This is a genomic window from Granulicatella elegans, assembly GCF_020735385.1.
In the GTDB taxonomy this organism is placed as follows: domain Bacteria; phylum Bacillota; class Bacilli; order Lactobacillales; family Aerococcaceae; genus Granulicatella; species Granulicatella elegans_B.
On record NZ_CP085953.1, the window covers coordinates 692,057 to 807,399 of the forward strand.

At 34.0% G+C, this 115,343-nt stretch carries 111 protein-coding genes, 11 pseudogenes, 1 riboswitch and 1 other annotated feature (2 of these 124 running past the window's edge); of the genes and pseudogenes, 88 read left to right on the forward strand and 34 right to left on the reverse strand.

Translation table 11 applies throughout. The annotated features are described in order from the left end of the window. From LK443_RS03415 to LK443_RS03475, 13 genes are all read left to right on the forward strand, one after another. Positions 1-57: the 3' end of a VOC family protein gene (locus LK443_RS03415; RefSeq protein WP_227932123.1), read on the forward strand. The gene continues 615 nt to the left of window position 1, outside the view; 57 of the gene's 672 nt are visible here — the last part of the coding sequence; the start codon falls outside the window, past its left edge; it ends in the stop codon at positions 55-57. A 46-nt stretch (positions 58-103) separates the two neighbouring features. Beyond that, positions 104-247, forward strand: coding sequence for a hypothetical protein (locus tag LK443_RS03420; RefSeq protein ID WP_227932124.1), 144 nt, complete (start codon positions 104-106; stop codon positions 245-247). Between the two features lie 63 nt (positions 248-310). Beyond that, positions 311-607, forward strand: coding sequence for a DUF6985 domain-containing protein (locus LK443_RS09515; RefSeq protein ID WP_416217883.1), 297 nt, complete (start codon positions 311-313; stop codon positions 605-607). Positions 608-632: 25 nt separating this feature from the next. After that, positions 633-1,226: a DNA/RNA non-specific endonuclease gene (locus LK443_RS03430; protein ID WP_227932126.1), complete on the forward strand. Its 594-nt coding sequence runs from the start codon at positions 633-635 to the stop codon at positions 1,224-1,226. A gap of 9 nt (positions 1,227-1,235) precedes the next feature. Then, on the forward strand, positions 1,236-1,688 hold the full coding sequence (locus tag LK443_RS03435) for a hypothetical protein (protein WP_164376060.1): 453 nt from the start codon (positions 1,236-1,238) through the stop codon (positions 1,686-1,688). A 63-nt stretch (positions 1,689-1,751) separates the two neighbouring features. Beyond that, positions 1,752-2,150 carry a polymorphic toxin type 15 domain-containing protein gene (locus LK443_RS03440; protein WP_265416433.1) on the forward strand — a complete coding sequence of 133 codons (399 nt, stop codon included), beginning with the start codon at positions 1,752-1,754 and terminating at the stop codon, positions 2,148-2,150. Between the two features lie 13 nt (positions 2,151-2,163). Further along, a complete protein-coding gene (locus LK443_RS03445; RefSeq protein ID WP_227932127.1) occupies positions 2,164-2,703 on the forward strand; it encodes a T6SS immunity protein Tdi1 domain-containing protein in 540 nt (179 codons plus the stop codon). 64 nt (positions 2,704-2,767) lie between these two features. Beyond that, entirely contained in the window at positions 2,768-3,142 is a 375-nt protein-coding gene (locus LK443_RS03450; RefSeq protein ID WP_227932128.1) for a hypothetical protein, read from the forward strand. A gap of 8 nt (positions 3,143-3,150) precedes the next feature. Then, on the forward strand, positions 3,151-3,411 hold the full coding sequence (locus LK443_RS03455; protein ID WP_227932129.1) for a hypothetical protein: 261 nt from the start codon (positions 3,151-3,153) through the stop codon (positions 3,409-3,411). Positions 3,412-3,413: 2 nt separating this feature from the next. After that, positions 3,414-3,773, forward strand: a complete 360-nt coding sequence (locus LK443_RS03460; RefSeq protein WP_227932130.1) for a hypothetical protein — start codon at positions 3,414-3,416, stop codon at positions 3,771-3,773. A 506-nt stretch (positions 3,774-4,279) separates the two neighbouring features. After that, positions 4,280-4,504 carry a hypothetical protein gene (locus LK443_RS03465; RefSeq protein WP_227932131.1) on the forward strand — a complete coding sequence of 75 codons (225 nt, stop codon included), beginning with the start codon at positions 4,280-4,282 and terminating at the stop codon, positions 4,502-4,504. Continuing rightward, a complete protein-coding gene (locus LK443_RS03470; protein WP_227932132.1) occupies positions 4,501-4,902 on the forward strand; it encodes a hypothetical protein in 402 nt (133 codons plus the stop codon). Before LK443_RS03465 ends, LK443_RS03470 begins: the two co-directional genes overlap by 4 nt. 49 nt (positions 4,903-4,951) lie before the next feature. After that, positions 4,952-5,293, forward strand: a complete 342-nt coding sequence (locus tag LK443_RS03475; RefSeq protein ID WP_227932133.1) for a hypothetical protein — start codon at positions 4,952-4,954, stop codon at positions 5,291-5,293. A 289-nt stretch (positions 5,294-5,582) separates the two neighbouring features. Here the strand turns inward: LK443_RS03475 and LK443_RS03480 are convergent. Beyond that, positions 5,583-7,535 (reverse strand): annotated as a pseudogene (locus LK443_RS03480) (PBECR4 domain-containing protein); the annotation flags it as partial. Between the two features lie 88 nt (positions 7,536-7,623). After that, positions 7,624-7,847 (forward strand) — a binding site (T-box leader). 90 nt (positions 7,848-7,937) lie between these two features. On the opposite strand from LK443_RS03480, the gene serS reads away from it, so the two are divergent. The 3 genes and pseudogenes from serS to LK443_RS03495 all read left to right on the forward strand — a co-directional run bounded on the left by serS (position 7,938) and on the right by LK443_RS03495 (position 9,466). Continuing rightward, positions 7,938-9,218 (forward strand): serine--tRNA ligase, encoded by a 1,281-nt coding sequence (serS, locus tag LK443_RS03485; RefSeq protein WP_227932135.1) that lies wholly within the window; start codon positions 7,938-7,940, stop codon positions 9,216-9,218. 7 nt (positions 9,219-9,225) lie between these two features. Then, a pseudogene (locus LK443_RS03490) lies at positions 9,226-9,312 on the forward strand (phosphomethylpyrimidine kinase); the annotation flags it as partial. Then, entirely contained in the window at positions 9,290-9,466 is a 177-nt protein-coding gene (locus LK443_RS03495) for a hypothetical protein (RefSeq protein WP_227932136.1), read from the forward strand. The pseudogene LK443_RS03490 and the gene LK443_RS03495, both read left to right, overlap by 23 nt. A 140-nt stretch (positions 9,467-9,606) precedes the next feature. Here LK443_RS03495 and LK443_RS03500 read toward each other — a convergent pair whose 3' ends face one another. From LK443_RS03500 to LK443_RS03540, 8 genes are all read right to left on the reverse strand, one after another. After that, complete coding sequence (locus tag LK443_RS03500; protein ID WP_227932137.1) at positions 9,607-11,403, reverse strand: hypothetical protein; 1,797 nt, start codon at positions 11,401-11,403, stop codon at positions 9,607-9,609. Positions 11,404-11,433: 30 nt separating this feature from the next. Further along, a complete protein-coding gene (locus LK443_RS03505; RefSeq protein WP_227932138.1) occupies positions 11,434-12,225 on the reverse strand; it encodes a metal ABC transporter permease in 792 nt (263 codons plus the stop codon). 1 nt (position 12,226) lies between these two features. Next, positions 12,227-12,901: a metal ABC transporter ATP-binding protein gene (locus LK443_RS03510; protein WP_227932139.1), complete on the reverse strand. Its 675-nt coding sequence runs from the start codon at positions 12,899-12,901 to the stop codon at positions 12,227-12,229. Then, positions 12,894-13,838 carry a metal ABC transporter substrate-binding protein gene (locus LK443_RS03515; protein ID WP_227932140.1) on the reverse strand — a complete coding sequence of 315 codons (945 nt, stop codon included), beginning with the start codon at positions 13,836-13,838 and terminating at the stop codon, positions 12,894-12,896. The genes LK443_RS03510 and LK443_RS03515 overlap by 8 nt, the downstream gene beginning before the upstream one ends. Before the next feature lie 321 nt (positions 13,839-14,159). Then, a complete protein-coding gene (locus LK443_RS03520; RefSeq protein WP_227932141.1) occupies positions 14,160-15,206 on the reverse strand; it encodes a sensor histidine kinase in 1,047 nt (348 codons plus the stop codon). Next, on the reverse strand, positions 15,203-15,901 hold the full coding sequence (locus tag LK443_RS03525) for a response regulator transcription factor (protein WP_227932142.1): 699 nt from the start codon (positions 15,899-15,901) through the stop codon (positions 15,203-15,205). The genes LK443_RS03520 and LK443_RS03525 overlap by 4 nt, the downstream gene beginning before the upstream one ends. Positions 15,902-15,971: 70 nt before the next feature. Then, complete coding sequence (locus LK443_RS03535) at positions 15,972-17,369, reverse strand: SSURE domain-containing protein (protein WP_322563573.1); 1,398 nt, start codon at positions 17,367-17,369, stop codon at positions 15,972-15,974. 243 nt (positions 17,370-17,612) lie between these two features. Further along, positions 17,613-19,400 carry a glycerophosphoryl diester phosphodiesterase membrane domain-containing protein gene (locus LK443_RS03540; protein ID WP_227932143.1) on the reverse strand — a complete coding sequence of 596 codons (1,788 nt, stop codon included), beginning with the start codon at positions 19,398-19,400 and terminating at the stop codon, positions 17,613-17,615. Positions 19,401-19,547: 147 nt separating this feature from the next. On the opposite strand from LK443_RS03540, the gene LK443_RS03545 reads away from it, so the two are divergent. The 7 genes from LK443_RS03545 (at position 19,548) to LK443_RS03575 (ending at position 25,468) form a co-directional block, all read left to right on the forward strand. Next, positions 19,548-20,684, forward strand: coding sequence for an acyl-CoA dehydrogenase family protein (locus LK443_RS03545; RefSeq protein WP_227932144.1), 1,137 nt, complete (start codon positions 19,548-19,550; stop codon positions 20,682-20,684). A 113-nt stretch (positions 20,685-20,797) separates the two neighbouring features. Beyond that, positions 20,798-20,844: riboswitch (PreQ1 riboswitch) on the forward strand. A gap of 5 nt (positions 20,845-20,849) precedes the next feature. Continuing rightward, a complete protein-coding gene (locus LK443_RS03550) occupies positions 20,850-21,359 on the forward strand; it encodes a QueT transporter family protein (RefSeq protein WP_227932145.1) in 510 nt (169 codons plus the stop codon). A 168-nt stretch (positions 21,360-21,527) separates the two neighbouring features. Next, on the forward strand, positions 21,528-22,166 hold the full coding sequence (locus LK443_RS03555; protein WP_227932146.1) for an MBL fold metallo-hydrolase: 639 nt from the start codon (positions 21,528-21,530) through the stop codon (positions 22,164-22,166). Between the two features lie 21 nt (positions 22,167-22,187). Next, complete coding sequence (locus LK443_RS03560; protein ID WP_227932147.1) at positions 22,188-22,970, forward strand: TatD family hydrolase; 783 nt, start codon at positions 22,188-22,190, stop codon at positions 22,968-22,970. Then, complete coding sequence (rnmV, locus tag LK443_RS03565) at positions 22,967-23,518, forward strand: ribonuclease M5 (RefSeq protein ID WP_227932148.1); 552 nt, start codon at positions 22,967-22,969, stop codon at positions 23,516-23,518. Before LK443_RS03560 ends, rnmV begins: the two co-directional genes overlap by 4 nt. Before the next feature lie 4 nt (positions 23,519-23,522). Beyond that, positions 23,523-24,407, forward strand: coding sequence for a 16S rRNA (adenine(1518)-N(6)/adenine(1519)-N(6))-dimethyltransferase RsmA (gene rsmA / locus LK443_RS03570; protein ID WP_227932149.1), 885 nt, complete (start codon positions 23,523-23,525; stop codon positions 24,405-24,407). 137 nt (positions 24,408-24,544) lie between these two features. Continuing rightward, positions 24,545-25,468: a YeiH family protein gene (locus tag LK443_RS03575; RefSeq protein ID WP_265416434.1), complete on the forward strand. Its 924-nt coding sequence runs from the start codon at positions 24,545-24,547 to the stop codon at positions 25,466-25,468. A 380-nt stretch (positions 25,469-25,848) separates the two neighbouring features. Here LK443_RS03575 and fni read toward each other — a convergent pair whose 3' ends face one another. Genes fni through mvk form a run of 4 tightly spaced genes read right to left on the reverse strand, consistent with a single transcriptional unit; the run spans position 25,849 to position 30,103 of the window. Then, entirely contained in the window at positions 25,849-26,925 is a 1,077-nt protein-coding gene (fni, locus tag LK443_RS03580; protein ID WP_227932150.1) for a type 2 isopentenyl-diphosphate Delta-isomerase, read from the reverse strand. Continuing rightward, positions 26,922-28,034, reverse strand: a complete 1,113-nt coding sequence (locus tag LK443_RS03585) for a phosphomevalonate kinase (RefSeq protein WP_227932151.1) — start codon at positions 28,032-28,034, stop codon at positions 26,922-26,924. Before LK443_RS03585 ends, fni begins: the two co-directional genes overlap by 4 nt. Before the next feature lie 2 nt (positions 28,035-28,036). Further along, positions 28,037-29,062, reverse strand: coding sequence for a diphosphomevalonate decarboxylase (mvaD, locus tag LK443_RS03590; RefSeq protein WP_227932152.1), 1,026 nt, complete (start codon positions 29,060-29,062; stop codon positions 28,037-28,039). Positions 29,063-29,074: 12 nt separating this feature from the next. Next, positions 29,075-30,103, reverse strand: coding sequence for a mevalonate kinase (gene mvk / locus LK443_RS03595; protein WP_227932153.1), 1,029 nt, complete (start codon positions 30,101-30,103; stop codon positions 29,075-29,077). Positions 30,104-30,271: 168 nt separating this feature from the next. On the opposite strand from mvk, the gene coaA reads away from it, so the two are divergent. Together coaA and guaA are read left to right on the forward strand one after the other, a co-directional pair. Further along, positions 30,272-31,195, forward strand: a complete 924-nt coding sequence (gene coaA, locus LK443_RS03600; RefSeq protein WP_227932154.1) for a type I pantothenate kinase — start codon at positions 30,272-30,274, stop codon at positions 31,193-31,195. A gap of 177 nt (positions 31,196-31,372) precedes the next feature. Further along, positions 31,373-32,926, forward strand: a complete 1,554-nt coding sequence (guaA, locus tag LK443_RS03605; protein ID WP_227932155.1) for a glutamine-hydrolyzing GMP synthase — start codon at positions 31,373-31,375, stop codon at positions 32,924-32,926. Positions 32,927-33,095: 169 nt separating this feature from the next. On the opposite strand, the gene LK443_RS03610 is transcribed toward guaA, so the two are convergent. Continuing rightward, positions 33,096-33,383, reverse strand: a complete 288-nt coding sequence (locus tag LK443_RS03610; protein WP_227932156.1) for a hypothetical protein — start codon at positions 33,381-33,383, stop codon at positions 33,096-33,098. 9 nt (positions 33,384-33,392) lie between these two features. Next, complete coding sequence (locus tag LK443_RS03615) at positions 33,393-33,824, reverse strand: helix-turn-helix domain-containing protein (protein WP_227932158.1); 432 nt, start codon at positions 33,822-33,824, stop codon at positions 33,393-33,395. 261 nt (positions 33,825-34,085) lie between these two features. Between LK443_RS03615 and LK443_RS03620 the strand changes: the two genes are divergently transcribed. The 7 genes from LK443_RS03620 to LK443_RS03650 all read left to right on the forward strand — a co-directional run bounded on the left by LK443_RS03620 (position 34,086) and on the right by LK443_RS03650 (position 40,969). After that, complete coding sequence (locus LK443_RS03620; RefSeq protein ID WP_004835545.1) at positions 34,086-34,280, forward strand: hypothetical protein; 195 nt, start codon at positions 34,086-34,088, stop codon at positions 34,278-34,280. A 1-nt stretch (position 34,281) separates the two neighbouring features. Further along, complete coding sequence (locus LK443_RS03625; protein ID WP_227932159.1) at positions 34,282-35,406, forward strand: site-specific integrase; 1,125 nt, start codon at positions 34,282-34,284, stop codon at positions 35,404-35,406. Beyond that, complete coding sequence (locus LK443_RS03630; protein WP_227932161.1) at positions 35,399-35,761, forward strand: plasmid mobilization protein; 363 nt, start codon at positions 35,399-35,401, stop codon at positions 35,759-35,761. Before LK443_RS03625 ends, LK443_RS03630 begins: the two co-directional genes overlap by 8 nt. Before the next feature lie 147 nt (positions 35,762-35,908). Then, positions 35,909-37,360 (forward strand): virulence-associated E family protein, encoded by a 1,452-nt coding sequence (locus tag LK443_RS03635; RefSeq protein ID WP_227932163.1) that lies wholly within the window; start codon positions 35,909-35,911, stop codon positions 37,358-37,360. 165 nt (positions 37,361-37,525) lie between these two features. Continuing rightward, positions 37,526-38,889, forward strand: a protein-coding gene (locus tag LK443_RS03640; RefSeq protein WP_227931110.1) for an IS3 family transposase whose coding sequence is annotated in 2 segments (ribosomal slippage) — positions 37,526-37,967 and positions 37,967-38,889 — 1,365 coding nt in all. Because the reading frame shifts where the segments join, the coding sequence is not laid out codon by codon here. 390 nt (positions 38,890-39,279) lie between these two features. After that, entirely contained in the window at positions 39,280-39,636 is a 357-nt protein-coding gene (locus LK443_RS03645) for a plasmid mobilization protein (RefSeq protein ID WP_227932165.1), read from the forward strand. A gap of 1 nt (position 39,637) precedes the next feature. After that, on the forward strand, positions 39,638-40,969 hold the full coding sequence (locus LK443_RS03650) for a relaxase/mobilization nuclease domain-containing protein (protein WP_227932166.1): 1,332 nt from the start codon (positions 39,638-39,640) through the stop codon (positions 40,967-40,969). Positions 40,970-41,043: 74 nt separating this feature from the next. Here the strand turns inward: LK443_RS03650 and LK443_RS03655 are convergent, their stop codons facing one another. The 5 genes from LK443_RS03655 to LK443_RS03675 form a co-directional block, all read right to left on the reverse strand. After that, positions 41,044-41,310, reverse strand: a complete 267-nt coding sequence (locus LK443_RS03655; RefSeq protein ID WP_044727503.1) for a hypothetical protein — start codon at positions 41,308-41,310, stop codon at positions 41,044-41,046. Positions 41,311-41,323: 13 nt separating this feature from the next. Further along, positions 41,324-41,974 carry an ATP-binding cassette domain-containing protein gene (locus LK443_RS03660; RefSeq protein WP_227932168.1) on the reverse strand — a complete coding sequence of 217 codons (651 nt, stop codon included), beginning with the start codon at positions 41,972-41,974 and terminating at the stop codon, positions 41,324-41,326. 339 nt (positions 41,975-42,313) lie between these two features. Continuing rightward, entirely contained in the window at positions 42,314-43,039 is a 726-nt protein-coding gene (locus LK443_RS03665) for an ABC transporter permease (protein WP_016502682.1), read from the reverse strand. Next, a complete protein-coding gene (locus tag LK443_RS03670; protein WP_016502683.1) occupies positions 43,023-43,907 on the reverse strand; it encodes an ABC transporter ATP-binding protein in 885 nt (294 codons plus the stop codon). The genes LK443_RS03665 and LK443_RS03670 overlap by 17 nt, the downstream gene beginning before the upstream one ends. A gap of 54 nt (positions 43,908-43,961) precedes the next feature. Beyond that, positions 43,962-44,366 (reverse strand): hypothetical protein, encoded by a 405-nt coding sequence (locus LK443_RS03675; protein WP_016502684.1) that lies wholly within the window; start codon positions 44,364-44,366, stop codon positions 43,962-43,964. Between the two features lie 372 nt (positions 44,367-44,738). Between LK443_RS03675 and LK443_RS03680 the strand changes: the two genes are divergently transcribed. From LK443_RS03680 to LK443_RS09445, 17 genes and pseudogenes are all read left to right on the forward strand, one after another. Beyond that, a complete protein-coding gene (locus LK443_RS03680) occupies positions 44,739-45,053 on the forward strand; it encodes a YdcP family protein (RefSeq protein ID WP_000420680.1) in 315 nt (104 codons plus the stop codon). Between the two features lie 15 nt (positions 45,054-45,068). After that, positions 45,069-45,455 (forward strand): YdcP family protein, encoded by a 387-nt coding sequence (locus LK443_RS03685; RefSeq protein WP_000985016.1) that lies wholly within the window; start codon positions 45,069-45,071, stop codon positions 45,453-45,455. Between the two features lie 39 nt (positions 45,456-45,494). After that, positions 45,495-46,889, forward strand: a complete 1,395-nt coding sequence (locus tag LK443_RS03690) for an FtsK/SpoIIIE domain-containing protein (protein WP_227932170.1) — start codon at positions 45,495-45,497, stop codon at positions 46,887-46,889. Positions 46,890-46,894: 5 nt separating this feature from the next. Next, positions 46,895-47,332 carry a hypothetical protein gene (locus LK443_RS03695; protein WP_015646595.1) on the forward strand — a complete coding sequence of 146 codons (438 nt, stop codon included), beginning with the start codon at positions 46,895-46,897 and terminating at the stop codon, positions 47,330-47,332. 28 nt (positions 47,333-47,360) lie between these two features. Continuing rightward, a complete protein-coding gene (locus LK443_RS03700) occupies positions 47,361-47,474 on the forward strand; it encodes a conjugal transfer protein (RefSeq protein WP_078102635.1) in 114 nt (37 codons plus the stop codon). A 34-nt stretch (positions 47,475-47,508) separates the two neighbouring features. Continuing rightward, the gene (mobT, locus tag LK443_RS03705) at positions 47,509-48,714 is read left to right on the forward strand and encodes a MobT family relaxase (protein ID WP_015646596.1); all 1,206 of its coding nucleotides are present in this window, start codon (positions 47,509-47,511) and stop codon (positions 48,712-48,714) included. Positions 48,715-49,497: 783 nt separating this feature from the next. Next, entirely contained in the window at positions 49,498-51,408 is a 1,911-nt protein-coding gene (ltrA, locus tag LK443_RS03710; protein WP_003436850.1) for a group II intron reverse transcriptase/maturase, read from the forward strand. A 103-nt stretch (positions 51,409-51,511) separates the two neighbouring features. Further along, positions 51,512-51,736: a hypothetical protein gene (locus LK443_RS03715; protein WP_032509114.1), complete on the forward strand. Its 225-nt coding sequence runs from the start codon at positions 51,512-51,514 to the stop codon at positions 51,734-51,736. A gap of 116 nt (positions 51,737-51,852) precedes the next feature. After that, on the forward strand, positions 51,853-52,350 hold the full coding sequence (locus tag LK443_RS03720) for an antirestriction protein ArdA (protein WP_000342539.1): 498 nt from the start codon (positions 51,853-51,855) through the stop codon (positions 52,348-52,350). 88 nt (positions 52,351-52,438) lie between these two features. Then, positions 52,439-52,831 carry a conjugal transfer protein gene (locus LK443_RS03725; RefSeq protein WP_000723888.1) on the forward strand — a complete coding sequence of 131 codons (393 nt, stop codon included), beginning with the start codon at positions 52,439-52,441 and terminating at the stop codon, positions 52,829-52,831. Next, positions 52,815-55,262 carry an ATP-binding protein gene (locus tag LK443_RS03730; RefSeq protein WP_227932172.1) on the forward strand — a complete coding sequence of 816 codons (2,448 nt, stop codon included), beginning with the start codon at positions 52,815-52,817 and terminating at the stop codon, positions 55,260-55,262. Before LK443_RS03725 ends, LK443_RS03730 begins: the two co-directional genes overlap by 17 nt. 2 nt (positions 55,263-55,264) lie before the next feature. Next, positions 55,265-57,442 (forward strand): CD3337/EF1877 family mobilome membrane protein, encoded by a 2,178-nt coding sequence (locus LK443_RS03735; protein WP_000804748.1) that lies wholly within the window; start codon positions 55,265-55,267, stop codon positions 57,440-57,442. Continuing rightward, positions 57,439-58,440, forward strand: coding sequence for a lysozyme family protein (locus tag LK443_RS03740; protein ID WP_000769868.1), 1,002 nt, complete (start codon positions 57,439-57,441; stop codon positions 58,438-58,440). The genes LK443_RS03735 and LK443_RS03740 overlap by 4 nt, the downstream gene beginning before the upstream one ends. Then, the gene (locus LK443_RS03745; protein WP_001224320.1) at positions 58,437-59,372 is read left to right on the forward strand and encodes a conjugal transfer protein; all 936 of its coding nucleotides are present in this window, start codon (positions 58,437-58,439) and stop codon (positions 59,370-59,372) included. The genes LK443_RS03740 and LK443_RS03745 overlap by 4 nt, the downstream gene beginning before the upstream one ends. A gap of 313 nt (positions 59,373-59,685) precedes the next feature. Further along, positions 59,686-59,733, forward strand: a pseudogene (locus tag LK443_RS09520) (hypothetical protein); the annotation flags it as partial. Positions 59,734-59,748: 15 nt separating this feature from the next. Next, a complete protein-coding gene (gene tet(M), locus LK443_RS03760) occupies positions 59,749-61,668 on the forward strand; it encodes a tetracycline resistance ribosomal protection protein Tet(M) (RefSeq protein ID WP_039931034.1) in 1,920 nt (639 codons plus the stop codon). A gap of 118 nt (positions 61,669-61,786) precedes the next feature. Continuing rightward, a pseudogene (locus tag LK443_RS09445) lies at positions 61,787-61,945 on the forward strand (cysteine-rich KTR domain-containing protein); the annotation flags it as partial. 206 nt (positions 61,946-62,151) lie between these two features. Here the strand turns inward: LK443_RS09445 and LK443_RS03770 are convergent. Together LK443_RS03770 and LK443_RS03775 are read right to left on the reverse strand one after the other, a co-directional pair. After that, positions 62,152-63,642 (reverse strand): annotated as a pseudogene (locus LK443_RS03770) (IS1182 family transposase); the annotation flags it as partial. Positions 63,643-63,822: 180 nt separating this feature from the next. After that, the gene (locus LK443_RS03775; protein WP_001227347.1) at positions 63,823-64,176 is read right to left on the reverse strand and encodes a helix-turn-helix transcriptional regulator; all 354 of its coding nucleotides are present in this window, start codon (positions 64,174-64,176) and stop codon (positions 63,823-63,825) included. A 503-nt stretch (positions 64,177-64,679) separates the two neighbouring features. Between LK443_RS03775 and LK443_RS03780 the strand changes: the two genes are divergently transcribed. Then, entirely contained in the window at positions 64,680-65,102 is a 423-nt protein-coding gene (locus tag LK443_RS03780) for a sigma-70 family RNA polymerase sigma factor (protein ID WP_000804599.1), read from the forward strand. Beyond that, positions 65,099-65,329 (forward strand): helix-turn-helix domain-containing protein, encoded by a 231-nt coding sequence (locus LK443_RS03785; protein WP_000857133.1) that lies wholly within the window; start codon positions 65,099-65,101, stop codon positions 65,327-65,329. The genes LK443_RS03780 and LK443_RS03785 overlap by 4 nt, the downstream gene beginning before the upstream one ends. Positions 65,330-65,553: 224 nt before the next feature. Here the strand turns inward: LK443_RS03785 and LK443_RS03790 are convergent. Then, a pseudogene (locus LK443_RS03790) lies at positions 65,554-65,802 on the reverse strand (hypothetical protein). Between LK443_RS03790 and LK443_RS03795 the strand changes: the two are divergent. Beyond that, positions 65,786-65,989 (forward strand): excisionase, encoded by a 204-nt coding sequence (locus LK443_RS03795; RefSeq protein WP_000814512.1) that lies wholly within the window; start codon positions 65,786-65,788, stop codon positions 65,987-65,989. The pseudogene LK443_RS03790 and the gene LK443_RS03795 sit on opposite strands and share 17 nt — an antisense overlap. Positions 65,990-66,070: 81 nt before the next feature. After that, positions 66,071-67,288: a tyrosine-type recombinase/integrase gene (locus tag LK443_RS03800; RefSeq protein ID WP_002835202.1), complete on the forward strand. Its 1,218-nt coding sequence runs from the start codon at positions 66,071-66,073 to the stop codon at positions 67,286-67,288. A 326-nt stretch (positions 67,289-67,614) separates the two neighbouring features. Here LK443_RS03800 and LK443_RS03805 read toward each other — a convergent pair whose 3' ends face one another. From LK443_RS03805 to LK443_RS09525, 7 genes and pseudogenes are all read right to left on the reverse strand, one after another. Next, positions 67,615-68,220 (reverse strand): response regulator transcription factor, encoded by a 606-nt coding sequence (locus LK443_RS03805; RefSeq protein ID WP_227932176.1) that lies wholly within the window; start codon positions 68,218-68,220, stop codon positions 67,615-67,617. Then, a complete protein-coding gene (locus tag LK443_RS03810; RefSeq protein ID WP_227932178.1) occupies positions 68,192-69,739 on the reverse strand; it encodes a hypothetical protein in 1,548 nt (515 codons plus the stop codon). Before LK443_RS03810 ends, LK443_RS03805 begins: the two co-directional genes overlap by 29 nt. A gap of 1,056 nt (positions 69,740-70,795) precedes the next feature. Continuing rightward, entirely contained in the window at positions 70,796-71,899 is a 1,104-nt protein-coding gene (locus LK443_RS03815; RefSeq protein WP_227932179.1) for a helix-turn-helix domain-containing protein, read from the reverse strand. A gap of 13 nt (positions 71,900-71,912) precedes the next feature. Next, positions 71,913-72,680 (reverse strand): ABC transporter permease, encoded by a 768-nt coding sequence (locus tag LK443_RS03820; RefSeq protein WP_227932181.1) that lies wholly within the window; start codon positions 72,678-72,680, stop codon positions 71,913-71,915. Beyond that, positions 72,677-73,591 (reverse strand): ABC transporter ATP-binding protein, encoded by a 915-nt coding sequence (locus tag LK443_RS03825; RefSeq protein WP_227932183.1) that lies wholly within the window; start codon positions 73,589-73,591, stop codon positions 72,677-72,679. Before LK443_RS03825 ends, LK443_RS03820 begins: the two co-directional genes overlap by 4 nt. Continuing rightward, complete coding sequence (locus tag LK443_RS03830; RefSeq protein ID WP_227932185.1) at positions 73,591-73,794, reverse strand: PLDc N-terminal domain-containing protein; 204 nt, start codon at positions 73,792-73,794, stop codon at positions 73,591-73,593. The genes LK443_RS03825 and LK443_RS03830 overlap by 1 nt, the downstream gene beginning before the upstream one ends. Positions 73,795-74,137: 343 nt before the next feature. Further along, positions 74,138-74,300, reverse strand: a pseudogene (locus LK443_RS09525) (DNA-binding protein); the annotation flags it as partial. A gap of 2 nt (positions 74,301-74,302) precedes the next feature. Here LK443_RS09525 and LK443_RS03835 point away from each other — a divergent pair. From LK443_RS03835 to LK443_RS03855, 6 genes and pseudogenes are all read left to right on the forward strand, one after another. Further along, positions 74,303-74,782: pseudogene (locus LK443_RS03835) on the forward strand (ATP-binding cassette domain-containing protein); the annotation flags it as partial. Next, positions 74,772-74,861 (forward strand): annotated as a pseudogene (locus tag LK443_RS03840) (energy-coupling factor transporter transmembrane protein EcfT); the annotation flags it as partial. The pseudogenes LK443_RS03835 and LK443_RS03840, both read left to right, overlap by 11 nt. 8 nt (positions 74,862-74,869) lie before the next feature. Then, a pseudogene (locus LK443_RS09530) lies at positions 74,870-74,959 on the forward strand (sigma-70 family RNA polymerase sigma factor); the annotation flags it as partial. Positions 74,960-74,976: 17 nt separating this feature from the next. Beyond that, positions 74,977-77,964 (forward strand): DEAD/DEAH box helicase, encoded by a 2,988-nt coding sequence (locus tag LK443_RS03845; RefSeq protein WP_227932187.1) that lies wholly within the window; start codon positions 74,977-74,979, stop codon positions 77,962-77,964. 11 nt (positions 77,965-77,975) lie between these two features. Next, a complete protein-coding gene (locus tag LK443_RS03850) occupies positions 77,976-78,185 on the forward strand; it encodes a helix-turn-helix domain-containing protein (protein WP_227932188.1) in 210 nt (69 codons plus the stop codon). A gap of 393 nt (positions 78,186-78,578) precedes the next feature. Beyond that, on the forward strand, positions 78,579-79,418 hold the full coding sequence (locus LK443_RS03855) for a KilA-N domain-containing protein (protein WP_227932190.1): 840 nt from the start codon (positions 78,579-78,581) through the stop codon (positions 79,416-79,418). Positions 79,419-79,739: 321 nt separating this feature from the next. On the opposite strand, the gene LK443_RS03860 is transcribed toward LK443_RS03855, so the two are convergent. Further along, positions 79,740-80,003 (reverse strand): DUF2513 domain-containing protein, encoded by a 264-nt coding sequence (locus LK443_RS03860; RefSeq protein ID WP_227932192.1) that lies wholly within the window; start codon positions 80,001-80,003, stop codon positions 79,740-79,742. Positions 80,004-80,110: 107 nt separating this feature from the next. On the opposite strand from LK443_RS03860, the gene LK443_RS03865 reads away from it, so the two are divergent. Genes LK443_RS03865 through LK443_RS03875 form a run of 3 tightly spaced genes read left to right on the forward strand, consistent with a single transcriptional unit; the run spans position 80,111 to position 82,346 of the window. Beyond that, positions 80,111-80,320: a helix-turn-helix domain-containing protein gene (locus tag LK443_RS03865; RefSeq protein WP_009644028.1), complete on the forward strand. Its 210-nt coding sequence runs from the start codon at positions 80,111-80,113 to the stop codon at positions 80,318-80,320. A 3-nt stretch (positions 80,321-80,323) separates the two neighbouring features. Beyond that, a complete protein-coding gene (locus LK443_RS03870; protein WP_227932194.1) occupies positions 80,324-81,856 on the forward strand; it encodes a type I restriction-modification system subunit M in 1,533 nt (510 codons plus the stop codon). Then, positions 81,846-82,346, forward strand: a complete 501-nt coding sequence (locus tag LK443_RS03875) for a restriction endonuclease subunit S (RefSeq protein WP_227932195.1) — start codon at positions 81,846-81,848, stop codon at positions 82,344-82,346. The genes LK443_RS03870 and LK443_RS03875 overlap by 11 nt, the downstream gene beginning before the upstream one ends. Here the strand turns inward: LK443_RS03875 and LK443_RS03880 are convergent. Beyond that, entirely contained in the window at positions 82,343-82,942 is a 600-nt protein-coding gene (locus LK443_RS03880; protein WP_227932197.1) for a restriction endonuclease subunit S, read from the reverse strand. The two genes, LK443_RS03875 and LK443_RS03880, sit on opposite strands and share 4 nt — an antisense overlap. A gap of 95 nt (positions 82,943-83,037) precedes the next feature. Here LK443_RS03880 and xerA point away from each other — a divergent pair, with 95 nt between their 5' ends. The 19 genes and pseudogenes from xerA to LK443_RS03970 all read left to right on the forward strand — a co-directional run bounded on the left by xerA (position 83,038) and on the right by LK443_RS03970 (position 106,957). Then, positions 83,038-84,021 (forward strand): site-specific tyrosine recombinase/integron integrase, encoded by a 984-nt coding sequence (xerA, locus tag LK443_RS03885; RefSeq protein WP_227932199.1) that lies wholly within the window; start codon positions 83,038-83,040, stop codon positions 84,019-84,021. Positions 84,022-84,034: 13 nt separating this feature from the next. Further along, complete coding sequence (locus LK443_RS03890; protein WP_227932201.1) at positions 84,035-85,231, forward strand: restriction endonuclease subunit S; 1,197 nt, start codon at positions 84,035-84,037, stop codon at positions 85,229-85,231. A 41-nt stretch (positions 85,232-85,272) separates the two neighbouring features. Continuing rightward, positions 85,273-86,565 carry an FRG domain-containing protein gene (locus tag LK443_RS03895; RefSeq protein ID WP_227932203.1) on the forward strand — a complete coding sequence of 431 codons (1,293 nt, stop codon included), beginning with the start codon at positions 85,273-85,275 and terminating at the stop codon, positions 86,563-86,565. Continuing rightward, positions 86,565-89,711 carry a type I restriction endonuclease subunit R gene (locus LK443_RS03900; RefSeq protein ID WP_227932205.1) on the forward strand — a complete coding sequence of 1,049 codons (3,147 nt, stop codon included), beginning with the start codon at positions 86,565-86,567 and terminating at the stop codon, positions 89,709-89,711. Before LK443_RS03895 ends, LK443_RS03900 begins: the two co-directional genes overlap by 1 nt. A gap of 44 nt (positions 89,712-89,755) precedes the next feature. Further along, complete coding sequence (locus tag LK443_RS03905) at positions 89,756-90,433, forward strand: GIY-YIG nuclease family protein (protein ID WP_227932207.1); 678 nt, start codon at positions 89,756-89,758, stop codon at positions 90,431-90,433. A 46-nt stretch (positions 90,434-90,479) separates the two neighbouring features. After that, positions 90,480-91,340: a DNA damage-inducible protein D gene (dinD, locus tag LK443_RS03910; RefSeq protein WP_227932209.1), complete on the forward strand. Its 861-nt coding sequence runs from the start codon at positions 90,480-90,482 to the stop codon at positions 91,338-91,340. 233 nt (positions 91,341-91,573) lie between these two features. Further along, on the forward strand, positions 91,574-91,693 hold the full coding sequence (locus LK443_RS09535) for a hypothetical protein (protein ID WP_416217810.1): 120 nt from the start codon (positions 91,574-91,576) through the stop codon (positions 91,691-91,693). 22 nt (positions 91,694-91,715) lie between these two features. Further along, positions 91,716-91,904: a hypothetical protein gene (locus LK443_RS03915; RefSeq protein WP_322563574.1), complete on the forward strand. Its 189-nt coding sequence runs from the start codon at positions 91,716-91,718 to the stop codon at positions 91,902-91,904. Positions 91,905-91,920: 16 nt separating this feature from the next. Continuing rightward, the gene (locus tag LK443_RS03920; protein ID WP_227932211.1) at positions 91,921-92,283 is read left to right on the forward strand and encodes a hypothetical protein; all 363 of its coding nucleotides are present in this window, start codon (positions 91,921-91,923) and stop codon (positions 92,281-92,283) included. A 319-nt stretch (positions 92,284-92,602) separates the two neighbouring features. Continuing rightward, on the forward strand, positions 92,603-95,800 hold the full coding sequence (locus tag LK443_RS03925; protein ID WP_227932213.1) for a Cna B-type domain-containing protein: 3,198 nt from the start codon (positions 92,603-92,605) through the stop codon (positions 95,798-95,800). 160 nt (positions 95,801-95,960) lie between these two features. Further along, positions 95,961-96,107 (forward strand): annotated as a pseudogene (locus LK443_RS03930) (ATP-binding protein); the annotation flags it as partial. 371 nt (positions 96,108-96,478) lie between these two features. Further along, on the forward strand, positions 96,479-98,848 hold the full coding sequence (locus LK443_RS03935) for a phosphoketolase (protein ID WP_227932215.1): 2,370 nt from the start codon (positions 96,479-96,481) through the stop codon (positions 98,846-98,848). Positions 98,849-99,076: 228 nt separating this feature from the next. Then, the gene (locus LK443_RS03940; RefSeq protein WP_227932217.1) at positions 99,077-99,925 is read left to right on the forward strand and encodes an N-acetylmuramoyl-L-alanine amidase family protein; all 849 of its coding nucleotides are present in this window, start codon (positions 99,077-99,079) and stop codon (positions 99,923-99,925) included. A 326-nt stretch (positions 99,926-100,251) separates the two neighbouring features. Further along, entirely contained in the window at positions 100,252-101,517 is a 1,266-nt protein-coding gene (tyrS, locus tag LK443_RS03945; protein WP_227932219.1) for a tyrosine--tRNA ligase, read from the forward strand. Positions 101,518-101,772: 255 nt separating this feature from the next. Further along, positions 101,773-103,020 carry a coiled-coil domain-containing protein gene (locus LK443_RS03950; protein WP_227932220.1) on the forward strand — a complete coding sequence of 416 codons (1,248 nt, stop codon included), beginning with the start codon at positions 101,773-101,775 and terminating at the stop codon, positions 103,018-103,020. A 229-nt stretch (positions 103,021-103,249) separates the two neighbouring features. Then, positions 103,250-104,479 (forward strand): tRNA epoxyqueuosine(34) reductase QueG, encoded by a 1,230-nt coding sequence (gene queG, locus LK443_RS03955; RefSeq protein ID WP_227932222.1) that lies wholly within the window; start codon positions 103,250-103,252, stop codon positions 104,477-104,479. Next, a complete protein-coding gene (trmL, locus tag LK443_RS03960) occupies positions 104,457-104,960 on the forward strand; it encodes a tRNA (uridine(34)/cytosine(34)/5-carboxymethylaminomethyluridine(34)-2'-O)-methyltransferase TrmL (protein WP_416217895.1) in 504 nt (167 codons plus the stop codon). Before queG ends, trmL begins: the two co-directional genes overlap by 23 nt. Positions 104,961-104,972: 12 nt before the next feature. Next, complete coding sequence (locus LK443_RS03965; RefSeq protein ID WP_227932226.1) at positions 104,973-105,158, forward strand: hypothetical protein; 186 nt, start codon at positions 104,973-104,975, stop codon at positions 105,156-105,158. A gap of 131 nt (positions 105,159-105,289) precedes the next feature. Beyond that, the gene (locus LK443_RS03970) at positions 105,290-106,957 is read left to right on the forward strand and encodes an alpha-glucosidase (protein WP_416217897.1); all 1,668 of its coding nucleotides are present in this window, start codon (positions 105,290-105,292) and stop codon (positions 106,955-106,957) included. Between the two features lie 339 nt (positions 106,958-107,296). On the opposite strand, the gene LK443_RS03975 is transcribed toward LK443_RS03970, so the two are convergent. Beyond that, positions 107,297-108,660, reverse strand: a protein-coding gene (locus tag LK443_RS03975; RefSeq protein WP_227931110.1) for an IS3 family transposase whose coding sequence is annotated in 2 segments (ribosomal slippage) — positions 107,297-108,219 and positions 108,219-108,660 — 1,365 coding nt in all. Because the reading frame shifts where the segments join, the coding sequence is not laid out codon by codon here. Between the two features lie 128 nt (positions 108,661-108,788). Here LK443_RS03975 and LK443_RS03980 point away from each other — a divergent pair. The 6 genes from LK443_RS03980 to rpiA all read left to right on the forward strand — a co-directional run bounded on the left by LK443_RS03980 (position 108,789) and on the right by rpiA (position 113,696). Next, positions 108,789-109,268 carry a hypothetical protein gene (locus LK443_RS03980; protein WP_227932230.1) on the forward strand — a complete coding sequence of 160 codons (480 nt, stop codon included), beginning with the start codon at positions 108,789-108,791 and terminating at the stop codon, positions 109,266-109,268. A 12-nt stretch (positions 109,269-109,280) separates the two neighbouring features. Further along, positions 109,281-110,492, forward strand: a complete 1,212-nt coding sequence (locus LK443_RS03985; RefSeq protein WP_227932231.1) for an efflux RND transporter periplasmic adaptor subunit — start codon at positions 109,281-109,283, stop codon at positions 110,490-110,492. After that, positions 110,485-111,177: an ABC transporter ATP-binding protein gene (locus LK443_RS03990; protein ID WP_227932233.1), complete on the forward strand. Its 693-nt coding sequence runs from the start codon at positions 110,485-110,487 to the stop codon at positions 111,175-111,177. Before LK443_RS03985 ends, LK443_RS03990 begins: the two co-directional genes overlap by 8 nt. Continuing rightward, the gene (locus tag LK443_RS03995; protein ID WP_227932234.1) at positions 111,167-112,390 is read left to right on the forward strand and encodes an ABC transporter permease; all 1,224 of its coding nucleotides are present in this window, start codon (positions 111,167-111,169) and stop codon (positions 112,388-112,390) included. Before LK443_RS03990 ends, LK443_RS03995 begins: the two co-directional genes overlap by 11 nt. A 102-nt stretch (positions 112,391-112,492) precedes the next feature. Beyond that, positions 112,493-112,990, forward strand: a complete 498-nt coding sequence (locus tag LK443_RS04000; protein ID WP_227932236.1) for a hypothetical protein — start codon at positions 112,493-112,495, stop codon at positions 112,988-112,990. A 25-nt stretch (positions 112,991-113,015) separates the two neighbouring features. Beyond that, positions 113,016-113,696, forward strand: coding sequence for a ribose-5-phosphate isomerase RpiA (gene rpiA / locus LK443_RS04005; protein WP_006703229.1), 681 nt, complete (start codon positions 113,016-113,018; stop codon positions 113,694-113,696). A 37-nt stretch (positions 113,697-113,733) separates the two neighbouring features. On the opposite strand, the gene LK443_RS04010 is transcribed toward rpiA, so the two are convergent. Next, positions 113,734-114,891 (reverse strand): aminotransferase class I/II-fold pyridoxal phosphate-dependent enzyme, encoded by a 1,158-nt coding sequence (locus tag LK443_RS04010; RefSeq protein ID WP_227932239.1) that lies wholly within the window; start codon positions 114,889-114,891, stop codon positions 113,734-113,736. A gap of 230 nt (positions 114,892-115,121) precedes the next feature. Between LK443_RS04010 and mnmE the strand changes: the two genes are divergently transcribed. Further along, positions 115,122-115,343, forward strand: the beginning of a protein-coding gene (mnmE, locus tag LK443_RS04015; protein ID WP_227932240.1) for a tRNA uridine-5-carboxymethylaminomethyl(34) synthesis GTPase MnmE. It continues 1,167 nt past the right edge of the window; only the first 222 of its 1,389 coding nucleotides appear in the window; the start codon lies at positions 115,122-115,124; the stop codon falls past the right edge of the window.

A 115,343-nucleotide genomic window follows, 5' to 3' on the forward strand; every position in this document is an offset into this window, starting at 1 on the left:
CGAGATACGATTGAAAGAGCAAAGACATTTGCTAAAGATGTTGAAATAGGAGAATAGGGTTAAAAAACTATTAGGTTTATAGAAAGAAAGGTTGTAAAAAACAATGGAAGTAAATCATAAGACTTTTGGTAAAATAAAATTTAATTACGGTTGGACAAAAGATATTTCTCTAGATATTTTCAATAAGCACCATGTTTTGGAAATCAATATTGATGCGGATGAAGATGCTGAATTTGAAATTAATTAGGAAAAAGCTTATATATTTTTCAATAATCACTTAGATGAAATAGTAAAAGAGGCAGATTCTGCAATTATATCATATTACAATCGTGAAATATCAGATCTTGTTTCAAGCTACACGAATAATAACGAAAAAAAATATTTTTTAGATATAATTGGAGACAAAGATAAAATTTATTCTTTGTTGCAACCCAAACAAATCATGTTTCCTTTAACTTTTGATGAAAATATTGAAGAGTTTGGTTTTTTATGTGAGTGTGATTGGGATAAAGAAAATGGCATAGGAATAAAATTTGTTAATGGTGTATTGTCTGAAATTGGTTATCAGGATATACTCCTAACAGTTAGACAATCTTCGACCATCTAATTCGGCAGATGCTCTAAGCGATGGTTTGCGCCATGCAGATAATGTTTTAAGTGAAGCCGCACAGAACTTCCGTCTGAATATTGGGCTGGAGCCTCAACTAGCAGATGGTGTTCTATCAAGTGGTGGAGGAAAGTTATCTCATCTAGCAGATAATCTCAGTGCTTTCGCGAAGAATCTAGATGGTAGTGTGGATGAAGTTGGGAAACTAAAACCGAATGTCAAATATCAAACAGGCGAATTTGAATATCTCTATCAAACAGATGGTCTAGGACGCTTGACAGATTGGAATGCATCAGAACTTCAATTGACAGAACGAAATGGCCGACTTCCTCACGATTCTAGCACTCCAGGTAAGTTACCGGGTGACCATGCAGGTCACTTGGCAGGAGATTGGTTTGGTGGTTCTCCGGAGATTGATAATTTGGTTTCACAGTTGAGCGATGTGAACTTGAGTGATTATAAAAAATTGGAAAATCAATGGGCCAAAGCTTTGGAAGAAGGTAAGGATGTTTCAGTCAATGTCAAAGTGAATTATATTGGCGATAGTCTGAAGCCGGATAGTTTTGATGTGAGGTACACAATTGAGGGTTTTCCATTTAGCAGAAGAATAAAAAATTAGAGGTGAAAAATGATTTTTGAAGATAAGTTATCAGAAATTCAAACAGATATGATTAGTTTAGCTCTTGAACTAGCAGAAGATAAAATTGATACTGCATATATATACGGTTCTTACGAGAATAATTCCTTATCTTTTAACAGTTTTTTTGCTCAAGATAACAAAGTATATACGATAAATAAACTAGACCAGCTTGGTATAGAAAATTTAACAAAAGATAGAATGTTTCAATATTTAGAAATTGGAATAAGTGACTTAGAGCGATTTATAACATTATTTCAAGAGGATAAAAAACAAGCCCCAACTCAACTGAAATTGGTATATGATAATGTGAATAAAAAAGCTAATGCTAAATATTCTTATGAAATTTTTTATTCAAATTCTGACTCACTAACTCCTGAAGATATTTTCATGGAATGGTACAATGAAGTGAAGGAAGAAGTTGAAGGGCATCATGATATTTGAAGATGAATTTTCAGCTATAATGAACCGGAGTTTGCACGTCAGCTCACTGATCAGGAAAAAGGCATGAACGAGCTTACCGTTAAAGAGTATCTTGATAATCGCGAACGATATATTGCCGAAGGTCGAGCGATTGAAGGAAATGCGGCACAGAAAGCGGCTAGGGAAACAGCTTTAGAAGAAAAAATAGAAGAGTTGGTTAATAAAGGTATAGATATTGATGTTGCTGAGGAACAAGCCCAAAAATGGATGGATACTCAAGCAGCTCTTCATAATCCAGACCAGATAGCTGGAGGTTATGCCGATCAGATTGGCGGAATGGGGGATAAGAGAATTAATTCTTCCATCGGTTCTCAATGGAAATATCGGATTGATGCCGTAGATGAGCAGATACAAGCCTTGGTTGAGAAGATGACACCAGAGCAATTACAAACTACCTATCTAAATGTTCGCTTAACTTATTAAACAAGGAGTCTATATGTTAAAAGATTTTACAAGAGTGGCAGCCATGCCTCAAGAAGTGATTGAAAAGTACAAGAATCAAATTCCGTCAGAGCTGGTTCAAATCTGGGAAGAAGATGGTTTGGGAACCTTTTTAGACGGTTATCTGAAAGTGATTAATCCGGATGAATATCTTGAACTGGTTCAGGAGACCTATTTCAGAGGGGATATTTCCATTCCCATTTTTGCGACAGCTTTTGGGGATATTATTACTTGGGAGAAGAACGAATTTTTGGGGATTATTAAATATAAAGATGGTACATTTGATATTTTTTTAGAAAATTTATCGCTTTTTATCAAATTTTTACCTGATGAAAGTTTTACAGATGATTATTTTAACCTACCGCTTTATCATAAGGCGATAGAGAAATATGGCTCGCTTGATTATACACAGTGTTTTGGTTTTGTGCCACTTTTGGTTTTAGGTGGCTTTAAAGACGTGAATCATCTGGATAAGGTAAAAATGTACGAACATATTTTACTGATTACTCAATTGGCTGGTCCTATCGGAGATTAAAGAGGTCATAGTTTTGATAATCTAATCAAAAGCAACTTAGTATCACTATCGAGAACCTGGCTTAATGCAACTAGTAGATAGTAGTAGCTGGAAGTTATCTCATTTAGCAGATAATCTCAGCGCTTTCGCGAAGAATCTAGATGGTAGTGTGGATGATGTTGTGGAAGCCAACCGGTTCTCCTTAGAGTGGCATAATTTGCAGAAAAGTTTTCCGGATTCAGGATTATCAGAACGACAATCAGAAAAGATAGTCAATATTAAACCAAGTGAAACAATTAAACGACCAGATCCGGAGCAATATTTGAGTTCTAATTATATTAAAGAACATAATGCCTTATTTGACGAAGGGGTGCCAGCTTTTGCTAAAAATGATTATTGGATTCAAAAAGAAGGTTATTTTGGTCGACCGGATGGGCATTTGTCTTTCCAAAAGATGTAGCTGAAGCTATGGTCAAGGGAGCTGATGGTGATCCCCATGTACTTGAAAAACTTTTTGGACTTGATAAAGGTAGTCTTGGAAATAATCCAATTATGATCGAACCTAAGGAAGTTGAAAATCTGAGGATTCCAAGTGGCAATGAGGGCGGAGCAAGCGGGAATGTTCAATGGCGTCCGGGTGGTAAGACCTATCCGGGCGGTGTTCCAGAATCTGTGATTGACAGAGTTCCTAAAGATAAATTGAACATTAAAGAATTGTGGAGTGAATAATAATGAAAGAAATACCAACAAAAAAAGGTGATATGTTAGAAATTTATGAAGCCAATGGTAAGTATATTTTAAAGTATCCAACTTTCAATATCACCATGCCAGAGGTTGTTAAAGAAATCTCTAAAGAAGCAGTGGATAGCTATTTAGCAGGAAAACATGATGGTGAAGAATTAATTAATTATGCTAATTTCGGATTTTGGAAATCAAAAATTAGTCAAGAAGATGCTAATATACAATTTTTAAGAGATAATCCAGAATTTCTTCTTATTGATACAGATAGAAAGAGACACTATTTCTCCGAAAAAGAATTTGAAGAATTGTTGAAAAAAGCTCATGAAGTTTCTGATGCAGACGATAAGTAATCATTCCCTACATTAAAGAATATAAGAGGCAGAGTTCTTGCTTTGTCTCTTACGTATTATAAGAAAATTCTTAGGCAGTAGGCTCAGACCATCATCCGTTGCACGCTATGAGGCTGGTCTTTTTGATGAGAATGCCCGTCTAGTCTATGGAAGCCAGAAGAGAGCGGTGGGAAGTCATCTCATTTAGCAGACAATCTCAGTGCTTTCGCGAGGAATCTCGATGATAGTGTAGATGATCTTTCAGAAAACATAGTTAAGTTTTTTGAAAAGCCTCTTTCTACTATGGACAGATTTAATGAGATAGATATTGTTAGTTATAAGGAAACTATGAAAAAAATTATACAGAAATTGATGTTGCTAAATTAACTGATTTAACAACACACAATACAGAATCAAATACCGCCTTACTTGGTTATTTTCAACCTAATAGTGTAACTTCTTATGAGCAAGTGGCTCATGCTAATGGCTGGACTTATTTTGATGCTTGAAATGATGGATGGAATGCAATGTGGAAAGTGGATCCAGACTTAGCTTATAAAGTAAATGATGAATTCTTGCTAAAACAGATTCAGGAAGGAAAGAATTTTATATTGAGTTCCAATCCAGAAGCTGCAGATTTTGTATTTCATACGACTGGTAAAGGGGAATCATTTATGAATGAAATGAATATTCTAAGAGAAAATGAATATAAGTTTGAGAATTTTGGAAATATGTGGAGGGCTTATAAATGAGCGAAGTATACTTGCCTACAAGAGATAGTTTAGGTTATCAGAATGTCAAACAAGCTTTAGAGAAAATTTTTTCGATTAATCTTGATACAATTACGATTAATGAAGGAGAAGATGAAAATTTTAATTTTCCGTTCATGTATAACGGTTATCATATGACAATAGGTATTTCGTCAACCGGTAAAAATACGCAATTGGAAGCAGGAGAGGGTGGCTTGTTTAACATTTGGTTCACTCAAACTGATGAACAGAGATTTTCAATCACCTTTTTATCCAAGATTATTGATGATAAGAGTATAAAAAGAGTGTATGGCCGTGATGAAGAATCAGTCGAACAAACTTTGAATATATTGAAAGACTTTCTAAATTCAGATAAAGCGGAAGTTCTATTGAAGAATTGAATCCATGTCTAAATTTTGTCATGGGAGTGGTGGATCTAAAAAAATCGTCATGAATCCTGATGAACTACAGGCAATCATGCGTTACATCACCACAGTTAAGGTTTCATTTCAAAATAATTTGGCTCCAAAATTGAAGAGCCTATCTGAAACAAAATATTATGAAGGTGGAGAAGCCTCGAAAGCAATGGATCACTATTCTAAAATGCTCAACAAAGTGAATGAAGTTGGAGATTTATATCAGCGAGCCAATAGTGAAATTTTAAGTATGATGGGACAGTGGCTCCAACAAGATGCTCAGTTGAGAGATGATTTTCTAAATGGTCTTTCTTCTAATCCTACTCTAGTAAAAAATTTAGAAACTCTGGGAATGATTCCGCGAGGTGACCAATGACCAAAGACGTAGAACTTCATTCATCGACCTGGAAGACGATGCAATAAGCCCTGACAGGCTTCACTGAAAATTCCACAATCTCAAGCAGTGGCTATGGGAATTACACCAATGTTCAAGCAGGAGCCTATAGTACTGGAACAGCTTCAACCGGATTTGACAAGCGAGTAGAAGAGCTGGTTAAAATTTCTGAGAAGGTTCGGCGCTTGATAGCAGAAAAGGATACGGACGGTGCTGTGTCCTATAGCTATTATGATGACACAAGTATCGGACAAACTCTGCAATCCAAGCCCTCAAAGACATTCCCTAACTTGAATCGAGTAACAGTGACTTCTTTCTCTCCCATTTCATTCTCAGATGGAGAAAAACTCAACTCATTTTGATTAGCGGAAATCTTAGTTTTCACTTGGTAAGGAACTCAAATCTTCAGAGCTTTAGAACCCTTTTTAACTGTTCTTTCAAAATCCGTTTTCCATTTATTAAAACTTGCAACACGGGAAACATTAGGATTTTGCATCTTCAGCAAATGAATATTGTTGAGTGAGTAGTTGTGAAACTTACTCATCGTATCCAAGAACGATTTAAACTGTTCTGAATCTAAATAGTTCTTCATTCCCTCTTTCAAGTGTTCAGCTAAAGCTTTTGTATCTTTATTTGCGACTAACTGGGAAATAGTTTGTTCTGAACTTTTAGTAGCAATTGCATTGGTTATAATAGCTCCAGTTTCAGCTTCAACATCTGTCCTTCTTTCTCTATCTTCCTGTTTTTTATGAAGGTTAGAGGCACTGTTGTATGGATCTGTTCCCTGCAACATCTCATCAGAATTGGAAATACCATCACTATCCAAATCACGATCTCTCTCAACTTTTCGGTTATACTGATAAATTTTTTCGTATGGATTATCTAGTGTATTTTGTGAATTCTTGACTTGTGTTTTTTCAAATTTATCTAGAACGTTGACAATGGTTTGTTCAACTTTTTCCGATAATTCTTTAATTTCATTTTGCCATTTTTCTACAAGAGCTACTTGTTCTTGAGGCGAATCTCTAACTCCCAACTTCTCAAACCAAGCAGATAAATTGTCTACCTCAACACTATCCATTCCATCAAAAGAGATAAAGCCAAGACGACTATCATGACTACTATCCGAAAAACCAATCGGACTATTTTCTAACACTCCATAAGGTACTTGGGATAAAAGTTGATCGGCATAAGGAGTATCTTTCAAAGCGTAACTGAACTGAGAAATATCTAGTTCACTCGCTAATCTCTCCAGATGATACTGATTAAATAATGCCCCATCTAGCTTTATCAGCTCTGGATGCTCTCTCATTTCTCGTGTACCAAGTCTTTCTTTATGAGCGATTGGATTAATCTCCTCACCAATATTGTAACGGATGCTATCCTGAATCAGTTCACCTTCAGGACTGTATAAGTCAAATTGAACCTTTGTAAAAGGGGTATAGGAAGCACCTTCTACCTGGTTCATTCGATCACTTACACTTGCATGATGCTTTTCGTAATAGATATTATTCTGCTTATATAGCTCTGTTGCAAAAGACTGATAATCAACCAACTCTGTTTCGCTAAAAGGTAAAATTGGCCCACCATCATGCTTTTCTGCCCATTGAAGGCGGACATTGTAGTTATTTTTGTCAATCTCATTTGGTTGAATTGCCTCAAACAAGCCGTTTTCCATAATGGATTGCAATTCTTTGCCCCCATCTTTAATATAGTCCTCATTGATTGATAGCTGTTCAATGTGGCCATTACGTTCATGGAAGATACCAAGAATAACTTTTCCATCGGTTTTCTCCACATCAACTTTTAAATCTTTCTTAATTTTGATAAGAGATGCAGGGACACGTTCTTCTCCTATATCTTTGAAAAGAAGTAGGAAGTCTTCATCTTTACTCTTAATAGCTTCTGAAAAATTAAGCCGTTGTGCTATTCTTACCTCATCTAAGTTATCCAATACAAACGATTTAGAATCAAGAATATCCTCCAACATGGGAATGACTTGTAATTTTTCTTTTAGACTATTACTAACCATTATTTGGTTATAGTTTCCTCTTCCTTCTTCAAAATCAACTACAAAATCTGAAGCTTTTTTCCCTTCCACAATAGGTCTGATTCCTGTTAAGTGTAAAAAGTTTTCTTGTTTAAAACTAACATCTAACAAATTTACTTTTCCATTATTTGAGTAGAAATAATAGACTTTACTATTTGCTAACTCTTCTAAATACTATTGAGAAAAAACACGTTTAGTCTTGAATCGTTAATTCTTTGTGGCTTACCTGTTGCACAAGTCTAGAGAATATTGTAAAATATAGACATATAAAAACTGTATGAATAGTAACTTGAAGTCTTTTGTAGAGAGCTAGCGTTTGGTGAAAGCTAGTAAAGTATGACAAGCGAATCCACATACTATGATGCATGGCGAAAGCATTGATTAAGCCATCCGGAGCAAACCGTTATCGCAAATGAGTGCAATGGAAACATTGAATACGGGTGGTACCGCGAAGATAAAAGTGAAACACACAACTTCGTCCCAGTGACAATTTGTCGGGGATGAGTTGTGTGTATTTTTTTACAATGGTTTAAACAAATTTTCAACAGGCAAACAAAAGAAATTGGAGGAATCAATATGTTAGATATGAAACGAGTGAGAGATCACTTTGAAGAAGTTGTGGTTGGATTACAAAACCGCGGAGTAGAACGTAAAGTAGTAGAAGAATTGCGTGATTTAGACGAAAAACGTCGTGAATTAATTTTAAAAACGGAGCAATTAAAACAATACCGTAATACAGTAACGGAAGAAATTTCTCAATTAAAACGTAATAAAGAAGATGCTAGCGCAAAAATTGCTGAAATGAAACAAGTTGGGGAAGATGTAAAAGAAACAGATGCGTTATTAGCAGAAGTAGAAGAAAAATTAGAATACATCGCTTCACGCTTACCAAATATTGCTGCAGCAGATGTACCAGTAGGGGAAGATGAAAACGAAAACGTAGAAATCCGTCGTGAAGGAACTCCTCGTGTCTTTGATTTTGAACCAAAACCACACTGGGAAGTAGCAGAAGCATTAGATATTTTAGACTTTGAAAGAGGAGCGAAAGTATCAGGAAGTCGTTTCTTATACTACAAAGGATTAGGTGCTCGTTTAGAACGTGCGATTTACAACTACATGATTGATTTACATGTGGAAAAACATGGTTATACAGAAATGATTACACCATATTTAGTAAACGAACAATCAATGTATGGTACAGGACAATTCCCTAAATTTAAAGAAGATGTGTTCCAATTAACAGACGAACGTCATTTAACATTAATTCCAACAGCAGAAGTTCCATTAACAAACTATTATGCAAATGAAATTTTAGAAGAAGCACAATTACCAATTTACTTCACAGCATTAAGTCCTTCATTCCGTTCAGAAGCAGGTAGTGCCGGAAGAGATACTCGTGGATTAATTCGTCTACACCAATTCAACAAAGTAGAAATGGTGAAATTCGCAACTCCTGAAACATCATTTGATGAATTAGAAAAAATGACAGATAATGCAGAAGATGTATTACGTGGATTAGGCTTACCATTCCGTACAATTGTATTATGTACAGGAGATATGGGATTCTCAGCTTCTAAAACATATGATGTTGAAGTATGGATTCCAGCACAGGATACTTACCGTGAAATTAGTTCATGCTCAAACTGTGTAGACTTCCAAGCACGTCGTGCGAAAATTCGTTACCGTCAAACTGAAACTGGAAAAATTGAATTATTACACACATTAAATGGATCTGGTTTAGCAGTTGGTCGTACAGTAGCAGCCATCTTAGAAAACTACCAAGAAGCAGACGGAAGTGTAACAATTCCTGAAGCGTTAGTTCCATATATGGGTGGAGTTACAAAAATTACTAAATAATGATTAGATGAAGAATGAAGTATCTAAAGACGAAAATTGGCGTGTTCAAGAAGTGTTAGCGAAAGTCTTTGATGAATACTGCAAGAAAACAGGTTAAGAAAATTGAGGAATCGTTTCAACAACATATTTTTCAAGGGCATAGAATAGAAATCTGGGATTATGAACCGATACATTTTAACTATTTAAAAGAGGATTACTTAAGAGATGAAAGTAAGGGAGGATCTACTTTAATTGATCCTATACAATAGTCTATGAGAGAAATCCTCCTTTGTTTTTTGTTTTGGTCGACTTAATCATAACCTGGATTTCTCTTTTTTGCATGTAAAAAATCCTGTCGGTGATTTCTCACCAACAGGATTTGTCGAACAACCAAATTTTAGAACTTTATTTATTTTTCTTCTTTTTTATTGTCTTCTTTCTTTTCTACATTTTTTTCATTTTCTTTGTTTTCTGTACTTTCCACACTTTCGCTTAGATCTTCTTGGGATTTAGCGTTTTTCTTTTCTTTATTTTTGATATCTTTTTCTTCTTTTTTTGAATTTTCTACTTTTTCTTTATTTTCTTTCTTTTCTACATTTTCTTCATTTTCTTCATTTTCTGTACTTTCCACACTTTCGTTTAGATCTTTTTTGGATTTAGCTGTTGTTATTTGTGGTAATGTTTTTTTGTATACTACTTTTCCATTTTCTTCTTTAAAATCTTTTAAAAAGAATTTGTGTGAATCTGATTGTGCATCGTATATATAAGCTTCATTTCCAAGAACATAAATATCATCATTTTTTAAGTGATAATGATTTTTTAAAAAGTTAATTATTTTTTCTGGATCTACGGTTATTTTTTCTTCATTTTCTTTTTGTAATTGTTTTATTTTTTCGGGATTTTGTATGATATATTTAAGTGCTGCAACAACTTCTCTTGCTGTATAATTTCCATAATCTCCCGCTTTTGCATTTTTAATAATTTGTTTTATTGTTATAGCGTGATAGTGATTTCCGTTGTGAAGCCAGTAAAATATATTTTCTTTTATTCCGTCAGAACCATAGACAGGTATGTTTGTATCTGTTAAACTACCATAGTTTGTCATATTTTTAAGATTATCATCTAATACATCCAGTATTCCATCTTTTAATTCAGCACTTACACTCCAGTAACTAAAAATTTCATGGTTTTCTACTTTTGTATTATTATGTTTACGAGGTCTTTCGTCTATATATTCTGCATTAGGGTAGTGTGATCTTGGATTTTCATGGACAACTGCAACTTCAGTATTTCCTCTATAAAGATGCCAGTGATCACCGTGGTCAACTATTCTTGTAATTCCTGCTGGCCACTGAGAATTAGTAATATTGTTATTATTATTATTGTTATTATCTCCATGGCTTCCTTGATATTGCCCAAATGAAGCATTAGGATAAAGATTTCTAGGGTTAGTATATGTTATTCCTTCATTACCTTCTGAATCATATATGTGGAAATGGTCTTCATGTTGCAATATTTTAACTATATCATAACGATTGGCTGCCTTTTTACCCAAAACTCCTACAATGTGCAATCTTTCTATTGCTTCTTTTATAGTTCCATTTTGTGGGACCAATGGTGTAGATGCATTTGAAGAATCGTGTTCTTCAGAAGATGAATCATAAGAGTTAGTATTACTATTACTTAAGTAATTGTAACTTGCTCCGCCATAATTGCTACTGCCTAAATCTCCATGGTGACCTGTATACTGCGTAACTGGAACATCAGGGAACATACTAGAAGGGTCATCATAAGTAATATATTCTTGGCCATCTCTAGTGTATACGTGCCAGTGATCACCGTGTTTTTTTATAGCAACAACATCTGTACCATTAAGGTCTTTGCTATCAACTACACTAGAAGAACTTATACTTGATCCGTCAGAGATAGTATTAGGGTCTGTATAAGTTATATGTTCTTTCCCATCTTTTGTAAATACGTGCCAGTGATCACCGTGTTTTATAATTTTAGCTATATCTTCTTTTTTAATATTAGGATTATCAATTAACACTTCTGTAGTGTTATCTTGGACATAAGAAGATTTTTTTTCTTCAAAATCATGTTTATTTTCAGTATTTTTTATTGAATTAGAAGTAGAACACGCCGTTAGCAATAATGTTGTAGCTAGTAAGTAATTTGCTATTGTTAATTTTTTATTTTTTTTCATAATTCTCCTTTTCACTATTAAAGTTATAATTTATTTTCTTTTTATTATTAAGGTCATAAGTAAAGTTATTACAGATATTAAAACAATAACAGAACCTGGTTTTAAATCATAATAGTAAGATATAAAAAGTCCTGCATAGATAAAACATATAGAAAATATAATTGAAATGATTAGTGTATTTTTATATGTTTTACAAAATTGCATTGCTAGAATACATGGGATAATAAGTAGTGATGACACTATAAGTGAACCAATTGTCTTTGCTGAAATTGATATAGAAATTGCACTTAAAAAAGTTATAATAAAATTAATTGTTTTATTATTAATTCCTAAGATATTTGCATTTTCAGCGTCAAATATTAAAAGATAAAGTTTTGTATATATTAATTTATAAGATATTAAAACTATAAGTGATATAAATATTACAAGATAAAATTCACTATCACTAATGGTTATAATAGAACCAAAAAGATAAGATGCAATTGTATTTCCACTACTAAAGCTAGAGAAAATACCAGCAATACCTACAGAAGCTGCTAATATTATAACAGTAGAAATTTCTTGATATGCTTTTAGTTTATTTCTAATAAATTCTATACTAAGTGAGGCGACAATACACGCTACTATTGACCCTAATATGGGGTGTATCCCCGTAAAAAGTCCAATACTTACACCAGCAAGAGAAGAGTGAGCAAGAGTATCGCCCATAGATGATAATCTTTTTAGAAGTATAGGCATTCCCATACAGGGTAATATTACCGACAAAAGACCTCCAACTATAAAAGCTCTTGTCATAAATTGATAGTTAAAAATATCTAGCATCTTATCCTCCTAAGTTTTTTAAATGTTCTTTTAAACACTTATCACAAGAGTTATTTTTTATTTTAATGGCATAATCAACATAATGGTGAAGTTCATGAAGGTCATGAGTTACCATGATAATTGTTTTATCTTTTTTTGTTAAATTTTTTAAAAGAGTAAATAATTCTTTTGAAAAATTTTTATCAATATTAGATGTAGGTTCATCAAGTATTATTATTTTAGAATTTTTTATTAAAGCAACTAATATAGCAACTCTTTGTAACTCTCCTCCTGATAAAGAGGAAAGAGATTTATTTTTATGTTTTAAAAGATTTACTATAGATAAATATTCATCTACATTAACATTTATTTTTAAAAATTTAAGATGATTATTTATAACTTCTTCTACAGTTGTAGGAAAACCTTTATATGAAAGAACAGAGTTTTGAGAAATATAAGAAATATCTTTATAGTGATTATTTTTCTTGATATCATCTCCTAAAATAAAAATACTACCTTTATCAGGTTGAAGTTTTCTTAATATTAATTTTAAAAGAGTACTTTTCCCTGCTCCATTCTCTCCAATTATGGCAACAAATTCATTTTTTAATATATTAAAATTTATATTTTTTAATATGTAATCAGAATTTTTATCATATTTAAAATCTAAATTTTTTATTTCAAGTACATTATTCATTAAATGATTTCACCAAGGCATCTAAGTTAAGTTCCATAAGTTTAACATAACCTAAATTAGCTTCTTCTTCCGTTAAATTTTCCATTGTATAAAGTGTTGATGTTTTAGTATTTGTACTTTTTGCTAAAGTTTCAGCAACTTTTGGTGTAGCCTTACCTTCAAAAAATATCGTAGTTATATTGTGTTTTTTAACAAAATCTGCAATTTTAGAAAGTTGCTGTGCTGATGGTTCATCTTCTGGAGAAATTCCAGTAACAGCCACTTGTTTTAGTCCATAATCTTTTGCAAGATAGTTAAATGCAGCATGAGAAGTAACAAAATATTTTTCATCTTTGTTCACTTTTTTTAATTCTGTTTCAAACTTATTATCTAATTGTTTAAATTGTTTTGTAGCTTCTTCTAAATTTTTTTTATAAAAAGGTTCATTTTCAGGGTCTATACTAGAAACTTTTTGATAAATTGTATCAAGTTCTGTCATGGCATTTTTAACACTTAACCATGTATGAGGGTTTATATTAATATGTTCTCCTTCTTTTTTAAGTCCGTCATCTCCTCCTTTTCCTTCAAGAAGAGTTAAACCTTTAGAAAGGTCTAAATATTTATCATCATTATTTGTACTTTTTTTAAGAGCATCTATAAAGTTTTCCATATTAGCTCCATTGTAAATAATAAGGTCTGCGTTAGAAATTTCTTTCATATTTTGGGCTTTAAGCTCAAAATTATGAGGCTCTTCATTGCCTTTTATAATAGTTTTCACTTCCATTTTATCTTTAATGATTAATTTAGTTAAATCATAAACAGGGAAGAAAGTGGTATAAATTACTTTTTTATCGTTGTTATTTTGCTGTTTATTCTTGCTGTCATTTTTGCTACAACCTGATAAAATAACAGAAATTGTAAGCATAAGCACCAAGAAATATTTAATACTTTTTTTCATTATTTTTCTCCTTTATATTTTTGATTTGAAAAAAATCATCATAAATTTTTTCAAATCGTAATGATTACTATTTTAAAACAAAAGATAAAAAATTTCAACTATAAAGAAATAAGAATTATTTACGCTGTGACCTTTTTTAGAGGAAATAGCGATATCATCATACAAATCTGTTTCAGAAATCAAAAAAATTATCTCGGGAAGTCAATTAAAAGAAAAAACTCGTCAAAAATTTGACGCGAGAGGCTGGGCAAAAAGTCTCATTTGTCGAACAATCAAAATAAAAGGAATGAACGAACCTTATGGCACGTTCATTCCTTTTTCTTATTTAGAATTTTTATTTTCAAAAGGGATAGAAAGAATGAAGGTACTTCCTACATCTTTTTGACTTTGAACCGTAATTTTTCCATCCAGTTGATGAGCTAATTCTTGAGCAATGGCTAGACCAAGTCCATGGCCTCCAGTTTTCATATTTCTTGAACTTTCAACTCTATAGAGTCTTTTGAATATATGTTCAAATTCTTTAGCATCAATTCCTTTTCCTTTATCCGATAGACTAATTGTGAGAGTGTTATCTTCTAACGTACCTTTTACATTGATTGGTGTGCCAGGCTCAGAGTATTTAAAAGCATTATTCAATAAATTGATTAGAATACGTAATAATTTATCATAATGACTTATAAATTTAGCAGATTCTGGTAGAACTTGTATATTAATTTCTCTGTTTTCTTGCTCGATTAAAAGGTGGAACTCATTCATAGCATGAACTAATAACTGATCTAAGAAAATCACTTCGTTTTTTTGATGATACTCAGTTTCTTGTGTATTAAGAGTTAAGTCATCTAATTCTTCTACTAATTTATTTAATCGTTCAGTTTGACGATTAATAGTGGTTAAGTAACGGAATTGTTCTTCGTGAGTAATGACGCCATCCAAAATACCTTCAACAGTTGCTTGTATAGAAGTAATTGGAGTCTTTATGTCATGAGAAAGTTGAGCAATCATTAACCGTTTTTCTTTTTCGCTTTCTGCAAGTGAGGAGAATGATTGTTGCAAGTTAGCAGACATATCATTAAAAGCTTCCCCTAATTCTTGAAATTCAATGGGACCTTTACTAGCTACAGGTTCTCCGAAGTCTTTATTGGCAATTTTTTTCGCCTTTAATTTAAGAGCTTGAAGTGAAGAAAAGATGGGGGAAAGAAGGAATAAGCTAATCATAGCTCCAATAAAACTAGCGATGAGTGTGATTCCAACTAAAAAATATACTTCACTTTTGTCAATTAGCATTCGTTGAATAGCCCAAAAAACTGCAAGAATCGTTAAAAGAGTAGATATCAAGTAACCGATGATAATATAACTTTTTAATTTCATAATGTACCTCGTGGTTTTTCAATTTTATAGCCTAATCCCCAAACGGTTTTAATGGTTGGAGTATGCATACTAGCATGTTTTGTTAATTCTTGTCTCAAAGCATGGATATGGACATTAAGGGTATTCGTATCATCGATAAACTCTTCTTGCCAAACTTTTTCATATAATTCTGTCTTTGAAAAAACACGTTCAGGATGTTTGCATAAAATCCAAAGAAGTTCAAATGCTTTAATTGTTAAATTCAGTAGGTGGTTTCCAATATAAGCTTCATAGGTCTCGTGGTTCATGGTGAGATTTCCAAGCTGCACTTGAGGAGATTTTCCACTTTTATAAATTCTCTTGAAGATATTATTGACTCGAAGAACGAGTTCTCTTGGACTAAAGGGTTTAATGATAAAATCATCTGCTCCCATATTAAGACCGAAGATTTTATCCTGTTCACTGGTTTTAGCGGTGGTAAAGAGGAAAGGCTGATCTGGTGATAAGTATTGTACTTCACTAATGAAATCATACCCATCCATTCTAGGCATCATAATATCTGTAATGATTAAATCGATGGATTTGTTTTTAAATATTTCTAATCCTTCGAGACTATCGTGAGCCACTAAAACATTGTATCCAGATTGAGATAAATAACGTTTTTGGATATCTGTAATTTCAAATTCATCATCTACCAGTAATATTGTTTTTTCCATTAGAAACTCCTTTTTTAAAAATAGTGTTATACTTTCGCTCGGTATAACACCATTTCTGTTTGAATCAAACTTAGTTTCTTTCTTTTTTAGCTTTTAATCCTAAACTTCCGATGATAAAAGCAAATGCTGTTGCAAATACACCTAATGTTGCAGTGTTTGTAGCTGTTTCTCCAGTTTCTGGAAGAGTAGACATGTTATCTTTCTTCATCATATCTTGAGATGTTGTTTTTTGATGTGCCATCATTGAAGAATTCATTTCTTCTTTAGGTATACTCATATTGTTCGTTGCTTGAGTTGTATTTGTAGAAGTTGATACTTTATTGAAATGAATTTTCACGTTACGAGTTGCAATAAGATTTGTTAAGTCAGGTTTACCATCTTTATTACCGTATACTTTTACAGTTGCATTATAAGTATGATCGCCATTTTCGCGAAGTTGATTGATTAAGGCTTGACCTTGTTTTTCAACAGTATTGCCATTTAAATTTACTTCATAGAAGTATTGACCTTTAGTGTTCACATTTTCACCTAAAGGAGATAAAGCAGGATTTTTAGCTGTACCATTGTCAGACCAAGGAGCTTTATCAGAATCTTTTAATAAAAGACGAGTTAACATACCATCACCAGCGAATAATTCATATGGAATTACTTGGTTCACACCAGCAGTGAAAGGACCAACTCCTTCAGCTTTTTCAAGATAAGCAGCAGGGACATCGATGTTTTCTTTTACGTTATCTTGAACAGCTTTTTGAACAGTTTCTTTAGAAACTAAATCATTAATGTTGATATCTACATTTTTAGTAGCGACTAGATTCGTCAAGTCGACTTTACCATCTTTATTGCCGTAAACTTTAACTGCAGCTTTATAAGTTTGAGTACCATTGGCGCGAAGTTGATCGATTAAAGCTTGACCTTGCTTACCAACAGTATTGCCATTTAAGTCTACTTCATAGAAGTATTTCCCTTTTGTTAATCCTTCAAGAGGGGGTAAAGCAGGATTTTTAGCTGTGCCATTGTCAGACCAAGGAGCTTTATCAGAAGCCTTTAGTAAAAGACGAGTTAACATACCATCACCAGCGAATAATTCATATGGAATTACGTGGTTCACACCGGCAGTGAAAGGACTAACTCCTTCAGCTTTTTCAAGATAAGCAGCAGGAACATCAATGCTGTCTTTTGTGTTTTCTTTCACTCCATCTTTTACTTGTTCAGGAGTAGTTGAATCATTTTGATTTGTTAAGGCTGTATCAACAGCATTTTTAATAAGTTTATTAACATCATCCGGTTTTGATTCTTTCTCGTTATCAACCTTATCTGGTTTCGTTTGAGTAACTGGTGTAACATTGATTTCTGTTGCTAGTACGGAAGTTGCTGGAGAGGTAATCATAAAGAATCCACTAGCAATGGCGACGGATGCTACACCGACACTTAAACGACGGATTGACCATCTAGTAAATTTGCCCTGTATATTTTTTTCACAGTAAAACCTCCTAAGTTTTATTTATTTTGTACATTGATACTATACGAGGTGAAAATAAAGTGAAATTAATCAAAATCTAAAATAATTCTTAAATATACGTTATGAATTACTTATAATACGAAATAATTAGTGAAAATAATGTTTGAATGGATATATTTCCAGATAGGAGAGGAGTTTTTCTAATAATAAAAAGGCAACAATCATCCTTGTAAATGATTGTTACCTTTAAAATTATTTTTTCACACTAATATTAATTGCATTTAACACACGCTCAACAGGGGTGCTTTCTTCGAGTAAGTGCTTTTGTTCTTCTTTAGCAATATCAGGGTGATCAGTAATGATGCCTGAAACGGAACTATGAAGATATTTATGAATTTCTTCAGGTTCATTAATCGTCCAAACATAAACTTCATGACCTTGTTGTCTTGCGGCAATGGCTGTTAAGTCATGGTAAGAAAAATCTTCCACCACATAAAAGTCTACAGCAGGATTTCCAAATCCACCAAATTGGAGTGGAATGACATATCCGGTATCCATTTCAGGAGCTTTTCGCTCAATTTCTTCAATCACGTTTAAGTTGATAGACATTACTTTGTAAGTTTTTTCAACCCCTAATTCTCTCATTTTTGCAATAAAGAGGTCGGTGTAGTCATCTCCTTCAAAACCATGAGGTTTTAATTCAATAAGTAATTTGATATTCAGTTCCTTTGCTTTGGCAACAAATTCTTCAAAAGAAGGAATGTGACTTTCGTAATCATTTTGGTAAATTGGAAGTCCAACAATTTCATCATAAGTCATATCTTTAACTTTTTTATTGAGACGTGCTAATCGTTTCAAATTATAATCATGCATGACGATAAAGCGATTATCTTTTGTGAGTATAATATCCATTTCCACATAATCGGCGCCTTCTTTTGCTGCAGCTTCTAGAGCTTCAAGAGAATTTTCTACTCCGTATTCGGTAAATCCTCGGTGAGCGACGATAGCAGCTGAGGAAGAGTTTTCCCAGTAATATTTTGTAATCGCTTCGCTAGAATAGTAAATCGTTAAACCGATAAAAGCTGACACTGTAATAATGGTACTTTTAAAGGGGATTTCAGGAATATGATGCTTAATTGTTACATCTACTGCGTCTTCATCATCTGCTAGTTTTACTAAAATAATGACTAGAGAAATTTTAGTATAAATCGCCATAAAGAAAATGACTAGTTTTGATAAGACGAATAGGCTCGTTACGATAAAGACATTATCCATTATAGAAGATAAGTTTCCTAAAGTAACCGTGAGAATAAATGTCACTAAAAATCCGATAATGGATAGGACGGCCTCAACTAGTAAGAAGATTCCAATATGTCTCCAAATCTTCTTCTTTGTGAGAGACCAACTTGTTTTTAGATTTTCTAAGAAACAATGATTCGTCAAAATTTGTAGTGGAATAGCGTAAATGAATCGAAGATGAAAATAAGCCAGCACGATATATACAATGCTAAATCCGATTGCTCCGGTAGTTGTTTTTTGAATTTCTTCTGTAATAAAGTTTGGAATATATAATTGTTCGGTTAAAAACGAAGTCATTCCAAATTTTCCTAATGGTAATAGGGTCAATAAATACAATAAGAAATAGATAAATTGTGGGCTGAAAAATTCTCTTACTTCACCGAAAGCATTTTTCAAGCTCGTTCGCCACGAAAAATGTGTCTTAGAAATGGTTCCATAAACCATAAACGTAAGAATTGAAAATTCAATAAAGACAAATAAAATGACGGCGAATAAATACGCAATAAATGCTAAAATAATAATGGGAGAAGAGAAGAATAATTTCATATTACTAAAATTAAAATTACTTTCTCCCGATAAAAAAATAATGCCTTTAAATAAAGTTGATAAAATTCGAAAACCAACAAAGGATATGAAAAATTGTAAAAAGGCAGCATTTCGAACATAGGTAATTTTATTGGAAAATAAATTGTTTAATACAAATCGAACAGATTTCCAAACAGGTAAAGTTTGATTTTCCATAAAGCCTCCTTATAGAAAGATTGAGAATATTGTAGCACAGAATGAAGAAAAGTTGAATATTATAGAAAATGCAAGTTTGATTCGTTGTATCCGTATAGGGATTTCCGTATACTTAAAGCGTAATCATGAATTTATAGGAGGGGTTTTATGTTTTTATCGGAGGAATTACTAGCACAAATTCATCAAAGAGCAGCGCAATATGACTTAGAAAATGCGTGGCCAAAGGAAGATTATGAGGCATTAAAAGAAGCGGGGTATTATAAAGCTTTTGTGCCAAAAGAATATGGGGGATATGGTTTATCTCTTCAAGAAATTGCACAAGAACAAACAAGACTGGCGATGGCAGCACCAGGAACAGCTCTTGGTATTAATATGCACCAAATTATTGTCGGATTAGCCAAACATATGGTTCGATTCGGGAATAAGAAGGGCGAGCAAATTTTACGAGATGCGGCTGATGGGAAGTTGCTGGCGTTTGGTATTTCTGAACCAAGTAATGACCGAGTTTTATTTGGCTCCATTTCAAAAGCGGAGCCACAAGAAGATGGAGACTATCGTTTTTATGGGAAGAAAGTTTTCCTATCGATGGGGAAATATTGCGATAAATTAGTTTCATTTGGTTCAGATACTTCTGGAGAATCTCCATTATCGGTCTTTGCTTATTTAACACCTGATGCAGAAACGTTCGAAGTCAAAGATGATTGGAATACATTAGGAATGAAAGCAACTCAATCAAACACAGTTGAATTAAAAGGTATTTATGCTGCAGAAGAGCAAATTTTAACAAAAGTAGCTCCTGGTCCAAGTTTTGATCCAGTGGTTTTTGGTATTTTTGCTTATTTTGAAATTTTATTAGCTGCTACTTATCATGGGATTGGAAAACGTGCGTTAGAAATCGGAATTGAAACGGTAAAAAATCGTCATTCTGTATCGAATGATGCGCCGTATTCTCAAGATAAAAATATTCGTTGGAGAATTGCCGAAGCAGCTATTATTTTAGATGGCATTCAACCACAAATTAATGAATTAAGTCAAAGATTGGAATCAAGCAAAGAATATAGCTTTATTTGGTTACCACGTTTATCTTCGATTAAAAATCGTTCTGTTGAAGTGTCTAAAAAAGCGGTGGAAGAAATTGTACGTGCGAGTGGAGGAAGTTCTTATTATAATACAACAGAACTTTCACGCTTATATCGTGATGTATTAGCTGGTTTATTCCAACCATCTGATCAAGAATCTCTTCATGATGCATGGGCAAATATTTTATTAGGACCTATTGCGTAGTTAGTTGGTTGGGGTGTGAGTTTTGTTTGAATTTCTTCTTTTTCAAGGGGACGCCTAGCGATATTCCTAGTATTTTCAAGAGGTTTATAGTATAATCATTCGTGGCGTTTTGAACGCTCGAGGTTCGCAACCATCCCTCGATTCAAAAAACTAGGAGGAAAAGAAATGAAACAAAATAATGTAAAAGTGTTGATTATCAATGCGATTGTAGCAGCACTATATGTGGTGATTACAACAGTATTTGCTTTTATGTCCTTTGGGAATATCCAATTCCGTATTTCAGAAATGTTAAACCATTTATTTGTCTTTGATAAAAAATATGGGTACGGAATTATTGCGGGTGTTATTTTAGCCAATACGATTTTTATGTCTAGCTCTGGTTTAGGAGTGTATGATTTAGTATTTGGTTTAGGACATTCTATTTTATCTTTATTGATTGGTACATTAGTGTTCCGATTTGCAAAAGATTTAAAAGGGAAAATGTTATTGTTATCCATCGTATTTAGTGTGATGATTTTCTTAGTAGCTATTGAGTTGAAAATTGTATTAGAATTACCATTTTGGTTAAGCTACTTTGAAACTTTTGTTGGTGAAATTGTAGTCATGTTAGTGGGAATTCCAGTCATGTTAGCAGCCGACAAAGCAATTGATTTTACAAAACAAATGAATGCATAATTGATGTTTTAAAAGGTATATTCGAGAATTCGGGTATGCCTTTTATTGTTGTGGGAAATGTTGTTGGTTAGGTTTATTAAAAAAGTCAAAACTTAACCAGATAACTTGTCAAATAGCATAAAAGCATCTAAACTATAGTAGACTATGAATCAGAAAAGAGGAATTTCAATGGAATTATTGAGTTTAACAGTAGGACGTCTACAAGAGAACGTGTATTTTTTAATTGATGAAAATAAAGAAACATTAATTTTTGACCCAGGTGCACAAGCAGAGGATATTAAAGAATTAATTGAAGAAGAAGGATTGAAGCCAATTGCGATTGTGTTAACACATGCGCATGGAGATCATATTGGAGCAGTAGATGAATTAAGAAAAGCCTATAATATTCCAATGTATATGAATGAAATTGAAAAAGAATTTTTAACGAATACAGATTTCAATCGTTCATTATATTCAAACGAAAATATTACGGTAAAACCTGCTGACGGATACTATCCAGCAGAATTAGGAAAATGGAAAATTGGAAGTTTCGAGCCTGAATTAGCGTTAATTCCAGGACATTCTCCAGGTAGTACAGTCTTTATCTTCAAAGACAATGGATTTGTTATCGGAGGAGATGTTTTATTCAAAGGAAGCGTTGGACGCAGTGACTTCTCATATGGCAGTCATATGACATTAATGGCAGGGATTGAACAATATTTATTACCATTACCAGGAAATACGGTTGTTTTCCCAGGACATGGAGAACCAACAACATTACAAGATGAAATTGCAAGTAATCCGTTTTTAAATGGCGCAACGAGATAGGACTCAGTAGGAGAATTCATAATGATTTTTGATACACATACACATTTAAATGTAGAGCAATTCGAAGGAGAAGAAGCAGACGTTATTAAGCGTGCAAAGGAATTAGCTGTTACGCGATTTGCGGTTGTCGGATTTGATACACCAACGATTGAAAAAGCTCTTCGATTAAGTGAAACTTTTGAAGAAGTAGTGGCGATTGTAGGATGGCATCCGGTCGAAGCACATGCCTATACACTAGAAATTGAGAAAACATTAATCACACAATTAACCCATCCAAAAGTAGTGGCAATGGGGGAAATGGGATTAGACTATTACTGGGATGATTCTACACCAGAAGAACAAGAACGAGTATTCCGTCGTCAAATTGCCATTGCTAAAGAAATGAAATTGCCGATTGTTATTCATAATCGTGATGCGACAGAAGATTGCTATCGTATTTTAAAAGAAGAAGATATTCGAGATATTGGTGGAATTATGCATAGTTATAATGGCGATGTGGAATATATGAAACGTTTCTTAGATTTAGGAATGCATATTTCTTTTAGTGGAGTTGTAACGTTTAAAAATGCTCCTCAAGTTCGTGAGTGTGCGAAAATCGTTCCACTCGATCGTTTTTTAGTTGAAACAGATGCCCCTTATTTGGCTCCTGTTCCGTATCGTGGAAAGAGAAACGAAACGGGGTATACCCGCTATGTTGTTGAAACAATTGCTAAGGAACGGGAAATGGCTTGGGAAGAAATTGCTAGAGCATCGACAGAAAATGCAATGAAGCTATTTCGGTTTGAAGAAAGAGGATTAAAATGAATCCAATTATAGTAGTTGAAGGGCGAGATGACACTCGTCGATTAAAGGAAGTTTTTCCAGAAATTGAAACGATTGAAACGAATGGTTCAGCTATTGATGATGAAACACTCGCATTAATTAAAAAGGCAAGTGAAATTCGAGAAGTCATTGTGTTTACAGATCCAGATTATCCCGGACAAAGAATTCGTTCGATGATTCAAGAAGCGATTCCGACGGTTAGTCATGCTTTTATTGAAAGAGAAGAAGCCGTTCGAAAAACGAATCATAAAAGTCTTGGAGTGGAACATGCTAGCGATGAAAGTATTCAAAAAGCATTGGAGCATGTGTATAAGCCAGTAGCAGACCTTCAAGAAGCGATTGCTCAATCGGTAATTTTAGAACTAGGATTGATTGGCTATCCGCATTCGTCTTATTTAAGAAAAGAAGTGTCTAAAGAATTACGAATTGGACATACAAATGGAAAACAATTAACGAAACGATTGAAATTATTTGGCATTTCAGAGCAAGAATTACGAAATGCGGTGCAAAATGTACAGGAAAGGAGTTAAAAAGATGTTTGAAAAAGATATTGCCACACCGACTCGAACACGAGAAATTATGGAACGCCATGGCATTAAAGTAAAGAAGAGTTTAGGGCAAAACTTTTTAATTGAACCTAATATTTTAACAAAAATGTTAGATGTGGCAGATGTTAATAAAGAAACCAATGTCATTGAAATTGGACCCGGAATTGGTGCGTTAACGCAACGCTTAGCAAGAGCTGCTAAAAAAGTATTAGCATTTGAAATTGATGGACGTTTAATTCCTGTTTTAGAGGATACTTTATCAGATTATGACAATGTCACTGTGATTCATGAAGATATTTTAAAAGTTGATTTAGAAACAGTGATTCAAGAACACTTCAATGTGGAGGAGAGATTGCTAGTCGTTGCAAACTTGCCGTATTATATTACGACACCGATTATTATGAATCTCTTAGAATCTGGTTTACCAATTGATGGATTTGCGATGATGATGCAAAAAGAAGTGGCAGAAAGAATGACTGCTCAACCAAATTCAAAAGCTTATGGCTCATTAACAGTGGCAATTCAATATTGGTGCCATGCCAAAATTGGATTTATTGTTCCTAAAACAGTTTTTAATCCAGCGCCAAATGTAGATTCAGCCATTTTAGTATTGGAACGTAGAGAAGAACCTCTAGTAACGGTCAAAGATGAAGCTTTCTTCTTTGATTTAGTAAAAAATAGTTTTGTCCAACGTAGAAAAACATTATGGAATAATTTGGTTAAAGCTTATGTGCCAGGTAAACTAACAAAAGAACAAATCCAAGAAGCTTTGGACTCTGTTTCGATTGAACCAAATCGTCGAGCAGAAACATTAACGATTGAAGAATTTGCAGCCTTATCGAATCAATTACAACAATTTGTAGAAGAGTAACAATTGTTCACAGGAAAAGACAGGGAACGTGATATATTTATTTGTAATCATTTTTGAAAGGATGGAGAAAAATGGAATAATGGGTTCAACGAAGTAAAGGAATTTTATTAACTTTTGGATTAGCAGTATTAGCTGTTATGTTAGGAGACGTAATGCCGGTTATTGGAAGTGCGGTATTTGCGATTATTTTTGGGATGTTAGTCAGTAATTTCTATACATTACCAAGTGATTTTAAACCAGGAATTAATTATTCTGCTAAAAAATTATTACATTATTCGATTATTGCATTAGGGTTTACAATGTCATTTGCCCAAGTTCAACAAACAGGATTAGAGTCTTTACAAGTAACGCTTTTTACGATTGTGGCAGCTTTCTTAACAGCAGCTCTTGTGGGAAAATGGTTAGGCTTATCTAATCATTTACGAACATTAGTAGGATTTGGGACAGCCATTTGTGGAGGTTCTGCAATTGCAGCAGCTTCTCCTATTATTGAAGCAGATGATGAAGAAATTGCTTTGTCGATGTCAACAATTTTCTTATTTAATATTATTGCTGTGTTCTTATTCCCATTTTTAGGACATGTGTTACAAATGACAGATGCACAATTTGGATTGTTCGCAGGAACAGCGATTAATGATACTTCCAGCGTAGTCGCTGCTGGTTATAGTTATAGTAGTGGGGCAGGCGATATTGCCACGATTGTAAAATTAACACGTGCGTTAATGATTTTACCAGCTTGCTTAATTTTGTCACTTATTGAAGCAAGACGTCAAAAGCAATCTGGGGAATCTGTGAATTGGAAGAAAATTTTCCCGATGTTTATTTTATGGTTTTTAGTGGCATCTGTTGTGACAAGTGTGGGAATTTTCCCTAAAGCATTTATCCCATATGCAAAATTAGCTTCTAACTGGTTAATGGCAATGGCATTAGCTGGTATTGGTTGCCAAGTATCGTTTAAGAGTTTCCGTAAAGCAGGAGCTAAACCGATTGCTACAGGTTTGGCAACTTGGTTTGTAGTAGGAGTAACTAGTTTATTTTTTCAATATTTTGTAATGAAGTAGTCCCTGAATGAAGGAGAGTTTATGAAGCGCCTATTGAGTGTAGGATTTTGGATAGGTTTGATTTATCTTTTGATTTTTTTGAAGGTAAATGCGGTTCAATCGTTTGTAAATACTTCGATGGTTGGAGTTTATTTACATGTGGTGATGATTTGCTTGTTGATTATCGGATTTTTCGCCTATCTATTAAGAATCATACATTTCTTATTTGTGTCGTAGAATAGAAAAAACAAAGATTTGTTTTGAATGGCAACGGACGCCAGCAGCTTCGCAAAAGCGAATCTCATGGCTAAAATTTGAGCCTAGGGTCTCAAATTTTCCGGCAACTAAAACCGCTGTTGCGGTTTTGGTTGCTTCTGCTATTAAAACAAATCTTTGTTTTTCTATTTCTTTTTACTTCTATTTGCGAAGGTTGTCCAGTCTATGTGGCGGGCGTTGCACCAGTGAGCGGTGGTTTTTGGGAGAATGATGTCTGTTTGGCGTAATGCTTCTGTTTTTGAAACGCCTAATAGGGTGTAAATATTTCTTAATTGATTCTTCCAGTCATTGACCGTTTGAATGGCTGTTGGTAGGGAATCTTGTGGGCGAATTAAATGTAAAAATTCTCCAGACATTCCTACAGCACTTGCTCCTAGAGCAAGACATTTTATGATATCTAATGGTGAATGAATGCCCCCAGAAGCAATGAGTTCACAAGATAAATCATAACCTTCTACTAAGGACTGAACTGTTGTTTGTCCCCAGTCTTCTAATTCATCAAATAAATCATCTTCTCTTCGAGCACTTTCAATGGCTGCAAAATTTGTGCCTCCACGTCCACTAATATCAATCGTTTGAACTCCGATATTGATCAGTTCTTGCATTGCTTCTCTACTAAATCCAAATCCCACTTCTTTAACAATAACAGGAACATCTACATTAGAGACGATTTCCTCAATGTTTTTTAACCAATGATGGAAAGAGCGATCTCCTTCAGGCATCACTAATTCTTGTAAAGTATTCACATGGATTTGAATGCCATTAGCTTCAATGAGGTCAATCGCTTTTTTAGCAGATTCAACGGTATAGTGTGCACCTAAATTCGCCAATACAATTCCGTTAGGATTTTCTTTTCGGATAATGGTAAAGCTTTCTGCAGTAGAAGGGTCTTTCATGGTAATACTCATCGATCCAGTGGCCATCGCAATTCCTGTTTCATGTGCCAATTGTGCTAGCCGTTGATTAATCAGAGTTGTTCGAGGACTTCCACCAGTAATCGCATTAATGAAAAATGGAGTTTCTAAAGTGAATCCTGCCATTTTTGTTTGAAGAGAAATTTCATCTACAGCCATTTCAGATAGAGGATGGTGGACAAAACGAGTTTGTCGTAATTCTAAATGCGACTGTGATTGATATTGTTGAGTCGCATGACCTACATGTTCATCTTTTCTTTTCATTTGTTGTGTATAGGCTTGTATCATGAGAGTTCCTTTCTAATAGCACCTTTTGAAGGGGCTATTTCTAAGTTTAGTGGAAGAATACCAGATTTTTCCCATTGGGTTGTGATGGTGTCTTCTTGTTGTGGTTTTGTAATAAAGCAAATCCCACAATCGCCTCCGCCAGCTCCAGAAGTTTTGGCACTTGCGTTTTCTTGAAGTGCAATTTGGCAAAGTTTTGTTAAGGATGGGGTTTCGAGTACAATATTCATCTCCTTAGCAAAGTTTAATAAGAGAGCTCGATTATCCGTAATTCCTTGTAGAAATGCTTCTGTATCTTGGTTTGTTAAAGCAGTTGTTAGTTGGTTTAGAATCATTGTGTTTTGTTTCAAAAATTGTTGATAATACGCATCTTTTTCTGCTTGTGTTCTTGTATGAGTGACGGATGATACGAACGAAGAAGTATCTGCTTTTTCCTTTGTCCATCCTACAAGTATTTTTAGCGATGTTGGTAAAGATACTGGCTGAATCACTAAGCCTGTCCATCCTTTGTCGACGACTTCTGAAATAGAATGCTGTTGTAATTGTTCTTGGATCCATGTTGCATCGATTCGTTGATATAAAATGACACCTCCAAATGCACTAGAAGCAATATCTCCTAAGGAACCATTACTACCAAGAAGAGTATTGGTAATGGCTGCTAATTTATAGATGAGTAGAGGTTCAACAGGAATATGATGCCATTGTAAAATAGCGTCAATGGTCGCAACAACAACAGCTCCACTAGAGCCAAGACCGAATTTGATAGTAGAGTGAACATCATCTAATTGGCTTGTTACTTTTAAATGATAGAGATTTTCATTCCAATAGTTTCGTTGTTTCGCATAAGTTTCAGCAACTTCAATTGCAGTAGTCATTAATGTATATGGATGATTTTCTTCGATCATTTGTAAAAGTCCTTGTTCTCTTTTCCAATGAAGCGTCAAATTCGGTTGTTGAGTGGAATAAATCGTTCCAACTTCTGCAAGAGAAGGAGTTAAGTCAACGGTTAAATAGCGATTGACAGCTGCAATCAGTGCCGGTTGTCTTGGAGTAACGACTGCATATTCGCCAGCGATAAATAATTTTCCAGGAGCTGTAGCTTGTATATTCATAGTTAAATTCCTTTATGATTAAAATGTTGAATGCTTTCTTGCCATTCATCTTCTGTTAGAGTTCTCATTGCTTCTCCTGGAAGAGAGGAAATAAGTTTTTCAGAAGCAAAATATTGTTCGAAATGGTCACGGACTTTGTCTAAATCACTCGCCTTGCAAAGAACTTTTACATTCGGACCAGCATCCATTGTGTAATAAGCAGGAATTCCTAATACTTCACGTAAGTAAACGACTTGTTGCTGAGCAATCAGACTATCTGGTTCAAAATAACAAAACGGAGGTTGACTGGCTAGCATTGTCGCATGCATTTTCATTCCGTTAAATTCAGCAATTTCTCCCATTCGAGTAAAGTTTTTCTCTTGAATGGCTGTTTTAATCTTTTCTAAATCAGTTTTTGCACTTTCTACCCATGCAGGATAGAACGGAGAAGTGGCAACTGTTTGCTCCATTCCAACACGGCTGGAGATTTTTTTAGCAGCACCATTGACAACGACGATGAGCATCCCAATATCCCAAGAAGCATCGTCTATAGGAATCGCCATACTATCTTTGGAATTTGTTCCTTGATTCCATTCAACAAAGCCACCAAATAAACTTCTCGTAGAACTTCCACTTCCACGACGAGCATATGTCGATAATTCACTTCTTGATAAATTCCATCCCATTGCTTGATGCATCGCTCCTGCTAAAGCTGCAAAAGCTGAAGCAGAACTTGCTAAACCAGCTGCAGTAGGAACAAAGTTATAACTTTCAATACGAGCAAATCGTGTTTCCTTAGCAGGAATACGGAATAAATCTAAAAATTTTGAAATTTTATGTGTTTCTGCTTCTTGTTGCAAAACATGATTTAGATAAAATTCATCTTTTTCTAAAGTTTCATCTAAAGTGATTTTTGTATCGGTATAAAAAGCCTCTAATGTGAGGGATAAGCTACTATTCATTGGAAGGAATAATGTTTTATCCTTTTTCCCCCAATATTTAATAAGTGCAATATTTGTATGTGCACGTGCAATTCCTGTTGTTTTCATATAAGCTCCTTTTTATTCATTGGAAAATGAATGTGTCCATGTTTGTATCGCTCCTGCTTGTTGTAAAGCTGCAGCAATTTTTTGTGCGTCTGCAAGATTTGCTGCAAGAGCAATCATACACCCACCAAGTCCGCCACCTGTCATTTTGGCGCCAATCGCTCCATTTTCAAGAGCCGTTTGAACAAGATGGTCTAATGTTTCGTTTGATACTTCTAATTGTTGGAGAAGTGCATGGTTTTGAGTCAGAAGACTTCCTAATGTCTGCACGTCTCCTTTTGATAGACAATCTTTAGCAGTGTGTACTAATGATCCAATTTTTTCAATGATATTTTGAGTAGAAATGGGTTTTTGTTGGATTTTTTTTTGTACGGTTTGAACAGCTTTTAGAGTTTGTCCTGTAATGCCTGTATCTGCCACGACTAAACTTCCTTTTAGTTGAATCGACAGCGGTTGTAAAGCTTCTCCTTTTATAAAAAATACGGCTTCTTTTCCACTAGTTGTTGCTGTATCAATACCGCTTGGATTTCCATGAGCGATTTTTTCAGAAGCTTGTACAATTTCAAATAATAATGGATCGCTTAAAGGAACATTGTAATAATCAAATAATCCTCTCACTACTGCTACTGAAACAGCAGCACTAGATCCCATGCCGCGTTCTGCAGGAATCGAAGAAGTAATTGTAATCTCAATAGAAGGTGCTTGTACGAAGGAAGCCTTGCCTTTTTCTACTTTTCCATTATTCCAATACGAATGAGTAGTAGGTGTAATTCTTAATTCAGGACGAAGTTGTTCAATTTGATTCAATGCTTCATGGATGGTAAACTTTAAACTTTTTAATATTTCCGGCATTTCATAAGCTAATCCACTATAAAAGTCGCAATGAATGCTTAGCGGATGAGAGCTTGGTTGAATTTTTGCTTGAACTGATACACCGGAAAAAGGAATGGCAATCGCAGGTTGATGATGGACGACTGCATGTTCCCCCATTAAAATGACTTTTCCAGTAGATTGTCCCATACCGGAAGCTGTTGTATATTCCATGATAAAACTCCTTCATAATTTCTCTTATTTATCATACTAAAAACCACTAAAGGTGTAAACGAACAAGCGAGGATTTAACGGAAATTTAAAGACCCAATCGTTAGTCATCCTAAAAAAACTATGGTAAAATACGCTAGAAAAGGAATTCAACAAAAGGAGAGAATCGTTGTGACAGACACATCGACGTATTATCATATTAGCCGAGATGAATGGAAACAATACCAAAACGCTCATCACTTGGCATTAACATTACATGAATTAGAACATTTAACATCATTGAATGATAGAATTTCGTTAATTGATGTACAAGAAGTATATGCACCTTTATTAGATTACTTTGATATCTATTATCAAAAACATGGGCAAATTCATGAACAAGAACAATGTTTTTTAAAACAACCGAAGAAGAAAGTTCCGTTTATTATTGGAGTTTCAGGAAGTGTGGCAGTTGGGAAAAGTACAACGGCTCGTTTAATGCAAACAATGCTCCAACAAAAATATCCAGAATTAACCATTGAGCTGATGACAACGGATGGATTTTTATGGCCTACAAAGGATTTGGTGGAAAAAGGGATTTTACACCGAAAAGGATTCCCTGAAAGTTATGATATGGAATCATTAGTGAATTTCTTACTGGATATTAAAACAGGAGAAGAAGCTGTTGAAGCACCTGTTTATTCTCATGAAATTTACGACATTATTCCAAATGAAAAACAAGTTATCTATCCACCTGATATTTTAATTGTGGAAGGAATTAATGTATTACAATTACCACCAAATCGAGAAATTTACGTAAGTGATTTCTTTGACTGGTCGATTTATGTTGATGCAGAAGAACATCTGATTGAAAAATGGTATTTAGAACGTTTTGAATTATTAATGGAACGAGCAAAAACTCAACCTGATAATTTTTATTACCAATTTGCGATTGGAGATCGAGAAGAAGCGATTGCTATGGCAAAAGATGTGTGGAAAAAAACCAATTTGAAAAATCTAAAAGAATACATCTTACCAACAAAAAGGCGTGCAGACTTCATTTTGCATAAAACATACGGACATCATATTGATTATGTCCAAGTGAAGAAATACTAAATAATGGAAGAAGAACTCACAGTATGAATGTCGCTGTGGGTTCTTTTTTGGAATTGAAAGGAGTATACAAGAAAAATGAGAAAATTTAATAAAAATCCGAACGAATTTTATAAATATTTAAGGTGATTTTCGTGATTTTCTGATACAATATAGGTAATAAGACTAAGGAGGCTTTTTATGTCAACAAGAACCACTTCGTTAGAAAAAATTATTGTATTAGATTTTGGAAGTCAGTATAACCAACTGATTACACGTCGTATTCGTGAATTTGGAGTATTCAGTGAGTTACTTCATAATGATATTACAGCGGAAGAAATCAAAAAACATGGAAATGTAAAAGGGATTATTTTCTCTGGAGGACCTCATAGTGTTTATGAATCAGGTGCTTTTACAGTAGATCCTGCTATTTTTGAATTAGGAATTCCGGTATTAGGAATCTGTTATGGAATGCAGCTGACAACTCATTTATTTGGAGGAACTGTTGAATCTTCAACGACAAGAGAATATGGCCCTGCTAAAGTAGAAGTATTTAATACAGATTCAGGAATTTTCCAAGGATTATCTACTTCAGAAGAAGTCTTAATGAGCCATGGTGACAGAATTACAGCTATTCCTGAAGGTTTCACTGTAACAGCTTCGAATGACCATACACCATTTGCAGCATTTGAAAACCCAGAACGGAATATTTATGGCGTACAATTCCATCCAGAAGTACGTCACAGTATTCATGGAAATGATATGTTGAAAAACTTCGTGTTCAATATTTGTGGTGCTACAGGTGATTGGACGATGGCAAACTTCATCGAGATGGAAATTGAAAAAATCCGCGAAAAAGTTGGTAATAAAAAAGTATTATTGGGGTTATCAGGCGGGGTTGACTCAAGCGTTGTAGGTGTTCTATTACAAAAAGCTATCGGCGACCAATTAACGTGTATTTTTGTAGACCATGGTTTACTTAGAAAAGACGAAGGCGACCAAGTAATGGAAAGCTTATCTGGAAAATTCGGCTTAAATATTATCCGAGTGAATGCCCAAGATCGTTTTTTATCAAAATTAAAAGGTGTTAGTGATCCAGAACAAAAACGTAAAATTATTGGAAATGAATTTGTTTATGTATTCGATGATGAAGCCGCAAAATTAACGGATGTGGATTTCTTAGCACAAGGAACTTTATATACAGATATTATCGAATCAGGAACAAAAACAGCTCAAACAATTAAGTCTCACCACAATGTGGGAGGACTACCAGAGGATATGCAGTTTGAATTAATTGAACCACTGAATACATTATTCAAAGACGAAGTTCGTGCCTTAGGAACAGCGTTAGGCATGCCAGATTCAATCGTATGGCGCCAACCATTCCCAGGACCAGGATTAGGTATTCGTGTACTAGGAGAAGTAACTGAAGAAAAACTAGAAATCGTACGAGAAAGTGATGCAATCTTAAGAGAAGAAATTGCCAAAAACGGACTTGAAAGAGATGTATGGCAATACTTCACCGTTTTACCAGGAATTCGCAGTGTCGGAGTAATGGGAGACGGAAGAACCTATGATTACACAATCGGCATTCGTGCAGTGACAAGTATCGATGGTATGACAAGTGACTTCGCCCGCATCCCATGGGAAGTCTTACAAACCATCAGTGCAAGAATTGTTAACGAAGTCGGACATGTGAATCGAGTGGTGTATGACATTACAAGTAAACCACCTGCTACGATTGAATGGGAATAGTAGCAAAAAAACAAAAAACCTTGTAAAATCAACAGTTACAGAAGATGAAAAACTGTAACTGGGATTAAAATGGGAACATTTGTTAAAAAGAATAAATTGAATAATAGTTCCAAGTGGTTTACATTTGGACAAAAAATAAGACCGTAGTTTCAAGCTATGGTCTTTATTTTTATCCAATATGAACATTCCTTTTAAATTCTATATGTTTTTCGTTACAGAAATCTTCAAATTTATTGGAGTCGAAATTTTTATCAAACTCATCAATTAAGTATTTTTCAATATTATCTTTTTTAGATATGCCGAGAGCATCAAGCAATAATTTAAAATTATTTTTGTCTAAATAATACATAACTTCATAGTCAGCTCCATCAAAAATTTCTACATCATAATCCTCGTACCCAATCTCGGCTGATTCATCAGAATTGAGTGTAAATAATAATCCACTAGTGTTTAACATAATTACCTCTTATTTTAAAAATCTTGATTTTTTAGGGTAAGATAACTTCCAATCTTCAAATTCCTCGTCTGTTATCTCATCGTTGTAATGCTTTTTTCTCATCTCATTCCATTCTATAAGAAAATTATTGAAGTCTACATCATTTGATAAAAGTCCAGTGATCTCTCCATCGCCTGCCAACGGTCTAAACTTCATGTCTTTTTCATAATCAAATATTATATGCATTATTTCAAAAATAGAATTAGGTTCATGATTAATTAATGCTGATATGTCACAATCAAGTGCTTCAGATATTTTTTGTAATTGTTCTTTACTTGGAGATCTATTTCCAAGCTCGTAATTTCTTATAGCAGCATCTGTCAAACCAGACTTAATGGCAAGTTCTTTTTGAGTTAAGTTTCGTATAAGTCTTAACTTTTTTAATTTTTCTCCAGAAATCAAACTAACTCCTCCTTATTTCACAATAACTATAAATATTTTATCACAAAACGAATAAAAGCTCAACAAAACTGTTCTGTTGTAAATATTTGCAAGTATCTGAATATTATAGAAAAAAATAAATAGAAAAAACTTGACAGAACAAATATGAACTGTTATTATATATACATACCGTTCGATATTGAACGGAAATTGTAAGACATATAAATTAATGCTCGCCCTTTTTAGGATGTAGAACCTTACAAACTATAAAAGGAGGACATTATGAAAGGTATTTTTATGAATGCAAAAGATGTACAAGAATTTCTTGATGTAAGTAGGACAACAGCATATCAGATAATAAACGATATGAATCAAGATCTACTTAAATTAGGTTATCGTGTGCAAAGAGGAAAGGTAAATAGAGAATACTTTATGGAAAAGTATTGCTATAAACCAACAAATACAAAGGAGGTTTAAAGTGCCAGCATACAGAGATGAAAGTGGAAATAAAACTTGGTATTGCAGGTTTTATTATACCAACTGGAAAGGAGAAAAATTAACTAAGAAAAAACGCGGATTTTTAACAAAAAAAGAAGCATTAAAATGGGAAAAAGAATTTTTAAATCAACATTCTGAATCAATTGAGATGAGCTTTAGGGAGTTTTTTGAACTTTACAAGAGGGATAGAAAACCAAGAATAAGAGAAAATACTTGGAGGACAAAAGAATCAATTGTAAATCAAAAAATACTTCCCTATATTGGTGATTTAATGCTTAATGAGATTAATAATGTAACCATCATTCAATGGCAAAATGAGCTTATGAAGATTAAGGATAAGAATGGAAAAAACTACTCTCCTACTTATTTGAGAACTATTCATGCCCAGTTATCCAGTATCTTAAATCATGCTTGTAGGTACTACAATTTAAAAACTAATGTTGCTCGTGATGTTGGTTCTATGGGTGAAAAAGAAGCTGACGAAATGCTATTTTGGACTCAAGATGAATATGAAAGATTTATAGAAGCTATTAAAGATAAACCTGAGTCATTCTATGCTTTTGAACTTTTGTATTGGTGTGGTCTTAGAATGGGAGAATTATTAGCTTTAACACAAGAGAAATTTGATTTTGAAAGGCATACATTAAAAATTGATGAATCTTTACAAAGGATTGATGGGAAAAATGTAATAACAGCCCCTAAGACTAAAAAAAGCATTAGGACAATAGTTATGCCTGAATTTTTAACGGATGAGATTAAAGAGTATATAGACAGCTTTTATAAGTTAAAACCAAAAGACTTAATATTTAATTTTTCTAAGAGCTACCTCCACCATGAAATGGATAGGGGATCTAAGAAATCCCAAGTGAAGAGAATTAGAATACATGATTTAAGGCATTCTCATGTTTCACTCTTAATTGAACTAGGATTTTCTGCAACTGCAATAGCTGATAGGGTTGGACACGAATCGATTGATATCACCTATAGATACGCTCATCTCTTCCCTAGTAAGCAAAAAGAAATGGCTCTGTCTTTAACGCAAGTAAGAAATAATAAGGCAAATGATTGGAAAGATTTATTAGAAGAGGATGATAAAGATGTTTAGAAGACATTCATTAGATGAAATTTCTAAAAAAACGAGAAATAAAGACAAAAATAGAAAAAGAAATCGAATTTTAAACTTTAGAGTATCTGAAGAAGAATATGATCTAATAAACAAAAAGATAGAAATAAGTGGACTTAAAAAACAAGATTATTTTCTACAAATGTTATTAAATCATGAAGTTAAGTTAGTAAGTGATTACAGACTTTCTGATAATATAGCCAAGGAAATATTTCAACTAGCAAAAGCTATTAAAAAGTTTGGAAAACTAGATGACGATGAAGCTGATATTTTAATCTATATTTTAGAAATATATGAAAAAATCAAAAAAGAAAAAAGCCCCTACTACAAAGAGTAAAGGCATACACTCCTGTGAGAAGTGTTCTCTAGACAAGTTCATTTTACCACAGGAGTCTTATTTATACCAGACAGGAGGATAAAATGGAGAATAAATATAAAGCAATAAAGAGATTAGATGGTTGTAAAAAGAAGAGGAGTAAGGCTTATGACAGATATTAAATTAAAATTCCCAGAAATAGATCAGACTTACGCCTTTTTAGACTTACAAACTACGGATAAGGGGACGGTTAGACAAATTACTGGAAATATTGTAACAGCTATTTTAAATCCCAAATATTGTCAAAACCAAAAAATCATTGATGGACAAATATTCTTTGATAAATTTACCAATGAAATAAAATTCCAGGGGAAAATTATCGGAGAAAGAAATATAAAGGAAAATCAAATACGACTTTGGGATGATTCTTTAAATAATAGACTAGGCTTAGAGATAGAAAAACATTTTGGAATTAATTATAACGCCAATAAAATGTGGGAAGCTATTCGTTTTGTAGCTCATCAATACGAAGTGAGTCCGCCAAAGCAATATCTTCAAAATTTAAAATGGAATGGAGATAAAAATGCCATTAGAAAACTTTTACCAAGGTATTTGGGAGCGGATGATACAGATCTTAATAATTGGATAATGGAACATATGATATTGGGTATGATAAAAAGAATTTTCAATCCAGGTTCTAAGTTTGATGAGATGATTGTTTTAGTTGGTGGGCAAGGTATAGGCAAATCTACTTTTGCAAGATACTTGTCCATAACAGATGATTGGTTTTGTACAATAGAAAACATTCAAGGCAAGGATGCTGTCATGAACCTTATGGGAAAAACTGTTGTTGAGATCGAAGAATTTGTTGCTTTAAGAAATGCAAAATCGGCTAATGAAGCTAAATCTTTTTTATCAAAATTAAGTGATAGGATAAGAATACCCTACGAAAAATATGCAACAGATGTGCCTAGAACTTGTATCTTTATAGGTACATTAAACGAAAGAACTTTTCTTAATGATCATACTGGAGAACGAAGATATTTACCTGTTGAATGTAACCCGAATAAAAGAATAAGGACTATATATCCTGATAAAAATAATAAAGAAAAACTTTCAGACAAAGAATATATATCTAGTATAAGAGAAGATTTTAATCAGGCTCTAGCCTTGGGATATGAAATCTTTAAAAACAAGACTCATGCATGGACTATACCAAAAAATCTATTAGAAGACTTGTATAAGGAGCAAGAAAAGTTTAAATATCTAAACCCAGATGTGGAAGACATTAGGTATTTCTTAGAAGAATATAAGCCAAAGAGTGCAGATCCTAATATAACTTGTTTCAAAGAACTAACCATGCAAGGCTACCAAATAAAATCAAAATCTTTTTCAGAGATTATGGATAATTATTTCCAAGAATGGATTCCAGTTAGGTCATCAAAGACCCAGAGAATATCACCAAGTGGAGTCTCAATTCCAGTAAAACTATATTATGAAAAGAAAGAAGAAAATGAAACTGATTTTATAGAAGTTGATAAGAAGTTTTTGCCAGAAGAATGGCAAAAAGAAAATCAATTAGAAATAGATACAGCAAATCAAGTAAAGATACAAATGTAACTTTGTAACCTGTAACCCATCGTTATAAATCTTCTTAAATTAGGATTACATAAATTAATGGCTTGATAATAAAGGGTTGACACAGACTCTTAAAACAAGCTCACCTAATTTGTACTGCACCCCAAAAGTTAGACATGAAAAATCTAACTTTTGGGGTGTTTTTTAATGAAATTAACTTATGAAGATAAAATAGAAATTTATCAACTAAGAAAACAAGGTGAAAGTTTAAAGAATCTTTCAAAGAAATACGATATTGCCGATTCTAATATTAAATACTTAGTTCGATTGATTGATCAATATGGAATAGAAATTGTTAAAAAAGAAAAAAATCGTTACTATTCACCAAAACTAAAGCAGGAAATAATGAATAAAGTTCTTTTAGAAGGTCGTTCACAAACAAGTGTGGCTATTGATTATGCACTTCCTAATCGTTCCCTACTTTCAAATTGGCTAGCACAATATAAGAAAAATGGGTATACTATTGTTGAGAAAACAAGAGGGAGACCAAATTCAATGGGACGTAAGCCAAAGAAAAAATTAGAAGAAATGACAGAATTAGAACATCTTGAATTAGAAAATCTATACTTAAAGGCGGAAATTGCTGTTCTAAAAAAGTTGAGGGAACTACGATTGAAGGAGGAAAAAGAGAAAGAAGAAAAACTGAAATTGTTCAAGAATTAATCAATGAATTTCCATTGGATATTCTTCTTAAAGTAATTAATTTAGCTCGTTCAACGTACTATTACCATTTAAAACAAATGAACCAACCGGATAAGGATCAACAGCTTAAAGATGAAATACAAGATATTTTTACAGAACATAAGGAAAACTATGGTTACCGTAGAATTCATTTAGAATTAAGAAATCGTGGCTTTAAAGTGAATCATAAGAAGGTACAACGCTTAATGAAAGCACTTGGTTTAATTGCCCGTATTCGTCGTAAACGCAAATATTATTCATACCAAGGAGATGTTGGAAAGAAATCAGATAATCTGATTCAACGTGATTTTGAAGGATCTAAACCAATGGAAAAATGTTACACAGATGTAACGGAGTTTGCCATTCCAAGTAGTGAACAGAAACTATATTTATCACCAGTCTTAGATGGATTTAACAGTGAAATTATTGCGTTCAATCTTTCTCGTTCACCTAACTTACATCAACTAAAGGCAATGTTAAACGAGGCATTTACAGATGAAAAATACAAAAATACTATTCTCCACAGTGACCAAGGTTGGCAATACCAGCATGATTCTTATCATCGATTTTTAGAAAGTAAAGATATAAAGCCGTCTATGTCACGTAAGGGGAACAGTGCAGATAATGGTATGATGGAATCTTTCTTTGGTATTTTGAAATCAGAAATGTTTTATGGATTTGAAAAAGAATTTAAGTCTCTTGAGGAATTAGAGAAAGCTATTATCGATTATATTGATTATTACAACAACAAACGTATAAAAATTAAACTGGATGGACTAAGTCCTGTAAATTACAGAATAACTCATTCAAACTCTGCTCGTATTGCTTAACTAGTAAATCTAATTGAAAGTTTAATAATATTTCCAAGAAAAAACGCGCCAAAAATTTTGGCGCGAACCCCCTAGGGGGTTATTCATACATTTTGTTTTATTAATCAAAAAGAGACGACTTAAGTCGTCTCAAAAAAGTCTAACTTTTTGGGGTCACTTCAATTTTGGAAGTTTTTATTTTATAAGTTACAGTTACACTTATTAATTCCTATTTGAAAAAATATTAAAAATAAATTTTAGACTTGTTAATAATAGCAAGCACAGTAAGTGTACGGACACTTACGAAAAATTTAATGGAGCAGCCCTTTACGGAATGCTCCATTTTTTTAATTTTTACCTTGTTAGGGAGAACCCTAAGACCCCGAAATAAGTTTTATAAAGGAGAATAAAATGGCAAATAGATTTAGAAATGAAAGAATAGAAATAAAATTAACTAAGGAAGAAAAGGAAGTTTTTGAAAATAAAATGAAACTTGCAAACTGCAAAACTATGTCCCACTTTCTTAGGAAATGTGTATTAGAAAAAGAAATTTATGTAGTGGATTTAGAACCATTCAGAAACCTACAATGGCTACTTTCAAATGCAACAAATAATATAAACCAGATTGCAAAAGCGACTAATACAACTGGTGTTATTTACAAAAATGAAATTGAATCAATGAATAAGCAGATAGAAAAATTATCTAAAGAAATATGGCAGATCCATTCCCTACTTCTTAATAAATCAAAAGAAAGTTCTGGTGATTAGTATGGCAATTACAAAAATACATCCTATAAAATCAACTCTAAATTTGGCAATAGACTATATAACTAAGAGTGAAAAAACTGATGAAAAAATCTTGGTATCTTCATTCAAATGTCATCCATCTACTGCCCATATTCAATTTATGAAAACACGAGAAGATAATGATACTAAAGGTACAGTTTTGGCTAGACATTTAATTCAATCTTTTCTACCAGGAGAGGTTGATCCTATAAAAGCTCACGAAATTGGAATGGAATTATGTAAGAAAATTTTAAAAGAAAATTATGAATTTGTTCTTGCAACTCATATAGATAGAGGGCATATCCATAACCATATTATTTTTAATAATGTTAATTACAAGACTGGCAAATGCTACCAATCTAACAAAAAATCTTACCACAAAATCAGGTATCAAAGTGATGAATTATGTAAAGCAAATAAGCTTTCAGTCATTGATAAATACTATGAAGCTTACAAGAGAAAATATAAAACTGCTGGTAAATCTTGGTACGAATATGACCAAAACAAGAAAGGAAATTCTTGGAAGTCTAAACTGCAATTTGATATAGATAGAGTGATTAATAAGTCTAAATCATGGGAAGAATTTTTAGAAAATATGAAATCTCTTGATTATGAAATTAAGTTTGGTAAACACATTGCTTTTCGTCATAAAGATAAGAAAAGATTTACAAGAGCTAAGACTATCGGAGAAGATTATACTGAAGAAAAGATCAAAGAAAGAATAGATTTAGCTATAATAAATAAAGCTAATCCTATTAAAAAACGAGTAGGAAATGTTATTGATATATCTACTAATGAAAAAGCACAATCCTCTAAAGGTTACGAAGTCTGGGCAAGAAAACACAATATCAAAACAATGGCAGATTCAATAATTAAATTAAGAGAACAAGGCATTAATTCCATTACCCAGCTCGATGATCTGATCAAAAAATCTGCTGATGATAGACAAGACTTATTAGATAAAATAAAAAAATTTGAAACTGAGATGAAGAGTTTATCCAAAGATATGGAAAATATTTATACTATAAATAAGTATCGTGAAATATATAAATACCACAAGAAAAATCCTGAAGATAAGCAATTTGAAGAGGAGTATTATAGCGAACTTTCCGTCTATAAAATAGCCGCTAAAGAAATCTTAGAAAATTATAATAAGCTACCAAATACAAAAGAAATACTATCCAAGCTCGATAAACTGCAAGAAAAAAAGAACACCCTTATGCAAGAGTATTCTTTGAATAAAGAACAATTTTCTGACCTTGTTCAGTATAGAAAAAACTATGAAAATTATTATGGAAAGGAAGTGGAGAGATAGAAAGCTATAAGTGGATAAACTTATAGCTTTTTTAAAATTATTTACAAATTTTTATTCTAAACTTATTATCTTACTTAAAGAGATCCTACTAGATGACCTGCAAACATTGCTATAGGAAGTAATAAGATTAACAGAATATTCAATACTATGAACAACTTATTCTTTTCCTTTATCCCAAATATTAAACCTATTAGTCCAATAATTGGGCAGACAAACATTGATGTCAGTCCAGTTGGTCTTAAACTTGTATAGCTTTCAAAGATGTCTATAGGCAGTAGGTAGGAAATCACAAAAATCGTGAGTCCGAATAGAAATATCTTCTTGCTTAAATTTTCTTTCATAAAACCTCCTCTATTATTCTAAACTTCTAATTCTATCTACAAGGCTGTTTTGGCTATGCTTTTCATAGAACCTACCTGTAAATATTATCCCAATGATTATATTTACAAAGTTTACAAGTATAAGCGGCATGATTACAAATTTATAGGAAGTCCACTGAGTCTGTTCAATAAAATCCATCAAGATAAATTTATCTACAAGAAGCATAATGATGAAAGAAAATAGTAAGCCACATAAAGAATAAATCAAATTCTTTTTTACCAAATATTTTTTAATATTTTTCTTTGTCATTCTAATTGCTTCAAGAATTGATAAGTTCACCATGTTTCTTAATATTTCAGTAGCAATAACGTTAATAAAATTCAGTACAGAAATTAAAAACAATACTATAGATAAACTATAACCCACAAATTCTATAAGATTTTTGAAATCTTTAAAAGACTTTATTTGAAGATCTCTTGAGTTTCCAAAAAGTGATAATTCTCCACTAGTTAGAAAAGCCAGTCCTGTAATAATTCTTATAAATGTGGTCTTACCTGCACCATTTTTACCAATAAAACCATAAACTTTACCTTTTTCTAGTTTTAAATTAATATTATTAAGTGCAGTATTGTGTTTATATTTTTTTGTTAAGTTTTTTGTTTCCACAATTACTTCTTCCGTCATTTTTTTCCTCCAACATTACTATATAATCTAAACTCCTAACTTGATTAAATACCTATGATATGACCTGCAAATATTACTATTGGTAGTAATAAGCTTCAAATTATATTCAACCCTATAAATAACTTGTTATTTTCTTTTATTCCAAATATTAGCCTTACTAATCCAATAATTGGGTAGGCAAACATAGATGTAAATCCTGCTGGATTTAAATTTGTAAAGGTATAAAATATAATATTACGAATATAATTGCACCAAGTGCAAAAAAATTCTAACAATTTTTCATAGACATTCACTTCACTTAATTTTAGATATTGAATATTTTTATCTCAAATTATTTCATCAAAATTCTTGTTTTTTCAATACTTTAATCGAAACTATAAGTGATAATAATGATAGAATCAGTATAGAAGTGACTTCACAATAAACATAAGGATTGTTAGCATTAAATATTAATATGAAGGCGGAACTCCATGGTAAGATATAAGGTAAAATGTTACTTGACTGCAAGAATCCTACTGAAAGTATAATAGAGACAGCTCCTGATATCAAAGACAATATAAATGCGTTTCTCTGTACTATACAAATTATTAAGTTTGGAAGTAATATAGCAAAACCTAGTATACAGGTTTTAAAATATAATGTTATCAAGGAAATAATATAATCAGTTAAATTTAGTCCTTTAAAAATTATTAGTCCCCCAATCATGGTTAATAAAAAGCTAATAAGAGTCATTATTAAATGCAATCTAAACCATGTAATTATTTTTTCAATAATAAAACTACTTTTTCTTTCAAGATAAGGTAAAATATTTTGTACTATATTATTTGCATACTCCCTTTGAAATATTAACGTAATAAAAGTAATACTTATTGCATGTATAAATATAAAATTTCCAATCATTATATTAGATTTTACCCACTCATTGAGTCCTACCCTACTTACTGATTCACTCATAAATATATCCTTAACAACTAACATACCTATTAATAGTAATGAAAAATATATTGAGTAAGTATAAATTTTTGTGTTCTTAAGCTTTAATAATTCTCTATTTAATTTCTTCATATATATCACCAACTATTTCCTCAAAGTATTCTTCCAACGTAGTTTTCTCAAAATATATTTCTGAAATTCTACCCCCATTAGAATATATTAATTGGATAATCATTTCAGAATTAATATCATTTCCCTCTATTCTTATAGTATTTTCATCCAATAAATAGTTTTGACTTAACTTGTGTTTTTTGAGAATCCCCATAATTTTTTCGGAATCTTTCGATTTAATTACCAATCTCTTTTCTTTATGAACTTCGTTTATATTCACACTCTTAACTATTTTTGTATTATGAATTAGATTGATCTGATCCACAATTCTTTCGATTTCTGGTAAATTATGACTTGATATTAAGATAGATTTTCCTGATTTTGCTAACTCTTTTAATAATCCTCTAATTTCGATTACTCCTGAAGGATCTAATCCATTAAAAGGCTCATCTAATATCAATAAATCCGGGTCAGTTAACAAAACTCGCCCTAAGCCAAGTCTTTGTTTCATTCCTAAAGAATAATTTGCAAATATTTTATCTCCATGCTTTGTAAGACCCACTATATCTATGATATCTTTTATTCTTTTATCACATACATTTAATATTGACGCAAAAATTTTCAAATTATCATATGCAGATAAGTTTGGATAAAAAGCTGGATATTCAATTAAATATCCGAATTTATTAGAAACTACACCATTAAATTTGATCTTTCCATAATCTTTTCTTACTAGTCCAACTATACATTTCATTAAAGTAGATTTACCCGCACCATTTCTACCAAGTAGTCCCACTATTTCTCCGCTATCTATTGACAAATTTACATTATCTAAAATTATAGTTTCCCCATATGATTTTGTTAAATTTGTTATTTGTAGATAATTCATTAAATTTATTCTCCTTATTTATATACAAATCTTAGAATACTTAATAAGTATAAGTTAATCAAAATAATCTTTATCTAATTGTTCGTCTAAATAATAGTTTAAATTATTTTCTAACTCATTATATCTATCTAAAGGAATTACATTTTTAGAACGGCCATTATCTACCATAATAATATATGGTATCTTATCAGTATTAATGTCTATATCATTTTTTCCTTTATCAGTTTTATCAATATTAAGTATCCTCAAATACATTTTTTCATTTAAAGCTAGAGACTTAAGCTGCTCATTAATATCTTTATTTTTATTATTAGTTATCAATAGGCTATAAGTTTTAATGTCCTCATTCTCCGAATAATCTGAAACCCAATTTTTATCTTTTTTAGCATTGGATAATAATAATACAACAAATGCTAAGATAATTATTGTTATAGAAATTTTAAATTTTGATTTTTTCACTTCTATCTCTCCCTTTTACTAATTTTTTAGATAAAAATAGTATGAAAATCTAGTTATCCGTATAAACACTGGACTTATCACACTTTATCAAGGTCGAAACCAATCAATTTACTACTAATTTACTACTTATGAATGAGCTTTGATACGACGATTTACCCTTGAAAAGTGAAGAAACAAAGATACTTCCAATAAAAATTGAATAGGCAAAAGGTGGACACTTCAAAAATGAGGTGTCTATTTTTTTACCCGATTTGAAAGGACGTGATACTACGAAAATAGAAAAACAAGAGAATAAAGGTCGCTCCCCACCGTGAAAGACCATCAAACAAACGAGATTCATTCAACCATAAAAAAGAAAGGATAGGTAAAAATATGGAACTTAAATTTGTGATTCCCAAGATGGAAAAAACATTCGGCAATTTAGAATTTGCTGGCGAGGATAAAGTCGTACAGCGAAGAATCAACGGACATCTAACCGTCTTATCTCGAAGCTATAATCTCTATTCAGACGTTCAAAGAGCAGATGATATTGTGGTCGTACTTCCTGCTGAAGCTGGCGAAAAACATTTCGGCTTTGAGGAACGTGTTAAGTTAGTCAATCCACGTATTACCGCCGAGGGCTATAAAATCGGCACTCGTGGTTTTACAAATTACCTTTTACATGCTGACGACATGGTAAAAGAATAAAGAAAGAGAGGAAAAATGATGAGATTAGCAAATGGTATCGTATTAGATAAAGACACGACTTTTGGAGAATTAAAATTCTCTGCTCTACGTCGTGAAGTGAGAATCCAAAATGAAGACGGTACGGTTTCAGAGGAAATCAAAGAACGTACCTATGACTTAAAATCCAAAGGGCAAGGACGCATGATTCAAGTAAGTATTCCTGCCAGCGTGCCTTTGAAAGAGTTTGAATATAACGCACGGGTGGAACTTATCAATCCCATTGCGGATACTGTCGCTACTGCTACCTTTCAAGGAGCAGATGTTGACTGGTACATCAAGGCAGACGATATTGTGCTGACAAAGGATTCTAATTCCTTTAGAAATCAACAGCCACCTAAGAAAGAACCTGCTACGGACAAATAGCCACGTATCTTCCATTAGAGAGAAAGGAGAAAATCAAACATGAAACAGCGTGTCTTTCGTGGTAAAAGGATTCGTCCGAGTGACAAAGATTTAGTCTTTCATTTTACAGTAGCGTCCTTACTGCCTATTTTACTGCTTGTTGTCGGACTGTTTCATGTGAAGACAATCCAGCAGGTCAACTGGCAGGACTTTAACCTATCACAAGCAGATAAGATTGACATTCCGTATTTAAGTATCAGTTTCAGTGTCGCAATTCTTGTCTGCTTGCTGGTGGCGTTTCTATTCAAACGGTATCGCTATGATACGATTAAACAACTCTACCACCGTCAAAAGCTGGCGAAGATGGTTCTTGAAAATAAGTGGTATGAATCAGAACAGGTCAAAACAGATGGCTTCTTCAAGGATTCCCCCAGTCGTACCAAAGAAAAGATAACCTACTTCCCTAAAATCTATTATCGCCTTAAAAATGGCTTAATACAGATACAAGTGGAAATCACTCTGGGGAAATATCAAGACCAGCTCCTACACTTGGAAAAGAAATTAGAAAGTGGCTTGTACTGTGAGCTGACGGATAAAGAGTTAAAGGATTCCTACGTGGAATATACCTTGCTCTATGATATGATAGCCCGTCGTATTTCTATTGATGAAGTACAAGCTCATGATGGGAAACTTTGCTTAATGAAAAATATGTGGTGGGAATATGACAATCTGCCTCACATGCTCATAGCTGGTGGTACAGGTGGCGGTAAGACCTACTTTATCCTGACACTGATTGAAGCCTTGCTTCATACAGATTCTAAGCTGTATATCTTAGACCCGAAAAATGCAGACTTAGCCGATTTAGGCTCTGTGATGGCAAATGTCCACTACAGAAAAGAAGACTTGCTTTCCTGCATTGATACATTCTATGAAGAAATGATAAAACGCAGTGAGGAAATGAAGCAGATGGAAAAGTATAAGACTGGCGAAAATTATGCTTACTTAGGACTTCCAGCACACTTCTTAATCTTTGATGAATATGTCGCTTTCATGGAAATGCTGGGAACAAAAGAAAACACCGCAGTTATAAATAAGTTGAAACAGATTGTCATGTTAGGTCGTCAAGCTGGCTTCTTTCTAATACTGGCTTGTCAGCGTCCAGACGCAAAATATCTAGGCGACGGAATCCGTGACCAGTTTAATTTCAGAGTGGCTTTAGGTCGTATGTCTGAAATGGGCTATGGCATGATGTTTGGCAGTGACGTACAAAAGGATTTCTTCTTAAAGCGAATCAAAGGTCGTGGCTATGTTGATGTAGGAACAAGTGTCATATCAGAGTTTTATACTCCCCTTGTACCAAAAGGACATGACTTTTTAGAGGAAATTAAAAAGTTATCCAACAGCAGACAGGACACAAAAAAGCCATCATCAGAACAACAAGAAATGGAGAAATAAAAGTAATGGATATTAAAAGATTGGAGATATATCATACACCGACTGAAAAATCTGTCATTTGTCTTTGCTTGAATACAGACCAATTCACGGTAGATTGTGAACAATACATCATTGACCGATACAGGCATTTTACCGTCAATCCAAAAGTACGATTCTATTCCAGAATAGATAAGCTGATTGATGAAATTATCCGTGAAGTGAAGAAACCACCGTTCACATTCAGAATGAGGTTAGAGAAGCGACATAGTATTACCAGCAAAAATATTCTATATGAATTTCAGCTTTTTGATAGAAATTCATTCAAAACGGACGGTCTATCAGAAGTGATTGAACAGGAATATTTAAGACCAGAAGTTGATTTGGTAGTGATTTACACTGGCATACAGGGAGAATCAAAGGCAGATACAGACGACAAAGGCAGGTTTTACGGTCTTAAACCGTAAGTTCTGGCTTTGTCGGGCAGGGCTTGCCCTGCCCATTAACCCCCCGTATCTAACAGGGGGGTACAAATCGACAGGAAACAGTCAAAAAAACATTAGAAAATCCTTTGGTTACAAGGGATTTACAAAATTTCAGCGTATGTAAAATGGGCTTTAAAAGTTGACATACGCCTTTTTGATTGGAGGGATTTTTACTGAATGAACAAACTTGGTTACAGCAGTTAAAAGAAAAACGCTTGGCTTATGGACTATCTCAAAATCGTTTAGCGGTTGCGACTGGTATTACAAGGCAGTATCTAAGCGATATTGAAACAGGAAAAGTCAAGCCATCAGAGGATTTACAGCAATCTCTTTTTGAAGCTCTGGAACGCTTCAATCCCGACGCTCCCCTTGAAATGCTCTTTGATTATGTAAGGATTCGCTTTCCCACAACGGACGTACAGCATGTGGTCGAAAACATCTTACAACTGAAACTGTCCTATTTTCTTCATGAGGACTATGGTTTCTATTCTTATTCAGAGCATTATGCTTTAGGCGATATATTCGTTCTCTGCTCCCACGAACTGGACAAAGGAGTTCTGGTGGAATTGAAAGGTCGTGGGTGTCGGCAATTTGAAAGCTATCTTCTGGCTCAACAAAGAAGCTGGTATGAGTTCTTTATGGACGCTTTGGTGGCTGGCGGTGTGATGAAACGCCTTGACCTTGCCATTAACGATAAGACAGGGATTTTGAATATCCCTGTACTCACTGAAAAATGCAGACAGGAAGAATGTATATCCGTCTTCCGCAGTTTCAAAAGCTATCGCAGTGGCGAACTGGTACGCAAAGATGAAAAGGAATGTATGGGAAATACCCTCTATATCGGTTCATTACAGAGTGAAGTTTATTTCTGTATCTATGAAAAGGACTATGAACAGTACAAGAAAAATGATATTCCCATTGAAGACGCAGAAGTAAAAAACCGTTTTGAGATTCGGCTGAAAAATGAGCGTGCCTATTATGCAGTCCGTGATTTACTCGTCTATGACAATCCAGAAAAGACTGCTTTTAAAATTATCAATCGGTATATCCGTTTTGTAGATAAAGACGATTCCAAACCTCGTTCTGATTGGAAGCTGAATGAAGAATGGGCTTGGTTTATTGGGAACAACCGTGAACGATTAAAACTAACCACAAAACCAGAGCCTTACTCTTTCCAGCGGACGCTGAACTGGCTTTCCCATCAAGTCGCACCCACTTTAAAGGTTGCGATTAAACTTGATGAAATCAACCAGACGCAGGTTGTGAAAGACATTCTCGACCATGCGAAACTGACAGACCGGCATGAGCAGATTTTGAAGCAACAGTCGGCAAAAGATAAGGACGTGATAACGACAAAGAAATAACCTAAACACAAATTCATTGAATATAGAGAGGAGAACATTTTTATGAATTTTGGACAAAACCTTTGTGCGACTCGTTCCTTAGTGAAAAGCTAAGGCACTAATAAAAGAACGAAAAAGTTTGATTATTAGGAGAACTGATAATCTGACAGGTGGAATGATGAAGTAACGCTCTGAAACGCCTGCCCTGAGCCTCCGACAAGCATTGAATGAGGAAACTCAGAATGTTTGAAGCTCGGTAAAGACGGCTGAAAGATACCGTAATAGTTGATGAACATATATCTTCTATCGAAAACTATCCAGAGGTGGGTAGCGTATCCAACAGGTCGGGGGTCTATAAAATATCTATGGTTAGAATGTTCCACAAGGGACTGACGAAACAGCGAATGTACGGGTCTAAATTTGTACTTTGTAGAAATGCAAAGGTACGAGAAATCGTAGCTGGTGTGGCAAAGTAAGAATATAGGTTATGAAATGCCATATACCGTTACAGGCGGTATCAAGCCAGCAGGCTTATAGCTAGTGACCTAAGGATATATATGTATAGATAAGATTATCGGAACGAGGAAAGGTATTGGGTTCTCATCAAGAGAATAAGCTGACGAAGAACAATAAGCAGTTGAACCAATGCTGAAAAGCAGAGGGCGAACCTAAGAAATTCTTGTAATGGGAATGGAGGAATACCCTCAAGTCGTGTATATATTAGAAAAGTATTATGTTGCTTTAATAAGGATTACGAGTAAGATAAAAAAGCTCACTCAATTTCAAGCAAAGGAGTGAAGCCTTATGCCTAAAAATAAAAATGAAACATTGTGTGTAGAAGATTTAAGACACGCTGAATATTACGAAATGCAAAACACCTTTGATGATTTATATGCCAAAAGTAAGAATGGAGATATTTTCACTCATCTTATGGATATTATCCTATCGAGAGAAAATATATTACTGGCATATCGAAATATCAAAGCAAATGCAGGCAGTAAGACAGCAGGAACAGACGGTACAATAATTAAAGATATTGGCAAATTGCCAGCAGAAACAGTTGTCAAAAAGGTAAGATATATTGTCGCAGGCACTCCGCACGGGTATCGACCTAAGCCAGTAAGGCGAAAAGAAATACCAAAACCAAATGGGAAAACCAGACCTCTAGGCATTCCTTGTATGTGGGACAGGCTTATACAACAATGTATCAAACAAGTATTAGAACCAATCTGCGAAGCTAAATTTAGTGAAAACAGCTACGGTTTCAGACCTAATAGGTCGGTTGAAAATGCAATAAAAGCAACCTATAACCGCCTACAAATCAGCCAGCTACATTATGTGATTGAATTTGATATTAAGGGTTTCTTTGACAACGTGAACCATTCCAAACTGATAAAACAGATATGGGCTATGGGAATACGGGACAAGCACTTGATATTCATTTTAAAAAGGATATTAAAAGCTCCAATTAAAATGCCTGACGGCACAATAACATATCCAGAGAAAGGAACTCCACAGGGGGGAATTATATCCCCACTACTAGCCAACATTGTTCTTAATGAGTTAGACCATTGGGTAGAAAGTCAATGGCATGAAAATCCTGTTACAAAAAACTATGTGGTTCATATCAATAAAAGCGGTAGCCCATGTAAAAGCAACGCTTACAAAGAAATGAAGAAAACAAAGTTAAAGGAAATGTATATGGTTCGTTATGCAGATGATTTTAGAGTTTTCTGTCGCTACAAAGAAAGTGCTGAAAAAACCAAAATAGCAATTACTCAATGGATCGAGCAACGACTAAAATTGGAAGTATCACAAGAAAAAACAAGAATTGTAAATGTTAGAAAAAGATACTCCGACTTTCTTGGTTTCAAGATTAAAATGATACCGAGAAGAAAGAAGTTAGTTGTTAAATCACATATAAGTGATAAACAATTCAAGACCCAAAAAGACAAGCTGGTATCACAGGCAAAGAAAATTGCTTCTCCCTCAAAGGGAAAAACAGAATTAGAGGAAATAAGACTTTATAATTCAATGGTATTAGGTATGCAAAATTATTATCAGATTGCAACAAATGTAAATCTGGATTGTATGAAACTTAATAGAGCTGTAATGGCTATCTTCACTAACAGATTAGGTGCAAGCAAAAAGGGCAGATTGAGAAAAACAGGCAGACAACTTACAACAAAAGAAGCAACAAGATATGGTAAATCTAAAATGCTTCGATATGTTGCTGGCGAGGGCGAACCTATATTCCCTGTTGGATATATCCAACACAGAAAACCAATGGCAAAAGTGTATTCAGCAAACTGCTATACTCCAGAGGGAAGAAAATTTATCCATACCAATCTAAGTGTTGATAAATTACTGATGTATCAGTTGATGAAATTATCTTTGGAAAATCGCACAATAGAATACGCAGACAATCGAATTTCGCTATTTTCTGCCCAACATGGAAAATGTGCTATAACTCTGGAAGAATTTCAACAAGCTAATGAAATACACTGTCATCATATTGTACCAACTAGGGCTGGTGGTAATGACGATTATAAAAATCTTATTTTGGTAAAAGAGGCGGTACATCGTCTAATACACGCAAAAACAGAAGAAACAATACAAAAATATATAGCTCTATTGAAACTAAATAAAGTCCAGCTCATAAGACTAAATAAATATAGAGTATTAGCTGGCAATCAAGAATTAAACTTGATATAGGTCTACTACATAAATACTTTTCAATATAAACACGATGGAACGCGGAGTGCGGTGAAAGTCGCACGCTCCGTGTGAATGGGGGGAAAAGTTTGAGATATTTATAATATCAGGAACTTACCTATCCATATATAACTGGTTTCTATCAAACGCTCAATCACTGGTACTTTTAGCAATCGTTGTGATTGGCTTGTATCTTGGCTTCAAGCGTGAGTTCAGTAAACTCATTGGCTTTCTCATTATTGCGATTATTGCGGTAGGCTTAGTCTTCAACGCTGCTGGAGTAAAAGACATTTTACTAGAGCTATTCAATCGCATTATTGGTGCTTAAATAAAACCGTTCTTTTGTGGAATATAAGTGGTTTTCTTATGTTCCGCAAAGGAATGGTACACCAAACGAAGTGCGGTAGGGATTTTTGAATCTCTACAAAGAAAGGACGTGAATATATGGACGATATGCAAGTCTATATTGCGAATTTAGGCAAATACAATGAGGGCGAATTGGTCGGTGCGTGGTTTACCTTTCCCATTGACTTTGAGGAAGTCAAAGAGAAAATCGGCTTGAATGATGAATATGAGGAATACGCCATTCATGACTACGAGTTACCCTTTACGGTTGACGAATACACTTCCATTGGCGAACTCAATCGACTATGGGAAATGGTATCGGAATTACCCGAAGAATTACAATCGGAGCTATCTGCTCTGCTCACTCATTTTTCAAGCATTGAAGAACTAAGCGAACATCAAGAGGATATTATCATTCATTCCGATTGTGATGATATGTATGACGTGGCACGCTACTACATTGAAGAAACGGGTGCTTTAGGCGAAGTACCAGCTAGTCTTCAAAACTATATTGATTATCAAGCCTATGGTCGGGATTTAGACCTTTCAGGAACGTTTATCTCAACCAATCATGGGATTTTTGAAATCGTCTATTAAATCTGTCGGTACATTACTACTGGCAGATTTTCTATTTTACGGGGTGGCTCAATCAGCTACCCCTATTTTTTATGAAAGGATTGATTACATGAAGAAAATACGAAGCTATACCAGTATCTGGTCTGTGGAAAAGGTACTGTATTCTATCAATGATTTTAGACTTCCGTTTCCCATAACCTTTACGCAAATGACATGGTTTGTCGTGTCACTCTTTGCAGTGATGATACTTGGCAACTTGCCCCCTCTTTCCATGATAGAGGGAGCATTTCTCAAATACTTTGGGATTCCTGTGGCTTTCACATGGTTTATGTCTACAAAAACTTTTGATGGTAAAAAGCCTTATGGATTTTTGAAGTCTGTCATTGCTTATGCACTGCGACCAAAGCTGACCTATGCAGGAAAAAAAGTAACGCTTGGCAGAAACCAGCCACAAGAAGCCATTACAGCAGTTAGGAGTGAATTTTATGGCATATCCAATTAAATACATTGAAAACAATCTCGTCTGGAATAAAGACGGGGAATGTTATGCTTACTATGAGCTTGTTCCTTACAATTACTCATTTCTAAGTCCAGAACAGAAAATACAAGTGCATGATTCTTTCAGACAGCTTATCGCACAAAATCGTGATGGCAAAATTCATGCTTTACAAATCAGTACAGAATCCAGCATACGTTCTGCACAAGAGCGTTCCAAAAATGAAGTCACTGGCAAGCTCAAAGCGGTTGCCTATGACAAAATCGACCAACAGACAGACGCTTTAATATCCATGATTGGCGAAAATCAAGTGAACTACCGTTTCTTTATCGGCTTTAAGTTGCTTCTCAACGATCAGGAGTTTTCTATGAAAAGTCTTAACGTTGAAGCAAAAAATGCTTTGTCTGATTTTGTCTATGATGTGAACCATAAGCTGATGGGCGATTTTGTTAGTATGAGTAATGATGAAATCCTGCGTTTTCAGAAGATGGAAAAGCTCTTAGAAAATAAAATCTCTCGTCGTTTCAAAATCCGCAGGTTAGATAAGGACGACTTCGGCTATCTGATTGAACACCTTTACGGACAGACAGGGACTGCCTATGAAGAGTATGAGTACCATCTATCAAAGAAAAAGCTGGATAATGAAACGCTGATTAAATACTATGACTTGATTAAGCCTACTCGCTGTTTGGTGGAAGAAAAACAGCGATATTTGAAAATCCAGCAGGAAGATGAAACCGTCTATGTAGCTTACTTTACCATTAACAGCATTGTCGGAGAACTGGACTTCCCGTCCTCTGAAATCTTCTACTACCAGCAACAGCAATTTACATTCCCGATTGATACGTCAATGAATGTGGAAATTGTAGCGAATCGTAAAGCCCTATCTACTGTCCGCAATAAAAAGAAAGAACTGAAAGACTTGGATAACCACGCTTGGCAAAGTGATAATGAAACCAGCTCCAATGTGGCGGAAGCTCTGGAAAGTGTGAATGAGCTGGAAACCAATTTAGACCAAAGCAAGGAATCTATGTACAAGCTGTCTTATGTGGTAAGGGTATCAGCAAATGATCTTGACGAACTCAAACGTCGTTGTAATGAAGTGAAAGATTTTTATGACGATTTAAGCGTAAAACTGGTACGACCATTTGGGGATATGCTCGGCTTACATGAAGAATTTTTACCTGCCAGCAAGCGTTATATGAATGATTATATTCAATACGTGACCTCTGATTTCCTCGCTGGTTTAGGTTTTGGTGCTACTCAAATGCTGGGGGAAAATGAGGGGATTTATGTTGGCTACAGCTTAGATACTGGACGCAATGTCTATCTGAAACCTGCTCTTGCCAGTCAAGGGGTTAAGGGTTCAGTAACCAATGCGTTAGCGTCGGCTTTTGTTGGTTCGCTGGGTGGTGGTAAATCCTTTGCGAATAACCTTATCGTCTATTATGCGGTGCTTTATGGGGCACAAGCAGTGATTGTAGACCCAAAAGCAGAACGTGGCAGATGGAAAGAAACCTTGCCAGAGATTTCCCATGAAATCAATATCGTCACTCTGACTTCTGATGAGAAAAACAAAGGCTTACTTGACCCTTATGTGATTATGAAAAATCCCAAAGATTCTGAATCACTGGCTATTGATATTCTGACATTCCTTACGGGGATTTCCTCTCGTGATGGGGAACGCTTCCCAATCCTTAGAAAAGCCATTCGTGCAGTAACCAATAGTGAAGTACGAGGGTTGATGAAAGTGATTGAGGAATTACGGGTTGAGAATACGCCACTAAGTACCAGTATAGCCGACCATATCGAAAGTTTTACAGACTATGACTTTGCACATTTATTATTCAGTAATGGTTATGTGGAGCAGTCTATCAGCTTAGAAAAACAACTGAACATTATACAGGTTGCGGACTTGGTACTTCCCGACAAGGAAACTTCCTTTGAGGAATATACCACTATGGAGCTTTTATCCGTTGCTATGCTGATTGTCATTAGTACCTTTGCTTTAGACTTTATCCATACAGACCGAAGCATTTTCAAGATTGTAGATTTAGACGAAGCATGGAGCTTTTTACAGGTAGCACAAGGAAAAACACTATCTATGAAGCTGGTTCGGGCTGGTCGTGCTATGAACGCTGGGGTATATTTCGTGACCCAAAATACAGACGACCTCTTAGATGAAAAACTGAAAAATAACCTCGGCTTAAAATTTGCATTTCGTTCCACTGACCTTAACGAGATTAAAAAGACCTTAGCCTTTTTTGGTGTAGACCCAGAGGACGAAAACAATCAGAAGCGATTGCGTGATTTGGAAAACGGGCAATGCCTTATCAGTGATTTATATGGTCGTGTCGGTGTGATACAGTTCCACCCTGTATTTGAAGAACTGCTCCATGCCTTTGATACCAGACCACCTGTGCGAAAAGAGGTGTAAATGTGAAACCATCAATAGTAAACAGAATAAAATCAAACTGGACGCTGAAACGTCTAGGTAAAGTGGCAATGACAGTGGCTTTCACACTTGTGATTGCCATTTTTCTTTTAGCCATGCTGGGAACGGTGGTTCAAGCTGCGGGCTTGGTAGATGATACGGTCAATGTGGCAAATGAATACAGCCGATACCCACTTGAAAACTATCAACTGGATTTTTATGTGGATAATAGCTGGGGCTGGCTTCCGTGGAACTGGTCGGACGGGATTGGAAAACAGGTCATGTATGGACTATATGCCATTACCAATTTTATTTGGACAATCAGTTTGTATGTTTCCAATGCGACAGGTTACTTAGTACAGGAAGCCTATTCCTTAGACTTCATTTCCGCTACAGCAGATTCCATTGGTAAGAATATGCAGACCTTAGCTGGTGTGAGTGCAAACGGATTTTCAACAGAGGGTTTCTATGTTGGATTCCTCTTACTCTTGATTTTGGTTCTTGGGGTTTATGTTGCCTATACGGGACTGATAAAGAGAGAAACCACAAAGGCAATTCATGCCATTATGAATTTTGTGCTGGTGTTTATCCTATCGGCTTCCTTTATTGCCTACGCTCCCGACTACATTAAAAAAATCAATGACTTTTCATCAGACATCAGTAATGCCAGTTTATCACTTGGCACGAAGATTGTCATGCCCCATTCCGATAGTCAAGGCAAGGACAGCGTGGACTTAATCAGAGATAGCCTGTTTTCCATACAGGTTCAGCAACCGTGGCTACTGCTTCAATACAACAGTTCAGACATTGAAAGTATCGGTATTGACCGTGTGGAAAGCCTGCTCTCCACCAGCCCAGATTCCAACAATGGCGAAGACAGAGAAAAAATTGTTGCGGAAGAAATTGAAGACAGAAGCAATACCAATCTAACCATTACAAAGACCATTAACCGTTTAGGTACAGTCTTCTTCCTATTTGTCTTCAATATTGGGATTTCCATATTTGTATTCCTATTAACAGGAATCATGATTTTCTCGCAGGTACTTTTTATCATCTATGCTATGTTTCTGCCTGTGAGCTTTATTTTAAGCATGATTCCATCATTTGATGGTATGTCAAAACGAGCCATAACAAAGCTCTTTAATACCATTTTGACACGAGCTGGAATCACATTGATTATTACGACAGCATTTAGTATTTCAACCATGCTCTATACCTTATCGGCTGGTTATCCGTTCTTTTTGATTGCTTTTCTACAGATTGTGACCTTTGCAGGAATCTACTTCAAGCTGGGCGATTTAATGAGTATGTTTTCTCTACAGAGTAACGATTCTCAAAGTGTGGGAAGTCGTGTGATGAGAAAACCTCGTATGCTTATGCACGCTCACATGCACCGTCTACAGCGGAAACTTGGACGTTCCATGACTACTCTAGGGGCTGGGTCTGCCATTGTTACAGGTAAAAAAGGACAGTCGGGTTCGGGGAGTTCTGCAAGGACACAAGCAGATCACTCCCGACCAGACGGAAAGGAAAAATCAACACTTGGAAAACGTATCGGTCAAACCATCGGTACAGTAGCTGATACCAAAGACAGAATGGTAGACACTGCTAGTGGTTTGAAAGAACAGGTTAAAGATTTGCCGACCAATGCAAGATATGCAGTATATCAAGGAAAATCCAAAGTAAAAGAGAATGTCCGTGATTTAACCAGTAGTATTTCTCAAACCAAAGCGGACAGAGCCAGTGGACGCAAGGAACAGCAGGAACAAAGGCGAAAAACCATTGCGAAGCGTCGCTCTGAAATGGAACAGGTCAAACAGAAAAAACAGCCTGCTTCTTCTGTTCATGAAAGACCGACTACAAGACAAGAACAATATCATGATGAACAGACCTCAAAACAGTCTAATATTCAGACTTCATATAAGGAATCTCAACAAGCCAAACAAGAGCGTCCAGCAGTTAAGTCCGATTTTTCAAGTCCAAAAGTGGAACGCCAAGGCAATACCGTTCAAGAAAAAACCGTTCAAAAGCCAGCAACTTCAACCACTACAGCAGATAGAACTTCACAACGTCCAATCACAAAAGAACGTCCGTCTACTGTTCAAAGAGTACCACTACAAAATACAAGAAGTAGACCACCAATCAAAACCGCCACCATTAAGAAAGTCGGTAAGAAACCATGAAGTTGAAAACTTTAGTGATTGGTGGTTCTGGATTATTCTTGATGGTCTTCTCACTGCTTCTGTTTGTTGCCATTTTATTTTCAGATGAACAGGACAGCGGAATTTCCAATATTCATTATGGAGGTGTGAATGTTTCCGCAGAAGTGCTGGCTCATAAGCCTATGGTAGAAAAATATGCCAAAGAATATGGCGTTGAAGAATATGTCAACATACTTCTTGCGATTATACAGGTGGAATCGGGCGGTACTGCGGAAGATGTTATGCAGTCCTCGGAATCCCTCGGTCTTCCACCTAATTCATTGAGTACAGAAGAATCCATTAAGCAAGGTGTGAAGTATTTCAGTGAATTATTAGCCAGTAGCGAAAGGCTCAGTGTAGATTTAGAATCGGTTATCCAGTCCTACAATTATGGTGGTGGTTTCTTAGGGTATGTGGCTAATCGTGGAAATAAATATACCTTTGAACTGGCTCAAAGTTTCTCAAAAGAGTATTCAGGTGGCGAAAAAGTGTCTTACCCCAATCCCATAGCCATACCTATCAATGGGGGCTGGCGATACAACTATGGCAATATGTTTTATGTGCAACTGGTAACGCAGTATCTTGTCACAACAGAGTTTGATGATGATACGGTACAAGCCATCATGGACGAAGCACTGAAATATGAGGGCTGGCGATACGTTTACGGTGGAGCTTCCCCGACTACTTCTTTTGATTGTAGCGGACTGACACAATGGACGTATGGAAAAGCTGGAATTAACTTACCACGAACCGCACAACAGCAATATGATGTGACCCAGCATATCCCACTATCGGAAGCACAAGCTGGCGATTTGGTTTTCTTTCATTCTACCTATAACGCTGGCTCTTATATTACTCATGTTGGGATATACCTTGGCAATAACCGTATGTTTCATGCAGGCGACCCAATCGGTTATGCCGACTTAACAAGCCCCTACTGGCAACAGCATTTAGTGGGAGCAGGACGAATCAAACAATGAGAAAGGAAGATTTAATGATGAAATTTAGAAAAAATCAGAATAAAGAAAAACAGATACCAAAGGAAAAGAAACCTCGTGTCTACTATAAGGTCAATCCTCATAAAAAGGTTGTGATTGCCTTGTGGGTACTTTTAGGGCTTAGTTTCAGCTTTGCGATATTCAAGCACTTTACAGCTATAGATACTCATACTATTCACGAAACAACTATCATAGAAAAGGAATACGTTGATACTCATCATGTAGAAAATTTTGTAGAGAACTTTGCGAAAGTCTACTATTCATGGGAGCAATCCGATAAGTCCATTGATAATCGAATGGAAAGTCTAAAAGGCTATCTGACAGATGAACTTCAAGCTCTCAATGTTGATACAGTACGCAAAGATATTCCTGTATCGTCTTCTGTAAGAGGATTTCAGATATGGACGGTAGAGCCAACTGGCGACAATGAGTTTAATGTAACCTACAGTGTAGACCAGCTCATTACAGAGGGAGAAAATACAAAGACCGTCCACTCTGCTTATATAGTGAGTGTCTATGTAGATGGTTCTGGAAATATGGTACTGGTTAAGAATCCGACCATTACCAACATACCTAAGAAATCAAGTTATAAACCAAAAGCCATTGAAAGTGAGGGGACGGTTGATTCCATTACAACCAATGAAATCAATGAGTTTTTAACGACGTTCTTCAAGCTCTATCCTACAGCGACAGCCAGTGAACTTTCCTACTATGTGAATGACGGGATATTAAAACCAATCGGAAAAGAGTACATCTTTCAAGAACTGGTAAATCCTATTCACAATCGTAAGGATAATCAAGTCACGGTATCGCTGACAGTGGAGTATATCGACCAGCAGACCAAAGCAACGCAGGTATCTCAATTTGATTTGGTACTTGAAAAGAACGGGAGTAATTGGAAGATTATAGAATAACAAATATTGGTACATTATTACAGCTATTTTGTAATCACGTACTCTCTTTGATAAAAAATTGGAGATTCCTTTACAAATATGCTCTTACGTGCTATTATTTAAGTATCTATTTAAAAGGAGTTAATAAATATGCGGCAAGGTATTCTTAAATAAACTGTCAATTTGATAGTGGGAACAAATAATTGGATGTCCTTTTTTAGGAGGGCTTAGTTTTTTGTACCCAGTTTAAGAATACCTTTATCATGTGATTCTAAAGTATCCAGAGAATATCTGTATGCTTTGTATACCTATGGTTATGCATAAAAATCCCAGTGATAAAAGTATTTATCACTGGGATTTTTATGCCCTTTTGGGTTTTTGAATGGAGGAAAATCACATGAAAATTATTAATATTGGAGTTTTAGCTCATGTTGATGCAGGAAAAACTACCTTAACAGAAAGCTTATTATATAACAGTGGAGCGATTACAGAATTAGGAAGCGTGGACAAAGGTACAACGAGGACGGATAATACGCTTTTAGAACGTCAGAGAGGAATTACAATTCAGACAGGAATAACCTCTTTTCAGTGGGAAAATACGAAGGTGAACATCATAGACACGCCAGGACATATGGATTTCTTAGCAGAAGTATATCGTTCATTATCAGTTTTAGATGGGGCAATTCTACTGATTTCTGCAAAAGATGGCGTACAAGCACAAACTCGTATATTATTTCATGCACTTAGGAAAATGGGGATTCCCACAATCTTTTTTATCAATAAGATTGACCAAAATGGAATTGATTTATCAACGGTTTATCAGGATATTAAAGAGAAACTTTCTGCCGAAATTGTAATCAAACAGAAGGTAGAACTGTATCCTAATATGTGTGTGACGAACTTTACCGAATCTGAACAATGGGATACGGTAATAGAGGGAAACGATGACCTTTTAGAGAAATATATGTCCGGTAAATCATTAGAAGCATTGGAACTCGAACAAGAGGAAAGCATAAGATTTCAGAATTGTTCTCTGTTCCCTCTTTATCATGGAAGTGCAAAAAGTAATATAGGGATTGATAACCTTATAGAAGTTATTACTAATAAATTTTATTCATCAACACATCGAGGTCCGTCTGAACTTTGCGGAAATGTTTTCAAAATTGAATATACAAAAAAAAGACAACGTCTTGCATATATACGCCTTTATAGTGGAGTACTACATTTACGAGATTCGGTTAGAGTATCAGAAAAAGAAAAAATAAAAGTTACAGAAATGTATACTTCAATAAATGGTGAATTATGTAAGATTGATAGAGCTTATTCTGGAGAAATTGTTATTTTGCAAAATGAGTTTTTGAAGTTAAATAGTGTTCTTGGAGATACAAAACTATTGCCACAGAGAAAAAAGATTGAAAATCCGCACCCTCTACTACAAACAACTGTTGAACCGAGTAAACCTGAACAGAGAGAAATGTTGCTTGATGCCCTTTTGGAAATCTCAGATAGTGATCCGCTTCTACGATATTACGTGGATTCTACGACACATGAAATTATACTTTCTTTCTTAGGGAAAGTACAAATGGAAGTGATTAGTGCACTGTTGCAAGAAAAGTATCATGTGGAGATAGAACTAAAAGAGCCTACAGTCATTTATATGGAGAGACCGTTAAAAAATGCAGAATATACCATTCACATCGAAGTTCCACCGAATCCTTTCTGGGCTTCCATTGGTCTATCTGTAGCACCGCTTCCATTAGGGAGCGGAGTACAGTATGAGAGCTCGGTTTCTCTTGGATACTTAAATCAATCGTTTCAAAATGCAGTTATGGAGGGGATACGCTATGGCTGTGAACAAGGATTGTATGGTTGGAATGTGACGGACTGTAAAATCTGTTTTAAGTATGGCTTATACTATAGCCCTGTTAGTACCCCAGCAGATTTTCGAATGCTTGCTCCTATTGTATTGGAACAAGTCTTAAAAAAAGCTGGAACAGAATTGTTAGAGCCATATCTTAGTTTTAAAATTTATGCGCCACAGGAATATCTTTCACGAGCATACAACGATGCTCCTAAATATTGTGCGAACATCGTAGACACTCAATTGAAAAATAATGAGGTCATTCTTAGTGGAGAAATCCCTGCTCGATGTATTCAAGAATATCGTAGTGATTTAACTTTCTTTACAAATGGACGTAGTGTTTGTTTAACAGAGTTAAAAGGGTACCATGTTACTACCGGTGAACCTGTTTGCCAGCCCCGTCGTCCAAATAGTAGGATAGATAAAGTACGATATATGTTCAATAAAATAACTTAGTGTATTTTATGTTGTTATATAAATATGGTTTCTTGTTAAATAAGATGAAATATTCTTTAATAAAGATTTGAATTAAAGTGTAAAGGAGGAGATAGTTATTATAAACTACAAGTGGATATTGTGTCCTGTATGTGGAAATAAAACACGATTAAAGATAAGGGAAGATACTGAATTAAAAAAATTCCCCCTCTATTGTCCGAAATGCAGACAAGAAAATTTAATTGAAATAAAGCAGTTCAAAGTAACTGTGATTACAGAGCCAGACGCAAAGACGCAGAGAGGCTGGGCAAAAAGTCTCAAAAATAGAAGAAAGCACGTCCCGATTTTGACTGAAATCAAAATTAGGACGTGCTTTTTAATAAATTCAGTAAAATCAAGGGGGATAAACCACCCTTGATTCATATTATTTAAGATATATTTCCTTAATCTCTGCAAATTCATCCCTAAAAAGAGCAGACCAATGTCATTATGAACTGCATTTTTACCTCTAACATGAGTTCTGCGCATGCCAAAATTGCGCTTCATTTGACCGAAAACTGGCTCAACTTCAATTTTTCGTTGAGCATATATACTACTTCCACGGTCACTATGTAACGCTTCTTTAATCGTTTCTTTATAAGATTCCCAAACTTGGTTTACACGGATTTGACGTTGTTGTCCAGTAGGAGTTTTCGCTAATTCATCCAATGCTTCTGTTTCTTGAATTGAATCTGTCTCATACACTTTAAATCTACGAGTAAATCCATTCTTATCGTTTCTTGTTGAATAATATTTAAAACTAAATTTTACACCTAAATGATCAATATAATAATCTTCCTCTTCATTGTAATACCAATTTTGTCTATTAGATGGATCATTTTTAAATTTCTTCGTTTGTTCTTTTTCGTACATTGTGTAAGGAATCAAAGGTGTCTTTTCATACTCTTCAAGAATCAATTGATAGTTTTCTTCACTACCGTATCCAGCATCCGCAATAATAATAGAAAATTTGTCTAATAGTTTAAATGAATTTAAAAATGGTTTAAGAGTACGCATATCTGTAGGATTAGGAAATACATCAAAACCTAAAACATATTGATGATTCGTTGCGATTTGAAGATTATAGCCAGGTTTTAATTCTCGATTTTTCATGGCATCTTCTTTCATACACATAAAAGTAGCATCGTTATCTGTTTTAGAATAACTATTCCGGTTATCAAATGTTTCCTTAGCTATCGTATATTTTTCTTTACGAGGCAGAAAATCTTTTTCAAGTTGACGTTTAAAAGAATTTAACAAGCGTTTTTTCTGTTTGTTTTTAGAACCACCAACAATATGTTTAGGTTCTTCTTCAATGAGTTCTTCTAACTGTTCTAGAGAGTTATTAGTAGCTTCAATCATGGCATGAACACCATATTCAGTAATTTTTTCTTCTTCTGATAAAGCAATATTCACTTGATTTTGAATTAATTGATCATATAATGTACTAATTTTTTCATTTAAAGCTTCATCATATCTTTCAATAGCTTTACGCCATACAAATGAATAACGATTGGCATCTGCTTGAACTTTTGTACCATCAATAAATAAACTATCTGAATCAATAATATGATAGTGTTGGAGTAATAAAGTAAAGTATACGAAAATGTTTTTAATGATAGAGGAAAACTGTTCATTACTTCTAAAATTATTAATAACATGGTAACAGACATAAGTTTGTTGAGAAAGCCACTGCATCGGAATATTTTCTTCATTTAATTGAACAATTTTTCTACCACTATACGTAGAACGAGTATAAGCGAAGAGAATCATTTTTAATAACATACGAGGATGATGAGCAGGTCTACCCATTTTTGATGTTGTATTAGGAAAGATAATAGAATCTGGAATAGAATCTACAAACTGATTAATAAATTGAGCAATGTGGTTTTTAGGGACGGTTAATGTAAAATTTAGTTCTAAAGTATCTGTTGGTGTGGTATAATTTTTGTACATAGGAGTCACCCTTTCTTATTTTATTTCATTCAAACTTATTATAACAGAGGTAGACTCCTATGTTTAATTTATAAGACTAAAAAGCACTATAAAATCCTGTTTCAGAATTTTATAGTGCTTTCTTCTATTTTTGAGACTTTTTGCCCAGCCTCTCTTTCCGTTATGTATGGATTCTTTTAATTAGTCTTCGATGTTTCTTGCTTCGTTGATACCGCTGGCTAAAGATTCCATTAAGGATAGTTCTTTGTCTGTAAAGCTATCCATGTATTTCTCTATCTGTAATCGTCGGGTGCTTTTTACCAAGTTATTAGCAGGTAAGAAAAATTCATCAACGGAAACATGAAGTAACGATACAAGGTCATAAAGAACTTGTATGCTGGGGTGTTGCCCCTTATTTTCAATATTAGTTAAGTAACGTGGGTCAATTTCAATCAATGCTCCCACTTGTTCACGAGTTAAACCTCGTTTCAATCGAGCTTCTTTAATGGCTAAACCAAAGGCTCTAAAATCATATTTATCTTCTTTTTTACGCATAGTAGACCACCTCTATACATTTTACTGTTCCTATTGAATTAGAAACAGGTATAGAAAAACATGTTATATAGTTTATAGGTTCATATTTAATAAAAAGCACTACTAAACGCCAATAAAAAAACCGTTATATGGTAGTGCTATTTATGCTGTTAAAATATTGTATCTTACTTCCAAATGGCGGTTTGTTGGAGGTCAAAGTCGCCATGAAGTATATCACATACAATCAAGTTCCCCACATTGAGTATTTATCAAAAAAAGTCGTCTATCTGCAATAGATAAGTACGTCCACCAATGTGGTTTTATAAATCATATAGATAGAAAAATAAAAGCATGTAAACAGAGAAATCAATCTGTTTGTGTGCTTTTTTGGTTATTCAGAACTTTTTTACAAAGTTTATTCATCAGTAATGCAACAAATCCCCCTTTCACATTGGGACTAAGAGTGAAAGGAGATAAAAGAGCAAGGCTCACTTCCTTTCCTAGACAGAAAGGGGGTGAGAAACATGAAACCATCTTTTTTTCAGACCACAATAGAAAATCAGTTTGACTATATCTGTAAACGTGCTATGGAAGACGAGCGAAAGAATTATCTGCTTTATCTTTCAAGGATCGCAAAGCGTGAAGTGTCCTTTTCTGATGTTGGCGATTATCTTGTTAGCCAGTTTGCGACAACAGATAACTATTCAACTGACTTTCAGATTTTTACACTCAATGGAATATCAGTTGGTGTTGAAAATGATTTATTGAGTGAAGCATTACGTGAGTTGCCAGACAAGAAACGTGAAATTCTACTGCTGTTTTACTTTATGGACATGAGCGATTCAGAAATTGCAGACCTGTTGAAATTGAACCGTTCTACTGTCTATCGGCATAGAACCAGTGGACTAGCCTTAATCAAAAAGTTTATGGAGGAATTTGAAGAATGAAAACACAATATCCTATGATTCCCTTTCCTCTCATTGTAAAGGCAACAGATGGCGATACAGAAGCGATTAACCAGATTCTACATCATTACAGAGGGTACATAACGAAACGTTCCCTACGACTTATGAAAGATGAATATGGCAATCAAAGTATGGTCGTTGATGAAGTCTTACGTGGAAGAATGGAAACCAGACTGATTACAAAGATTCTGTCATTTGAAATTAAGTAATAACCTCTCTCTTTTCGTGGAAGCGTGCCATACTATTCCACGCTTCCCGAACAGGGAGGTTTGTTATTCCATCAAAGCATATTGAGCTTTCAATGTGTTTTGATAGGCTAACGAGCCATTGTTCTTTGAAAACTGAATAAAAGTAATTGAATACGTTTCGATAAGAAAAGAGCCAACGGAGCTAACCGCCATGACCTATCTTCTAAAGATAGCGAGCGTTTCAGTTAGTGTTCCGAAAAACAATCTTTAGCAGGATTGCCAGCGACGACTTTCTTATCGTGATAATGATACTCCCATACAGTCAATAGTCCGAGCGTTAAAAGCGTCGCAGGCAATGAGTATGGCTACATGAGAACCATGCAGGGGTGGAACTCCCGTGAGCTTTGCTAGAGCTGTTCGATTGCTTGTAAAACAACTTTTATGAAATCCAATAAGTGATTTGGAAAGGAGGATTTTATGAAGCAGACTGACATTCCGATTTGGGAGCGTTATACCCTAACTATTGAAGAAGCGTCAAAATATTTTCGTATTGGCGAAAACAAGCTGCGTCGTTTGGCAGAAGAAAATAAAAATGCAAACTGGCTGATTATGAATGGCAATCGTATTCAGGTTAAACGAAAACAATTTGAAAAAATTATAGATACATTGAATGCAATCTAGCGTAGCCAAAGGGTCTTGTATATGATAAAATAGTATTAAGTCGTATCAGGGCTCTTTCCATAATGGAAAGGAGCAAATGCCATGTCAGAAAAAAGACGTGACAATAAAGGTCGAATTTTAAAGACTGGAGAGAGCCAACGAAAAGACGGAAGATACTTATACAAATATACAGATTCATTTGGAGAACCGCAATTTGTTTACTCGTGGAAACTTGTGGCTACAGACAGAGTACCAGCAGGAAAGCGTGATTGTATCTCACTTAGGGAGAAAATCGCAGAGTTACAGAAAGACATTCATGATGGTATTGATGTTGTAGGAAAGAAAATGACACTCTGCCAGCTTTACGCAAAACAGAACGCTCAAAGACCAAAGGTTAGAAAAAATACTGAAACTGGACGCAAATATCTTATGGATATTTTGAAGAAAGACAAGTTAGGTGCAAGAAGTATTGATAGTATTAAACCATCAGACGCTAAAGAATGGGCGATTAGAATGAGTGAAAATGGTTATGCCTATCAAACCATCAATAACTATAAACGTTCTTTAAAGGCTTCATTCTACATTGCGATACAAGATGATTGTGTTCGGAAGAATCCATTTGACTTTCAACTGAATGCAGTTCTTGATGATGATACTGTCCCTAAGACCGTACTAACAGGAGAACAGGAAGAAAAACTGTTAGCCTTTGCGAAAGCTGATAAAACCTACAGCAAAAATTATGATGAAATTCTGATACTCTTAAAAACAGGTCTTCGTATTTCAGAGTTTGGTGGTTTGACACTTCCAGATTTAGATTTTGAGAATCGTCTTGTCAATATAGACCATCAGCTATTGAGAGATACTGAAATTGGGTACTACATTGAAACACCAAAGACCAAAAGTGGTGAACGTCAAGTTCCTATGGTTGAAGAAGCCTATCAAGCATTTAAGCGAGTGTTAGCGAATCGAAAGAATGATAAGCGTGTTGAGATTGATGGATATAGTGATTTCCTCTTTCTTAATAGAAAGAACTATCCAAAAGTGGCGAGTGACTATAATGGTATGATGAAAGGTCTTGTTAAGAAATACAACAAGTATAATGATGATAAGTTACCACACATCACTCCACATAGTTTGCGACATACATTCTGTACCAACTATGCAAATGCAGGAATGAACCCAAAAGCATTACAATACATTATGGGGCATGCAAATATAGCCATGACGCTGAACTATTACGCACACGCAACATTTGATTCCGCAATGTCAGAGATGAAACGCTTGAATAAAGAGAAGCAACAGGAGCGTCTTGTTGCTTAGTAGTACAAATGAATTTACTACTTATTTACCACTTCTGACAGCTAAGACATGAGGAAATATGCAAAGAAACGTGAAGTATCTTCCTACAGTAAAAATACTCGAAAGCACATAGAATAAGGCTTTACGAGCATTTAAGAAAATATAAAAAGATAATTAGAAATTTATACTTTGTTTAATACTAAAAATAAGTTACTTCTATACTCATTAACATAAAATATATATTACATGACTCATTCTTTTAACATTCTAATATAAATTAAATTTCATTTCAGCTAACTTTTGTGAATAAAAAAAGCACTAGAATCATAAAATTCTAATGCTCATATTTAGAATGAATCAACATATCCTAATTCACGCACTTTATCTATCATTTCTTGGTAATTTCTAACGCCTAACTTTTGATATATTCTTGATAAAGATACTGCCAGACTTCTTACATTTGTATTTAGCTCTTTGGCTAACTCTTTCCTTGATAGTCCGTTTGAATATAGTTTAACTATATGAATTTCACTTTTCGTTAATGGCTCTAACATATGATTATCTTCTGGAAAGATCGCTTTGCCTTTCAAGGCGATAGATTTTATATCCTCTATTAGTTTAGATGTCTCTTCTTCTTTGGAAATAAATCCTTTACATCCAATTCTTTTTGCTCTTTTAATATAAAAGTCTAATTTATACGCTGTTAATATTACTATTTTTAGATCTTCATACTTATTTATCAATTCTTCAGCCACATCTAAACCATTTATCGTTCCTTCTATTCCTGTTAAATTAATATCTATTAGCAACAAGTCATAGTTAAGGACAGATTCATTTATACATAGGTCTCTAACATTATTTACTATATCTACATAAATAGATTCGTCCGTTTCTAAGCTCATTTTTAAAGAAGTTGCAACCATTTTATGATCTTCTATTAATAAGATTTTCATTTACTACACTCCTCTCTACTGGAACTTCTATTTTAAATTCTACAAATGATTCATCTAGTTCATTTTGATTATTGGAAAAATTAAAATCAAATTTTCCGCCATATTCTCCTAAGTTTAATCTTAAAATATTTAATCCTATATTTCCCTCTACTATTTTTTCTTCATCTTCTAAATAGTCCCCATAATTTTTTATGGCAAGATGAATTTTATCTTCTAAAATTATTAGAACAATATCTGTACTATATCCTTTTGAATGTTTTAGTGCATTTATTAATAATTCATTGATACATTTGTAAATCAATTCAGCATAAGGACTGGGCAGATCAATATTTCTATCACATTCAAATTCTATAAGCATTTCATTATCTAAATACATATTTTCTATATCAACTATAAGTCTGCTATATGCGTCATATAGAGAACTATAATCATTGAGCATTGGATTAAATGAATTTATTTCATGACGGATTAAATCGTTTAGTTTATCCAAATTTTCTATAATGTATTTTTTGCCAGATCCTGAAAGATTATCTTCTATCCACCTTCTTATAGCTATTATAATCTGTAGAATGTCATCATGTAAAAATGTCTGTATCTTTAAAGTATTCAGTTTATCAATTTCTAAATTTCTATGTTTTTCAACATAATAGTTATCCAACATCTCCTCGAAAGTTATATAATTGGATTTTCTATGTTTTTCGAACAGGCTAAATTCTACCAAAAATATGAAAAAGCTTAAAGAAAATACTATAACTCCTGAAAAAGATAATAATGTAAAATGAAGCATTAGAAACAAAATTATAAATTCAGGAAATATTTTTTTCAAAGAACGGGAGAAAAATAATAAACCGCTTTTGATTTTCGTCTTACTAATCCTATACAACAATATAGATTCAATGAAGATACATGTAAATAGTTGATATTCACTTATAAAAACAAGACCCCTAGATTCATACTTCTTGTATATGAAAAAAGTTATTATAAAAAAGGTTTGCAATATTATAATTGTCTTGCTTTCATATTTTCTAATATTCTTATCATTTGAATATAATATGATTGGAGTCAATAATAAAATAATCACAACATAATTAAATATTGAAGATGCTAAATAAGTATTAAATTTCATCATTATTATTGATACAATAATACCTAAAGTTGTAATTAATGGCATGAACTTAATTCTATTTGATGAGCTTAAAAGATTGAAACTTGCAAATAGTATCAAGCTATACATTAATAGTTCGATATACTTCCCTATCGACAGGTTTCTTAATATTAATTCTTCTAAAAAAATAAAAATAATAAATAATTCAACAACTATGCTATGAGTCAGTATATAATTTTTTTCAGAATTTAACACGCATATAATATAAGCTATAAAATTTATCATACTTAGTAAAAAATCTATTAAAATCCCTATATCTAATGTCTGCTGATATCTTATAAATGGTGCTATGGGAATAAATAAAATAACTTGCAGTAATATATGAATAATTAAAATTAAATTTTGTTTTTTCATCCTGCCCTCCTTTTAAATTTTAAATCCAATAATCTTTATCTATAAAAAATTTGATTTTCTTACTTACGAAAAAAGATCTATTAAAATTATACATAAGATTCTGGTATTAATTACAAATTTCAATATATTGTAATATTTTTGTGTTTCTATTTTAACTTCAGCTTTTAATACTATTATAGACGTATTAAGATATAATTACAGCTAACTTTTGTGTATCATACCTACCATAATTTTATAACGTCACTATTTAAATATGACAAAAAAATAAAGGCAGTCCGAAGACTGCCGATATTTATCTCTCTGCTCCTTTGTTATGGTCTTTCTTATTTGACTTAGCTTTGTCATCTGTATTAAAGATTTTTATTTGCCCTAATATGGACTTTTTATCCTTATCTTGACTCTTTGTTATTTTGATTTTAAGGGCTTAGAAGACAAAATACGAACATTTTTATGTTTTTTCCCGTTGTTGTCAATGCTTGTTTTTACTTGTCCAAAGATTTTTATAAAATCTCCTTGCTTTAAACTCTCCAAATCTTTTGTCTTATCTTCAAGGAATAAACAATTAGTCTGAGTATTGTTCCTATTGTCAGCAAAGTTATAATAGTTTATTTATTTTTCAGCTTTCTATACTTATCTCCACACCCTATGCCAAAAAGCGTAGAACCAATTATCCATGCATATTCAGTCTTTCCTGTTTTATATGACATGTATATTGATAATATAAGTGTAATAAACGCGATTATTGCCAATATAAGCCATAAGTTCTTTTTGTCCATTTTATTCTCCTAAGATTTTTATCTCATCATTTCTAATCTTACTCTATATTCTTTTGACTTACACTTTAGCTAACTTTTGATATATTCATGATAAGGATACTACCAGTATTCATATATTTTTAACCATTCTTCATATTACCAAAAAATCCTCCTATTAGATCAACTCTAAATTTTCGTGAAAAATTGACAGTTTGTTAAAGTTGTGTAAACTTAAGTAAAAGTCTATTACTTAGGAATGGACAGACAAAATTACAACCTTTTATCTAATTGTATTATTTAATTATAGAGAGTAAATCTTCTTAACCTTATCAACTAAGAAATTTACTTTTCTTCCAGAAATAATTCTTTTAAAACTCACAGTATTCGCTATTGCATCTATATAAAAGCGAACAATCATATCGTCACTTCTATTTGGATTAGTAGATAATAATAAATTTTCATCAATCCATTCATCTATTTGATTAAAATATTCATCGCCTCTTATCTTAAACGATTTTTCCTTGCTCTCTACTATCAGGTTGAGTAATTTTTCTACATATTGACTAGCAAGTTTGAGATTATTATCTTCGATATAGTGCGTTGCCAAGGATAAATAGAAATTTAAAACGATAGAAATATTTATTTCAATGAGATTAAAAGTTTCTATCAAATCCTCTACTTTTTCCAGGGTTTCGACCCAATCGTCATCATGCAAACTACTCTTCATCATAAGAAGAGTGATTAAATCAATTACGTTCTTATAAATCATTACTTGAAGTTTTTGATCTACTTCATTTTCTTTCTTCGTTTTTAAATAAGCTGAAGCCACTAAACAATCTTTCGATATAGATAACATATCAGAAGATGGTAAAATGTTTAACGCTTCTTCTGATTTTCCTAAACTGATCAAGCAAGCTGCCCTCAAGCTCAGTGATTTGTCTTTAAGTATAGGATCTTTCGAATCCTCACACACTCTCTTTAGTATATTATTTGCGTATTCGAGATATTCTTCTTTTTTTACATCGTAAGTTGCTAAATCACAATGGTTCAAAATAAACAAAGCCATATAGTATAGGAGTTCAAAACAAGAATAGTATTGTTTTATTTTGATTTTTATTTCTTCTATGATACTATCCATACCTGCATCAGGGACACGATTCTCTAAGTCTATATAGAATTTTTGTATTTGAGCTGAAGATAAATCTGGGTCATATCCTATTAGTTCATCCACACTTATATTAAAGAAAGTGGCAAGTTTTGGTAGAAGTAAAATATCTGGATAGCTTTGACCTGTCTCCCATTTTGATACGGATGCCTTTGTTACCATCATGAATTCTGCTAATTCTTCCTGTGTTATGCCTCTTTCTTTTCGCTTCTGAAGAATATTTTCTCCAATTTTTAGCATTCTATTTTACCCCCTAACTGATTTGTTTTTTGTTTATTACAGCAATCGAAATTACGATGCATATTATAAGCAAAATGCTACCTGTAATAATCGGTACATAGTAGTCATCATATCCAATTCCTTTTATAAGGTTCACAGGCTTTCCTATTAATGCGATAGGCATGTATTTAACAATTTCATCTCGAATGGATAATATAAGTTGAATCACAATCCCAGCCGTTGTTAATATTAATGTACCTATAACATTTCCTGAAATCACTCCAGCTAATATCTCTAAGGATATTAAAAATAATCCAAATATAAAAGGAAGCAAGGCTGCCATAAGTATATTTCTTATAGGAAATGAAATCCTGAAAAAGTACTTTGTGTAGAAATAAGCGAGTATAAATGAGCAAAAGTAAGCAATAAACCACAAAATAAAATTATAAAAAATCTTAGATAGCACGACTTGATACCTTGGCAGTCCCTTAGATAACAAATTAATCAAAGTGCCCTTTTGGAATTCATTTGCCATTTGTGTACTTAGTATAATGGCTAATCCAAACATACCTATTTGACTAATATTTTTAAAGAATTGTGTCCAAGAGTCAATTTCTGAGGGTGGTGCTACGTTAATATCTATATTCCCTGTAGCTATGGATTGAAGTATCATGGGAGTTAATTTTGCTGTCAAAGGACTTATTAACCCGATAAACAAGAACAGGATAAGGGTAGAAATCATTTTTTTAGTCCTTGCACCTTCAATAGCTTCTTTCTTTAATAGAGATAAAAATATCCTCATGCTTTCGTCACCTCCATAAAAATATTTTCTAATGTAGGTTCTTCTATTTTTATTTCTAGAGGAAATATGTTTAACTTATATAGCTCGTATAAAATATCCAGGTCTTTTAGTTGATTGTCTTCATCTGTTAAGTACAGAGTATCTCCTTTTTCATTTGTTACCAGATTTGAAAATTTATCTAGTGACTTAAATATCTTTAGTTCTTCATTCGACTTAAACCTAATTTTAATTGTATTTTTCCTCTTTATATTTTTAAGTTCATCTATTGAACCTTCCAGTACATTTTTTCCTTTATCAAGCACCACAACATGATCACAGATCGCTTCAACATCCGATAAAATATGTGTGGAAAAAATAACGGTTGTGGAGTCTTTTATTTTTAATATGATGTCTAATATCTCTTTTCTTCCTAGTGGATCAAGGGCAGAAGTAGGTTCATCACATATCAATAATTTGGGGCTATTTAACAACGCTTGGGCAATACCCAAGCGTTGTTTCATACCTCTAGAATAGCCGCTAATCCTTTTATTTACATCTCTTAATCCTACCAATTCTAAAAGTTCCTCGCTCTTGTTTTTGATTTCATTTTTACTAAGACCAGTTATAGACCCACATAAATTTAGATATTCTTTTGCAGTCATATAGCCATAAAATTCAGGGACATCTGGAAGATACCCTATAAATCGATTAGTTTTTGACTGACCAAAGCTTACTTCTTCTCCAAAGACTTCAATGGAACCTTCATCCTTTTTCAAAAATCCTAAAATCATTTTCATTGTCGTAGTTTTTCCAGCACCATTTTTGCCTAAAAACCCAAAGATTGTATTTTCAGGAATGGACATGGATAACCCATTAATAATTTTGTTTTTTCCAAAGGATTTATGAAGGTTTTCGATTTTTAGTGCATCCATTATTCTTCCTCCCTACCTATTGTTAAGTATAGGATAGGTCCAATAATTTGAATAAAAATAACAATTAAAATCCACATAGTTCTGCTTCCAAATTTATATCTATCATGTTTTAAAACATGTCTTAAGGAATAAATCATAAGTGCAATTTCTAAAATAACAATAGGTATAAGTATCGGCAAGTATTCTCTAATAATATCTGGCATTTTATAAACCTCCTTTATTTATATATATCATATAATTTTACTTAATCAACCGTCAAGAAACCATTAATTAACTTATCCTATTTTTATCAACTACAAGTAAACTTATCTTATGTATTTATTGTTAAATATCATGAGATTAGTTAATACCTCTCAATAATATAAAAATTACATAGTTTTTGAAAAAACATTTAAGATATTTCTAAAATAAAAATGTTTTATAAGAGCTTTTATAACCCCCATAAAGCATTGATTCCAATACTTTTATAATCTTATTTTCTTTACATCAATACTACATAACGTGATTATACAATCCGATTTATATCTATGTACAATTGCTATGAACTTACTTATTTGAGTTAGCTTTGTCATCTGTCTTAAAGCTTTTTATTTGCCTTAATATGGACTTTTTATTCTTATCTTGATTCCTTTACTTGTTCTTTTGCTTTTAAGAGCTAAGAAGAGAAAATACGAGCATTTTTATATTCCTTTCCGTTATTATCAATGTTTATATTTTGTCTTTCAAGATTCAGACTATCAGTTGCTTTAGGAAAGCGTAATTGATGAAATGCTACTTAGTATTTCAAGTAAAGATAAAAAAGAAAATACCTAAAAGGCACAGTTTATTTTGAATGTACTTGGCTTAGATAAATATATAGATAAGCATCTGTTTGCTCTATCAAGAGGAGAAAAACAAAGACTGACAATAGCTTGTGGAATGATTAAACAGGCAAAAGTTTTTATCTATGATGAACCAACATCAGTTTGTGATAAAGACTCAATGCTTTCGGTGGCAAAAATGATTGAAGAACAATTAAAAAATGGGACAACAGTTTTGGTAATAAGTCACGATTTTGAGTTTTTAGCAAACACAGTGAGCGAGCTGTGGGTAATGGGAGATGGGAAAATAGAAACTGTTTTAAATATGAGTGAAAGTAACAAATTTCATATATTAGACAAGATGAGAGGAGGTAGGAAGCTTGGCAGATAGAAAAACTATTGATCCGAGAATAAAGCTTACTCTACTTCCAATTGTTGGATTTACGAGCTTTTTTATAAGCTCTAAGGTCAATAGATAAAAAAGAAAAAAGTACGTTATCTTGCAACCAGCAAAAGGAGGGATAAGATTTTAGAAAAACTAAGAGAGATATTAAAAGATAAAATATAAAAACTAGGAAAGGTTAAGTGTCAGAAAAGGTGCTTGACCTTTTAAATATATGCATGAGTTCGAAAAAAGAGAATATCTTATTTGAAAAAGAGTATTTATTGTTGTATAATAAAATGAAATGTTTGGAGGTGATTATAATCAGTTATTTTAGCAATTTATATGAAAATTTAAGATTTCCAATTGCAGAAGGAAAAGAGGCGGGACTTCGAAATGCTCAAATAGGAGCAATACATGCTGTTGCTTCTTATGCAACACTTAATTCAAAAGATTCCGCTGTTATTGTTATGCCCACAGGCTCTGGGAAAACGACAGTAATTATGATGGCACCATATATTTTAAAAAAATCAAAGGTCTTAATTGTTACTCCTAGTGCTATGGTCAGGGGGCAAATTGCAAACGATTATGCAAGTTTAAGAACATTAAAATATGTGGGAGTATTTTCAAAAGATACTAATGCTCCAAACATATATGAAGCTAAGCATCTATATCGTATAGAAGTAGATGATGAAATTTTAAATGCTGATGTAGTGGTAGCTACCCATCAGGTGGCTGCATCAATTTCTGAAGCGCAGATAAAAAATGTTTTTGACTATATTATTATTGATGAAGCACATCATGTTCCCGCTCCAACATGGCAACGAATATTAAAAAATATGATAAATGTTCCATCTTTACTTGTTACAGCCACTCCTTTTAGATTGGATAAAAAAGAAATAAAAGGGAAGACAGTTTATAACTATCCACTATCTAGAGCATATAAAGACGGAATATTTGGCGAAATAATGTTTAATCCAATAGAGGAAGGGACTGAAAAGGATAAAAGAATTGCTTTAGAGGCAGAAAGAATTCTACTGAATGATAGAGAAAGTGGATATGATCATTTTTTGATGGTAAGAACTGACACTAAAGATAAAGCAAAAGAATTAGAAAATTTATATGAAAATATTACGAATTTAAAATTGAAACGAATTGATAGTGCAATGTCTACAAGAACTGTTGAAAAAACCATAATGCTACTTAAGAAAAAAGAACTTGATGGTGTGATTTGTGTAGATATGTTGGGCGAAGGGTTTGATTTTCCTAATTTAAAAATTGCAGCAATACATGAACCGCATAAATCTCTTGCTAGTACTCTCCAATTCATTGGTCGTTTTGCAAGAACTAATGCTGAAAAAATAGGTACTGCAAAGTTTATTGCTATGAATGATGATAATCTTAAAATTGAAAATCATAAATTATATTCAAGTGATGTTGCATGGCAAGATATGATAATAAGCATGTCAGAGGAAAAAATAGAGGGCAATCTAGAAGCTAATGAAATTTTGAACAATTTCACAAAACCTGAAGATCAGGATGAGTCGATATCTTTGAATAATATTCGACCTAATTGCCATGCAAAAGTATATAAAGTTTCAAACTTTGATATATATGGAAATTTCCCAGAAGAATTAAAAGTTGGGGAAAATATATATAGAAGTGAAGAAACTAATTCTATCGTAGGAATCTCCAAGATAAGTAGTACACCATTATGGTTAGCTGGAGATAGTCTATTAAATAATGAATTTGGATTATATATTGTACATTATCAATCAAGCACCAAGTTGCTGTTTATATATTCACAAAATAAAACTGAAGCAGTGTATGAATCAATAGTAGAATCTTTTGTAGAAAATTACGATAAGATTCCAAGAGATGAAATGAATAGAGTGCTGGCAGATTTTTCTGAGTATGAATTTTTCAACACTGGAATGCAGAATAGGTATTCAGAAAGTGGAGAATCTTATAGGATTTATGCTGGATCAAATACAGCTACATCAATTGATGAAACAACAGGAAAAATGGTTTCTGCAGGGCATGCATTTTGTAAGGTTAAAAAAGATGGTTACGAAAGTACAATTGGTTATAGTAGTGGATCAAAATTTTGGAGTAGCTCTTACTTTACTATTCCTGAATATATTAAGTGGTGTGATTTATTTGGAGAAAAAATTTCTAACGATAAATTAAAAGTAAAAACAAATACAAATTATGATAAGTTACCAATCCCCGTTAGGATTGTAGAATATGAAAGTGATATATTGTTTTGCTTCTTGGATAAGAAATCGTATATATCTCCTTGTACTATAGCATATAGCGGCAATCTGGATGAAAAAGCATTGATTACAGATGTTATATTTAAAATTATAGAGGTAAATAATAATATCATCAAATTTAAAGTTGAACTATTTGATAAATCCGAAGTTATAAGCTGTGATCTAATGGGAAACTATAGCTCAGAAAAGAAAGAGTTTATTTGTAAAAATGGAAAAGAAGAATATTCTTTGGCAGAATATTTTTCTAATAATCCTCTCTCTTTTAAGACGGCGAATGATACTGTTTATTGTGGACAAGAAGTCTTAAAAGGGAACTTAGAATTGGGAAAATATGATTCAAAACGAATTTGTGCGTTGAAATGGGATGATATGAAGGTCGATACAAGTTTAGAATGTGGAACTGGAACTGGTGGAATGATTTCTATTCAAGATGGACTTAGAAATTACTTAGAAAAAGAATCCAAGTTTTCACATATCATATTTGATCATGGAACAGGTGAAATTGCGGACTTTATTACTATTGAAGAAAATGGAGATTTCATTTATGTGGAAATGTACCATTGTAAAGCAAAGAAAGGAAGAAAATATAATTCGTCAGTAGGGGATGTGTATGAAGTAACTCAGCAGGCGATAAAAAGTACTATTTGGGTTTCCTCTAAGGCGATGCTTCTTAGGAAAATTAATGATAGGGTGTCAAGAGAAAGTAGTGAGAAATTTATTAGGGGAGAATTTAAAACCTTAAAAAAAATATTGCAAGGACCGAAAGTATTGCAAGTAAAAGTATATGTTGTACAACCTGCAATCAGTAAGTCTCTTCAAATTCCGGATAAAATTGGAACTATACTTTCTGCTGCAACAGCATTTATAAAAAATACGGGTAAAGTCCAAGAATTATTGGTAATTGGAAGCGAGTAAAGGAGATAAAAATGAGAAAGTTTTCATATAAAAATTTGTTTAAAAAACTAATAGATTTAGATATGACAAACAATGAACTTATGGAAAAGGCAAATGTGAGTAAAAGTACATTCTACAAAATAAAGAATGGGCAAAATGTAACTACAGATGTTTTGCTTAGGATTTGTAACACATTAGACTGTGATATTTCAGAGATTGTAGAATGTGCAAAAGTTATATGAATACAGAGTATATGTATTATAAATAAATTATTAGTTTTGCTGTAGAATAACAGTATCACTGTTGATACTATTTTAATACTAAAAAACTCAAAAACTATAAAAAATAAGTATAAAACACTCAAGAATAGAAACTAAATAGATACTGTTTTATGAAAATAAGAAACAAATATAATGTGGTAATTATTGAGTGGGAGTTTTAACCGAAAAATAGCGTATAAAATAAAAAGAGAAAAATTATATACATGAGTAAACTGGCTTATAGCATTTGGCAATTAGTGATTTGGGATATTTAATTTAATCATAAGATTAGGTCGGGAATCATACGGTGCCCTGGCCATTTTTTATGTTATAATACAAGTAATAAAGATTAAGCCAGGAGAAGGAGGGAGTATATTGTCAAAAATTAAAAAAGAAAAAATTTCTGCTAAAGGCTTTAATATTGAGGTTTATACTGAAGATTTTAAAAATGACTATATAAGTCTTACTGATATAGCAAAATACAAAAACAAGGAAGAACCCAATGTAGTTGTTTCAAATTGGATGCGAAACTATAACACAATAGAATATCTTGGTATTTGGGAGCAGTTAAATAATCCAGATTTTAACCCCCTCGAATTCGAGGGGTATTTAAAAGAGGCTGGTAGTAACGCTTTTACTTTATCACCTCAAAAGTGGCAGAAAACAACTAATGCAGTAGGTCTATTCGTAAAGTTGGGTAGATATGGTGGCACATATGCTCATAAAGATATAGCTTTTAAATTTGCTTCATGGATATCTGCAGAATTTGAACTTTATATAATTAAAGATTATCAAAGACTTAAAGAAGATGAAAATTCAAAATTATCATTATCTTGGAATCTGCATAGAGAAATATCAAAAATCAATTATAAGATTCATACAGATGCCATTAAAGAGCATTTATTAAAAGACCTTACAGATGAACAGTTATCATTTAAATATGCAAGTGAAGCAGATATGTTGAATGTTGCACTCTTTAATAAAAGAGCAAAACAGTGGCGTGAAGAAAATTCCGACTTAAAAGGAAATATGAGAGATTATGCAAGCCTTAATGAACTATTAGTACTTGCTAATATGGAATCCTATAATGCAATTTTAATTGAAAAAGGATTAGAACAAAGAGATAGAATGATTGAACTTAGAAATCTTGCAAAGACACAACTTATATCTTTAGAGAAATTAAACCAATTAGACATTAAAAAACTACCTAAGTAAAATTATTATAGAGTTATTGTCCGGGACTGGGACTGGGACGGGACTAAAAATTTGAAAACGTCCTATAATTAGATGAATTTGGTGATATTAGAAAAAATAAAAACATGTATTTTGAATGGTTTGGGATATATCGGACGTTTGGGAAAGAAGAATGGGAATAGTTAAAAATAGGCACTAAAGCCTTATAAATAGCTGTTCTGTGAGTGTTGTGCTTGCAAAATGCTTGCAAATTTTAGAAATTGGTCACCTGAAGAATAATTTTCAAGGAATACAAAAAGCAACTAAGAGAAAAATCCTAGTTGCTTTTTTGTTTTTTATCATTTATAAGTTTAATGCTGCTTTCATCGAAACTGCCAACAAATCTGTGGCGATGGTTTTAGCAACTTCTAATGTAAACGGCAGAGCTTTATCTTTAATTATCTTCTTGACATTATTCCATGTAGTATCTTCTCTAATTTTATCTAAAAAATCATGTCCTTCCCAAGTTAATGAACCAACTGAAAAAAAGTATAATGAGTTATCAGCATACTGAGCATTATAGTAATTGATCAATCCAGCTTCTTTTAAAATTTTACAATTCAGCAATTTATAAAATTTGAAACAAAAATGGAGAGAACGCTATATTTGAGTGCCTAAATATGGTATAATGTTCTAAATTAGGTTTAGGGATTCATAGAAAGTGAGGAAATTTAATGAAAGCTAATTATAAAAAGTTATGGCATATTTTATTGGATAGGGATATGAAAAAGAAAGAGTTAGCTCACATAGCCGGAGTTAGTACATATACTATCAATAAACTTAATAAGAACGATAATGTGACGGTGGAAGTTTTAGGGAAGATTTGCAAAGCTTTGGACTGTACTTTAGACGATATTATGGAATTTGAAGAGGATGGTGAATAGAGAATGGCTGGAAAAAACAATGTAAATATAGGTTTTGAAAAACAAATTTGGGACGCAGCTTGTGTTCTTTGGGGACATATTCCTGCTGCTGAATATAGAAAAGTAATTGTCGGACTTATTTTTCTTCGTTATATATCCAGTGCCTTTGAAAAACGTTATGAGGAACTTTTAAAAGAAGGCGATGGCTTTGAAAACGATAGGGATGCATATACAGAAGAAAATATTTTCTTTGTACCGGAAGAAGCTCGTTGGAGCAAGATTTCTTCTGCTGCACATACACCTGAAATTGGCACAGTAATTGATGACGCCATGAGGGCAATCGAAAAAGAAAATGCAAGCTTAAAAAATGTTTTGCCTAAGAACTATGCCAGCCCTGATTTGGATAAAAGAGTATTAGGGGAAGTTGTTGACTTATTTACTAACGAAGTAAAAATGGATGGAACAGAGGCAAGTAAAGATTTACTGGGGAGAACATATGAGTATTGTATTGCTCAATTTGCTGCCTACGAAGGAACGAAGGGCGGTGAATTTTATACGCCTTCAAGTATTGTAAAGACTATCGTTGCCATACTAAAACCTTTCAATAATTGCCGAGTGTATGACCCTTGTTGCGGCAGTGGTGGTATGTTTGTACAGAGTGAAAAATTTGTACAGGCTCATAGCGACAATCGAGGGAATATTTCTGTTTATGGACAGGAATCTAATGCAGATACATGGAAGATGGCGAAAATGAATATGGCAATAAGAGGAATTGATGCCAATTTCGGATCTTATCATGCCGATACATTCTTTAATGACATCCATAAAACATTAAAATCGGATTTCATTATGGCAAATCCACCGTTTAATCTTTCTAATTGGGGTGCAGATAAATTAAAAGATGATGTTAGATGGAAATATGGAACTCCACCATCGGGAAATGCAAACTATGCGTGGATACAACATATGATTCACCACTTAGCACCGAATGGAAAAATAGGCTTAGTACTCGCTAACGGTGCATTGTCATCCCAATCTTCAGGAGAAGGAGAAATAAGGAAGAAGATTATAGAAGATGATCTCGTTGAAGGGATTGTTGCTTTGCCGACGCAATTGTTTTATAGCGTGACTATTCCTGTGACCTTGTGGTTTATTACAAAAAATAAAAAACAAAAAGGGAAGACTCTATTTATTGATGCCAGAAAAATGGGATATATGGTTGATAGAAAGCATAGAGATTTTACAGAAGGTATACAAGCAGACGGAAGTCTTGGAGATATTGACTTGTTAGCAAAAATATTTGAAGATTTTCAGAATGGAGAATTAGAGGAGAAAAAGGGATTTTCTGCTATAGCTACAATAGAAGATATAGCAAAACAAGATTATATCTTAACTCCCGGTCGATATGTGGGCATTGAAGAGCAAAAAGATGACGGAGAGCCTTTTGAGGAAAAGATGAAAAGGCTGACCTCAGAGCTTTCGGGTATGTTTGAGAAATCTCATGAACTGGAAGAGGAAATTAGAAAGAAACTGGGGGCGATTGGTTATGAAGTGTAAACTGGAAGAAATTGTAGATGTAACAATGGGGCAATCGCCTAAATCTGAATACTATAACACAGAAAAGAATGGCTATCCTTTTTTACAAGGAAACAGAACATTTGGATTTAAGTATCCTACTTTTGATACGTATACAACGGTAATGACAAAATCTGCTAAAGCAGGCGATGTGATAATGAGCGTTAGAGCACCTGTTGGAGCTCTTAATATTACTCCGGTGGATATGTGCTTAGGTCGTGGTGTTTGTTCATTGAGAATGAAGAATGGCAATCAGAGTTTTTTGTTTTACATGATGAAATATTATATTTCTCACTTGCTTAAAAAGGAGAGTGGTACAGTATTTGGTTCTGTAAACAGGAATGATATTAGCGGCTTGGAAGTTGACATTCCAGAAGATGTAGAAGAACAAAATAAAATTGCTCGATATTTGGAAATGATAGACGATAAGATTGAACTCAATAATGCGATAAACAATAATTTAGCGGCTTAAATCTCGATTTTAGAAACATCAAGCTCGCCGGACATCAAACGTGGTAAAAGGGTATCCCTCAAGTCTGCTAAGCGGGTATTTTCAGCTTTGTTGTGACCAATCATCTCAAAAATCGGTGTTACTGTGGCTGTGTAGTTGCGGACATTATCAAAGTCTAAGTTGCTTATAGGCATAGCAGCTATATGCTGAGGATAAATGTGCGGCTGCGCAGAACCAGTTTGAGCATCGTATATTTCTTTCTGCCGATTTTTTAATAGTACATACCAAAAATAAACATCGTCTGTCATTGAACTATCAATAAAAGATGAGTCGGATGACCAAATTGGTATATTCCATAAGCTAACATATCCCGAATTTGCACCTGAAGCAGATATAGCAAGAACAGGAGCTAATGTATTAGCTACATTATGATAAGTTGATGGTTCCAACCCGCCGGCAACAACTGGAACATTTCCGAATATAGCATTTTTTGATAGTAAGCCCTTGCCTCTTTTAGGCGTTATGATATCTCCGATAGTATTTTCTCCATTTGATATACTCGGAAACATAGCATCAAAAATTACCTGAGCTTGTTGCTCTAAATTATTGTTTAGCATATAACATACCCATAACTTCTGTGGGTGGCAGAAGTTAATATCAGGGGACTTCCGCCCCATAGCCGTTCTCTAAGAATAAATAAGGAGGATTGACTGTGAAACAAGATTTAATCAAAGATATTGTTCAAGGAATGTTGCCATACTTGAACAACGCACAAAACGAAAAGTTACAAGAAGTTTTGCAATATACCCTTGCAAGTTATGATGTAACAGAAAGCAAGCAACAAAAGAAAACTTCGGAGCAGAACTTTGTAGAACTGTTCTTATCGGCAAAGAGAATAGAGGGTTGTTCAGAGAAATCTCTCAAATACTACAAATCTACTATTGAAGCTATGCTTGATGAACTCAAAAAAGATGTCAAACATATAGTTACAGATGATATAAGAGAATACCTGACAGAGTATCAGGAAAAGAAAAAGTCAAGTAAAGTTACAATAGACAATATACGCCGTATTCTTTCAAGTTTCTTTTCTTGGTTGGAAGATGAGGACTATATACTGAAAAGTCCGGTACGACGTATACACAAAGTTAAAACTGGCACAAACATAAAGGAAACCTATTCCGATGAAGCGTTGGAGCTTATGAGGGATAACTGCACAGAACTGAGAGATTTAGCAATTATAGATATGCTTGCTTCTACCGGTATGCGTGTAGGAGAAATGGTGCTACTTAATCGCAATGATATTGATTTCAATGAGAGAGAATGTATTGTTTTCGGTAAGGGCAGTAAAGAAAGAGTTGTTTACTTTGATGCAAGAACAAAGATACATTTGCAGAATTACTTAGAAAGCAGAACAGACGATAATCCGGCACTGTTTGTATCGCTGAAATCGCCACACGATAGATTAAAAATTGGCGGGATTGAAGTGAGATTAAGGGAATACGGAAAGAAATTAGGCTTGCAAAAAGTACACCCACATAAATTCAGACGTACCCTTGCAACGATGGCAATAGATAAGGGAATGCCAATTGAGCAATTGCAACAACTTTTAGGACATAGGAAGATAGATACGACCTTGCAATATGCAATGGTTAAACAAAGCAATGTAAAAATTGCTCATAGAAAATATATTGGATAGAGAGGAAAAGATTATGGCTGAACAAATCACAACGTTAGCTTCACTAACGGTAGACGAAAAAGGTTCATACGGAATTGGTGCAAGTGCCGTTCCTTTTTCAAGAGATTTATATACCTATTTGAGAATTACAGATATAAAAGATGACGGAACTCTCAATCTACAAGATTTGAAATCGGTTGATGATGATAAAGCTTCGGAATATCTTTTAAAACCGAACGATATTGTATTTGCAAGAACAGGAGCAAGTACTGGAAGAAATTATTTTTACGATGGAACAGACGGGGAGTTGGTATATGCAGGATTTCTTATTAAATTCAGTATTGATGAGAAAAAAGTAAATCCTAAATATATAAAGTATTTCTGTCAATCTAAACAGCATAAGGACTGGATTAACTGCTTTAATACTGGTAGCACACGTGGAAACATAAATGCTCAAACTCTTGGGAAAATGCCGATTCCTCTAATTGAGAGAAAGAAACAAGATGCTTTGGTAAGTATTCTTTCAAGTATAGACGAAAAAATTAAGAAGAATGAAGCAATAAACAATAATTTAGAGCAGCAAATGCAAGCATTATTCAACGAATATCTTTCGTCGAATAAATTTTATGATTTGACAACGGTTAAGGATGTTGTTTTATCTGCTAATACTGGGGCAGACGCTATTCAAAAGGCTCCCATGGTAGATTACGATACAGGAATAAGATGTATTCGAGTTGGTGATATGACGAATAATCGCAGTTTCCACGATTGGGGGTTTACCAAAGTTACGGATGATGTTTTCAAACGCTATCAACTACACAAAGATGATATAGTGGTAACAAGAACAGCATCTCTCGGTCTTAATACAATTATTCCTGAAGATTTACCAGCAGTATATAACAATGGTTTGATACGTTTAACTGTGAATACATCAAATGTCCTGCCTTTGTACTTATTCAGACAATTTCAGACAGAAGATTTTTCAAATTATATTTCTTGTATAGAAAGTGAAACATCTGTGCGTCCAAATATGAAAATTAACTATTTGTTGAAATATGAATTTGTATTGCCTCCAATTACAAAGCAAAATGAGATTATCGCATTACTAACTCCCATGTTGAATCAGCAAAATAATCTTATCGTCGAAAACAAACATCTCGAAGCCTTACGTGACACACTCTTACCAAAACTAATGTCCGGTGAGCTTGATGTCTCCAACATCGACCTTTAAGCCGCTAAATTATTGTTTATCTTACAGAAGGAGTCGTAAATATGGAAGAAATAATATTTAATAAAGATGAAATGGAAAATTATGGAATAGAGATAACTTCTGTAAGTTCTTTTATTGATGAAGTAAATAGGTTAAAAGATGATTTGTATGGGAGCAATGAGGAATTATTTTTCAGAGGGCAAAAAACTGATTTTTGGGATGTTATTCCAAGCATTTTTAGAGGTAATTTTTTAAGTGCAGAACATACTTTGATGCAAGTTCCTCTATTAAAAGCACCTTATGAATTTATGTCTATAAATAATGATTTTGAAATCATGACGAAATACCAGCATTATGGAATGTGTACAAGATTGTTGGATTTAACTACGAATCCGTTAGTTGCCTTATACTTTGCTTGTGAAGAATATGGTGATGTATGTTATAAAGGAATTGAAGATGAAGAAAATACTAAAACACAAGAAGCGAACGGTGTAATATTTTTTAATAAAAAATATTCTGTATCTACAAATGAGATAAATATAAAAGTTATATCCTCTTTATCTCAGATAGATTTATCAAATGATAATACGCTTGAATCTATCTTGAGAAAACTTACAGAACGGCAAGCAATTTCAAAAAAGTTAGAAGAAAGATGGAAATCAAAAGAACATTTCGAAGAATTTATAAATATTATTCAAAATAATTATATTGTTATACCTCCATACAACAATGAAAGATTATCAAGACAATGCGGAATGTTTTTATTGGCAGGATGCTTTAATTTTGTTTATACCGAGTCAATCAGGGAGTCCAGTATAGAAAAGGGATATAAAGATTTACGAGATGAATTTGATAGAAAGTTTTTCTATATTCCTGGAGAGAAGAAGAAAGAAATATTAGAGGAATTAGATACTTATAATATAAATGAGGCAACTTTATTTCCTGAATTGGAGCATCAATTGAGCTATATAAAAAATAAAAAGAATGCTAAAACAAAGGCTTTATCAGAATTTATAAAATTTGATTTTAATGATATAAACCAACAAATAATAAAAACAGATATTGAAATAAGTAGCAACATAATAAAAGATGAGAGTTTCAAAGATACTGTCATTAAAGATTTAAACGAAAAATATCATTTCAATATGCAAAAAATATGGGAATTGGTGGAAGAATGGGTTTCAATAATCGATTGGAATAGACAAGAGTCTGTAATAAGTAGATTTAGGGTGGGCGTTCAAAAAGTATTACTGAAAAATGGATTAGATAAAGAACATGCAAAGAATGAATCTGAGTACATCAGTGATAAAATTATAAAGATAGCAAGTGAAGTGTCGGAGAGGAGTGAGAAATAGTGTCGAATTTTTTCGTAGAAGCAGATTATGAAAACTCAATAATTGAATTATTTCAGAATGATTTGGGTTACGAGTACGCATATGGTCCTGATATTGAAAGGGATTTTTACAGTCCATTATATGAAGATGTCCTAGTTGAATCTTTATATCGTTTGAATAGAGGAATACCGGATGATGCTATTCAGGAAGCACTATATAAACTCAAAAATTTTGAAAATGGTGAGCTTGTGCAGAAAAACGCCATATTTATGGACTATCTGCAAAATGGTATTCCGGTCAGATATTTTGTTGATGGTGAAGAGCGTTCCTCTATTGTCTATCTTGTTGACTATAAAAATCCCGACAACAACTCCTTTATTGTAGCTAATCAATGGACATTTATTGAAAACTGTAATAAACGTCCTGATATAATTTTATTCTTAAATGGTTTACCAGTTGTATTAGTAGAACTAAAATCTCCTTCTCGTGAAGAAACGGATGCTTCAGAAGCGTATAGACAGCTCCGTAACTACATGCAGGAAATTCCGTCCATGTTTATTTATAATGCTATCTGCGTTATGAGCGATCAATTGACATCTAAAGCTGGTACTATCACTTCTGGTGAAGACCGTTTTATGGAGTGGAAAACAAAGGATGGGAATTACGAAAATACACAGTATGCTCAGTTTGATACTTTCTTTGAGGGAATGTTTCAAAAAGAAAGACTGCTTGATATTATCAAGAACTTTATTTGCTTTTCAAATGAGGGGATTGATACCTTTAAAATTCTTGCCGGGTATCATCAGTATTTTGCGGTAAGAAAAGCGATTGAATCTACAAAGCACGCTACTATTACTGACGGTAAAGGCGGTGTTTTCTGGCATACACAAGGAAGTGGTAAATCGCTTTCGATGGTGTTCTATGCTCATTTATTGCAGGAAGCATTGAATAGCCCTACTATCGTTGTACTTACAGATAGAAACGACCTTGACGACCAACTTTACGGACAGTTTGCAAAGTGTAAAGACTTTTTAAGGCAAGAGCCTATGCACGCTGAAAGTCGTGAAAACCTGAAAACTTTGCTTGCCGGCAGACAAGCAAATGGTATTATTTTTACCACAATGCAGAAATTTGAGGAGTCCGACGAACCACTGTCCGAACGAAATAATATTGTTGTTATGGCGGACGAAGCACATAGAGGGCAGTATGGACTTACCGAAAAGATAAAGATTATAAAAAATGAAGATGGTGATGAAGTAGCAAAGCGTGTTATCGGCACAGCAAGAATCATTCGTAATACGCTTCCGAATGCCACATATATAGGATTTACAGGAACACCTATTTCATCAAAAGACCGCAGTACTCGTGAAGTATTTGGTGATTATATTGATATATATGATATGACACAGGCTGTTGAAGATGGAGCAACACGTCCGGTTTATTATGAGAGCCGTGTAATTAAGCTCAACCTTGATGAAACTACCTTGAAATCAATTGATGCTGAATATGATTTAATGGCTCTTAATGCTGATGAGGAAGTTATCGAAAAGAGTAAGAGAGAGCTTGGTCAGATGGAAGCAGTACTTGGGAATGATAACACTATTAATTCTTTGGTTTGTGATATTCTTGACCACTATGAGAATAATAGAGAGAAACTGCTTACAGGTAAGGCTATGATTGTTGCGTATTCTCGTCCTATTGCCATGAAGATTTACAAGCGAATATTAGAACTTCGTCCGGATTGGACTGAGAAAGTAGGTGTTGTTATGACCTCCGGCAACAATGACCCGGAAGAATGGAGACAGATTATTGGTAATAAACGCCATAAGGATGAGCTTGCAAAGAAATTCAAAGATAACGACAGTCCTATGAAGATTGCGATTGTTGTTGATATGTGGCTAACCGGATTTGATGTGCCATCTCTTGCTACGATGTATGTTTACAAGCCTATGTCCGGACACAATCTAATGCAGGCAATTGCCCGTGTAAATCGTGTATTCAGAGATAAAGAAGGCGGGCTTGTTGTTGATTATGTTGGAATTGCTACCGCTTTAAAACAGGCGATGAACGACTATACTTCTCGTGATAAAAAGAACTATGGTGATACTGATGTCGCAAAGGTTGCATATCCGAAGTTTTTGGAGAAATTATCAGTTTGTCGAGACAAGTTTCATGGATATGATTATACCAAGTTTATGAATGGTACAGATCTTGAGAGAGCAAAAGCTATCAGTGGTGCTGTTAACTTTATTATGGGTAGAGAAAAAGTTGATGATAAAGATTCCTTCGTAAAAGAAGCTCTTATGCTTCATCAGGCTCTTTCTCTTTGTTCTTCTTTAGTTGATGAAGATAGCAGATTTGAAGCAGCATTCTTTGAGGCTGTTCGAGTTCTTGTTCTTAGACTTACTAATACCGGTGTTGGAAAAAAGATTTCATTACCGGAAATGAATGCAAGAATAAATGAACTTTTGAAACAGAGTATTAAAAGTGATGGCGTAATAAATTTGTTCTCAGACATCAAAGAAGAATTTTCTTTGTTTGACCCCAAATTTCTTCAGGAAGTTGCGAACATGAAAGAGAAGAATCTTGCAGTTGAACTATTGAAAAAATTGATTGCAGAGCAAGTTTCTGTTTATCGAAGAACTAATGTAGTTAAGTCAGAAAAATTCAGCGAGATTATGCAGCGTTCTCTGAATGCTTATCTTAACGGTATGCTTACTAATGAAGAAGTTATAGAAGAAATGTTAAAGTTGGCAAAACAGATTGCAGCAGCACATCAAGAGGGAGACAGATTAGGATTGACTGCTGATGAACTTTCTTTTTACGATGCCTTAACAAAACCACAGGCAATCAAGGACTTTTATGAAAACGAAGAGCTGATTGCAATAACAAAAGAGTTAGCAGATACTCTACGTAAGAATAAGACTATTGATTGGCAGAAGCGCGAATCAGCGAGAGCTAAAATGCGTATGCTAATCAAAAAACTTTTGAAAAAACATAAATATCCGCCTGAAGGAATGGATGATGCCGTTCAGACTGTTATGACACAGTGCGAACTTTGGACTGATAATTATAACTTTGATGAAGATAGAAATGTTTATTCATATACAAATCATGCCGAGAAAACTCTCCAGTTGGTTGCAGAAGATGTAAGGAAATATGATTAATTAGTTTAAGCGGCATAGACTGGTGTGCTGAGAGAGGGCAAGTTATGGCAAAAGGAATAATATATTTAATGACTACAGTCGTTTCTGGTCTTATCAAGATTGGCAAGACAGGAAATGAGCAATTTGAAAATAGAATGAGATTTTTAGAAAGCAATGGATATGCGAATATAACAGGACTAAAAAGGGAGTTTGCTATAGAAGTAGATGGATATGATGAAAAAGAAAAACTTATTCATGATATTTTTAGCAAAAGTAGAATTGTCGGTACCGAACTATTTGCGTTAGATATAGAGGTGGCAAAATCCTTATTATCTTCTTTAGATGGTAAACAAATTTATCCTAAAGATAAAAGCAAAAAAGAAGTATTCAAAGAATCTACAGAAGAAATAAAACTTAAAACTGAGGGTGGATTTATTCCAGATGGAGAGTATGTATTAAATCGTAACATAAAAGGTTTTGGAAAAGTGAAAGGGAAAGCTATAGTTAAAGATGGAGTCTTTACAGTGTTGAAAGGAAGTTTTTGTGGTAACACCGGCAAAGGTTATGTACCTTCTATTAGAAGAAATGTGAAGATAAAAGATAATATATTACAAGAAGATATTGTATGTATGAATCCATCAAGTGCCGGGTGGATAGTCATTGGCAAATCTAATAATGGATGGGTAGAATGGAAAGACTTACAAGGGAATCTTATCGAAAAATATAGAGATAAAGAAAAGTAGCTGATACATAAATTGGCTATCATAAAATATAGCGAGAGGTAAGATTATGCCAAATTTAAAAGCAAAAGAATATAGGCAATTTGAAAATATTAAATATGTTAGACAAGACGGGAGCGAATATTGGAGTGCAAGAGAGCTTGCCATCGTGCTTGACTATGTTCAGTGGAGAAATTTTCAAAAGGTCATAGATAGAGCGATGATTGCTTGTGAAAATAGTGGACATGAAATAGAATACGATTTTGCTGAGGTCAGCAAAATCGTGGAAGCAGGTGCTACAAGTAAGTCTATAAAAGATTATGAACTTACGAGATATGCTTGCTATTTGATTGTGCAAAACGGTGATCCGAGAAAAGAGGTTATTGCACTTGGCCAAACCTATTTTGCTATTCAAACATATCGTCAAGAAATAGCAGATCATTTTAATCAGCTTGATGAAGATAGAAGAAGGCTTGTTGTTCGTGGAGATATTAAACAGTGGAATCAGCTTTTGGTAGAAACAGCACATGATGCAGGAGTCATCACAAATGAAGAATTTGCTATATTCCAAAATGCAGGATATATGGGACTGTATGGTGGATTAGATGTAGAAGATATACATGACAGAAAAGGCTTAACTGCGAGACAAAAAATTCTGGATTATATGGGAAGCACCGAATTGATTGCTAATTTATTTAGAATTTCACAGACTGAAGAAAAGCTAAGGAAGGACAAAATTGAAGGTGCAGAAGCTGCAACAAAGGTTCATTACTCAGTAGGAAAAGAAGTGAGAAGTGCTATTGAAAAAATTGGTGGCACTATGCCGGAAGATTTGCCTGTTCCGGAGAAAAGCATTCAACAAATAGAAAAGGAACAAATGAAACGTCTAAAAGATAAAGCGAAAAAGGGCAAATTGATGTTGGATGAATAATATTTGTCCAAAGAAAATCATTCATATTGTAGTATCACCATTGATACTGTTTTGATACTAAAAAACTCTAAAACCACAAATAATAGGTATAGAAATAGCTAAAAACAGAAGCTGAAATGATACTGATATAAAATTAAAGAAACAAATATGCCATGGTAATTATTGAGTTTGAGTAACAGAAACAACTTACCAAGAAACAATCTGGTTCAAGAATAACTACATTAGCACACCATTTGATTCAATCCTTTGTTCCGGAAGAAGTCAGCTTTGAAGAAGCACATCAAGTGGGAATTGAACTTTGCAAAAAAATTAGGCGGGAAATAGGAGTATGTTTTAGCGACACATATCGATAAAGACTATATCCACAATCACATCATTTTTAATTTCATTGGTGTTGATGAGGGCAAAGTTTACCATTCCTATTATGGCTCATATATGAATATCAGAAATCAAAGTGATAAACTTTCATGGGAACAAAAGAGGATAAAGGGAGTCGTTAAGCATATTCAAATCTGTATCAGCAAAAAAAGAGCATTATCAAGGTTATCGCAGAAATCTGAATGATAAAAATTATATGATGATGAACCGAAAAGATAGAGAAGCCTATCAGAAATTCTATGAGGAAATAGATATTTTTCTTAAGCAAATTCCGAATTTGAAAGGTACTGTATTAGAAGGATTGAAGACAAAATCAGGTAAAAATCTTTTTAGGAAATTAAACGAGCATTCTAAAGAATTGCAAGCTAAACAACAGGAGATAATCAAGGAACATAATTCATTAGCAGCACAGTATGAGGAGTTGGAACATCTGAAAGTTAATATGAATGAGTACCTTGGAAAAAGTAAAGTAGAGAAAAAAGAGTCGGTTATTGGTGCTGTTAAGAAATATAAAAGAAAAATAGATAAAACAGTTGAACGAGTCATAGTAGGAAGAATGAAATAGAGTTATAAAAGTAAATGGAGAGTATTATTAGTTTGATGCTCTCCATTTTTTGATGCAGTTAGCATCTTGTTTTTTATTAAAAACATAGAAGAAATAGGCAAAATATGCTATAATGCCTACTAAATAGATTAAAATGTGACAAGGTGGGATAATTATATCAAGTCTTAATGTTATTGATGTAATAAAAGAATTAGACATTTCTAAGTCATATTTATATAAATTAATGATTCGGGTGTCATAACTATGTGAAAAAATAAAAACTTGACTTTAGATTTTAATAAAGCTGAATTTTTATGTACATAACAAGGGAGATGGACAAATGAACAAAAAATTGATGGCTATTTTTGTTTCTTTAGTGCTAATATTTACTTTTTTTATGCCTAAAAGTATTTTAGCTCATTCAAACGAAACAATGATAGAACCAAAAACAGATAAAATTCAATTAGAAGAATCATCAGAAAACCGTGAAGAAAGTCATGAAAAAAACGATGAAGTAAGCACCTACAATGATGCTAGCGAAAAAACTGCTTGGATAGAATTAGTAGAAAAAGTTGCTTCTTCACAAGCTGATACTTCTATAAATATTAATAAAAATATAGATGCGGATCCAGCTAATGATAAGCAAACAATTTTAATAAAAAACGGACAAAACATAGCCTTAAAGGGAAATGGAAGTCTAAAGGGTTTTGGATTTAATAGTATTAAAATTGAAAAAGGTGGAAGCTTGACTATAGATGGACCTTCTACTTCAAATGCTCAAATTATAGTTGAAGGTAAATTAAATATTAAAAGTGGAAAAATTTCAGATACAAAACTTGAAGGCCCAACCATACTTGTAAATGGTGGAGACTTCACAATGTCAGGTGGAGAGTTTAGTGGAAATGAAGCGGTTGATAGTCAAACACCAAAACCTGATAATTTGAGAAAGACTGAAAAGTATTATAATTATGCTCCAATCACCTTATATGGAGGAACTCTTAATATATCAGGAGGCAAAGTTTCTAATAACAAAGGTTTCTTACGAGGTGGAGCTATAGGTGCCTGGGGAACAGACACATCTAAAATAAATGTAAAAATTTCAGGTGGAGAAATTACAGAAAATGCTGCAAGCCACAATAAGGTATATGCATGGGGCGGCGCTATTTTTATGGAAAATGCTGAATTTGAAATGACTGCAGGTTCAATTACCAAAAATACTGCTGAACTTGGTGGCGGACTCTCGTTGAGTAAAACAAATGCTAAAATTTCAGGTGGGACTATAAGTGAAAATACAAATGGCGACTATAATGGTAAAGGTGGCGGAATTTTTGGATTAAATTCCAATATCATAGTAGAAGCAGGAAGTTTCTTCAAGAATCATGCAAATGGTCTTGGTGGTGGCCTATTTTTAGATACTTGTAACTTTACAATAAATGGTGGTCATTTTGTAGAAAACTCTTCTCTAAAAAGTGGCGGAGCCATAGCAACAGTTGGTACAAGTAAAGGACAAATTAATGCTGGACTATTTGAAAGTAATAATTCAAACGGATTCTGGGGTGGTGGAGCCATTTATAATGATACAAAATGTGAATTGACTATTAACAGAGCTCTAATAAAAAATAATGAAAGTAAGGGACGCTTATTAATTGGAGCTGGCAATAAACCAATATCTCGCCAAGGTGGTGGAGTATGGAACTGTCCGACAGGACATACAATAATTAATATAACCAATGGTGTGGCACTCTTTGATAACATAGCTTCAAACTTGGAATATAGTACTGCGGCTAAAGGCTCAGGAGATGACTTTGAAAATATAACAAAATATGAATTTGGAGAAGCTGTAGGAAGTTCTTCTGTAAAGCTCGCTTCAAGAATGTTAGGTGGTGGTTATAGACTATGGTATCAAGATGGTTCATTCCAAGGTATTCATAACAATTGGCCTGAAGATCAACAAACACCAAGGTACAATCCTGAAAATCCTGGCAAACCACTTCCTTACAATACTGTAATAGAGGAGAAAAAAGGAGCTCAACTTGCTTACAAGTCAGTTCCTACGCAAGAATCAAAAAACCTAGCAGAACAAGTGGCAACTACAATATTTAAAAATAATTTTGCCCAAGGAACCGGCATAAGTGGCGGAGCTATTACAAACAACGGTAAGCTTATATTTGGTGAAGATAAACCATACAAGATACAAATTACAAAGTCTTGGTTTGGGGATGATGAAAAAACAAGACCAGAAGAAATAGTTTTACAAATGTATGTAGGTGAACATTACATACAAGATATTAAACTAACAAAAGAGGGTAACTGGACTGCTACAATTGAAGATTTTCCAGATCCAGATACCTTAATCGACAACAAAACCGGTAAGCTTTTACCTATAAACTTTAAAGAAAAAGATAGTGGTAAATATATCCTATCTGAAGTGAAAAGAGAAAAAGATAGTAAAGAAAGTCTTTATATTATTCATTTAGAAAACTCATTAAAAACATCTATCAAGGTTAATAAAATTTGGAATGACAATAATAACCAAGCTGGCTTACGACCAGACAGTATTACTGTAGCCCTACTTGCAAATGGTAAAGAAACTGGAAAAACTATTGAGTTAAATAAAGGCAATGATTGGAAAGGTGAATTTAATGATTTACCATCTCATAATAATGGCGAATTAATTAAATACACTATCAAAGAAGTGAATGTCGCTAATGGTTACACTTCAACTATAGAAGGGGATATTACAAAAGGATATACTATCAAAAATAGCTATATTCCACCACAAACTCCACCAGAAAAGACCGAAGTAGGAGTAGAAAAAATCTGGAAAGACGAAAATAATGCAGACGGCAAGAGACCAGAGGAAATTACAGTCCACTTATATAAAAATGGCAAACTATTCCAAACAAGAAAAATAAGTGGAAAAGATGGTTGGAAAGTAGTGTTTAAGGATCTTGACAAGTATGAAGATGGCAAGGAAATTCTTTATACCATAAAAGAAGAAAAGGTCGAAGGCTATACAGGGGAAGTAAGTGGAAATGTTAAAGAAGGTTTTGTGTTAACCAACACAAGAAAGCCAGAGATTCCACCACAAACCCCACCAGAAAAGACCGAAGTAGGAGTAGAAAAAATCTGGAAAGATGAAAATAATGCAGACGGCAAGAGACCAGAGGAAATTACAGTCCACTTATATAAAAATGGCAAACTATTCCAAACAAGAAAAATAAGTGGAAAAGATGGTTGGAAAGTGGTATTTAAGGATCTTGACAAGTATGAAGATGGCAAGGAAATTCTTTATACCATAAAAGAAGAAAAGGTCGAAGGTTATACAGGGGAAGTAAGTGGAAATGTTAAAGAAGGTTTTGTGTTAACCAACACAAGAAAGCCAGAGATTCCACCAGAAACTCCACGGGAAGAACCAAAGAAACCACAACTCCCAAGTACAGGTGAAAACATTTCCCTTATTCATTATAAAATGTTGGCTTTATCTATAATTGGTCTTGCGTATATTTTTAGAAAAAGAATAATAAATAGGGACTAAGAAGAGAAAATATATGTAAATTAAAAATTTAGCATTAAAGCTGGAGATGATTAAAATAATTATCTCTGGCTTTTTGTGGTTCTTTGTCAAATAGGGTTGATGAAACAATTTTAGTGAAGGGATGAAGCCCTTTTTGTATACACTATAAATTATAGAACCCACAACGAATCTTCCTTTTGATAAATGGAATGAAAATTTTAATGACTCGTTTATTACGAATGCGATACTCGATCGACTATTACATCATTCTCATGTCATTCAAATTATGGGTGAATCCTACCGCTTGAAGGATATATTGAATGAGTAAAATTGTACATTTTTAGATTGACGTTTATACAGTTTTTGATTGAATTTTTTGTTTTAAAAATTTATGTAAATTTCTATTGAATACTCTAGCAAAGGTCTTTAAAAATTGTATCATTCCACTAAAAAAATTGTAGCCAAACAGTCAAATAAAAGTGGTTATGAACATTTTCAAAGCTCAAAATGATAACCGTTTTTTCGGAATCTTTCCTAAAACGTTTAGAAAATAGTGTGAAATAATGATTGATTTTTAAAATTTTCTTGACAAGTAAAAAAAGATATGTTAAATACTTGACGGTTATTTTTTGAAGGATTTTTGAAACGCCATTTTTCAAATTTTCTTTGGAAGAGAAAACTAGAAGGGAAGAATTATAAATGACACAATTTGATACACCAGAATACTTAGCGAAAGTGGATGCGTGGTGGCGCGCAGCTAACTATATTTCAGTAGCACAAATGTACTTGAAAGATAATCCACTATTACGTCGTCCTGTACAAAAAGAAGACGTTAAATTGCATCCAATCGGACACTGGGGAACAATCGCAGGACAAAACTTTATTTATGCACACTTAAACCGTGCGATTAACAAATATGACTTAGATATGTTCTATATTGAAGGTCCTGGACACGGTGGACAAGTAATGGTATCTAACTCTTACTTAGATGGTTCTTATACTGAATTATATCCAAACATTACGCAAGATGAAGCTGGCTTCAAACAATTGTGTAAAATTTTCTCATTCCCAGGAGGAATTGCATCACACGCTGCCCCTGAAACTCCTGGTTCTATTCACGAAGGTGGAGAATTAGGTTACTCATTATCTCACGCGACAGGTGCTATCTTAGATAACCCTAATGTAATTGCTGCTGCAGTTATCGGAGATGGAGAAGCAGAAACAGGCCCATTAGCAGCTGGTTGGTTCTCAAACACATTCATCAACCCTGTAAATGATGGTGCTGTACTTCCAATTCTGTACTTAAACGGTGGTAAAATCCACAACCCAACAATTTTAGCTCGTCGTACTGATGAAGAATTAACTCAATTCTTTAACGGTTTAGGATGGGATCCAGTATTCGTTGAAGGAACTGATCCTGAAAAAGTTCACCCATTAATGGCTGAAAAATTAGACGAAGCAATTGAAAAAATTCAAGCAATTCAAAAAGAAGCTCGTGCTAAAAAAGCTGAAGAAGCAACAATGCCTCATTGGCCAGTATTAGTAGTACGTACACCAAAAGGATGGACTGGTCCAAAAGAATGGAACAGCGAACCAATCGAAGGTGGATTCCGTGCTCACCAAGTTCCAATCCCAGTATCAGGTGAATCAATGGAACATATCGATGCATTATTAGACTGGTTGAAATCATACCGTCCAGAAGAATTATTCGATGAAAACGGAAAATTAGTAGAAGAAATTGCTGCTATTTCACCAAAAGGTGACCGTCGTATGAGCATGAACCCAATCACTAATGCAGGGGTTGTAAAACCAATGGAAATTACTGATTGGACTAAATATGCTGTTGATACTTCAACTCCAGGTGCTATCCAAAAACAAGATATGATTGAATTTGGTAAATTTGCAGCTGACTTAGTAAAAGCTAACCCAGAAAACTTCCGTATTTTCGGACCAGATGAAACTAAATCTAACCGTCTAAACGAAGTATTTAAAGCAACGAACCGTCAATGGGTTGGTCGTCGTGATGAAAGCTATGATGAATGGATTTCACCAGTTGGTCGTGTTATCGATTCACAATTATCAGAACACCAAGCAGAAGGATTCTTAGAAGGATATGTATTAACAGGTCGTCACGGATTCTTTGCTTCATACGAATCATTCCTACGTGTAGTAGACTCAATGATTACTCAACACTTCAAATGGTTACGTAAATCTAAAACTCACGCTCCATGGCGTAAAAACTATCCATCATTAAACTTGATTGCAACATCAACAGTGTTCCAACAAGACCACAATGGATATACTCACCAAGATCCAGGTTTATTAACTCACTTAGCTGAGAAAAAACCAGAATTCGTTCGTGAATATTTACCAGCAGATACAAACAGCTTGATGGCAGTTATGGCTGAAGCGTTAAGTTCAGAAGATAAAATTAACTTAATCGTTTCATCTAAACACCCACGTCCTCAATTCTACTCAGTAGAAGAAGCTAAAGAATTAGTAAGCGAAGGATACAAAGTAATTGATTGGGCTTCAACTGTTAAAGATGGCGAAGAGCCAGATGTAGTTATTGCTGCTGCAGGTACTGAACCAAACTTAGAAGCGTTAGCAGGTATTTCAATCTTGCATAAACAATTCCCAGAATTGAAAATCCGCTTCATTAACGTTGTAGATATCTTGAAATTACGTTCTCCAAAAGTTGACCCTCGTGGTTTATCTGATGCAGAATTTGATAAATTATTTACAGCTGATAAACCAGTAGTATTCTGCTTCCACGGATATGAAGGTATGATTCGTGATTTATTCTTCAATCGTAATAACCACAATGTTCATATCCATGGTTACCGTGAAAACGGAGATATTACAACTCCATTCGATATGCGTGTTCTTTCTGAAATGGACCGCTTCCACGTTGCAAAAGATGCTGCAGTTGCTGTATATGGTGACAAAGCTAGTGAATTTGCTGCGAAAATGGATGAAACAGTGGAATTCCACCACAGCTATATCCGTGAACACGGTGAAGATATTCCAGAAGTAGTAAGCTGGAAATGGGAAAACGTTAATAAATAATAACGATTTTGATTGAATAGGGCAATCGTCTGACGATAGATTTCTATCTGAGGGCGATCCCTATTTTTTGTTTTCTAGCATTTATGCTTGGGAAGATGATTCGTTATTCTGGTTATAAATATTTTTTATTTCAAGTGTGTTTTTATACATCTTTGTTATACCCCCCGAAGTATAGACAAAGAAAAGAAGGTTTTGATATAATATTCATATAAGTAAAGGGGAGTGAATATGATGAGTAAAATGAAGTTGTTATTAGGTACGATGGCGTTAGCAACTGTTGCAGTGACACAAAACGTTCAAGCCGCTGAAAATGAAGATTTGATATCAAAATGTGTAGTTGAAGAGAAAGCTGTTGTTCAAGGGGATGGACATGTATCTGTGTCGAAGTGTGGACACCCGTTCAGATTACGTATGCCTGAATGGAAAGTTGAAAAAGATGGCAGTAAAGTATTATATCGTGGTGGAAAACGTGCTTTAAAATGGCAAGCAGTCGATGATACTTGGGTATTTATTGGGGATAACTTTAAACCATTGAAAGGTTGGCAAGTATTGCCAGTTGTTCAACGAGGTTTGATTAATGTTGTTGAAGGTGATGATATTTATACAACTGTACCAGATTTAGGATATTTCTATTTTAATGAACAAGGATATTTACAAGAAAAATGGGTATTCGATGATGGACATTGGTATTACATTCCAGAACGTGGTGTTGTATCAAAAGGTTGGGAAGAAGTAAAAGATAAATGGTATTACTTCGATGCATCTGGAAGAATGCAAACAGGATGGAAAATGCTGAATGGAGTTTGGTATTACTTAAATGAATCTGGTGTAATGGAAACTGGCTGGGTTCAAGTAGATGGAAAATGGTATTACTTCAATACTTCAGGAGGCATGGAAACAGGTTGGGTGCAATGGAATGATGCTTGGTATTATTTTGCACCAACAGGAGAAATGAAAACAGGCTGGGTTGAGTCATCAGGTAAATGGTACTTCTTAAAAGACAGTGGTAAAATGGCTGTATCAGAAAAAACATCAGATGGCTACCAAGTAGATGTAACTGGAGCATGGGTTCGCTAGCAAAAACAGTTGACAGTTTTACGGATTGTCAGTATACTGATAACAATTAAATCGAGAGCAATGATCAAGCGCAGTAGAGACTAGCATCGGAGCAAAAAGAGAATTGTCGGTAGGTGCAAGACAATCCTATCTAAAATCGAAGTACACTTGAGAGCAAACTGTGGCAAACAGCGTCTATCCGCGATAAGGATTTGAGAGGTAGTTTTTAACTACAAGATGGGTGGTAACACGGCAAAGTCGTCCCTAATAGCTTTTGGGCTATTAGGGACTTTTTTATTTGCTAGAAAACTGAGTAAGAAAATTGCAACAATATAAGGAGGATTTGTATGAATATTATTGATGATTTAATGTGGCGTGGTGCCATTAATCAAATGACAGATGAAGAAGGGTTGCGTCAATTAACGCAAGAAAAAGCAGTCTCACTATACTGTGGTGTGGATCCAACAGGAGATAGTATGCATATTGGACATTTAATTCCATTTATGATTTTACGTCGTTTCCAATTAGCGGGTCACCGTCCAGTTATCGTTATTGGAGGAGCAACAGGTTCAATTGGAGATCCAAGTGGTCGTACAAGTGAACGTGTTCTACAAACAAAAGAACAAGTACAACATAATGTCGAAAAATTGACTGCTCAAATGAAACGTTTATTCTTAACAAGTCAAGAAGACCAAGAAGCAGTTCGTTTAGTGAATAACTATGATTGGACAAAAGAACTATCATTATTAGACTTCTTACGTGATTACGGGAAACATTTTAACTTAAATACAATGTTAGCAAAAGATGTTGTTGCAAGTCGTTTAGAAGTAGGGATTTCATTTACGGAGTTTTCTTACCAAATTTTACAATCAATCGACTTTTTACAATTGTTCCGAAAAGAAGATGTTCAAGTACAAATCGGTGGAGCTGACCAATGGGGAAATATTACAGCCGGTTTAGAATTAATTCGTAAAGTAGAAGGAGCAGAAGCTCGTGTGTATGGATTGACGATTCCATTGATGTTAAAATCTGACGGTACTAAATTCGGAAAATCAGCTGGTGGTGCAGTATGGTTAGATCCAGAAAAAACAACTCCATATGAATTCTACCAATTCTGGTTAAACCAAGATGACCGTGATGTGATTAAATATATTAAATACTTTACATTCTTAGAAAAAGAAGAAATTGAAGCATTAGAAGTTTCTGTACAAGAAGAACCACATAAACGTTTAGCACAAAAACGTTTAGCAGAGGAAGTGACACGTTTTGTACATGGTGAAGCAGCATTACAAGATGCTTTAAAAATTACAAATGCTTTATTTACTGGAGATGTTCAACAATTAAATGCTGATGAAATTGAACAAGGGTTCAAAAATATGCCAACATTTGAAAGTGAAAAAGTAGAACAAAACTTAGCAACATGGTTAGTAGATTTAGGAATTGAAACAAGCCGTCGTCAATCTCGTGAGGATATTCAAAATGGTGCAATTTCAATTAATGGAGAAAAAATTACAGATTTAGAACATGTATGGACTCCAGAACAATCTTTTGAAGGACGTTTTGTATTAATTCGTCGTGGGAAGAAAAAATATTTCTTAGTTAAATTAAAATAGTATCATTGGAAGAGGTTAGAGAAATCTAGCCTTTTTCTTATGGAATTGTCACGAAAAATATGACAAATAAAGGTGCTAAAGATGCAATTATATCAGCTTTAAAACGAAATGTTACAGTTTTGTTACAATGAAGATACAATTCTGCGAAATTTACCATAAGACTTTAGTCGTATGGTATGATGGTACCAGTCAGAATTATAAGCACCTTCATATGGTGCCATGTATATAAATAAGAAATCGTTTGGAGGGAATCATTTGAACAAGAGGTTATTAACATTCGTAGTAACAGGAACAGCGTTAGCCTTAGGGGCATTATCACCATCAGTAAACGCTCAAGATATTGATTCGCAAATTAGCTCAGCAAATTCTCAAATTCAAAATTTAAACAATCAAAAACAAGCGGTAGCAAGTCAAGTTGACCAATTATCTCAAGATTTATCAAATGTACAATCAAGAATTAACTCAGTACAAGCAGAACAAGAAACTGCTAAAGCAAACTTAGAAGTACTAAAAGCAGAAATTTCAAAACTTGAAACATTAATCGCAGAACGTAATGAACGATTAAAAGATCAAGCTCGTGCAGTACAAGTAAATGGATCACGTTCTTACTTAGACTTCTTACTAAATGCAGATTCTATTACAGATGTAGTGAATCGTATTGGGGTAATTGTTGACTTAGTAGGTGCAAACCGTCAATTAATGCAAGAACAAGCTCGCGATAAAGAGCAAGTTGAAACAAAAGAACAAGCTCAAAAAGCAAATTTAGCGCAACAAGAAGCAAATGAAGCACAATTACAAAACTTACAATCTGAGTTAAGTGCAACATTTAATAAACATAAAGCGACTTTAGCAAATCTTTCAAACGAAGAATTAGAAGCAATTGCAGCACGTGATGGCTTAGTTCAAGAAAAAGAAAGATTAGCAGCAGAAAAAGCTCGTGCGGATGCTGAAAAAGCAGCGGCACAAAAAGCAGCAGAAGCTGCTAAAGAAGCAATGTTAAAAGCGACAGAAGAATCAGTTGCACAGGCAGCAGCTACTCCTGCAGCAGCAACAGTATCAATTGCAGCTAAAAGTGCAACACCAGCTAAAGCAGCAAATATCGTGGTAGGTGGCTCATTTGCAGCTCCAAACCCATCATTTGTAGCAGCTTTAAACGGTGGTTACTTCGGACAATGTACTTACTATGTGTATAACCGTTTTGCTCAATTAGGTTCTCCAATTAGAACTACAGGATTAGGAAATGCGGCTGAATGGCCAGCAAACGCTGCAGCAGCAGGTTACGGAGTTTCTTCAACTCCTCGTGCAGGTACAGCAATTGTATTCCAACGCGGTGTCGGTGGAGCAGACCCTGTATATGGTCACGTTGGATTCGTTGAACGTGTAAATGCTGATGGATCATTATTCATCTCTGAAATGAACGTACAAGGTGTAAATGTTATTTCAACACGTACAATTCCAGCAGGCGTTGCAGCTCAAGCAACTTATATTAACTTTGGATTATAATATGAATGAAGAATGAATTCCTTAGCGGAATCCATTCTTTTTTTATAAAAAAAAGTTAAGATAAATTCAACGCTTTATTTAGTAAGTATTTGCTAAATAATCGAATCTCTAGACTAACGTTAACTTTCGCCGTGATTGACACCGAAGGCTAGCGTTTTTTTATCGTTTTTTTGGTGAAAATGAGTTACAATAGGTAAAGTAATTAAGGAAAGTGAAAGGAAGTGAATCGATGGATACAGCTCTTTTAAAAGAAAAAATTCAAAAAAAAAGTAAGGAACTTGGTATCGATAAAATCGGATTTGCTTCTGCTGCACCTTTTGATTATTTAGCTCAAGGAATGCAAGAATCTAAAGAGTTAGGACATACAACAGGATTTGAACATCCGATTTTAGAAGAGCGAATTTACCCAGAGAAGATTTTTGATTCTCCTAAGACAATTATTTCGATTGCTTTGGCATATCCTACTTTACCAAGTCAGAAACCTGAACGTGTAAAAGGTGAGCGACGTGGAGCTTTTGCGAGAGCTTCTTGGGGAGAAGACTACCATTTTATTTTATCTAGAAGAATGGAAGCTTTAATTGACTATATTAAAAGTGAAGTGAATCAAGAAGATGTTGCGTTTAAACCAATGGTGGATACGGGAGAATTAATCGATGTCCGTGTGGCTGAACGAGCTGGAATAGGCTTTGTTGGAAAAAATGGTTTATTAGTGACAAAGGAATTTGGTTCCTATGTTTATTTAGGCGAATTAATTACAAACATTGAATTTCCAGTCGATGCTCCCGTTGATTATGGCTGTGGAGATTGCACTCGTTGCGTAGATTTTTGTCCGACCAAGGCTTTGTTAGGAAATGGTAAAATGAATGCGCAACGTTGTTTATCGTATCAAACGCAAACGAAAGGTTTTATGCCGAAGGAATATCGTAAAAAAATGGGACATGTCATTTATGGTTGCGATATTTGCCAGCAAGTTTGTCCGTATAATAAAGGAAAAGATTTTCATTTACATCCTGAAATGGAACCATCTGTTGAAGAAACACATCCATTGTTAAAACCATTAGTGACGATTTCGAATAAGGAGTTCAAAGAACGTTTTGGGAAGATGGCTGGTTCGTGGCGTGGAAAGAAGCCATTGCAGAGAAATGCGATTATTGCGCTAGCGAATTACCGTGATAAAACAGCTGTTCCGCTATTATTGAAAGTTATGAAGGAAGATATGCGACCTGTCATGAAAGGAACGGCAGCTTGGGCTGTGAGTGAGATTATTAGTGAATCGAGTGAAGAACTAATTCATTATTTTACAGAAATGTTAGAAAAAGCTCGAAAAGTTGAAGCAACAACGAAGGAAGAAATAGATTTAGTGACCGAATTAGAAGAAGCGATTCAAACATTACATGAAAAACAACCAAAAAATCCTAAGGAGGGATCTTATGACAATGAATCATATTGTATTATTTGAACCACAAATTCCAGCGAATACTGGGAATATTGCACGTACTTGTGCAGCAACGAATTCACCGCTACATTTAGTGGGGCAATTAGGATTTTCGACAGATGATAAGCATTTAAAACGTGCGGGTCTAGATTATTGGAATGATGTGGATATTACGTATCATGATTCGCTAGAAGCATTTATGGAATATTTAGGCAATCGTCCTATTTATTTAATTACAAAATTTGCTAATCATACTTATGATGAAGTTGATTTGGCAAAGGATGAAGAGCAATTTTTCATTTTTGGAAAAGAAACAACAGGTTTGCCAGAAGAATTTATGCGGGAACATGAAGAAAGTTGTTTAAGATTACCGATGAATGACACTCACGTTCGTTCGTTAAACTTATCGAATACAGCAGCAATTGTTGTTTATGAAGCATTAAGACAACAACAGTTTAAAGGCTTAGAATTAGTTCATACCTATGAACATGATAAATTGAAATAAGGAGACATGAAGATGAAAAACATTCCTCTCTATTTATGGAATACGATTATTTATGCATTATGTACTCTTTCATTCGCATTATTAGCAGTGGTGGATAATAAATGGTATGCATTAGTTGCTGCTTTGTTTGGAATTTCTAGCGCTTTTAATGCGTATCGATATGTTAAAGATAAACAGAAAAAAGAAGAGAATGAATAGCGTTTTTTAAAATGGTATGCGTTTTGGAGAGATAAACGGACACAATCGTTTATCTCTTTTTTGTTGCTTGACAGTATGAGGGAATTGTATCAGAATAAAGTCATTAACGATTGTGAAGGAGGCTACCGATGATGGAAAAAGATTGGTGGAAAGGCAAAGTAGCTTATCAAATTTATCCAAAAAGTTTTAATGATAGTAATGGAGATGGAATTGGAGATATAAAAGGAATTACCGAAAAACTCGATTACTTACAAAATTTGGGAATTGATATTTTATGGTTGTCTCCTGTCTATAAGAGTCCATTTGTCGACCAAGGATATGATATTGCAGATTATTATGCGATTGATCCACAATTTGGAACAATGGAAGATATGGAAGAATTAATTGCTGAAGCAAAAAAACGGGATATTTCCATTATTATGGATTTGGTTGTCAACCACTGTTCTGATCAACATGAATGGTTTCAAAAAGCATTAGCAGATCCAGATGGCCCTTATGCAGATTATTTTTATTTTATTGAAAGTGAAAAAGAACCGAATAACTGGGAAACTTATTTTGGAGGTAGCGTGTGGGATAAAGTTCCTGGAACGAATAAATACTATTTACACTCATTTCATAAAGGACAGCCTGATTTAAATTGGCAAAATCCTGTTGTGCGTGAAGAAATTTATACAATGATTAATTGGTGGTTAGAAAAAGGAATCGGAGGATTCCGTATTGATGCCATTATTAATATTAAAAAGGATTTAGAGTGGCGTTCATTACCATCTGAACAAGAAAATGGACTTGTTCCTGTTCGTTATTCATTAGCAAATGCGCAACCAATCGAACCATTTTTACAAGAAATGAAGGAAAAAACATTTGCACGCTATCATGCTTTTACAGTAGGAGAAGTATTTGATGAAACGGATGAAGAATTACATTTCTTTATTGGCGAAGAGGGGGTGTTCTCGTCTATTTTTGATTTCAAACAAACGATTTTAGGGCAAAAGGGAAATGGCTGGTATAGTCATGAATTACCAACTGCAGAAGAATTAAAAGAGAGTATTTTCAAAGCGCATCGTCGTGCGGATTCCATTGGTGTATTATCAACTATTATTGAAAACCATGATGAGCCACGTGGAGTTTCTCATTACATTCCTGAAGGAGAAGTGACAGAAATTAGTAAAAAAGCTCTTGCAACGGTGCAAATGCTTCGAAAAGGAATTCCATTTATTTATCAAGGACAAGAGGTTGGGATGGAAAATCAAATTTTCGAATCGATTGATGAGTTTGATGATATTAATACTTTAAATGAATATCATGTTGCTAAAGAGGCGGGACTAACGGATGAAGAAGCGTTGAAGGCTATTTCAAAATATAGTCGTGATAATGCTCGTACTCCAATGCAATGGAATGGTGAGGAGAAATTAGGATTTACAACTGGAGAAGCTTGGCTTGTTTCAAAACAGCCACAAAGAGACATGAATGTTGAATCTCAGGAAGATAACCCACAATCCATCTTGAATTATTATAGATTGCTAACGGCTTTATATCGTGATGAAGTTTATGGTTCAACTATAAGAGAAGGGGAGTTTATCCCTGTTTTAGAAGAAGTAAAAAATATGATTGCTTATGAGCGTCGTGGCGAAAAACGTGTGCTTGTATTAGTGAACTATCACGCAGAACCTCAAACGGTAAATTTATCAACGCCTGTAAGAAAAGTATTGCTAGCCAATATTCCAGCAGAAATGAATGGACAAGGAAATCAACTCTCTCTTGCTGGCTATCAAGCGCTTGTCTGTGAATTAGAAGATTAATAGAGTGAAGAAAACGTTCTTTCGATAAAGTTTGTAGGACTTGTTGAAAGGGCGTTTTTTATTGTAAATAAACGATGCTTAAGAATGCTTAAACAAGAAAAATCTATATAAAAACGGAAACAACTGGTGTATAATGAGTGTAATAAAAAATAAAGAAACTTATTGACAAAAAAGAGTATGAAGTGACCCCAAAAAGTTAGACTTTTTTGAGACGACTTAAGTCGTCTCTTTTTGATTAATAAAACAAAATGTATGAATAACCCCCTAGGGGGTTCGCGCCAAAATTTTTGGCGCGTTTTTTCTTGGAAATATTATTAAACTTTCAATTAGATTTACTAGTTAAGCAATACGAGCAGAGTTTGAATGAGTTATTCTGTAATTTACAGGACTTAGTCCATCCAGTTTAATTTTTATACGTTTGTTGTTGTAATAATCAATATAATCGATAATAGCTTTCTCTAATTCCTCAAGAGACTTAAATTCTTTTTCAAATCCATAAAACATTTCTGATTTCAAAATACCAAAGAAAGATTCCATCATACCATTATCTGCACTGTTCCCCTTACGTGACATAGACGGCTTTATATCTTTACTTTCTAAAAATCGATGATAAGAATCATGCTGGTATTGCCAACCTTGGTCACTGTGGAGAATAGTATTTTTGTATTTTTCATCTGTAAATGCCTCGTTTAACATTGCCTTTAGTTGATGTAAGTTAGGTGAACGAGAAAGATTGAACGCAATAATTTCACTGTTAAATCCATCTAAGACTGGTGATAAATATAGTTTCTGTTCACTACTTGGAATGGCAAACTCCGTTACATCTGTGTAACATTTTTCCATTGGTTTAGATCCTTCAAAATCACGTTGAATCAGATTATCTGATTTCTTTCCAACATCTCCTTGGTATGAATAATATTTGCGTTTACGACGAATACGGGCAATTAAACCAAGTGCTTTCATTAAGCGTTGTACCTTCTTATGATTCACTTTAAAGCCACGATTTCTTAATTCTAAATGAATTCTACGGTAACCATAGTTTTCCTTATGTTCTGTAAAAATATCTTGTATTTCATCTTTAAGCTGTTGATCCTTATCCGGTTGGTTCATTTGTTTTAAATGGTAATAGTACGTTGAACGAGCTAAATTAATTACTTTAAGAAGAATATCCAATGGAAATTCATTGATTAATTCTTGAACAATTTCAGTTTTTCTTCTTTCTCTTTTTCCTCCTTCAATCGTAGTTCCCTCAACTTTTTTAGAACAGCAATTTCCGCCTTTAAGTATAGATTTTCTAATTCAAGATGTTCTAATTCTGTCATTTCTTCTAATTTTTTCTTTGGCTTACGTCCCATTGAATTTGGTCTCCCTCTTGTTTTCTCAACAATAGTATACCCATTTTTCTTATATTGTGCTAGCCAATTTGAAAGTAGGGAACGATTAGGAAGTGCATAATCAATAGCCACACTTGTTTGTGAACGACCTTCTAAAAGAACTTTATTCATTATTTCCTGCTTTAGTTTTGGTGAATAGTAACGATTTTTTTCTTTTTTAACAATTTCTATTCCATATTGATCAATCAATCGAACTAAGTATTTAATATTAGAATCGGCAATATCGTATTTCTTTGAAAGATTCTTTAAACTTTCACCTTGTTTTCTTAGTTGATAAATTTCTATTTTATCTTCATAAGTTAATTTCATTAAAAAACACCCCAAAAGTTAGATTTTTCATGTCTAACTTTTGGGGTGCAGTACAGTATCGGGTGTTTTTTTAGTTAAAATAGTAACTAACCTATTCTTTTTAAAAAAGTTTTGAGGAGGAATGTATCATGGATACACAAAAAGTTGAACACTATGCAGGAGTGGTAAGAAAAGTTTCTATGGGGTTAAAAGTTTGGAATATTATTGGAATTGTTGGGAATGGTTTTGCAACAGCAGGACTAGCATTTTTATTATTGCCATCTACTCAAGAAGAATTAGCAAAATTAAAGAATCCAGCTTTTAATACGGAAACGATTGGTTTGAGTGGAGCCATTGTTGTAATCTTTTTATTGTTATGTATTTTTTCAACAATTTTATACCATAAAATTGGAAAAACTGCTAAACAACAACAATTACCAGATAAAAATTTATTAAACTTTGCAATTGGAATTCATGCATTTTCAATTGTAATACAATTGGTGAGTCAATTCATTAGTCCGAAAGGGTTTGATATTACTGCATATATTGTCCCAGCGATTATTGCCGGATTACTAGGATGGGTATATGTGACATACCAAAAATGGGAGCAAGAAGTAGCAAAACATTAAGGAGAGGTATGAATGAGTAAAACATTAAAATGGAGCATGATTAGCGTAATGGTATTAGGAGCCGTTGTCGTTATCGTATTAGGATTTTTAAAATTACGCTCTCCAGAAAAGAAAGAAGAACACCATTATACAATTATGGAATTAACGGAACAGGAGCCTTTAGTATTAGATGGAAATATTGAAACGGCTAAAGAGCAAAGTTATCATGTCGACCCTCAAAAAGGGCAAGTCACTCAAGTAAAAGTAACAGATGGTCAAGAAGTAGAAGCAGGCGATGTGTTATTTGAATATGATAATGAAACAATTAGTGACGAAGTTGCCGATTTAAATCGACAAGTGAGTCGCCTAATATCTGAACGTGATCATCTATATCAAGAATTGGAAACACAAAAGAATCGTAAAACTCAAGCAAAACAAGAGGTAGAAAAAGAAGTTCCTACTCAAAATCAGCAAGGTACTACGAATCAAACAGCTCATGTAGGTACTATGGATACGACTGCCTTTGATCAAGCCATCGAGGGAACTCAAAAAGCGATTCGTGAGATGAACAATACTATTGAAGATGTAAACACAAAAATTGAACGTCTGTCTAAAAAAACAAGCTCAAGTGTAACAGCGGATATTGCAGGAACTATTAGCATTAATCCAGAAGGAAAGACAAATGTACAATTAGCTTTCATTAAAATTGCAAGTAAAGATAGCGAAGTGAAAACAACCGTTTCTGAATATGATTATGAATCTGTTGAAAAAGGAACTCCTGTAATTGTATATGTGAAAGCTCAAGATCGAGAAATTAAAGGAACGATTTCATTTGTTTCAACGGATCCGTCAGGAAGTGGTGCTAATCCAGTACCAACATTGCCAACTTCTCCTAGTGCAGCTTCTAGCAGTGGAGGTCATGGTGTTGCTCGTTATGATGTGATTGTAAAACCAGAAATTTCTCTTCCGAATGGCTTTACGGTTCAAGTAAAAATTCCTCAAAAAGGATTAGTATTAACAGAACAAGCTATTCAAAAAGATGGTGAACAAGAATATGTCTATTTATACGACAATGGGGTAGCTAAACGTAAAAATATCAAACGTTTGAAAAAAGGATTCCAATGGATTGTTCAAGAAGGATTAAGTATTGGCGATAAAGTGATTGCAAATCCTGATTCAGACATTACAGATGGAGCAGCGGTGTCTTCTACACAATTGGAAGAGTCGGTGAAGTCCCATGATTAAACTAGAACATATTCATAAATATTATAAAGTTGGAGATGAGCAGTTACATGTATTAAATGATGTGACTGTCCGTATTACTCAAGGAGAATTTGTAGGAATTATGGGGCCTTCTGGTTCTGGAAAATCTACTCTTATTAATATATTAGGATTCCTAGATTCTAAATATGAAGGAAAATATTCTTTTAATGACGAGTCTGTTTCTAATTTGAGCGATAATCAAATTTCCAAAGTTCGTAATTCTACCGTTGGATTTGTTTTTCAAGATTTTAACTTAATTGAGCAAGCAACAGTCGAAGAAAATGTGCGTCTGCCTTTATTATATCGTGGATTAACACCTCGACAAACTCATACAAAAGTAAAGCAAGCACTAGAAAAAGTAGGATTAGGAGATAAATTAGAAAAATATCCTCGACATCTTTCAGGTGGTCAAAAACAAAGAGTGGCAATTGCTCGAGCGCTAGTGAATAGTCCAAAATTCATTATTGCTGACGAACCAACAGGAGCATTAGATAGTAAAACTTCTGCGAGTATTATGGATATTTTATATCGTTTAAATCTTGAAGATGGAGTAACGATTGTAATGGTGACGCATGATCCCACTTTGACGAAGTATTGTTCTCGTGTCATCCATGTAATCGATGGAGTGATTCATGAGCAAAAGGAGGGGATTCCAAATGAAATTTAGTGTATTATTAGGATCCGCTCTGCATTCTCTAAAAGGAAATGCTCGTCGTACAATTTTAACCATGTTAGGAATTATTATCGGAATTGCAGCTGTTATTACGATTATGAGTCTTGGGAAAGGATTCCAAAAAATGGCTGTTTCAGGATTAGCTGGAGAAGATAATGGGAAAGTCACTGTACAATTTTTCTATCAACCCGACAATCCAGAATCTGTTCGAAAATTAGAAAAAGCTTTTTCAAAGCAAGACCGCATTGGTGTGGAAAGTATTGAAGGAGTTTCGGGAACAGAAATTCCTGAAACAAGGGAACAAAATTATATTTTCGGAGTTTCGATTCCAACGAAGAAAACAACAGAAAAAATTGTACTTGGATTAGAAAAATCTGCAACAAAAGAATCTTTGACGATTGGAGAAAATATTTCCCAAGTAGATATTGATGCGAATAAAAAAGTAGCGATTATTGATGAAGAGTTAGCAGAATTATTATTTTCTAGTCCAAAGCAAGCACTAGGTCATGGGGTAACGATTGATGGAGAAGTGTATTATATTAAAGGGATTAAACCAACGAGTAAAGTAGATACTTTGCAAGCCGTGTTTACAGGTGCAGACCCTTATAAAGCAGTACATGTTCCAGCTACCACTCATCAACATTATCATAAAAAAGAAGAAAACGTGAATGGACTAAAAGTATTTATTAAACCAGGCTATGTAGCAAAAGATGTTGCTAAAAAGGTAGAAACTCATTTGAATGAAGTGGGTTCAAAACATACTTCTGGGAAATATACCTTTATTGACGTAGCTGCTCAAATGGATATTATTGGAAAAGTGTTAGATGGATTAACTTATTTCGTTTCGGCAGTAGCCGGAATTTCGTTATTCATTGCAGGTGTTGGGGTGATGAATATGATGTATATTTCAGTATCTGAACGAACAAAAGAAATTGGGATTCGTCGTGCAATGGGAGCTACTAAAGGTTCCATTCAATTACAATTTTTATTAGAAGGAATTATGATTACTTCTATTGGAGGAATTATCGGATATGTAACAGGCGTGCTACTTGCGATGCTGATTTCGAATTTCCTACCATTTAAAATTTATACTGACTGGACAGCAGTAGCTTTAACAGTTGGAGTATCAGTCTTTATTGGAATTGTATTTAGCGTATTTCCTGCTAAGTCTGCTGCCAATAAAGATGTCATTGAAATATTACGTTAAAAGGTTGGAGAAACTCCAGCCTTTTTTCTTTGAAATGATTGAAACATGAAGGAGAAACTTGTACTATAGATATGGCAATAAAATGAAGAAAGAGGTGAGCGCATGAAGATTTCAGAAGGAGATTTTATATTTGAATTAAAATTTTTAACGATCCATCCTCAAACTCACAACATTCAAACAGATGTTTTCTTACAAGTTTCTCATCAAGAACAAGCTTATCAAGAACTTATAGACTTATTATCTGTAGCACAATTGGAAGAATGTCTGGTGTCGATGAAGAATTTATTAGAAAAAGGAGAAGAGTATTCTTCAGAATTTGAACAATCCAGATTAGCAGTGTTATTAGAAAAATTAGAAGAAGAGTATGTTATGACATGGGTCATTGCTCCAGAAAATATTTTAACAACGGCTTCTCAAGTCATTGGAATTGATTTGGCTCAATTGGATGAAGAAGCAGTGTTTCTTTATCAAGAAGAAGAGGAAAAGAAACAAACAAAAACGGTTGAAGTGGAATTGAGTTTATCTGCTGAAGAAATGCGACAAATCTATGAACAATTGCAAGAAGATTTGAAACGAGTAAAAGAATTTATGCTATACTAAAAATAGTTAAATCATATTGGAGGGTATGCGTGTGAACATGAAAGAGATGGTTGGCAAACAGGCCGCAACTTATATTGAATCAGGGATGACCGTAGGTCTAGGAACAGGTTCTACAGCTTATTATTTTGTAGAAGAAATTGGTAGACGTGTAAAAGAAGAAGGATTAGACATTATTGGTGTAACAACTTCAAAACGTACAAAAGAACAAGCTGAGAAGTTAGGAATTCCATTGAAGAGTGTAGACGAAGTAGATTTCATTGATGTAACAGTCGATGGTGCCGATGAAATTGCTCCTGATTTTTCAGGAATTAAAGGTGGCGGTGGTGCCCTATTATTTGAAAAAATTGTTGCAGAACAATCAAAACGTATTATTTGGATTGTTGATGAATCTAAAATGGTGGATTATTTAGGACGCTTCCCACTTCCGGTAGAAGTGATTCCTTATGGTTCAGAACAATTATTCAAAAAATTTGAAGCAAAAGGCTATCGTCCAAAATTCCGAGTGTTAGAAAATGGCGAACGTTATTTAACGGATAGTCAAAATTATATTATTGACTTAGATGTATTCCCAATTAAAGATCCTGTGACATTTGGAGCAGAATTAAAAGCTCTAACAGGAGTAGTGGAACAAGGGTTATTTACAAATATGACAGAAACAGTTTTAATTGGAACGCCAGATGGTGTGAAAGTACAAACTTTAGGATAATAGTAAAAAGGCTGGGATTTGTCCCCAGCCTTTTGTGTTACGCTAAATATTTTTCTAATCGAGCAACTACTTCTGTTAAGTTTTCCATTGAAGCAGCGTAACTGAAACGAACGTAGCCTTCTCCACCAGGTCCAAATGAAACCCCAGGGATTAATGCTACTTTAGCCTTTTGTGCAAGGTCACGAACGAATGCCCATGAATCTGTTCCGAATTTTGCAGGAATTTTAGCAAATAGATAGAAAGCTCCATCGGGACTTGCTACTTTGAAACCTAAGCGACGTAATTCTTTTGCAAGATAGTCACGTCGTTGTTGGTATTCTACTTTCATAATGTCACAGTCACCTTCTCCGTGTAACATCGCAGCTAAAGCACCGTATTGGCTTGAGCTACTTGGAGAAGTAACCATATATTGGTGAGTTTTAACAACTTCATTGATAAATGGAACTGGGCCAAGGATGTACCCGATTCTCCAGCCAGTCATAGCATGAGATTTGGATAAACCGGTAATTACGATTGTTTGATTAGGTAAGAATGAAGCTAATGATTTATGAGTTCCGCTATACGTTAATTCAGCGTAAACTTCATCACATAATGCCCATAATCCATATTCTTTTAAGATAACACTTAAAGCTTCTAATTGTTCTTTAGAATAAGTTACCCCTGTTGGGTTACTTGGATATACTAATACAACTGCTTTAAAAGTTTTTTCTGGATGAGCTTCAATAGTAGCACGTAATTTTTCTGGAGTTAAAATAAAACCATCTTCACTAGTATCGACTGTAATAAAGTTCCCTTGGTTCACCATTGTAATTGGCATGTATAATGGGAAAACTGGAGTAGGAACAATAACTGTGTCTCCAGGGTTCAAAATAGCTTGGAAGCTAGCGTTAATCGCTTCAGTAGCTCCGATAGTAGTGATGACCTGTTCTGCTGTATAGTTTAAATTGAATTTTTTATTATAGTATGCTGCAGTTGCTTGACGTAATTCAGGAATCCCAGCATTTGGAGTATAGTGGGAATGATTATCACGAATGGCTTGAATAGCAGCTTCTTTAATATGTTCTGGTGTGTTGAAATTTGGTTCACCTAATGTTAATTTGATGATTCCAGGAATTTGAGAAACTTCTGCATCAAATTGACGAATATCTGAAACGGCAATTTTTTCAACGACTTGATTGAATGGATGTTCTAACATTTGTTACCCCCTGTGTTATAGATAGGTAAATTGTACCTTTTTTATCAAAAATTAGCAATGTGGAAACGAAAAAAGTCTTCTAATCATTCCTCCTACTAGCACAAGTTCAAAAAGTATTGTATAATATCACTGAAATATAGGTAAGCAGTCAAAGTGCGAGCCACCTTTTTGTTAATAAGGGGTGGAGTGTGCACTTTTTTTGTGCAATGAAGCCAAGAAAGGATATCAGTATGCAAACAGAATTTGATACGATTGCTGCGATTTCGACAGCACCTGGTGAAGGGGCTATCGGGATTGTCAGAATTAGTGGAGATTTGGCGATTTCAATCGCAAGTTCGATTTATCAATGTGGTACTAAAAAATTAGAAGAACAAAAGACACATACGATTCATTATGGTCATATTGTCGACCCTAAATCTGGAGAAGTCTATGATGAAGTAATGGTAAGTGTT

Excerpts from the sequence above, each read along its gene's own strand:
- LK443_RS03420 (WP_227932124.1), top strand. The coding sequence starts at position 104 with ATGGAAGTAAATCATAAGACTTTTGGTAAAATAAAATTTAATTACGGT.
- LK443_RS03435 (WP_164376060.1), top strand. The coding sequence starts at position 1,236 with ATGATTTTTGAAGATAAGTTATCAGAAATTCAAACAGATATGATTAGT.
- LK443_RS03440 (WP_265416433.1), top strand. The coding sequence starts at position 1,752 with ATGAACGAGCTTACCGTTAAAGAGTATCTTGATAATCGCGAACGATAT.
- LK443_RS03445 (WP_227932127.1), top strand. The coding sequence starts at position 2,164 with ATGTTAAAAGATTTTACAAGAGTGGCAGCCATGCCTCAAGAAGTGATT.
- LK443_RS03450 (WP_227932128.1), top strand. The coding sequence starts at position 2,768 with ATGCAACTAGTAGATAGTAGTAGCTGGAAGTTATCTCATTTAGCAGAT.
- LK443_RS03455 (WP_227932129.1), top strand. The coding sequence starts at position 3,151 with ATGGTCAAGGGAGCTGATGGTGATCCCCATGTACTTGAAAAACTTTTT.
- LK443_RS03460 (WP_227932130.1), top strand. The coding sequence starts at position 3,414 with ATGAAAGAAATACCAACAAAAAAAGGTGATATGTTAGAAATTTATGAA.
- LK443_RS03465 (WP_227932131.1), top strand. The coding sequence starts at position 4,280 with ATGTGGAAAGTGGATCCAGACTTAGCTTATAAAGTAAATGATGAATTC.
- LK443_RS03470 (WP_227932132.1), top strand. The coding sequence starts at position 4,501 with ATGAGCGAAGTATACTTGCCTACAAGAGATAGTTTAGGTTATCAGAAT.
- LK443_RS03475 (WP_227932133.1), top strand. The coding sequence starts at position 4,952 with ATGAATCCTGATGAACTACAGGCAATCATGCGTTACATCACCACAGTT.
- serS (WP_227932135.1), top strand. The coding sequence starts at position 7,938 with ATGTTAGATATGAAACGAGTGAGAGATCACTTTGAAGAAGTTGTGGTT.
- LK443_RS03495 (WP_227932136.1), top strand. The coding sequence starts at position 9,290 with ATGAATACTGCAAGAAAACAGGTTAAGAAAATTGAGGAATCGTTTCAA.
- LK443_RS03500 (WP_227932137.1), bottom strand. The coding sequence starts at position 11,403 with ATGAAAAAAAATAAAAAATTAACAATAGCAAATTACTTACTAGCTACA.
- LK443_RS03505 (WP_227932138.1), bottom strand. The coding sequence starts at position 12,225 with ATGCTAGATATTTTTAACTATCAATTTATGACAAGAGCTTTTATAGTT.
- LK443_RS03510 (WP_227932139.1), bottom strand. The coding sequence starts at position 12,901 with ATGAATAATGTACTTGAAATAAAAAATTTAGATTTTAAATATGATAAA.
- LK443_RS03515 (WP_227932140.1), bottom strand. The coding sequence starts at position 13,838 with ATGAAAAAAAGTATTAAATATTTCTTGGTGCTTATGCTTACAATTTCT.
- LK443_RS03520 (WP_227932141.1), bottom strand. The coding sequence starts at position 15,206 with ATGAAATTAAAAAGTTATATTATCATCGGTTACTTGATATCTACTCTT.
- LK443_RS03525 (WP_227932142.1), bottom strand. The coding sequence starts at position 15,901 with ATGGAAAAAACAATATTACTGGTAGATGATGAATTTGAAATTACAGAT.
- LK443_RS03540 (WP_227932143.1), bottom strand. The coding sequence starts at position 19,400 with ATGGAAAATCAAACTTTACCTGTTTGGAAATCTGTTCGATTTGTATTA.
- LK443_RS03545 (WP_227932144.1), top strand. The coding sequence starts at position 19,548 with ATGTTTTTATCGGAGGAATTACTAGCACAAATTCATCAAAGAGCAGCG.
- LK443_RS03550 (WP_227932145.1), top strand. The coding sequence starts at position 20,850 with ATGAAACAAAATAATGTAAAAGTGTTGATTATCAATGCGATTGTAGCA.
- LK443_RS03555 (WP_227932146.1), top strand. The coding sequence starts at position 21,528 with ATGGAATTATTGAGTTTAACAGTAGGACGTCTACAAGAGAACGTGTAT.
- LK443_RS03560 (WP_227932147.1), top strand. The coding sequence starts at position 22,188 with ATGATTTTTGATACACATACACATTTAAATGTAGAGCAATTCGAAGGA.
- rnmV (WP_227932148.1), top strand. The coding sequence starts at position 22,967 with ATGAATCCAATTATAGTAGTTGAAGGGCGAGATGACACTCGTCGATTA.
- rsmA (WP_227932149.1), top strand. The coding sequence starts at position 23,523 with ATGTTTGAAAAAGATATTGCCACACCGACTCGAACACGAGAAATTATG.
- LK443_RS03575 (WP_265416434.1), top strand. The coding sequence starts at position 24,545 with ATGTTAGGAGACGTAATGCCGGTTATTGGAAGTGCGGTATTTGCGATT.
- fni (WP_227932150.1), bottom strand. The coding sequence starts at position 26,925 with ATGATACAAGCCTATACACAACAAATGAAAAGAAAAGATGAACATGTA.
- LK443_RS03585 (WP_227932151.1), bottom strand. The coding sequence starts at position 28,034 with ATGAATATACAAGCTACAGCTCCTGGAAAATTATTTATCGCTGGCGAA.
- mvaD (WP_227932152.1), bottom strand. The coding sequence starts at position 29,062 with ATGAAAACAACAGGAATTGCACGTGCACATACAAATATTGCACTTATT.
- mvk (WP_227932153.1), bottom strand. The coding sequence starts at position 30,103 with ATGGAATATACAACAGCTTCCGGTATGGGACAATCTACTGGAAAAGTC.
- guaA (WP_227932155.1), top strand. The coding sequence starts at position 31,373 with ATGTCAACAAGAACCACTTCGTTAGAAAAAATTATTGTATTAGATTTT.
- LK443_RS03610 (WP_227932156.1), bottom strand. The coding sequence starts at position 33,383 with ATGTTAAACACTAGTGGATTATTATTTACACTCAATTCTGATGAATCA.
- LK443_RS03620 (WP_004835545.1), top strand. The coding sequence starts at position 34,086 with ATGAAAGGTATTTTTATGAATGCAAAAGATGTACAAGAATTTCTTGAT.
- LK443_RS03630 (WP_227932161.1), top strand. The coding sequence starts at position 35,399 with ATGTTTAGAAGACATTCATTAGATGAAATTTCTAAAAAAACGAGAAAT.
- LK443_RS03635 (WP_227932163.1), top strand. The coding sequence starts at position 35,909 with ATGACAGATATTAAATTAAAATTCCCAGAAATAGATCAGACTTACGCC.
- LK443_RS03645 (WP_227932165.1), top strand. The coding sequence starts at position 39,280 with ATGGCAAATAGATTTAGAAATGAAAGAATAGAAATAAAATTAACTAAG.
- LK443_RS03650 (WP_227932166.1), top strand. The coding sequence starts at position 39,638 with ATGGCAATTACAAAAATACATCCTATAAAATCAACTCTAAATTTGGCA.
- LK443_RS03655 (WP_044727503.1), bottom strand. The coding sequence starts at position 41,310 with ATGAAAGAAAATTTAAGCAAGAAGATATTTCTATTCGGACTCACGATT.
- LK443_RS03660 (WP_227932168.1), bottom strand. The coding sequence starts at position 41,974 with ATGACGGAAGAAGTAATTGTGGAAACAAAAAACTTAACAAAAAAATAT.
- LK443_RS03665 (WP_016502682.1), bottom strand. The coding sequence starts at position 43,039 with ATGAAGAAATTAAATAGAGAATTATTAAAGCTTAAGAACACAAAAATT.
- LK443_RS03670 (WP_016502683.1), bottom strand. The coding sequence starts at position 43,907 with ATGAATTATCTACAAATAACAAATTTAACAAAATCATATGGGGAAACT.
- LK443_RS03680 (WP_000420680.1), top strand. The coding sequence starts at position 44,739 with ATGGAACTTAAATTTGTGATTCCCAAGATGGAAAAAACATTCGGCAAT.
- LK443_RS03685 (WP_000985016.1), top strand. The coding sequence starts at position 45,069 with ATGATGAGATTAGCAAATGGTATCGTATTAGATAAAGACACGACTTTT.
- LK443_RS03690 (WP_227932170.1), top strand. The coding sequence starts at position 45,495 with ATGAAACAGCGTGTCTTTCGTGGTAAAAGGATTCGTCCGAGTGACAAA.
- LK443_RS03695 (WP_015646595.1), top strand. The coding sequence starts at position 46,895 with ATGGATATTAAAAGATTGGAGATATATCATACACCGACTGAAAAATCT.
- ltrA (WP_003436850.1), top strand. The coding sequence starts at position 49,498 with ATGCCTAAAAATAAAAATGAAACATTGTGTGTAGAAGATTTAAGACAC.
- LK443_RS03720 (WP_000342539.1), top strand. The coding sequence starts at position 51,853 with ATGGACGATATGCAAGTCTATATTGCGAATTTAGGCAAATACAATGAG.
- LK443_RS03725 (WP_000723888.1), top strand. The coding sequence starts at position 52,439 with ATGAAGAAAATACGAAGCTATACCAGTATCTGGTCTGTGGAAAAGGTA.
- LK443_RS03730 (WP_227932172.1), top strand. The coding sequence starts at position 52,815 with ATGGCATATCCAATTAAATACATTGAAAACAATCTCGTCTGGAATAAA.
- LK443_RS03740 (WP_000769868.1), top strand. The coding sequence starts at position 57,439 with ATGAAGTTGAAAACTTTAGTGATTGGTGGTTCTGGATTATTCTTGATG.
- LK443_RS03745 (WP_001224320.1), top strand. The coding sequence starts at position 58,437 with ATGAGAAAGGAAGATTTAATGATGAAATTTAGAAAAAATCAGAATAAA.
- LK443_RS03775 (WP_001227347.1), bottom strand. The coding sequence starts at position 64,176 with ATGCGTAAAAAAGAAGATAAATATGATTTTAGAGCCTTTGGTTTAGCC.
- LK443_RS03780 (WP_000804599.1), top strand. The coding sequence starts at position 64,680 with ATGAAACCATCTTTTTTTCAGACCACAATAGAAAATCAGTTTGACTAT.
- LK443_RS03785 (WP_000857133.1), top strand. The coding sequence starts at position 65,099 with ATGAAAACACAATATCCTATGATTCCCTTTCCTCTCATTGTAAAGGCA.
- LK443_RS03795 (WP_000814512.1), top strand. The coding sequence starts at position 65,786 with ATGAAGCAGACTGACATTCCGATTTGGGAGCGTTATACCCTAACTATT.
- LK443_RS03800 (WP_002835202.1), top strand. The coding sequence starts at position 66,071 with ATGTCAGAAAAAAGACGTGACAATAAAGGTCGAATTTTAAAGACTGGA.
- LK443_RS03805 (WP_227932176.1), bottom strand. The coding sequence starts at position 68,220 with ATGAAAATCTTATTAATAGAAGATCATAAAATGGTTGCAACTTCTTTA.
- LK443_RS03810 (WP_227932178.1), bottom strand. The coding sequence starts at position 69,739 with ATGAAAAAACAAAATTTAATTTTAATTATTCATATATTACTGCAAGTT.
- LK443_RS03815 (WP_227932179.1), bottom strand. The coding sequence starts at position 71,899 with ATGCTAAAAATTGGAGAAAATATTCTTCAGAAGCGAAAAGAAAGAGGC.
- LK443_RS03820 (WP_227932181.1), bottom strand. The coding sequence starts at position 72,680 with ATGAGGATATTTTTATCTCTATTAAAGAAAGAAGCTATTGAAGGTGCA.
- LK443_RS03825 (WP_227932183.1), bottom strand. The coding sequence starts at position 73,591 with ATGGATGCACTAAAAATCGAAAACCTTCATAAATCCTTTGGAAAAAAC.
- LK443_RS03830 (WP_227932185.1), bottom strand. The coding sequence starts at position 73,794 with ATGCCAGATATTATTAGAGAATACTTGCCGATACTTATACCTATTGTT.
- LK443_RS03850 (WP_227932188.1), top strand. The coding sequence starts at position 77,976 with ATGAGAAAGTTTTCATATAAAAATTTGTTTAAAAAACTAATAGATTTA.
- LK443_RS03865 (WP_009644028.1), top strand. The coding sequence starts at position 80,111 with ATGAAAGCTAATTATAAAAAGTTATGGCATATTTTATTGGATAGGGAT.
- LK443_RS03870 (WP_227932194.1), top strand. The coding sequence starts at position 80,324 with ATGGCTGGAAAAAACAATGTAAATATAGGTTTTGAAAAACAAATTTGG.
- LK443_RS03875 (WP_227932195.1), top strand. The coding sequence starts at position 81,846 with ATGAAGTGTAAACTGGAAGAAATTGTAGATGTAACAATGGGGCAATCG.
- LK443_RS03880 (WP_227932197.1), bottom strand. The coding sequence starts at position 82,942 with ATGCTAAACAATAATTTAGAGCAACAAGCTCAGGTAATTTTTGATGCT.
- LK443_RS03890 (WP_227932201.1), top strand. The coding sequence starts at position 84,035 with ATGGCTGAACAAATCACAACGTTAGCTTCACTAACGGTAGACGAAAAA.
- LK443_RS03895 (WP_227932203.1), top strand. The coding sequence starts at position 85,273 with ATGGAAGAAATAATATTTAATAAAGATGAAATGGAAAATTATGGAATA.
- LK443_RS03905 (WP_227932207.1), top strand. The coding sequence starts at position 89,756 with ATGGCAAAAGGAATAATATATTTAATGACTACAGTCGTTTCTGGTCTT.
- dinD (WP_227932209.1), top strand. The coding sequence starts at position 90,480 with ATGCCAAATTTAAAAGCAAAAGAATATAGGCAATTTGAAAATATTAAA.
- LK443_RS03920 (WP_227932211.1), top strand. The coding sequence starts at position 91,921 with ATGAACCGAAAAGATAGAGAAGCCTATCAGAAATTCTATGAGGAAATA.
- LK443_RS03925 (WP_227932213.1), top strand. The coding sequence starts at position 92,603 with ATGAACAAAAAATTGATGGCTATTTTTGTTTCTTTAGTGCTAATATTT.
- LK443_RS03935 (WP_227932215.1), top strand. The coding sequence starts at position 96,479 with ATGACACAATTTGATACACCAGAATACTTAGCGAAAGTGGATGCGTGG.
- LK443_RS03940 (WP_227932217.1), top strand. The coding sequence starts at position 99,077 with ATGATGAGTAAAATGAAGTTGTTATTAGGTACGATGGCGTTAGCAACT.
- tyrS (WP_227932219.1), top strand. The coding sequence starts at position 100,252 with ATGAATATTATTGATGATTTAATGTGGCGTGGTGCCATTAATCAAATG.
- queG (WP_227932222.1), top strand. The coding sequence starts at position 103,250 with ATGGATACAGCTCTTTTAAAAGAAAAAATTCAAAAAAAAAGTAAGGAA.
- trmL (WP_416217895.1), top strand. The coding sequence starts at position 104,457 with ATGAATCATATTGTATTATTTGAACCACAAATTCCAGCGAATACTGGG.
- LK443_RS03965 (WP_227932226.1), top strand. The coding sequence starts at position 104,973 with ATGAAAAACATTCCTCTCTATTTATGGAATACGATTATTTATGCATTA.
- LK443_RS03970 (WP_416217897.1), top strand. The coding sequence starts at position 105,290 with ATGGAAAAAGATTGGTGGAAAGGCAAAGTAGCTTATCAAATTTATCCA.
- LK443_RS03980 (WP_227932230.1), top strand. The coding sequence starts at position 108,789 with ATGGATACACAAAAAGTTGAACACTATGCAGGAGTGGTAAGAAAAGTT.
- LK443_RS03985 (WP_227932231.1), top strand. The coding sequence starts at position 109,281 with ATGAGTAAAACATTAAAATGGAGCATGATTAGCGTAATGGTATTAGGA.
- LK443_RS03990 (WP_227932233.1), top strand. The coding sequence starts at position 110,485 with ATGATTAAACTAGAACATATTCATAAATATTATAAAGTTGGAGATGAG.
- LK443_RS03995 (WP_227932234.1), top strand. The coding sequence starts at position 111,167 with ATGAAATTTAGTGTATTATTAGGATCCGCTCTGCATTCTCTAAAAGGA.
- LK443_RS04000 (WP_227932236.1), top strand. The coding sequence starts at position 112,493 with ATGAAGATTTCAGAAGGAGATTTTATATTTGAATTAAAATTTTTAACG.
- rpiA (WP_006703229.1), top strand. The coding sequence starts at position 113,016 with ATGCGTGTGAACATGAAAGAGATGGTTGGCAAACAGGCCGCAACTTAT.
- LK443_RS04010 (WP_227932239.1), bottom strand. The coding sequence starts at position 114,891 with ATGTTAGAACATCCATTCAATCAAGTCGTTGAAAAAATTGCCGTTTCA.